This window comes from Streptomyces sp. NPDC048211, assembly GCF_043202315.1.
GTDB lineage: Bacteria > Actinomycetota > Actinomycetes > Streptomycetales > Streptomycetaceae > Streptomyces.
Map to the genome: position 1 here is coordinate 628,574 of NZ_JBIDAD010000004.1, position 115,343 is coordinate 743,916.

Consider the following 115,343-nt stretch of genomic DNA (forward strand, 5'->3'; position numbering starts at 1 on the left):
CGTGCGGCGCCCCGGGTTCGGGTGTGCGGCGCCCCGGGTTCGGGTGTGCGGCGCCCCGGGTTCGGGTGTGCGGCGCCCCGGGTTCGGGTGTGCGGCGCTTCGGGTTCGGGTGTGCGGCGCTTCGGGCTCAGGCGCGCGGCGCGCAGCCGAGCACGTGCGCCTTGACCAGCACCCCGATGTCCGGGTCCTTGCGCAGGAACGCCTCGATGAGTGCCTCGTGCTCCTCCGCGTACGACTTCTGCACCGTGCCCAGCCAGCGGATCGAGAGCGCGGTGAACACCTCGATGCCCAGGCCCTCCCAGGTGTGCAGCAGAACGGCGTTGCCGGCCGCCCTGACCATCTCCCGGTGGAACCCGACCGTGTGGCGGACCTGCGCCTCGCCGTCGGCCAGCCGGTCCGCCTCGTAGAGCGCCGTCACGTGCGGGGCGAGCAGCGAGCAGTCCTCGCCGAGGCCGGGGGCCGCCAGCTCGGCGGCGATCTGCTCCAGGCCGGCCCGTACCGGGTAGCTCTCCTCCAGATCCGCCGCGGTGAGGTTGCGGACCCGGACGCCCTTGTTGGGCGCCGACTCGATCAGCCGGAGCGTCTCCAGCTCCCGCAGCGCCTCGCGCACGGGCGTCTGGCTGACCTCCAGCTCGGTGGCGATGCGTCGTTCGACGATCCGCTCACCCGGCTTCCAGCGCCCGCTGACGATCCCGTCCACGATGTGCTCGCGGATCTGTTCGCGCAGCGAGTGGACGACGGGCGGGGTCATGAGGGGCTCCTTCGGGGCAAACCGGTGCTGCCTGCACCAACTCGGCGGCCGGAGCGACCGGTCGTGTCTAGACAATACGGCGGCGCCCCCGTCCGGGAGTGTTCCGGACGGGGGCGCCGCTGGTGAGGCTGGTTACAACTGCGGTGCTCAGAGGCCGAGCTCGACCTCGAACTCACCGGCCTCCAGGATCGCCTTGACCGCGGTCAGGTAACGGGCGGCGTCCGCGCCGTCCACCAGACGGTGGTCGTAGGAGAGCGAGAGGTACGTCATGTCGCGGACGCCGATGACGGTGCCCTCCTCGGTCTCGATGACCGCGGGACGCTTGACGGTGGCGCCGATGCCCAGGATGGCTGCCTGGTTCGGCGGCACGATGACGGTGTCGAACAGCGCACCGCGCGAGCCGGTGTTGCTGATGGTGAAGGTGGCACCGGACATGTCGTCCGGCGTCAGGCCGCCACCGCGGGCCTTGCCGGCCAGCTCGGCGGTCTTCTTCGAGATACCGGCGATGTTCAGGTCGCCCGCACCCTTGATGACCGGGGTCATCAGACCCTTCTCGGCGTCCACGGCGATGCCGATGTTCTCCGAGTCGAAGTACGTGATCGTGCCTTCGTCCTCGTTGATCCGGGCGTTGATGACCGGGTGGGCCTTCAGCGCCTGGGCGGCGGCCTTGACGTAGAACGGCATCGGGGAGAGCTTGACGCCCTCACGGGCCGCGAAGCCGTCCTTCGCCTTGTTGCGCAGCTTCATCAGCTTGGTGACGTCGACCTCGACGACCGAGGTCAGCTGGGCCTGCGAGTGCAGCGCCTTCATCATGTTCTCGCCGATGACCTTGCGCATGCGGGTCATCTTGACCGTCTGACCGCGCAGCGGGGACACCTCGAGCTTCGGCGCCTTGGAGGCGGCCGGAGCGGCGGCGGCGGGTGCCGGAGCGGCAGCGGCGGCCTTGGCGGCCTCCGCGGCGGCGACGACGTCCTGCTTGCGGATACGGCCACCGACGCCGGTGCCCTTGACCGCGCCCAGGTCGACACCGTTCTCGGCGGCGAGCTTGCGGACCAGCGGCGTGACGTACGCGCCGTCGTCACCGGAGGTCGCGGCCGGAGCGGCGGGGGTGACCGGAGCCGGGGCGGCGGCGACGGGTGCCGGAGCGGCCGGTGCCGGAGCGGCGGCGGGCGCGGCGGGAGCCACCGGTGCCGGTGCCGGAGCCGGGGCGGCCGGTGCGGGGGCGGCCGGGGCCGGAGCCGGGGCGGGGGCCGGGGCAGCGGCCGGAGCCGGGGCGGCAGCAGCCGGAGCAGCGGCCGGGGCGGCACCCGGAGCACCGATGACGGCGAGCTTGGCGCCGACCTCGGCGGTCTCGTCCTCGGCGACGACGATCTCCAGCAGCACGCCGGAAACCGGGGCCGGGATCTCGGTGTCGACCTTGTCCGTGGAGACCTCGAGCAGGGGCTCGTCCTCCGTGACCTCCTCGCCGACCTCCTTCAGCCAGCGGGTGACGGTGCCCTCGGTGACGCTCTCGCCGAGCGCCGGAAGGGTCACGTCGGTGCCGGAGGCGCCACCGGCGGGGGCGGCGGCCGGAGCCTCGGCCGCGGGGGCCGGAGCAGCGGCAGGAGCCTCGGCCGCGGGCGCCGGGGCCGGGGCGGCCTCGGGCTCGGCGGCCGGAGCCGCTGCGGGCGCCGGGGCACCCGTGCCGTCGTCGATGATGGCCAGCTCGGCGCCGACCTCGACGGTCTCGTCCTCGGCGACCTTGATGGAGGCCAGGATGCCGGAGGCGGGGGCCGGGATCTCGGTGTCGACCTTGTCGGTCGACACCTCGAGCAGCGGCTCGTCGGCCTCGACGCGCTCGCCCTCGGCCTTCAGCCAGCGGGTGACAGTGCCCTCGGTGACGCTCTCGCCGAGCGCCGGAAGGGTTACGGAAACCGACATGGTTTCAGTTGCTCCTTACGAAAATGCGGAAGTGGTCGGTCGTCGCGCCCGGTCGACTGAATCAGTCGTGGGAGTGCAGGGGCTTGCCGGCGAGGGCCAGGTGGGCCTCGCCCATCGCCTCGTTCTGCGTCGGGTGGGCGTGGATGAGCTGCGCGACCTCGGCCGGCAGCGCCTCCCAGTTGTAGATCAGCTGGGCTTCGCCGACCTGCTCGCCCATACGGTCACCCACCATGTGGACGCCGACCACGGCACCGTCCTTGACCTGGACGAGCTTGATCTCGCCCGCGGTCTTGAGGATCTTGCTCTTGCCGTTGCCCGCGAGGTTGTACTTCAGCGCGACGACCTTGTCCGCGCCGTAGAGCTCCTTGGCCTTGGCCTCGGTGATGCCCACGGAGGCGACCTCGGGGTGGCAGTACGTCACCTTCGGGACACCGTCGTAGTCGATCGGGACGGTCTTCATGCCGGCCAGCCGCTCCGCGACGAGGATGCCCTCGGCGAAGCCGACGTGCGCCAGCTGAAGGGTCGGGACCAGGTCGCCCACGGCCGAGATCGTCGGAACGTTCGTCTGCATGTACTCGTCGACGAGGACGTAGCCGCGGTCCATCGCGACGCCCGCCTCCTCGTAACCGAGGCCCTGCGAGACCGGGCCGCGCCCGATCGCGACGAGCAGCAGCTCCGCCTCGAAGGTCTTGCCGTCGGCGAGGGTCACCCGGACGCCGTCCTGGGTGTACTCGACACCCTGGAAGAACGTACCGAGGTTGAACTTGATGCCGCGCTTGCGGAAAGCGCGCTCAAGAAGCTTCGAGCTGTTCTCGTCCTCGACCGGGACCAGGTGCTTCAGGCCCTCGACGATGGTGACGTCGGTGCCGAAGGACTTCCACGCCGAGGCGAACTCGACGCCGATGACACCGCCGCCCAGCACGATCGCGGACTTCGGTACGCGGTCCAGCTTCAGCGCGTGGTCCGAGGAGATGACGCGGTTGCCGTCGATCTCCAGGCCCGGGAGCGACTTCGGCACGGAGCCGGTCGCCAGGAGCACGTGGCGGCCCTGGATGCGCTGGCCGTTCACATCCACCGAGGTGGCGGAGGACAGACGTCCCTCACCCTCGATGTAGTGCACCTTGCGGGAGGCGACGAGACCCTGCAGACCCTTGTACAGGCCCGAGATCACGTCGTCCTTGTACTTGTGGACGGCCGCCATGTCGATGCCCTCGAAGGTGGCCTTGACACCGAACTGGTCGGCCTCGCGCGCCTGGTCGGCGATCTCGCCGGCGTGCAGCAGGGCCTTCGTGGGAATGCAGCCGTTGTGCAGGCAGGTGCCGCCGACCTTGCCCTTTTCGATCAGGGCGACGTCCAGGCCCAGCTGCGCTCCGCGCAGGGCCGCGGCATAACCGCCGCTACCACCGCCGAGGATCACTAGGTCGAAAACGGTGCTGGCGTCGTTCGCCACGTCACGTCCTCCATGCATGTGCGCCGGATGCCGGGCCCCGTCATCGGGGTGTGACCGGCCGGTCGGCTGGTGTTCGGCCGCTTTTGTCATTCGGCCCTGTGGTGGGGGCCCTGTCCTGCCGAGAACCCATCTTCGCACTTGTTGACGGTGGGCGGGACGCGGGGCCCGTGTCTGAGACGGATGATCGTCCGTCCCAGCGGGTTACCGCTGCGTAGGGGCGTTCGGATTTCGTCGAGAGCGAAACCCGCCCGGGCCCCTGCCGCGGTGACGTGGATGCAACGCGTACGGCCCCGGACGTATGCCCGGGGCCGTACATCATGGGCAGGTCCAGAGGCAGCGGCTCAGCCGAGGTCTCCGGCCGCGGTGCGCTCCGCCAGCTTCACCAGGGTGCGGACCGCGGATCCGGTGCCGCCCTTCGGCGTGTAGCCGTACGGGGCGCCCTCGTGGAAGGCCGGGCCCGCGATGTCCAGGTGCGCCCAGGCGATGCCCTCGCCCACGAACTCCTGCAGGAACAGACCGGCCACCAGGCCGCCGCCCATCCGCTCGCCCATGTTGGCGATGTCGGCGGTCGGGGAGTCCATGCCCTTGCGCAGGTCGGCCGGGAGCGGCATCGGCCAGGAGGCCTCGCCGACCTCTTCGGCGATCTCGTGGACCGAGGTACGGAAGGCGTCGTCGTTCGCCATGATGCCGAAGGTGCGGTTGCCGAGGGCCAGCACCATCGCGCCGGTCAGGGTCGCCACGTCGACGATCGCGTCCGGGTTCTCCTCGGAGGCGCGGGTCAGCGCGTCGGCGAGGACGAGCCGGCCCTCGGCGTCCGTGTTGAGGACCTCGACGGTCTTGCCGCTGTACATGCGGAGCACGTCACCGGGGCGGGTGGCGTTGCCCGACGGCATGTTCTCGGCGAGCGCCAGCCAGCCGGTGACGTTGACCCGCAGGCCCAGACGGGCGGCCGCGACGACGGCGGCGAACACGGCGGCGGCGCCGGCCATGTCGCACTTCATCGTCTCGTTGTGGCCGGCCGGCTTCAGCGAGATGCCGCCCGAGTCGTAGGTGATGCCCTTGCCCACCAGGGCCAGGGTCTTCTCCGCCTTCGGGTGCGTGTAGGCGAGCTTCACCAGGCGCGGGCCGCGGGTCGCGCCCTGGCCGACACCCAGCAGGCCGCCGTAGCCGCCCTTGACGAGGGCCTTCTCGTCCAGCACCTGCACCTTGATGCCGTGCTCCTTGCCCGCGGCGGTGGCCACGGCGGCGAAGGACTCGGGGTACAGGTCGTTCGGCGGGGTGTTGATCAGGTCGCGGGCGCGGTTGATCTCCTCGGCGACCGCGACGGCGCGCTCGGCGGCCGCCTTGAAGGCCTTGTCGCGCGGCTTGGCGCCCAGCAGGGCGACCTCGGCGAGGGGCAGTTTCGGGCCGTTGGCCTTGGCGCCCTTGGGCGCGAGCTTGTTCTCGCCGCCCTGGTAGGCGGTGAAGGCGTACGCGCCCAGCAGCGCGCCCTCCGCGATGGCCTCGGCATCCTCCACGGAGGCGACGGGCAGCGCGAAGCCGGCCTTCTTCGAGCCGGCGAGCGAGCGGGCGGCGGAGCCGGCGGCCCGGCGCAGCGCCTCGGCGTCGTACGAGTCGTCCTTCTCCGGGACCGGGCCGAGTCCGGCCGCGATGACGACCGGGACCTTCAGGCCGTCGGGCGCGGGGAGCTTGGTCAGTTCGCCCTCGGCACCGGAGGCGCCCAGGGCGACCAGGACGGCGGCGAGCTTCCCGCCGAACGCCTTGTCGACGGCCTCGGCGCCCGGTGCGAGGACCAGGTCGCCGGACTTGGAGCCGGTGGCCTTGGCGACGCCGACGACGAGCGCGTCGGCGCGCAGCGTCGCCGCACCGGCAGTGCTGAGAGTGAGAGCAGTCACGGTGGTGAAATCTCGCTTCCGTTGAGTTCTTTTTCGGCCTGTGCCGGTCGAGGGGGTGGCCGACCGGGCCCGGCGCATCGTAGACGCCGCCGCGATGTGCCGGGAATGAGCCTACGCGCGCCTTTGCTGCCCGATTACGGCGGCGGGCCGTCAGCGCACCGGGGCGGCCGTACGGTTGTCACGCCGGGATGATCTTCCCGGCGGAACGGACCGCGACCGCAACGGCGTTGGCGGGCAGACCCTGGGGGAACGATGGACGACCGGATGGCCGCACGAATGACCGGCCGGCCGGCGGTGTTGCGCGTCACCGTACTGATTCTGTTGGCGATGCTGGCCGGCTGCACCTCGGCGCCCGGGTCCGGCCCGTCGCCCGCCCCCTCCGGGCGGTCCGCCGCGGCGCGCTGGCAGCCGGAGCCGGGCACCGACTGGCAGTGGCAGCTCTCCGGCCGGCTGGACCCGACGGTGGACGCCCCGGTGTACGACATCGACGGCTTCGACCACGAGGCGGCCCAGGTGAAGGAGCTGCACCGCAAGGGGCGCAAGGTCATCTGCTACCTGTCCACGGGGGCCTGGGAGGAGTTCCGGCCGGACGCGGCGAGGTTCCCCACGGCGGTCCTCGGCAAGGGCAACGGCTGGAAGGGGGAGCGCTGGCTCGACATCCGGCGCACCGACGTCCTGGAGCCGCTGATGGAGAGCCGGATCTCCATGTGCGCGAAGAAGGGCTTCGACGCGGTCGAGCCCGACAACATGGACGGCTACCGCAACCCGAGCGGCTTCCCGCTGACCGCCGCCGACCAGCTGCGCTACAACCGGCTCATCGCCCGCATCGCCCACCGCCACCACCTCGCCGTCGGCCTGAAGAACGACCTGCCGCAGATCCCCGAGCTGGTGGAGGACTTCGACTTCGCGGTCAACGAGCAGTGCGCGCAGTACGAGGAGTGCGAGGAGCTCACCCCGTTCGTGAAGGCGGGCAAGGCGGTCTTCCACGTGGAGTACGAGCTGCCCGTGACGCGGTTCTGCGCCCAGTCCCGGAAGCTGGGGCTCAGCTCGCTGCTCAAGAAGTACGAGCTCGGCGTCTGGCGTGAGCGGTGCCCGGCGGCCGGGGCCTGACGGAACGCCGGCTGCCCCGGCCGGGCCCGCCGGTCCGGGTGCGGCGGGCTCAGCCCAGCGCCAGCCCCACCAGCGTCACGGTCGCCGCGGTCTCCGCCAGTGCGCCGAACACATCGCCGGTCACGCCGCCGAAGCGCCGCACGCAGTGCCGCAGCAGCACCTGGGCCACCGCCAGCGCGGCCAGGGCGGCGAGGGCGTATCGCAGCGCCCCGTATCCGCCGAGCAGTGCCCCGGCGCCCGCGCAGACCGCCACCGTCAGGGCTGCGGCGCCCACCGCGCCGGCGGCCGGGACCGTGCCCGCGACCGCGGCGCCCAGCCCCTCCGGGCGGGCCGCCGGGACGCCCCGGCGGGAGGCCAGCGTGAGCGCGAGCCGGGCCACGACGGCGGACGCGGCCGCCGCCACCGCACCTTGCGCCCAGCCCTGCGCGTACAGCTGCTGAAGGACCGCCACCTGGGCGAGCAGCACGAACAGCAGGGTGATCACACCGAACGGCCCAATGTCCGACTGCTTCATGATCCGCAGCGCGTCCTCGGCCGGCCTGCCGCTGCCCAGGCCGTCGGCGGTGTCCGCGAGGCCGTCGAGGTGCAGCCCCCGGGTGAGGGCCGCCGGCACCGCGGCGGAGGCGACCGCGGCGAGCAGCGGCCCCGAGCCGAACAGCAGGAACAGGCCGCCGGGCACGGCCGCGAGCACGCCGACGACGAGGCCGGCCAGCGGGGCGCACAGCATTCCGGTCCGGGCGGTCTCGCGGTCCCAGCGGCTGACGCGGACGGGGAGCACGGTAAGGGTGCCGAAGGCGAAACGCAGGCCGTGGCTGTTCAGGAAGGTCACGGCGCGCAGGCTAATCGGTGGGCGGGGCCGCTAGATTGTCCAAAACGGCACAGAGTGGTGCGTCATCGACTTATCGGGAGTGGGTGGGATGGGTCACTGGTTCGACCGGAACATCGTCGAGCCGGGGAAGCTGCCCCTGCTCCTGGCGCTGGCCGCCTTCGTGCTGACCTTCGCCGTCACCCGGGTCATCACCCGCATGATCCGGGCCGGGAAGGGGCCGTTCCGCAACTTCACCCCGGGCGGGGTCCACGTCCACCACGTGGTGCCCGGCGTGGTGCTGAGCGTGGTCGGCGGGTTCGGCGCGGTGGCCAGCGGGAAGCACGGCTTCGCGGCCGGCGCCTGCGCGGTCGTCTTCGGTATCGGCGCCGGGCTGGTGCTGGACGAGTTCGCCCTGATCCTGCACCTGGACGACGTGTACTGGTCGGAGCAGGGCCGCCAGAGCGTGGAGGTCGTGGTCCTCACCGCCGCACTCGTCCTGCTGGTCCTCGGCGGCTTCTCCCCGCTCGGCGTGGACGACCTGAGCGACGATCAGCAGCAGGGCCGGCTCGGTGTCGTCCTCACGCTCGTCGTCAACTTCTGCTTCGTGCTCATCTCGCTGTTCAAGGGCAAGGCGCGGATGGCGGTGGTCGGCACCCTGATCCCGTTCGTCGCCCTGGTCGGAGCGGTCCGGCTGGCCCGGCCGGCCTCGGTGTGGGCCAAGCGGTTCTACCGCAACCGGCACCGGGCCCGCTCCCGGGCGGTGCTGCGCGCGTACCACCACGACGTCCGCTGGGCCGGGCCGCGACGCAGGTTCCAGGACCTGATCGGCGGCGCACCCGACCGGGTCCCGGCACCCTCGCCCAAACCCTGACGGCGCCGCCCGCGCAGGCCCGGGACCGCGCACAGCGCGAGCGTCACCGCGATCGCCGCCAGGTGTTCCCTGCCCGCGAGGTTGTCCTTCACCGCGACCTCCACGACCATCGCCACGATCACCAGCGCCCCGGTGAACCGGGCCCGGTGGGCGCAGCAGACGCAGACCGCCAGGGCGACCACCGCCGCCGACGGGCCGGTGTCCACGATGCGGGCGTCGGAGCCCGGCAGGCCCAGGAACCCGTCGGGGCCCACGGCGACACCGATCCGCGCGTACAGCGTCCCGGCCAGCGTCGCGACGTACGCGATCAGCAGCGTCCGCCCCCGCCCCAGGCAGATCTCGGCGATCCCGAACACCAGCAGTACCTGGGCCAGTGCACCCCAGACCGGCAGGTCGAGTGCGGGGACGAACAGCGACAGCGGGGTACGCAGCAGAGCCGCCCCCAGCGGATCCTCGGCCCGCACCGCCCCGAGCGCCTGCACCGGCCCGAAGCCCCAGGGCCGGTTCTGCACCACCTGGAGCAGCGCCGTCAGGCAGACCGCGGTCAGGGTCAGGGGGACGGCCCGCAGCCGCTCGGCTGCGAGCGCCGTGCGTACCGTCGTCCACAGCGGACCCCACTCCCGGCGGGCCGCCCGGCCGAGCGGGCGCAGCGGGTTCATCCACGCGGCCCGAGCTTCGAGCGGTGCAGCCACTTGGGCAGTCCGGGCGCCTCCAGGAACCCCTCGGCGCGCCCCGCGGCGATCCCGATGCGCGGCAGGTCCGCGCTCTTCTCGAAGAGCAGGTAGCGGGGTTCCCAGATCGGCCGGTACTTGGCGTTGGCGCGGTAGAGCGACTCGATCTGCCACCACCGCGAGAAGAAGCTGAGCAGCGAACGCCACAGCCGGAGCACCGGTCCGGCGCCGAGCCGCGACCCGCGCTCGAAGACGGAGCGGAACATCGCGAAGTTCAGCGACACCTGCGTGACGCCGATCTTCCCGGCCCGTTGCAGGAGTTCGATGACCATGAACTCCATCAGGCCGTTCTCGGCGTCCCGGTCACGGCGCATCAGGTCCAGCGAGAGACCGTTCGGGCCCCAGGGGACGAAGCTCAGTACGGCACGCAGCTCCCCGGGCCCGCCGTCCCCGGCGGGGGCCGTGTTGGTGTCTCGGCATTCGAGCATCACGCACTGTCCGTCGGCCGGGTCGCCGAGCCGTCCGAGCGCCATCGAGAAGCCGCGTTCGGTCGCGCCGTCGCGCCAGTCGTCGGCCCGGCGCACCAGTTCGGCCATCTCCGCCCCGGGGATGTCCGCGTGCCGGCGCACGGTCACCTCGTAACCGGCCCGCGCGACCCGGTTGTACGCCTGGCGGACGGTGCGCATCGCCCGTCCGTCCAGGGTGAATTCGGCGGTCTCCACGATCGCCTCGTCGCCCAGCTCCAGGGCGTCGAGGCCGTGCCGGGCGTAGATCGTGCCGCCCTCCTCGCTCACCCCCATCGCCGCCGGGATCCAGCCGTGCTCGCGGGCCTCGGCCAGCCAGGGCCCGATCGCCCCGGGCCAGGCCTCCGGGTCGCCGATCGGGTCGCCGGAGGCCAGGGAGACCCCGCCGACCACCCGGTAGGCGACGGCCGCCTTCCCGGTGGGCGACCAGGTGACGCTCTTCTCGCGGCGCAGCGCGAAGTAGCCGAGGGAGTCCCGCTCCCCGTGCTTGTCGAGCAGCGCGCGCAGCGCCGCCTCGTCCTCGGGGGTGATCGGGTCGACCGCGCGGCGGGCGCGGAAGGCCGCGTACACGACGGCGATGAGCAGCAGCGTGGACAGGATGTTGATGGCGACGTTCACCCAGCCCGGAGTGGAGATGCCGGGGAACCGGGAGTCGTCGGCGGCGACGGAGACCAGCCGCAGCGCGCCGTAGTGCCAGCGGTCCAGGAACGTCGAACGGTACTCGTCGTGAGCCGTGTTGGTGAGCGTGACCAGGCCGGCGGCGATCAGCGAGGTGACCAGCAGACCGCCGACGGCCGCCAGCGCGGCCAGCTTCGGGTTGGACCGGTCGCCCTTCGCGTAGAACTCGCGCCGGCCGAGCGCGAGCGCGAGGACGAAGGCGGCGGTCAGTGCCAGTGAGATCCAGTTCTGCGGGTACCGGCGGATCTCGGGGAAGCCGATCACCGCGGCGAAGAGCAGCAGCGTGAGCCCGCTCAGCACCATGTTGACGATCCACGCGGCCCTTTTGCGCCGCCGCATCGTGACGGCGAGGAACAGTGCGACGACCCCTGAGGAGAAGCCCGCGGTGAGCAGGTACGGCGTGAAGTAGTTCTCGGTGTTGTGGCGTCGCAGATCCTGACCGAAGGTGACCCAGACGGCGCTCAGGAAGTTGATGAACGACACGACCCGCAGATACCAGATGGCGAAGGCCGCGCCGTGTCGCGACCGGTCGGTGCTCCGCGGCCGCCGGCCGCTCTGCGGGCGTTCGGTGTTCTGCGGCCGGGCGGCAGCCCGCCCGGATTCCTTGCTGGCCAATTGGACCTCTCCCATGAAAGGCGATCATATGGGGCATCGCACTTCATAAGGGGCTGCTCTGCGGCCGGTGTCCGGGCGGCCGCAGTCCGGTGGCTCAGCTGCCGCCCGTCACTCCCCGGCCGGGTCGCCCGAGCCGGTTCCTCCGTCCGCGGAGGCCTCCTCGCCGTCGTCCTTCGTGTCGTCCTCTTCGGGTTCCGGTGCGCGTTCGGGCAGCTCCGCCGCCAGCGCGGCCGCGGCCTGGACGAACGGAAGCGCGAGCAGCGCCCCGCTTCCCTCACCGACGATGACGCCGTGGTCCAGCAGCGGGTTGAGCGCCATCCGGTCGAGCGCCTTCGCCTGCGCCGGCTCACCGCTCAGCTGGCCCGCCAGCCACCAGTCCGGGGCCCGGAACGCGGCCCGCTGGCCCACCAGCGCCGCGGCCGCGCAGACCACGCCGTCCAGGATCACCGGCAGGCGGCGCACCGCGCACTGCAGCAGGAAGCCGGTCATCGCCGCCAGGTCCGCACCGCCCACCGTGGCCAGCAGCTCCAGCTGGTCGCCCAGCACCGGCCGGGCGCGGCGCAGCGCGTCACGGACCGCCGCACACTTGCGCATCCAGGCCAGGTCGTCGATCCCCGCACCGCCGCGCCCGGTGACCACCGAGGCGTCGGTGCCGCAGAGTGCCGCGATCAGGGTGGCCGCAGCCGTCGTACCGCCGACGCTCAGATCGCCGAGCACCACCAGGTCGGTACCCGAGTCGGCCTCCTCGTCGGCGATCGCCATGCCGAGACGCACCGCCTGTTCGGCCTCCTCGGCCGTCATGGCGTTCTCGATGTCGATCCGGCCGCTGCCGCGCCGCACCCGGGTCCGGACGACCGCTTCCGGCAACAGCTCGGGCTCGCAGTCCAGACCGGCGTCGACGATCCGTACCGGTACGGAGAACGTGCGGGCCAGCACGGCGAGCGGCGTCGAGCCGTCCAGCGTGGCGCGCACCAGCCGGTGCGCGCTGCCGGCCGCACGGCCGGACACGTCCAGCTCCGCCACCCCGTGATCACCGGCGAACAGCACCACCCGGGCCTGCGCGACCGGCCTGACCGGCACGGCCTGCTGGGCTGCCGAGAGCCATTCACCCAGCTCGTCGAGGCGTCCGAGGGCACCCGGCGGCACGATGAGCCGCTCCCGGCGTTCCTCGGCATCGCGCCGTACACCCCCGTCGGGGCGTTCGATCAGGTCGGAGAAGTCGTCCAGATTCACGGGGGTCTGCCTCGCGGGTCGATACGTGGTGTGGGCCGGGGAGCCCGGCGGCGGGCCCCTTGCGGAACAGTACCTGCCGCGATTTCCGGCCCTCCTCAGTGCGGCGTCCGGTCCCCGAAACGCAGTTGCGTGATCGCGGGCGTGAGGGTCCGCAGCCCGGGAAGCAGATTCTGGATCCGGACCAGCTCGCCCATCGCCCCGCGCCCGCGCGGCAGATGCAGCGCCCGCACCTCCGTGATCCCCGGATGCGCGCTGCGCAGCTTCCCGCGCTCACCCGGGTCCATCGCCCAGCGCATCGGCGGGATCGTCATGTCGCCGACCTTCGAGGTGCCCGCCACCGTGCCCTTCGCGAGCCACCGGGCCATCGAGTCCAGGACGAGGATCCCGCCCGGCAGCCGTTCGGCGCAGGCCGCCAGGATCGCGCGTACCTCGGCGGGCCGCAGATACATGAGCAGCCCCTGCGTCGTGACGACCACGCCCCGGCCCTCCGGGTCCTCGATCTCGTCCAGCCAGGACAGATCGGTCGCCGATCCGGACAGGGTCCGCAGCCGGTCCGAGGGCGGCAGCAGGGTGCGGCGCAGCAGGGCGACCTCGGGCAGCTCCACACTCAGCCAGTTCAGCCGTCCGTTGTCGACCCGCCAGAAACCGGTCTCCAGCCCGTCGCCGAGCGCCACCACGGTGGCGTCCGGGCGGTCGCCGAGATACTCCTGCACGGCCAGGTCGAAGCAGCGCGAGCGCAGCCCCTGCGCCTGCGAGTGGAACGGACCGGGGATCCCGAACCGCTCCTCGAACGGATAGTCCAGATCCGCCAGCAGCTGGAGCGCCATCGGGTCGTCCAGCACCGGATAGGGCCGGCCCGCCTCGTACGCCCGGTTGTACAACGTCCACAACAGGGTCTCCGGCACCCCGTCCAGCATCGGCCGCACACGCGCCATGTCCGCTCCTCCTGTTCCGTTCCCGGCCGCCGGTCCGTCAGCCACGCAGCGTCAGCACCTGCCCGGCCACCACCAGCAGCACCTGCTCGCACTCGTCGGCCACCGCGGCGTTCAGCCGGCCCAGCTCGTCGCGGAACCGCCGCCCGGCGGCGGTCGCGGGCACCACGCCCGAGCCGGTCTCATTGGTCACCGCGACGACGGTGCGCCGCGTCCCGCGGACCGCGGCCACGAGCTCGGCGGTCCGTTCCCGCAGTGCGTTCTCCCCGCCTCCTGCCCACGCCGCGTCGTCCCAGGCGTCCACCCGGTCCATCGCGTCCGTGAGCCAGAGCGACAGGCAGTCGATCAGCAGCGGCGGCCCGTCCGAGGCCAGCAGTTCCGCCAGCTCGCAGGTCTCCTCGGTGCGCCAGGCCGCCGGTCTGCGGTCCCGGTGCAGCCCGATCCGGGCCGCCCACTCCCGGTCGCCCTCCCGGCGGCCCCCGGTCGCCACGTACACGACCTCGGGGTACGTCTCCAGACGGCGTTCGGCCTCGACCGACTTCCCGGACCGTGCGCCGCCGGTGACCAGGGTGCGCCGGGGGACGTCCGGTTCGGCGTGGTACGCCCCCACCGTCAGCGTCGTGCCGTCCGGCACGGCCCGGGCCCCGGCCGCAGCGAGCCGGCGGCCGAGCTCGGGGCCGGGAGGTGCGTCATGGTCCAGATGGACGGCGATCACCTCGGTGGCCGGCCCGATCGCCTCGACGGCCCGCAGCCGGGCCACCGCGTCGGGCCGTCCCACGACGTCACCGACGACCATGTCGTACGGCTCCGCCATCCGGTCGGCGAGGCCGGCCGGCGCGGCGCCGGGCGGCAGGTAGAGCAGCCGCTCGCCGTCCGGCGCCGTGACCTCGTACCCGGTGCCGGGCGCGTCCATCGGCACCGCCCGGACCCGGTGCCCGCTGATCAGCGTCAGCACCCGCCCGTCCGGCACCCGGCCCGCGGAGGGCAGGCCGGCGGGCAGTTCGACGGCGGGGCCGTCGTGCGGATGGGTGAGCAGCACCTGCCGGACGCCGGTGAGCGAATGCCCCGCGCGGGCGGCCGCGAACACCGCCCCCGGGGTGAGATCGAGCAGCAGCGCGTCGTCGATCAGCAGAGCGGTCGCGGCCCGTGCCCGGGCCCCGCGGGCGGTGGCGCAGGCGGCGCAGGGGCAGTCGGGCCGCGGCAGCCCGTCGGGGGCTCCGGTGCCGAGCAGAGTCAGTTCCACGCTCCGATCCTCCCGCGTCCCCGCACCGGGTGCGCGACGTGGGGGTGGACGGGCGCGCGCGGGCCTCTTCCGTCACTGGTCGTAAGCACTAGGCTGCGGACGGAACAAAGTGACCCAGGAGGCGGACATGGCGTGGACGTGGCGGTTCGAGAAGTCCGACGGTACGGAGACGGAGCCGGCCCTGCAGCCGGAGGAGTTCACGACACAGGGCGACGCGGAGTCCTGGATCGGTGAGTACTGGAAGGAACTCCTCGACGGCGGGGCGGACCAGGTGACGCTCTTCGACGACACGACGAAGATCTACGGCCCGATGAGCCTCCGCGCCGAGCAGAGCGAGCCGGCCGCCGAAGAGGCCTGAACCGCGACGACCGCCGGGCGGACCCGTGAGGGCCCGCCCGGCGGACTGTTGCCGCGGTGGACGGGACCACCTGCGGCACCGGCGGCTCAGATCTCGCCGAGCGTGACCTCCGCCGTCTTCTCCGCACCGCTGCGCAGATACGTCACGGTGACCTTGTCGCCCGGCTTGTCCGAGGCCAGCGCCTCCGACAGGGACGTGATCGTGGTGACGGACGCGTCGCCCACCTTGGTGATGACGTCGCCGACCCGCAGCCCCGCCTTCTCGGCCGCGCCGTCCTTCGTCACGCTGACGATCGCGACGCCCGCCGGCTTGTAGCTGTCGTTGACGACCGTGCGGCCGGTGATGTCCAGGGCCGCCCGGCCGGAGTCGGTGACCTTGCCGCTCTTGATGATCTGGTCGGCGACCGTCTTCACCATGGAGACGGGGATCGCGAAGCCGATGCCGGGCGCCGCGCTGTCACCCATCTGGGGGTCCGTCGCCGCCAGTGTCGGAATGCCGATGACCTCGCTGTCGAGGTTCACCAGCGCGCCCCCGCTGTTGCCCGGGTTGATCGCCGCCGAGGTCTGCACCATGTTGGCGATGGTCGCGCCCGTGCCGCCGCCCGCGCGGCTCTCGCTCACGGTGCGGCCGAGCGCCGAGACGATGCCCTGGGTGACGCTGCTGGAGAGGCCGAGCGGCGAGCCCATCGCCAGCACGATCTGGCCCACCGCGACCTTCTCCGAGTCCCCGAACTTCGCGGGCTTCAGCCCGTCCGGGACGTCGTCGAGCTTGATGACGGCCAGATCCTGATCGGGATAGGTGGCGACCAGCGAGGCGCTGATCACCTTCCCGCCGTTGGCCACGGTGACCTTGAACGTCTTCTCCTCGCCGACGACGTGGGCGTTGGTGACGATGTGGCCCTTGGCGTCGTAGACGATGCCCGAGCCCAGGCTGTCGGACGCGTCGATCTGCACCACCGACGGAAGCACGGTGCTGATGACGGACTGGTAGTCGGCCTGCAGATCGCCGGTGGCCTTGGAGGCCGAGCCCTGCTGGACCGATCCGGACTTCGTCGCGGCGGCGTTCGAGGTGGGGGAATCCGAGTCGGAGCAACCGCTCACCAGCGCGATCGCACAGACCCCTGCGGACAGAGGCATCAGCAGCCGGCGCACACGGCTGCGGGGGTGAAAGGCATCCATGTCCGGATTATTACCTTTAACCCCATTGGCGGCCCGTCGGGCGGGCCCGCCCGGGTCCAGCCGCCCTGTTCGGGCCCGATCCGGACGGAAGGTCCTGGATGGTCTAGCCCCGCACCCCGCACAGGTGCAGCAGCGCGGCCACCCCGCGGTACGGATCCGTCCGCCCCGCCCGGTCCTCCGCGGCCAGCACCCGCTCCAGCTCCGCCGCGGACGGCAGTTCCACGTCGTTGCCCACGTTGTCCGTGAAGATCCGCACCCCGTACCAGGCGTGCAGCGGCGCCGCGATGCCCGCGAGCGTGGCGGTGAGGGCGTCGAGCCGGTCCGCGCGCACGGAGAGCCCGAGGCGGTTGGTGTACCGGTCCGTGTCGAACGCGGCCAGTGCCGCGTCCCAGTCCCCGGCGAGCCCGGGCCGCATCGCCAGCGCGTCGGCGTTCCGCACGAGCAGCGACAGCAGGCCGCCCGGTGCCAGCATCCTGGCCAGACCGGCCACCATGGCGTCGGGTTCCTGGACATACATCAGCACGCCGTGGCAGAGCACCACGTCGAAGCTGCCGGGCAGGAAGTGGACGCCGGTGTCCTGGCCGTTGCCCTCGATGAAGCGCACGCGCTCCCGGATGCCCGCCGGTTCCCCGCCGAGCGCGTCACGGGCGACCCGCAGCATCTCGGCGTCCGATTCGAGACCGGTGACGGTGTGGCCGGCCCGGGCGAGACGCAGGGCCTGAGTCCCCTGGCCCATACCGACATCGAGGATGCGCAGCCGCTGCCCCACCGGGAAACGGCTCGCGATCTGTTCGTCCAGCTGGCGGGCGACGAGCTCCTGGCGCACGGTGTTGCGCAGTCCGCCGAGCCCCTTCAGCCACACCGACGAGGCCCCCGTGAAACCGGAGACCGCACCACCCGGCCGGCCCGCGGACGCGCCGCCGGCCGAACCGGGAAGATCCGTACTCAGGGCCGCTCTCCGCGCTTGACCTGCGGCTTCGGCAGCCTGAGCCGACGCATCTGGAGCGTACGCATCAGCCCGTAGGCCACTGCGCCCCGCTTGGGCGTATCGGGGAAGCGCTCGTTCAGCTGCTTGCGCAGGCGGAACGTGAGCCCGATCGAGTCGATGACGATCAGCACGATCACGCCGAGCCAGAGCAGCAGCGAGATGTTCTGGATGCCCTGCACCTGGATCACGCTGAGGATCAGGATGACCACGGCGAGCGGCAGGAAGTACTCCGCGATGCAGAAGCGCGAGTCCACGAAGTCGCGGACGAAGCGCCGCACGGGGCCCTTGTCGCGGGCCGGCAGATAGCGCTCGTCACCACTGGCGAGTGCCTCACGCTGCTTGGCCATGTCGACGCGGCGCGCCTCGCGCTGGCGCTTCATGGCCTCCTTGCGGTCGGCCGGCGCACCACTGGAGGCACGGCGGCGCTGCGACTGGGCGTCGCTGCGCTTGGGGGTGGGGCGACCCTTGGGAGCCTGCGGGTCGCGGGACGTCTTGGAGAGGTCCGCCGTCACCTTGTCGGTGGGGGCCTTCTCTTCCTTGGAGCGGCTACGGAACACAAGGCCCAAGGGTACGGGGTCGATCGCCGGGACACCGGGCCGGCCGGGAACGATCCGGCAACGGCCTGCGTCCTTGCTGGTGTCCGGGCGGGACGATACGGACGTCGGCACCGGTTTCCCCGACCTTCACCTACTCCCTGGGCGGGAGCGGTCACCGGGTGCAGTCGTCCTTGGGGAGGACCCCATCGTCGCTCGAACAGTGCGGTAATAGAGGCAGGGCCCGTACTGTGGGTTCTGTCGGAGTGCTGGTGACCGGTTGAGTCAGAAGGGGGCGCGCGAAGCCCATGAGCGGTGTCATGAAGCGTATGGGGATGATCTTCCGCGCGAAGGCAAACAAGGCCCTTGACCGGGCCGAGGATCCGCGCGAGACCCTCGATTACTCGTACCAGAAGCAGCTGGAGCTGCTTCAGAAGGTGCGCCGCGGTGTCGCCGATGTGGCGACCTCGCGCAAGCGCCTGGAACTGCAGCTGAACCAGCTGCAGGGCCAGACGTCCAAGCTGGAGGACCAGGGCCGCAAGGCGCTCGCGCTCGGCCGCGAGGACCTGGCCCGCGAGGCGTTGTCGCGCCGCGCGGCCCTCCAGCAGCAGGTCACCGACCTGGAGACGCAGCACACCACGCTGCAGGGCGAGGAGGAGAAGCTCACTCTGGCGGCCCAGCGGCTGCAGGCCAAGGTCGACGCCTTCCGTACGAAGAAGGAGACGATCAAGGCCACCTACACGGCGGCCCAGGCGCAGACCAGGATCGGCGAGGCGTTCTCCGGCATTTCCGAGGAGATGGGCGATGTCGGCCTGGCCATCCAGCGGGCCGAGGACAAGACCCAGCAGATGCAGGCGCGCGCCGGCGCGATCGACGAGCTGCTCGCCTCCGGTGCCCTCGACGACCCCACCGGCACGGCGAAGGACGACCTCACCGCCGAGCTGGACCGGATCTCCGGTGGTACGGATGTGGAGCTGGAGCTGCAGCGCATGAAGGCCGAACTGGCCGGCGGCTCCACCTCGAAGCAGGCCATCGAGGGCGGCCCGCAGGATGCCGCGCAGCAGCAGCAGTCCCAGTCCCCGCACAAGTTCGACAAGAATTAAGGCAGCGTCATGATCGTACGGATCATGGGGGAGGGCCAGGCAGTCCTGGCCGACAGCCATCTCGCCGAGCTCAACAAGCTCGACGACGAACTGCTCGCCGAAATGGAGAGGGGCGACGGTCCGGGTTTCCGCGCCACTCTCCACGCGCTCCTCGCGAGGGTGCGCGAACTCGGCACGCCCTTGCCGGACGACTCCCTGGAGCCGTCCGAGCTGATCCTGCCGTCGCCCGACGCGACCCTCGACGAGGTCCGCGCCATGCTCAGCGGCGACGGCCTGATCCCCGGCTGACAACCGGCAGCTCCAGCACCCGCACACCACCGTGCCCCGTGAACGGCCCCGGCCGGTCACGGGGCACCGCTGTGTGCGGTCTCCACCGGTTCTCCGGCCGCGCGGCCGGATCCGCTCGCGACACGCCGTAACGTAGCTTGACGTGACCACCCTCGGAACCGGGGTCCTGCGCGTCCGGAACTGGCCGCGCGACCATCCCCTCGCGCTGGACGGCGCGCTCGCCCTGGCCGTGTTCGTGGCCATGTTCATCGGATCTTTCGCCGATCCGAACGCGCACCACGGGCCCACCTTCGGCACGCGCACACCCGCCGCGGGCAGCGTGTTCCTGATGGCGCTGGGCGCCCTCGCCCTGGTCTGGCGCCGCCGCCGGCCGATGGCCGTGCTCGCCGCCACCGGTGCGCTGGCCGTGGTGGAACTGCTGGCGGCGGATCCGCCGGCCCCCGTGGTCATGAGCACCGTCATCGCCCTCTACACCGTCGCCGCCCGCACCGACCGGCCGACGACCTGGCGGGTCGGGCTGCTCACCATGGCCGTGCTCACCGCGGCCGCGATGCTCTTCGGCTCGGCCCCCTGGTACAGCCAGGAGAACCTCGGGATCTTCGCGTGGACCGGGATGGCGGGCGCGGCAGGGGACGCGGTCCGCTCCCGGCGCGCGTTCGTCGACGCGATCAGGGAGCGCGCCGAACGGGCCGAACGGACCCGCGAGGAGGAGGCCCGGCGCCGGGTGGCCGAGGAACGGCTGCGGATCGCCCGCGACCTGCACGATGTCGTCGCCCACCACATCGCCCTGGTCAACGTGCAGGCCGGAGTGGCCGCCCATGTCATGGACCGGCGCCCCGACCAGGCCAAGGAGGCCCTCGCCCACGTCCGGGAGGCGAGCCGCTCCGCGCTCAACGAGCTGCGGGCCACCGTCGGACTGCTGCGCCAGTCCGGCGATCCGACGGCGCCGACCGAACCCGCCCCGGGCCTCGCCGTCCTCGACGAGCTCGTGAAGACCGTGCGGCAGGCCGGGCTGCCCGTCGAGGTGGCCTGCGCGGCGAAGGAGGGCCCGCCGCTGCCCGCAGCCGTGGACCTGGCCGCGTACCGGGTGATCCAGGAGGCGCTGACCAATGTCCGCAAGCACGCGGGCCCCGGAGCGAAGGCCGAGGTCAGCGTCGTACGGGTCGGGGCCACGGCCGAGGTCATGGTGCTGGACAACGGGCGCGGAACGGCCGGCCGCACCGGCGGTGACGTCGTCGGCGGCGGTCACGGCCTCCTCGGCATGCGGGAACGGGTCACCGCGCTGGGCGGCACCCTCACCGCCGGACCCCGTTACGGCGGCGGCTTCAGGGTTCATGCGATCCTGCCCGTCAAAACCCGTGCGCAGGAGCCGGAACATCCGGGCGCGGCGGGCCGGACGGGGGAGAACGCATGACAGCGGCCATCAAGGTCCTGCTCGTCGACGACCAGGCGCTGCTGCGCAGCGCGTTCCGGGTCCTGGTCGACTCGGAGCCCGACATGCAGGTGGTCGGCGAGGCCGCGGACGGGGCGCAGGCCGTGGAGCTGGCCCGCTCGACCCGCGCGGACGTGGTGCTGATGGACATCCGGATGCCCGGCACGGACGGGCTCACCGCGACCCGGATGATCAGCGCCGACCCGGAGCTCGCGGACGTACGCGTGGTCATGCTCACCACGTTCGAGGTGGACGAGTACGTGGTGCAGTCGCTGCGGGCGGGGGCCTCGGGCTTCCTCGGAAAAGGGGCGGAACCGGAGGAACTCCTCAACGCCATCCGGATCGCCGCGGGCGGTGAGGCGCTCCTGTCGCCCGCCGCGACCAAGGGGCTGATCGCCACGTTCCTCGCACAGGGCGGCAGTTCGGACGACGGGGGACCGGGAGCCGCCGAGTACTCCGCGCGGCTGGAGGCCCTGACCACGCGGGAGCGGGAGGTGCTGGTCCTTGTCGCGGGCGGACTGTCCAACGACGAGATCGCCGAGCGCCTCGTGGTCAGCCCCCTCACCGTCAAGACCCATGTGAACCGGGCGATGGCGAAGCTGGGGGCGCGGGACCGGGCCCAACTGGTCGTAATTGCGTATGAATCGGGCCTGGTGCGTCCCCGGGTGGAGTGAGGGTGCAGGTGCGGCGTACTCCACCTGCGGTATGCGCGGCATAAGAAAGCGACCTGGGGCCGACGATTTCCGTCCCGGGGATGGGCGATCGTATAAGGGCCGACCGTCACCTGGGGGCGGCGTCGCGGGGCTGGGCACGCATATCTGCGGCGTTGTCGTCCATCACCATGGCTCCGCCATGGCTCAATCCTCCGCCTTGCAACCGTACGCACCCAGCCCCGCTCCTCCTTACCTCCTCCCGGTGTCGGCCGGCCCGGGCCGGGTCTGTCCCCGAGTCACCCGCCCACCTGCCGCGTAAGCCACAGAAGAGAGACCTCACCCATGTCCTGGCTGTCCAGATTCAGCCTCGCGCAAAGGGCCCTGATCGGGCTGATCTCGATCGTCGCGCTCGTATTCGGAGCCATCGCGATCCCGCAGCTCAAGCAGCAACTCCTGCCCACCATCGAACTCCCGATGGTGTCGGTGCTCGCTCCCTACCAGGGCGCGTCCCCCGATGTGGTCGAGAAGCAGGTCGTCGAACCGCTCGAGAATTCGATCAAGGCCGTCGACGGAGTCACCGGACTCACCTCGACCGCCAGCGAGGGCAACGCCGTCATCATGGCGACGTTCGACTTCGGCGACGAGGGCACCAAGCAGCTCGTCGCGGACATCCAGCAGGCGGTGAACCGCGCCCGCATCCAGCTGCCCGACGATGTGGACCCGCAGGTCATCGCCGGCTCGACCGACGACATCCCGACCGTCGTCCTCGCCGTCACCTCCGACAAGGACCAGCAGGCCCTCGCGGACCAGCTGGACCGCACCGTCGTCCCCGCGCTTGAGGACATCGACGGCGTCGGCCAGGTCACCGTCGACGGTGTGCAGGACCTCCAGGTCTCCATCACCCCCGACGACAAGAAGCTCGCGGCGGCCGGACTGAACGCGACCTCGCTCGCCCAGGCGCTCCAGGCCGGCGGCGCGACCGTCCCGGCCGGATCCTTCTCGGAGGCCGGCAAGAGCCGCACCGTCCAGGTCGGCGGGACGTTCACCACCCTGCAGCAGTTCAAGGACCTGCGGGTCACCGGGCAGAACCCGGCCACGGGCAAGCCCACGAAGCCGGTCCGCGTCGGCGACATCGCCACGGTGAAGCAGGAGCCCTCCACCGCGGTCTCCATCACGCGTACGAACGGCAAGCCGAGCCTCGCCGTCGCGGCGACGATGGACAAGGACGGCAGCGCCGTCGCCATCTCGGACGCCGTCAAGGACAAGCTCCCGGACCTGCGCAAGGACCTCGGCTCCGGCGCCGAGCTGACCGTGGTCTCCGACCAGGGCCCGGCGGTCTCCAAGGCGATCTCGGGTCTGACCACCGAGGGCGCGCTCGGCCTGCTCTTCGCGGTCATCGTGATCCTGGTCTTCCTGGCCTCGCTCCGTTCGACCCTGGTCACCGCGGTCTCCATCCCGCTCTCCGTGGTCCTCGCGCTGATCGTGCTCTGGACCCGTGACCTGTCGCTCAACATGCTCACCCTGGGCGCGCTGACCATCGCGATCGGCCGGGTCGTCGACGACTCGATCGTCGTCCTGGAGAACATCAAGCGCCACCTCGGTTACGGCGAGGAGCGCCACTCGGCGATCACCAGCGCGGTGAAGGAAGTCGCCGGCGCGGTCACCGCGTCGACCCTCACCACGGTCGCCGTCTTCCTGCCGATCGGCCTCGTCGGCGGCATGGTCGGCCAGCTCTTCGGTTCGTTCTCACTGACCGTCACCGCGGCCCTGCTGGCCTCCCTGCTGGTCTCGCTGACCGTCGTCCCGGTCCTGTCGTACTGGTTCCTGCGCGCGCCCAAGGGCAGCGCCGAGGACCCGGACAAGGCACGCCGCGAGGCCGAGGAGAAGGAAGCCCGCAGCCGCCTCCAGCGGATCTACGTCCCGGTGCTGCGCTTCGCCACCCGTCGCCGCATCACCAGCGTCGTCATCGCCGTGGCCGTGCTGTTCGGCACCTTCGGCATGGTCCCGCTGCTGAAGACCAACTTCTTCGACCAGGGCGAGCAGGAAGTCCTGTCCGTCAAGCAGGAGCTCACCCCGGGCACCAGCCTGGCGGCCGCCGACGAGGCGGCCAAGAAGGTCGAGAAGGTCCTCGCCGACGACGAGGGCGTCAAGGACTACCAGGTCACCGTCGGATCGTCCGGCTTCATGGCGGCCTTCGGCGGCGGCACGGGAGCCAACCAGGCCTCCTACCAGGTCACCCTGAAGGACTCCGCCGACTACGACGCCACCCAGGACCGTATCGACGAGGCCCTGGGCAAGCTCGACGGCATCGGGGACACCACCATCACCGCGGGTGACGGTTTCGGCAGCCAGGACCTGAGCGTCGTCGTCAAGTCCGCCGACGCCGACACCCTGAAGAAGGCCTCCGAAGAGGTACGGGCCGAGGTGGCCAAGCTCAAGGACGTCACCGATGTCCAGAGCGACCTGGCGCAGAGCGTTCCGCGCATCTCGGTCAAGGCCAACGCCAAGGCCGCCGACGCCGGCTACAGCCAGGCCACGCTCGGCGCGGCCGTCGCCAGTGCGGTGCAGGGCACTCCGTCCGGCAAGGCGATCATGGACGACACCGAGCGGGACGTCGTCATCAAGTCGGCCCACCCGGCCACCACCATGGAAGAGCTGAAGAACCTTCCGATGGGAGCGGTCAAGCTCGGCTCGATCGCCGAAGTGAAGCTGGTCCCCGGACCGGTCTCCATGACGCGGATCGACGGCCAGCGGGCCGCGACGATCACGGCCAAGCCCACCGGTGACAACACCGGCGCGGTCAGCGCCTCGCTCCAGACGAAGATCGACGCCCTGGACCTCCCGGACGGCGCCACCGCCACCATCGGCGGTGTCTCCCAGGACCAGGACGACGCGTTCATGAAGCTGGGCCTGGCCATGCTGGCGGCCATCGCGATCGTCTTCATGCTGCTGGTCGCCACCTTCCGGTCGCTCATCCAGCCGCTGATCCTGCTGGTCTCCATCCCGTTCGCGGCGACCGGCGCCATCGGCCTGCTCATCGTCACCGGCACCCCGATGGGCGTTCCGGCGATGATCGGCATGCTGATGCTGATCGGCATCGTGGTGACCAACGCGATCGTGCTGATCGACCTGATCAACCAGTACCGCGCCCAGGGCCTGGGCGTCGTCGAGGCCATCGTCGAGGGCGGCCGGCACCGGCTCCGCCCGATCCTGATGACGGCCCTGGCGACGATCTTCGCCCTCCTCCCGATGGCGCTCGGCGTCACCGGCGAGGGCGGCTTCATCTCGCAGCCCCTGGCCGTCGTGGTCATCGGCGGTCTGGTCAGCTCGACACTGCTGACGCTGCTTCTGGTGCCGACGCTGTACGCGATGGTGGAGCTCTTCAAGGAGCGCCGCGCGAAGAAGAAGTCCGCGAAGCGCGCGAAGAAGGCCGGCGTCCCGGCCCCGGCCGCCTCGGAGGAGACCACCTCCTCCGACGAGCCGGAGCCCGCGAAGGCCTGACCCGCCCGGTACGAGGAACGGCCTGTCCCGCGCTCACGCGTGGGGCAGGCCGTTCTGCTGTTTCCGCACCCTGCCGGAGGGAGTCACGAAGGCCGTCAGGCCGGCGACGCCAGTACCTGGATGATCCGCGCCCAGTGCGCCGCGTGCCGGGGCGCGTGCGTCCCGCTGAGCGCGGCGGTCTCGGAGATGAGCCGGTTCCGGACGTCGGCCGGCGCGTCGGCGACGAGAGCGGCGAGGCTCGCGGAATCGGCTCCCTCGATGTCGTCCGCCAGCACCAGGGCGGCCTGGTGATGCGTGCGGGCGGACAGCAGGTCCCCGTAGACCTCCTGTTCGATGGCCGCCGCATGGCGAAGAGCGTCGGCGTCGCCGGCGGTGAGAGCGCGTTCCACGTGGCCCTGCAGCGCGCTGCGCTCGTGGAGGAGGGCGTAGGCGGCTGCGATGCCCTGAGTGCGGGCGGCGTGCAGGAGTGCGGCGTGGACGGGCGGGACGGAGGCGGGTGGTTCGGCGTCGAGCAGACCGGGGTGCGCGCGCAGGTGCTGCTCCGACTCCTCCCAGGTGTCGCACTCCGTCCATGCGGCGAGCCGCTCGCCGAGGATCAGGGGGCGGAACGCGTCCGTCACGCCGTGGGTGAGGATCAGCCGCCGAAGCGCTTCGTACACCATGGCCGAGGGCGAGACGAATACGTGCTCAGCGAGGGCCACCGCCGCTGCGGGGCTGCCCAGGACCTCGGAGTGCTCCGACCAGTAGGCCCGCGACTGCGTCCAGGTGGGACTGCCCATCCATGTGCCGACCGTGTCCAGGAGGTCAGGGGAGAGCGTCAGCCAGGCGCCGGGCCGGGCGGAGGTCTCCTCCTGCCAGATGGCGGCCACCTCCTCGTAGCGTTCAGTGCTCTCCCGTGCCCGTGTGCGGAGGGCGTCCCGGGCCTGCAGTGTCACCTGGCCCGCGCGTTCCGCGGCCGGGTGGCTGACCAGTCCGACGAGGCCCCTGAGACCTGCCGCCGTCGAACACTCCGGCCTGTGGATCAGGAAGAGATCACGTTCGAGGACGAGAGCCGGGACGGCCGTCGGCTGCTTGGCGGCCAGAGCGTCGATGGCGCTCTCGTACGCCTGGATCGCGACGGCGACGTCCCCGGTCTCGGCGAGATGACCAGCGAGGTTGTTGAGGGCGGTGGCGAGGTCGGGGAGGAAGGCGGCGGGGTGTTGTTCGGCGAGGGTGCGGCGGATGCGCACGGCTTCGTGGGCGGGGCCGAGTGCGCCCTGTCTGTCCCCGGTCCCGGCGAGGTGCGTGGCGAGGTTCCCGACGGCGGTGGCGAGGTCGGGGAGGAAGGCGGCGGGGTGTTGTTCGGCGAGGGTGCGGCGGATGCGCACGGCTTCGCGGGCCGGGTCGAGCGCGCCCTGCCGGTCCCCGGTCTCGGCGAGCCGGACGGCGAGGTTGTTGAGGGCGGTGGCCAGGTCGGGGAGGAACGCGGCCGGGTGTGGTCCGGCCAGAGTCCGGTAGATGTGTACGGCTTCGTGGGCCGGGTCGAGTGCGCCCTGCTGGTCCCCGGTGCCGGCGAGGTGGTTGGCGAGGTTGACGAGGGAGGAGGCGAGGTCGGGGAGGAAGGCGGCGGGCTGCTGCCCGGCGAGGGTGCGGTGGATGTCTGCGGCTTCGTGGGCGGGGTCGAGCGCGCCCTGCCGGTCCCCGGTCTCGGCGAGCCGGACCGCGAGGTTGCTGAGGGAGGCGGCGAGGTCGGGGAGGAACGCGGCGGGGTGTTGTCCGGCCAGGGTGCGGCGGATGCGCACGGCTTCGTGGGCGGGGTCGAGTGCGCCCTGCCGGTCCCCGGTGCCGGCAAGGCGTACGGCGAGGTTGCTGAGGGAGGTGGCCAGGTCGGGGAGGAACGCGGCCGGGTGTGGTCCGGCCAGGTCGCGGTAGAGCGCGGTGGCTTCGCGGGAAGGGGCGAGTGCGCCGTGCCGGTCCCCGGTGCCGGCGAGGTGGTTGGCGAGGTTGCTGAGGGAGGCGGCGAGGTTGGGGAGGAACGCCGTGGGGTGTTGCCCGGCGAGGGTGCGGTAGAGGCCGACGGCTTCGTGGGCCGGGGCGAGTGCGCCCTGCCGGTCCCCCGTGCCCGCGAGCCGGAGGGCGAGGGTGTTGAGAGAGCCTGCGAGGCCGGGGAGGAAGGCCGTGGGGTGTTGTCCGGCGAGGGTGCGGCGGATGTGTACGGCTTCGTGGGCGGGGTCGAGTGCGCCCTGCCGGTCCCCGGTCTCGGCGAGGTGGTTGGCGAGGTTGCTGAGGGAGGCGGCGAGGTGGGGGAGGAAGGCCGTGGGGTGTCGTCCGGCGAGGGTGCGGTAGAGGCCGACGGCTTCGTGGGCGGGGTCGAGTGCGCCCTGCCGGTCTCCGGTCTCGGCGAGGTGGTTGGCGAGGTTGTTGAGGGAGTCGGCGAGGTCGGGGAGGAAGGTTTCGCGGTGCTGCTCGGCGAGGGCGCGATAGAGGTGGACGGCTTCGTGGGCGGGGGCGAATGCGCCCTGCCGGTCCCCGGCCCGGGCGAGGTGGTTGGCGAGGATGCTGAGGGAGTCGGCGAGAAAGGGAAGGAAGACGGTGGGGTGCTGTCCGGCGAGGGTGCGGTAGTGGCCGGTGGCTTCGTGGGCGGGGGCGAGTGCGCCCTGTCGGTCCCCGGTCCCGGCCAGCCGGAGGGCGAGGTTGTTGAGGGAGTCGGCGAGGTGGACGAGATGCTCTGCGGGGCGGAACCCCTGGAGCACCTCGTAGAGACCGACCGCCTCGCGGGCCCGGACCAGTGCGTCCTCGTGCATTCCCGACTTCGCCAGCACCACGGAGAGAGCCTGAACGGCCTCCGCCAGGTAGGGCAGTCCGCTCTCCTCGTCCCACACCACGAGTTCACGCAGCATCTCGATCCCGGCATCTCCGACGCCCACGGCGTGCGCGGCCAGTCCGCGTGCGAGATAGGGGTCGATCCCGGCCCAGTCGCCCACCCGGGCCTGCTGCCTGACCAGGTCGACCATCACGCGCGACACCACCCGGTCCGCGTCCGCGCCGCCCCGGCCGCTCCTGCCCCTGAGGTGGGACACGAACTCCCGGTGGTACAGGCGGTACACGGCCTGCGCGTCCTCGGCGTCCTCGACTATGTAGCGGCCGTAGGCGGACAGCACCCAGTCCACGTCGCTCCCGTCGTAGACCACGCCGCCGCCCAGGGCTCCGGCCACCGCCTCCCACACGCCACCGGCCGGCATGCCTCGGCCCACGGTCCAGGCGAGTGCGGCGAGCAGATCCCCGGCCGCGGAAGGAAGCCGGGTGCCGTCCTCCCGGACCCGCACGGGACCCGCCCGCAGTTCCTTTTCGAACGCGGCTCCGACGGAGTCGGGCAGACCTGTCAGCAGGCCGTCCTCCCCGGAGCGGTCCGGCGAGTGGAACCGCGTGAGGACCGTGCTGGTCACCAGCCGGGCGAAGAGGAAGCCGCCCCCGACGGCTGTCGCCCGCTCCGAGATCGCCGCGCTCATCTCGCGCGCGGGCGCGTCCGCGACCCCGCCCGCCGTGCATCTGCGGAAGACGTACGCCCGGATGTTCTCCTGCGTGCAGCGCTCCCGCTCGAGGTCGACGGTCGTCACGCCCGCCCCGATGAGCCGGGTCAGGGCCTGCACCAGCGTCTCGTTCCCTTCGAGCCGGCTGCGGAACGGACGTGCGCGGGAGCCGAGCAGTACGGGTGTCGTACGGCTCAGGGGGAAGACCAGTTCCTCGATCATGCTCTGGGTGTGTCCGGCGGCCACTTCGTCGAGGCCGTCGAGGATCAGTAAGGGCTGTGGCGACAACTGCCGCAGCTCGCCCCGGAAGTCGTCCGGATTGCGGGGCGCGGGCAGCTTCAGGTTCCGGGCCAGCTCCGTCGCCGCCTGCAGCGGGGTGAGGCCGCGCAGATGCACCGTCGCGACGGTCCGGCCGGCCAGGACGCCCGGATCGGGGTCGCCGTCGCGCAGGGCGCCGTGTTCGACGGCCTCCCGGCGCTGTACCGGGTCCGTGAGCGTGGCGACGCGCCCCAGCACCGCGGATTTCCCGCAGCCCGCCGGCCCTGTGACCAGGAAGAGTCCGGGCTCGTCCAAGGCCATCCACGCCACGATGGCGCCGAGCACTTCGGTGCGGCCGGTGAAGAACCACCCCTCCTCGCGGTGACCGACCCCGCGCGCCGCCAGCACCAGGTGTTCCACCAGCCGGGCCGGGGCTCCGGGCCTGTGGAGCGGATTGGGAAAGGCGGGCCGCCCCGTGCCGATGGTCGCCGGCACGAGGGTCTGCCCCTCGCCCTCCCACCGGGCGGCGAGCGCCTTCAGCAGGTCCGGGCCGCTGATGAGCGCGTTGTGGGGACTCCACGCGGTGCGGTACTCCGTGTCCGCAGGGCCCGTCCTCAGCACCTCCGCCAAGGCCGCGAGGAGGGGCCCGCTGCCGTCCGAGGTCTCGTGACTCTGACAACTCGCCACGATGCCCAGCCATTTGGTGTGCCCCGGCGGTGCGGACTCCTCCTCCCAGCGCCTGAGGGCGGTCCCCAGCCCCGGGACCACACCGCCGCCCGCGTAACAGGCGTCGATGATCACCAGCACCTGGTCGGCTCCGGAGGCGGTGGCGTCGCTGACCAGAAGGTCGGCCGTGACGCCGTGCCGCAGCAGGCGCGCCTTCCGCTGCCCCGGATCGCCGGCCGGTCTCAGGTCCGGGAGCACGAGCCGCAACTGGTCGTCGGCGCGCACCCCGTGCCCCGACCAGACGACCAGGGCCGGTCCGGACGCGCCCGTGGCGAGCCAGCCCTCCGACCACGCCTCGCTCTCCGCGGTGAACGTGTTCCAGGACGGGTTCCCGCCGCCCACCGTCCGGGTGGCGTACCCCAGACCCTCCAGCAGCCCCGTGATCTCGTCCATCTGGGCCACCGCCCCCGTCAGCCGGGGGAACCGCTCGTCGGCGTACTCCTCGCACACCACGCACAGTGCCGTGCCCGCCGGTACCGGCCGGTCGCCGTCGCCGCCCCCGCCGTCGTCCTCACGCGCCATCGTCGCCGCTCCGTTCCAGGACCAGCACCAGGGCCGTCATCACCGCATGGGCCGAACCCCGACTGCCGACCCGCACCCGGTGCGCGCCCGCGGGCAGTCCGGTGATCCGTGCCGTGTACTGCCCGCCGCCCCGATTGGTCATCGTGCGCACCAGGCCGTCCGCCACGCCCACGAAGAGGGCGACCCGGTCATGACCCGGAACGTCCGGCGGGACGGTGGCCCGGATCTCGTAGACGTCGCCCTCGGTGAGCAGCTCGGGGGCGTCCACCGCCAGCGGTACGTCCTCGCCGCGCGGGTCCCGGTGCACCGGCAGCTCGGCAGTGAGCCAGCCGTACAGGGCCTGGCGCACCGCCCGGTTGTTCTGGAGCGAACCGTGCTTCTCCCACGGGGTGAACGCGTGCCGCCCCGCACCGACGGGGGCGCTGGACAGCCGGGGCACCCGCCCGTCGCCGCCCTCGTCGGCCCCGCCGATGGTGAGCACCGCGCGCAGGACGTCGCCGCCGGTCTCGGCCGTCGTCGGCGTCGGCTGGAGGACTCCGCCGACCGGGACGTACTCCACCTTGTGCCGCGCACCCGCCTGCGAGGCCCGCAGTTCCGCGTGGAACTGCCCGGAGTCCCGCAGCAGCGCCTCGTCCACCCCGGGCAGCCCCGCGACCTCGCGCGCGTACCGCAACGGCGTACCGCCGGCCGTCGTCAGGCAGGCGTAGTCCGGCGTGAGCTGGTGCAGGGAGGGCAGGCTGCGGGCGAACGCGGTGAGGTCGAGGCCCACCGGGCCGATCCCGTACCGCAGTCCGTCGACCAGGTGGACCAGTGCGTCCAGGGACCCGCGATACGGCGTCCCGAGGGTGATCACGCGCCGGGTGACCTCCGCGCCGCCGCACTGTTCGACGTAGCTCCGGGCGACGAGGCCGCCCATGGAGTGGCAGAGGAAGATGACCTTGGCGTCGTGCCGGCCGGCCCGGGACGCCCGCCAGCGTTCCAGCTCCTCGGCCACCCGCTCGGCCAGCCGGGCGGCGTTGTAACGGCAGGAGAGCCGCCAGTCGTACGCGAAGCCGATGAGGTTGGCCGGGGCGGCGGCCCCCTCGGCGCCCGGCACCCGGCGCCGGAGCGTGAAGTTCCGCTCCAGCCAGTCCAGCAGCCCGCTGTAACCGTCCACCGGCATCCACACACCGGGCAGGGCGTGCAGGTCGCGCATCAGTCCCACGGGGCTCACGCCGTCGCCGGGGTGCGCGTCACCCAGGTCACGGCCGAGACGCAGTCCCCTGACGGAGCCGCCGAAGGTCCGCAGGCCCCGCAGCAGCGCCTTCCCGGAGAGACCCCAGACCTCGTGCCCGTCCGCGTCCGCCAGCCGGCTGCCGAGAATGCCCGGCACGACGACCACCAGATCGTCGACCCTGCCGCGTTGTGTCATCAGGCCCGTCCCCCGTACCTACGCCGCTGTCCTCGACAGCAGCGTAGGTACGGGAGGGGCGCCCCGGTGCCGGGCCGGACACATTCGGCCATGTCCGGTCGAGTCCGTGGGCGGGGTCCCTACGGCAGCGCCAGCATCCGCTCCAGCGCCAGCTTGGCGTACTTCTCCGTCTCCGGGTCGACCTCGATCCGGTTGACCAGGTTCCCCTCGGCCAGCGACTCCAGTGTCCACACCAGGTGCGGCAGGTCGATCCGGTTCATCGTCGAGCAGAAGCAGACCGTCTTGTCGAGGAAGACGATCTCCTTGTCCTCCGCGGCGAAACGGTTGGCCAGGCGGCGCACCAGGTTGAGCTCGGTGCCGATCGCCCACTTCGAGCCGGCCGGGGCCGCCTCCAGCGCCTTGATGATGTACTCCGTCGAGCCGACGTAGTCCGCGGCGGCGACGACCTCGTGCTTGCACTCCGGGTGCACGAGCACGTTGACGCCGGGTATGCGCGCCCGCACGTCGTTGACGGACTCGACCGAGAAGCGCCCGTGCACCGAGCAGTGCCCGCGCCACAGGATCATCTTCGCGTTGCGCAGCTCCTCGGCGGTCAGGCCGCCGTTGGGCTTGTGCGGGTTGTAGAGGACGCAGTCCTCCAGGGTCATCCCCATGTCCCGCACGGCAGTGTTGCGGCCCAGGTGCTGGTCGGGGAGGAACAGCACCTTCTCCCCCTGCTCGAAGGCCCACTCCAGGGCCCGCTTCGCGTTCGACGAGGTGCAGATCGTGCCGCCGTGGCGGCCGGTGAAGGCCTTGATGTCCGCGGAGGAGTTCATGTACGAGACGGGCACGACCTGCTCGGCGACGCCGGCCTCGGTCAGCACGTCCCAGCACTCGGCGACCTGCTCGGCGGTGGCCATGTCGGCCATCGAACAGCCCGCCGCGAGGTCCGGCAGTACGACCTTCTGGTCGTCGGTGGTCAGGATGTCCGCGGACTCCGCCATGAAGTGCACGCCGCAGAAGACGATGTACTCGGCCTCCGGACGCGCCGCCGCGTCCCGGGCGAGCTTGAACGAGTCGCCGGTCACATCCGCGAACTGGATGACCTCGTCGCGCTGGTAGTGGTGCCCGAGGACGAAGACCTTCTCGCCCAGCTTCTCCTTGGCCGCGCGGGCGCGCTCCACCAGGTCCGGGTCGGAAGGGGAGGGCAGGTCGCCGGGGCATTCGACGCCGCGCTCGCTCTTGGGGTCGGCGTCGCGGCCGAGCAGGAGCAGGGCGAGGGGCGACGGCTGGACGTCGAGATCCTGGACGGGGTGGGCCGTGGTCACGTCACGCACCCTTTCTTCTCTGCGGGAGAGCCTTTTCGTCTAATTGACGCTATCTATCATATCCGGTTCACGTCACTTTGACGACGTCGATAGCGTCGATGTGACGCATCCGCCTGCTGGGGCGGTGTGCGAGCATGAATGGAACAGGCAAACGCCCGGCCCGGAATGAATCCGCGGCCTCGACGGTTGCAACGTCGGCAAGCAGTCTCCGTACAACCCGGGAGAGAAGCAGATGTCCGTATCGGACGAGACCACCACCGTGAGCGACGGCATCCTCCTGTCCGACGCCGCCGCAGCCAAGGTCAAGGGCCTGCTGGAGCAGGAAGGCCGCGACGACCTGGCGCTGCGCGTCGCCGTCCAGCCCGGCGGCTGCTCCGGCCTGCGTTACCAGCTCTTCTTCGATGAGCGTTCGCTGGACGGCGATGTCGTGAAGGACTTCGACGGCGTCAAGGTCGTCACCGACCGGATGAGCGCCCCGTACCTGGGTGGCGCCTCCGTCGACTTCGTCGACACCATCGAGAAGCAGGGCTTCACCATCGACAACCCGAACGCCACGGGTTCCTGCGCCTGCGGTGACTCCTTCAGCTAAGCGCGAAGCCGCCGGCCGCGAGGCGACGGCGGCGACAGTACGGCGGCGGCCCCGGAATCGAAGATTCCGGGGCCGCCGCCGTACGCGTGCGCGGGTCGGTCAGCCGCGCGGCACCGAGGTGCCCGACGCCGCGTCGACGACGTGCCGCTCGCCCAGCGGCCGGTCCAGCGTGACCGTACGGGTCAGTTCCTTGGCGATCATGATGCAGACCTTCCCCTTCTCCGGCTTCGACTCCGTCAGGGACACCCGCACCGCGGAGCCGTCCTCGCTCGCACTCGCCGCGTACTTGCTGCAGACGCCGCCCCAGAACGTCACCGAGAGCGTCCGCCCGTCGGTGCTGTAGGAAAGGATCGTGCGTCCGGCCTCCGTCGTTCCGTCGCCGTCCGGCGTCTTCCCCGCCGGGGCGTCCTTCGTCAGGTACGCCGGATCCACGGCGACCTGGGCGACGGTGTCACCCGTACCGCCCGCGCCCTGGCGGAGTGTGAAGATCCAGGAGGGTACGAGCAGCTGCTTCCCGTCCACGTACCGGGCGGCGAGGCCGAAGGCCGCCTTGTCGACCGTCACCGTCGTCGTGGACGGCTCCGCCCCGGTCCGGGTGCCGCAGCTCATGGCGGACGGCTTCTCGCCGTTCTCCAGGGGAGCGGGGGTGGCGCAGTCGCCGGTCTTCCGTCCGCCCGTCGGCTGCGCGGCGTTCAGCTCCTTCAGCGCATCGTCCGCGCCGATCACCGGGTAGTCGGCACCCTTCTCCAGGCCCTTCAACTGCCCGCTGCCACCCGTCACCTCGCCGTCGGGCCCGACCTGGATCCCGGTCGCCCAGCCGTACGTCGGCAGTCCGTCCACCACCGGGTCGGCGTTCACGACCCGGACCGAGCCCATCAACTGGCGGGCGTCGAGGGCGGCGTCGTCCTGGCCGACGGCCTTCAGCACCGGCGCGGCGGCCGCCTTCGCGGCCTTCTCGCTCACGGGCGCCCCCGAGCCGCCCGGCGCCACGTCCTTGCTCGAACAGACCGTCGTGCTCTCGCAGTTGTCCGTGCCCCCGGAGCCGTACCGGGCGAACGTCCAGGTGCCGGGCGCCTGCTTGGTCACCCGCAGTACCGGTCCCGAGCCGTCCCCGTCGGAGCCCACCTTCCAGGACGTGCCCTCGGCCCGCGGGGTGCCCCGCACGCCCAGCGCCTCGGCGAGCCGGGCCACCTCGGACGACGCCACGGTCCCGGTGGGGCGTTGGACGGCCGCCTTGTCCGGACCCTCCGGCAGGGCGCCGGACGCGCGGTAGACGACCCGGCCGCCGTGCGGATCGGGCTCACCCGGCGCGATGCCCGGGGGCGGAGCCGAGGGGCGGGGGGAGGGCGTGGCCGGCCCGTCCGCGCGCTCGTCCAGGGAGAGGAGCGGGGGAGTCGGGCCGGAGCCGTCCGCGGCGCTGTACTCGCCGCCGCCACCGCCTTCCGCCGCGGTCGCGGCCCAGTAGGCGCCGCCGCCGGCCAGGAGTACGGCCGCCGCCACCGAGGCCACGGCGAGGGGAGACCGCCGCCGCGGGCGGGTCGCATCGTTGTCGGGTCGCTCGGTACTCACCGGTTCGCTCCTTCGCCTCGTGCGTCAGGGCCCGGTACGGGCCCGTCCCGCTGGTGCGGACACCGTTGGGACGGGGTGCGGGCGCACACGGTTCCCTCCCGGGGCGGCCGTTGTGACGAGGAGCCCGGCGGTCTCAGTCGCCGTACTCCGCCGTCGCGTCGATCAGCCGGGCCGAAGCGGGCGGCACGGTCACGCCGTGAATGAGGGAAGGCGCCACAGGGGTGGAGACGGTCCTTGTGGGTACCACCCAGTGCGGAGCCATCCGTGCGCAGTCTCCGCGCAGCTCGGCCAGAGTGGTCTCGGACTCTCGCGAGGCGATGTTGTTCGGCATATCGGCACCGTAGGCACCCCCGGGCCCCGGAAGAAAGCCCTACTATCGGGTAGTTTTTCCGCTTCGCCTGATTGCCGGAACCGGTAGCGTTAACTGTCACGCCGACCCGGGAACGTGGACACCGTTCCCTCGACCTCCGCAGGAGCAGTCTCCCCGTGCGTATCGCAGTCACCGGCTCCATCGCCACTGACCACCTCATGACCTTCCCCGGCCGATTCGCCGACCAGCTGGTCGCCGATCAGCTGCACACGGTCTCGCTCTCCTTCCTGGTCGACAACCTGGACGTCCGCCGGGGAGGTGTCGCCGCCAACATCTGCTTCGGCATGGGGCTGCTCGGCACCCGTCCGCTCCTGGTCGGCGCCGCGGGCTCCGACTTCGACGAGTACCGGGCCTGGCTCGACCGCCACGGCGTCGACACCGGGTCGGTGCGGATCTCCGAGGTCCTGCACACCGCCCGCTTCGTCTGCACGACGGACGCCGACCACAACCAGATCGGCTCCTTCTACACGGGAGCCATGAGCGAGGCCCGGCTGATCGAGCTGAAGGCCGTCGCCGACCGCGTGGGCGGCCTCGACCTCGTCTCCATCGGCGCCGACGACCCCGAGGGGATGCTCCGCCACACCGAGGAGTGCCGCTCCCGCGGGATCCCGTTCGCCGCCGACTTCTCGCAGCAGATCGCGCGGATGGACGGTGACGAGATCCGCATCCTGCTCGACGGCGCCACGTACCTCTTCTCCAACGAGTACGAGAAGGGGCTCATCGAGTCCAAGACCGGCTGGACCGACGCCGAGATCCTCGCCAGGGTCGGCCACCGGGTCACCACCCTCGGCGCACGGGGCGTGCGGATCGAGCGCGTCGGCGAGGAGCCGATCGAGGTCGGCTGCCCGGAGGAGAACGTCAAGGCCGACCCGACCGGCGTCGGCGACGCGTTCCGTGCCGGATTCCTCTCCGGTCTCGCCTGGGGCGTCGGCCTGGAGCGGGCCGCCCAGGTCGGCTGCATGCTCGCCACCCTGGTCATCGAGACGGTCGGCACCCAGGAGTACACCCTGCACCGCAACCACTTCATGGACCGCTTCACCAAGGCGTACGGACACGAGGCCGCGGCCGAGGTGCGCACGCACCTCGCGTAGGAGGCGTTCAGGAGAGCCGGCGGACCACATAGGCCGAGCCCCGGTCCGCCGGCTCCTCACCCACGTACTCCTGCTCACGCATCGCACACCAGGCCGGGATGTCGAGGCGCGCAGCCTCGTCGTCGGACAGGACCGTCACCGTCCCGCCCACCGGTACCTCTCCGATCACCTTTGCGAGCTCGATCACCGGAATCGGGCAGCGCCGCCCGAGTGCGTCGACGACCAGCGAGGGCGCCGCGGCGGGGGAGGGGGCGGCCGCGGCGGGGGCGCCCAGCTTCTCCCGCACGCGTGCCACCGCCGGAGGCAGCACCTCCAGGAAGCGGTCGACGTCCTCCTCGGACGTGCCCGACGGCAGCGACACGCGGACATTGCCCTCCGAGAGCACCCCCATCGCCTTGAGTACATGGCTGGGCGTCAGGGTGCTGCTCGTGCAGGACGAACCGGACGACACGGAGAAGCCGGCCCGGTCCAGCTCATGGAGCAGGGTCTCCCCATCGACATAGAGACAGGAGAAGGTGACGAGATGCGGCAGCCGCCGCACCGGATCGCCGACCACCTCCACATCGGGCACCAGCTCCGGCACCCGGGCCCGGATCCGGTCGACCAGGGCCCGCAGCCGCAGCGCCTCGGCGGCGGCCTCGGCCCGCACCGCCCGCAGCGACGCCGCCGCGGCCACGATCGCCGGGATGTCCTCGAATCCGGCGGCCCGTCCCGACTCCCGTTCGTCCGTGGGCCCTTGGGCCGCGAACCGCACGCCCTTGCGGACCGCGAGGAGTCCGACCCCGGCCGGGCCGCCCCACTTGTGGGCGCTCGCCGTCAGCAGCGACCAGCCGGCCGGCACCGGTCCCCACCCGAGGGACTGCGCGGCGTCCACCAGCAGCGGCACCCCCGCGGCCCGGCAGAACTCCGCCACCTCGGCCACCGGCTGCCCGGTGCCCACCTCGTGGTTGGCCGACTGCAGGCAGGCCAGCGCGGTGTCCTCGCGCAGCGCGTCCGCGTAGGCCTGCGCGCTCACCGCGCCCGTACCGTCCACCGCCACCTCGGTGAAGGTTCCGCCGCCGCTCTCGTGGGTGGCGGCCGAATGGAGCACCGACGAGTGTTCGACCGCCGACACCACCAGATGGCGGCCGACACGCCGACGCCCCGCGAGCGCTCCGGAAATTCCGGAATGGACCGCCCGCGTGCCCGACGAGGTGAAAGTCAGCTCGTCGGGACGGCAGCCGACGGCCTCCGCGGCCGCCTCCCGGGCCGCGTCCAGCAGCAGCCGGGCACGCCGTCCCTCCCGGTGGAGACGGGCCGGGTCGGCCCAGCCCTCGTCCAGCGCGGCAAGCAGCGCCTGGCGGGCGACGGGATGGAGGGGGGCTGCGGACGCGGCGTCGAAGTAGGGCACCCGGCCACGCTAGCCCGGCCCCGGCCGAGGCCCGTGACCCGGCCGCCCGGACGGCCGGGAGAGAGGGCGTCAGATGGCGGCCGGAGCCCCGGATTCCACCCCTTCGGGGAGTCGGGCGGCGCGTTGGGCACCCTCCCCGCGCGACCCCAAATAGCGTCCAGTAGGGTTTGGTCCGCATAAACATCCAAACCCCTGCCCGCGTCAGGGCCGGCGACCGACCAGCGAGACGGGCGCGCCGACCGTGCGGGCGAGACTCTCGGGAAGGCGCTACGTGAGTCCCAACGGCTCCGACCGCTTGTCGCGGCGCCCGATGCGGCGGAAGCTGCCGCAGGTGCTGACTGCGGGCCTGGTCCTGGCGACGGCCTCCGGTTGTTCCTACAACTGGCAGGATTTCCCCCGCCTCGGTATGCCCACCCCGGTAACGGAAGAGGCTCCTCGGATCCTTTCCCTCTGGCAGGGCTCGTGGGCGGCAGCGCTCGCCACGGGTGTCCTTGTCTGGGGACTGATCATCTGGAGCGTCATCTTCCACCGGCGTAGCCGCACCAAGGTGGAGGTACCTCCGCAGACCCGGTACAACATGCCCATCGAGGCCCTGTACACCGTGGTCCCTCTGATCATCGTCTCGGTGTTGTTCTACTTCACCGCGCGCGACGAGACGAAGCTCCTCACGCTCTCCCCGAAGCCCGCCCACACCGTCAACGTGGTCGGCTTCCAGTGGAGCTGGGGCTTCAACTACATCGAGAACGTGGACGGCTCCGCCGCCACGGGCAACGAGGTCCCCAAGGAGCTCGACGCCATCCCGGACAGGTTCCGCAAGGACTTCCCCAAGGGTGCGGACGGCGTCTACGACGTCGGCATCCCGGGGACCAGGAACCCGCAGACCGGCAACCCCGGCCCCACCCTGTGGCTGCCCAAGGGCGAGAAGGTCCGTTTCATCCTGACTTCGCGTGACGTCATCCACTCCTTCTGGGTGGTGCCGTTCCTCATGAAGCAGGACGTCATCCCGGGCCACACCAACGCCTTCGAGGTGACTCCCAACCAGGAGGGCACCTTCATGGGCAAGTGCGCCGAGCTCTGCGGCGCCGACCACTCCCGGATGCTCTTCAACGTCAAGGTCGTCTCCCCGGAGCGCTATCAGGCGCACCTCAAGGAGCTGGCGAAGAAGGGCCAGACGGGCTACGTGCCGGCCGGCATCGAGCAGACTGACCCGGCCAGGAATGCGGAGACGAACAAACTGTGAGCATCCTCAACGAACCTCAGGGTGCCGCGGCAGCAGACGACTCGTACGAGGATGAGCTGCCGGTCCGGCCCAAGCAGCCGGGAAACGTCGTCATCAAGTGGCTGACCACCACTGACCACAAGACGATCGGCACGATGTACCTGGTCACCTCGTTCGCGTTCTTCTGCATCGGCGGACTGATGGCGCTCTTCATGCGCGCCGAGCTGGCCCGTCCGGGCACGCAGATCATGTCGAACGAGCAGTTCAACCAGGCGTTCACGATGCACGGCACGATCATGCTGCTGATGTTCGCGACGCCGCTGTTCGCCGGATTCGCGAACTGGATCATGCCGCTGCAGATCGGCGCGCCCGACGTGGCGTTCCCGCGGCTGAACATGTTCGCGTACTGGCTGTACCTCTTCGGCTCGATCCTCGCGGTGGCCGGCTTCCTCACCCCGCAGGGTGCCGCCGACTTCGGCTGGTTCGCCTACTCCCCGCTGTCGGACGCGGTCCGTTCGCCGGGCGTCGGTGCCGACATGTGGATCATGGGTCTGGCCTTCTCCGGCTTCGGTACGATCCTCGGCTCGGTCAACTTCATCACCACGATCATCTGCATGCGCGCCCCCGGCATGACGATGTTCCGCATGCCGATCTTCGTCTGGAACGTCCTGCTGACCGGTGTGCTGGTCCTGCTGGCCTTCCCGGTGCTCGCCGCGGCGCTCTTCGCGCTGGAGGCGGACCGTAAATTCGGTGCGCATGTCTTCGACGCGTCCAACGGCGGCGCATTGCTCTGGCAACACCTCTTCTGGTTCTTCGGCCATCCAGAGGTGTACATCATCGCCTTGCCCTTCTTCGGGATCATTTCAGAAGTGATCCCGGTGTTCAGTCGCAAGCCGATGTTCGGATACATCGGCCTGGTGGCCGCGACGATTTCCATCGCCGGTCTCTCCGTGACCGTGTGGGCGCACCACATGTACGTCACCGGCGGTGTACTCCTGCCGTTCTTCTCCTTCATGACGTTCCTCATCGCGGTGCCCACCGGGGTGAAGTTCTTCAACTGGATCGGCACGATGTGGAAGGGCTCGCTGTCCTTCGAGACGCCGATGCTCTGGGCGATCGGCTTCCTGATCACCTTCACCTTCGGTGGTCTGACCGGTGTCATCCTGGCCTCGCCGCCGATGGACTTCCACGTCTCGGACTCGTACTTCGTGGTCGCGCACTTCCACTACGTCGTCTTCGGCACCGTGGTGTTCGCGATGTTCTCCGGATTCCACTTCTGGTGGCCGAAGTTCACCGGCAAGATGCTGGACGAGCGGCTCGGCAAGATCACCTTCTGGACGCTGTTCATCGGCTTCCACGGCACGTTCCTGGTGCAGCACTGGCTGGGCGCCGAGGGTATGCCGCGTCGTTACGCGGACTACCTGGCCGCGGACGGTTTCACCGCGCTGAACACGATCTCGACGATCTCCTCGTTCCTGCTCGGCCTGTCGATCCTGCCGTTCTTCTACAACGTCTGGAAGACCGCCAAGTACGGCAAGAAGATCGAGGTCGACGACCCGTGGGGCTACGGCCGTTCGCTGGAGTGGGCGACTTCCTGCCCGCCGCCGCGGCACAACTTCCTCACGCTGCCCCGGATCCGTTCCGAATCCCCGGCGTTCGACCTGCACCACCCCGAGATCACTGCCCTCGAGCAGCTGGATCACCTCTCCGAGGGTGACAAGGCCCTCGCCGGTGGCAAGGAGGCGGGCAAGTGAAGGTCCAGGGCAAGATGTTCCTCGGTCTGGCGCTGTTCATCCTCGTCATGGCCATCACGTACGGCGTGTGGTCCAAGGAGCCGGTCGGCACCACCGCGCTCGTCCTGGCCTTCGGCCTGAGCGTCATGATCGGCTTCTACCTGGCCTTCACGGCCCGGCGGGTCGACGCGCTGGCGCAGGACAACAAGGAAGCCGACGTGGCGGACGAGGCCGGCGAGGTGGGGTTCTTCTCCCCGCACAGCTGGCAGCCGCTCTCGCTGGCGGTCGGCGGCATCCTCGCCTTCATGGGAGTCGTCTTCGGCTGGTGGCTGCTCTTCTTCTCCCTCCCGATCATCCTGATCGGTCTGTTCGGCTGGGTCTTCGAGTACTACCGCGGTGAGAACCGCACCCAGTGACACCGCTCCACCCGTGACACCGCTCCACCTGACGGGGGGCCCGCACTTCCACGAGAAGTGCGGGCCCCCCGTTTGCAGTCATCCGGCGCGCTGAAACGGATGAATCTTCTTAGCGTGGGTTCATGAACCACACGCCGCGTACCCGTCCCGTCATGAGCTGCGCTCTGCTGGCCGCGACCCTGGTCGCAGGGGCGGCAGCCTGTGGGCAGTCCGACGACCATCCGCTCTCGGCGCAGCCGTTCGACGCGGCCGACGAGATCTCCTCCAACACCCCCGACGGGAGCGAGAAGGTCGATCCGGACAAGCCCCTCGAAGTCAGCGTCGACGAAGACGACGGCCGGATCACCGATGTGACGGCCGTGGACACCGAAGGACGCCATCTGGCGGGCGAACTCGAAGCCGACGGGCACCGCTGGCACTCCACGGCCCCGCTCGCCGCAGGAACCCGCTACACGGTCAAGGTCGGCATGGAGGACGACGACGGCGCTCCAGGCAGCCGTACGCTCTCCTTCGAGACCGCCGCGGCCAAGAAGTTCCTGAACGTCACCTTCGGCCCGCAGGCGGGCACCTACGGCGTCGGACAGCCCGTCACAGCGGTACTCAGCGCTCCGGTTGCCGACAGAGCCGCCCGCGCCACCGTGGAACGCGCCCTGAGGGTGCGCTCCACGCCCGCCGTGACCGGTTCCTGGTACTGGGTCGACGACAAGACGCTGCACTACCGGCCGCAGGACTACTGGCCGGCGAAGGCCACCATCGAGGTCAGCAGCAGCCTGACCGGCATCAAGGTGACCAACGCGCTGTACGGCGCCCCCACGAAGACGCTGAAGATCACCACCGGGGACCGCATCGAGGCCATCACCGACGCCTCGGAGCACTCCATGACGGTCAAGCGCAACGGGGAAGTGATCAACACCATTCCGGTGACCACGGGCAAGCCGGGCTTCTCCACGCGCAACGGCGTCAAGGTCGTGCTGGGGAAGGAACAATACGTACGTATGCGCGGGGAATCGATCGGCATCGCGGAGGGCTCGGAGGACTCGTACGACCTGCCGGTCTACTGGGCGACGCGGGTCACCTGGAGCGGCGAGTACGTGCACGCGGCCCCGTGGTCCACCGGATCGCAGGGGTCCGCGAACGTCAGCCACGGCTGCACCGGCATGAGCACCAGCGAGGCCGAGTGGTTCTTCAACACCGTCCGCGAGGGCGACATCGTCACGGTCGTCGGCAGTGAGGGCGAGACCATGACGCCGTTCGACAACGGCTACGGCGACTGGAACCTGTCCTGGGCCAAGTGGCAGAAGGGCAGCGCGCTGAACAACGACGCCACGCCGGACCGTGTCGACACGGTCCGGGCGGCGCGGTTGCGCCCCCAGGTCTGACGGCCCGGGGTGCGCCGCGCCTCGGAGAGCCGGGAAGGCGGGGCCTCAGGCCCCTACGGAGAGCCTGCTGCGCAGCAGGGCGGCCAGGGCGTCCGCGAACTCGACCGGTTCGACCGGAAGGGTCACCGCGGCGTCCGCGCGGCTCCAGGTGGCCAGCCAGGCGTCCTGGGGGCGGCCGATCAGCAGCAGCACCGGCGGGCAGCGGAAGATCTCGTCCTTGATCTGCCGGCAGACGCCCATGCCGCCCGCGGGGGCCGTCTCGCCGTCCAACACGCAGACGTCGACGCCTCCGTGGTCCAGCGCGTCCAGGACGGCGGGCAGGGTGGCGCACTCCAGGAACTCGACCTGCGGTACGTCCGCAGCAGGCCTGCGCCCGGCCGCCAGCCTCACCTGCTCACGGGTGTGTGCGTTGTCGCTGTAGACCAGGACCGTGGCGGTCGGCTGCATTGTTCCTCCGTGACATCCGTGTCTTCGGGGCCGTCGGGGCCCCCGGTGCGTGAGGGCGGTCCGATGCGCGGATCGTACTCCGCCCGACTGCCTGTCAGCATCGCTTCGGACAGGGGTTCCATGGGCCGTTCGGGGAGGACACACCCCTCTGACACACCGAACGGCACCCCCCGGAGTGAGGGCGGGATAAGCGACCGACATAATGTCGGTCGTGGCGACAGCAACGACAGTAGAAACCGGGCACGCGCACCCGTCGGTCAATCGGCCGAACCTCACCAGCGTCGGAACCATCATCTGGTTGAGTTCCGAGCTGATGTTCTTCGCGGCCCTCTTCGCGATGTACTTCACCCTGCGATCGGTGACCGGACCGGATCACTGGAAGGAAATGGCGTCAGCCCTGAACTTCCCGTTCTCGGCGACGAACACCACGATCCTGGTGCTCTCCTCACTCACCTGCCAGCTCGGCGTCTTCGCCGCGGAGCGGGGCGACGTGAAGAAGCTCCGTACCTGGTTCGTGATCACTTTCGTGATGGGTTCGATCTTCATCGGAGGCCAGGTCTTCGAGTACACGGAGCTGGTGAAGAAGGACGGCCTCTCGCTGTCCTCGGATCCGTACGGCTCGGTGTTCTACCTGACCACCGGCTTCCACGGTCTGCACGTGACAGGCGGCCTCATCGCCTTCCTGCTCGTTCTGGGCAGGACATACGCAGCCAAGAGGTTCACCCATGAGCAGGCGACCGCAGCCATCGTCGTGTCCTATTACTGGCACTTCGTCGATGTCGTGTGGATCGGCCTGTTCGCCACGATCTACATGATCAAGTAACCGGGCTCGTACCCGAACCATCATCGACGCAGAAGATCCTGACACCGGGGTAATCCGTGAAAAAGCTCTCCGCACGACGACGCCATCCGTTGGCGGCGGTCGTCGTACTACTCCTCGCGCTTGCGGCTACTGGGGGGCTGTACGCCGCGTTTGCGCCCGCGAGTAAGGCGCAGGCCGACGACACCGCCCAGTCCCTCGCCATCGACGAGGGCAAGAAGCTGTACTCCGTCGGTTGCGCCAGCTGCCACGGAACCGGCGGTCAGGGCACCACCGACGGGCCCCAGCTTGTCGGCGTGGGCTCCGCCGCCGTTGACTTCCAGGTCGGTACGGGCCGTATGCCGGCACAGCAGCCGGGCGCCCAGGTACCGAAGAAGAAGGTCATCTACACCCAGGCCGAGATCGACCAGCTCGCGGCGTACGTCGCGTCGCTCGGCGCCGGCCCGATCGTCCCGACCAAGAGCCAGGTCAGCCCCGAGGGGGCGGACGTCGCCAAGGGTGGCGACCTGTTCCGTACCAACTGCGCCCAGTGCCACAACTTCACCGGTGAGGGCGGCGCGCTGACAAACGGCAAGTACGCCCCGAACCTCGAAGGCGTGGACCCGAAGCACATCTACGAGGCCATGCAGACCGGCCCGCAGAGCATGCCGTCCTTCCCCGACTCGACGATGCCCGAGCAGCAGAAGCGGGACATCATCGCGTACGTCCAGACCGTGAACAGTTCGCAGGCCGAGAGCCCGGGTGGCCTCAAGCTGGGCGGCCTCGGTCCGGTCAGCGAGGGTCTCTTCGGCTGGATCTTCGGGCTCGGCGCACTGATCGCAGTTGCCGTCTGGGTCGCGGCCCACACCGCTAAGGCCAAGAAGTCATGAGTAGCCAAGAGATTCCAGAAGAGAACCTGCCCGAAGCGCAGGACGCCGCGCACGGCGCGGTAGAGGGTGCCGGCGATCCGTTCGCCGACCCGGGGCTGCCGGCCCACAGGCCGCGCATCCAGGACATCGACGAACGGGCCGCCAAGCGGTCCGAGCGCGCGGTCGCGTTCATGTTCACGCTGTCCATGCTGGCGACGGTCGGCTTCATCGCCTCCTACGTCATCTTCCCGGTCGACAAGATCGTCTACATCTTCCCGTTCGGCCATGTGAGCGCGCTCAACTTCTCCCTGGGGCTGACCCTGGGCGTGGCGCTCTTCGCGATCGGTGCCGGTGCCGTCCACTGGGCGCGCACCCTGATGTCGGACGTGGAGGTCGCGGACGAGCGTCACGCGATCGCTGCCGAGCCCGAGGTCAAGGCGAAGGTTCTCGCCGACTTCGCGGCGGGTGCCGAGGAGTCCGCGTTCGGCCGGCGCAAGCTGATCCGCAACACGATGTTCGGCGCGCTGGCCCTGGTGCCGCTCGCCGGCGTGGTGCTGCTGCGCGACCTCGGTCCGCTGCCGGAGAAGAAGCTCCGCTCGACCATGTGGGCCAAGGGCAAGCAGCTCGTCAACATGAACACGATGGAGCCGCTGCGTCCCGAGGACGTCGTCGTCGGTTCGCTGACCTTCGCCATGCCCGAGGGCCTGGAGGAGGACGCGCACGACTTCCAGAAGCAGATCGCCAAGGCCGCCCTGATGATCGTCCGCATCGAGCCGGACAACATCAAGGACAAGCGCGAGCGCGAGTGGGCCCACGAGGGAATCGTGGCCTTCTCCAAGATCTGCACCCACGTGGGCTGCCCGATCAGCCTGTACGAGCAGCAGACGCACCACGTGCTCTGCCCGTGCCACCAGTCCACCTTCGACCTCTCCGACGGCGCCCGCGTCATCTTCGGTCCGGCCGGTCACGCTCTTCCGCAGCTGCGGATCGGCGTGAACAGCGAGGGCAACCTCGAGGCGCTCGGTGACTTCGAAGAGCCCGTCGGTCCTGCATTCTGGGAGCGCGGATGAGTACTGCGACCGATACGAAGCGCAAGGCGCCCGCCGGTGAGAAGGTTGCCGACTGGGCGGACGGCCGGCTCGGGATCTACTCCCTGGCCAAGGCCAACATGCGCAAGATCTTCCCGGACCACTGGTCCTTCATGCTCGGTGAGATCTGCCTCTACAGCTTCATCATCATCATCCTCACGGGTGTGTACCTGACGCTGTTCTTCCACCCGAGCATGAACGAGGTCGTGTACCACGGCCCGTACGAGCCCATGCAGGGCATCCGGATGTCCGAGGCCTACGCCTCGACGGTGAACATCAGCTTCGACGTCCGCGGAGGTCTGCTGGTCCGGCAGATCCACCACTGGGCCGCGCTGATCTTCCTGGCCGGCATGTTCGTGCACATGATGCGCGTCTTCTTCACGGGTGCGTTCCGCAAGCCCCGTGAGATCAACTGGCTGTTCGGCTTCCTGCTGTTCGTCCTGGGCATGTTCACCGGTTTCACCGGTTACTCGCTCCCGGACGACCTGCTCTCCGGCACCGGTGTCCGCTTCATGGAGGGCGCGATCCTGTCCGTACCGATCGTCGGTACGTACCTGTCGATGTTCCTCTTCGGCGGAGAGTTCCCGGGCGGCGACTTCGTCGCCAGGTTCTACTCGGTGCACATCCTGCTGCTGCCGGGCATCATGATGGGCCTGCTGGTGGCCCACCTGATCCTGGTCTTCTACCACAAGCACACGCAGTTCGCGGGTCCCGGACGGACCAACAAGAACGTCGTCGGCATGCCGCTGCTGCCCATCTACATGGCGAAGGCCGGAGGCTTCTTCTTCCTGGTCTTCGGTGTCATCGCCGCCATCGCGGGCATCGCCACGATCAACCCGATCTGGGCCATCGGCCCGTACCGGCCGGACCAGGTGTCCACCGGTGCCCAGCCCGACTGGTACATGGGCTTCTCCGAGGGCCTGATCCGCGTCATGCCGGGCTGGGAGATCAACCTGTGGGGCCACACCCTGGTCCTGGGTGTGTTCATTCCGCTGGTGATCTTCCCGCTGGTCCTGGCCGCGATCGCGGTCTACCCGTTCATCGAGTCCTGGGTCACCGGGGACAAGCGCGAGCACCACATCCTGGACCGCCCGCGCAACGTTCCGACCCGTACCGCCTTCGGTGTCGCCTGGATCACCTGGTACATGGTGCTGCTCGTGGGTGGTGGCAACGACCTGTGGGCCACGCACTTCCACCTGTCGATCAACTCCATCACCTGGTTCGTGCGGATCGCGTTCTTCGTCGCTCCGGTCCTCGCGTTCATCGCGACGAAGCGGATCTGCCTCGGCCTTCAGCGCCGGGACAAGGAGAAGGTGCTGCACGGGCGCGAGTCCGGTCTCATCAAGCGCCTGCCGCACGGTGAGTTCGTCGAGGTGCACGAGCCGCTGGCACCCGCGCAGCTGCACACGCTCACCGCGCACGAGCAGTACAAGCCGGTCGAGATCGGCCCGACGGTCGACGAGAACGGTGTCGAGCGCAAGGTGTCCCCGGTGACGAAGCTGCGGGCCAAGCTCAGCAAGGGCTTCTACGGCGAGAACAGCCAGATCGAGAAGCCCACCGCCGAGGAGTACAAGGAGATCACCAGCGGCCACGGCCACCACTGATCACCTGAACTGATCGCCACAGCAGGAGCCCCGTCCATCGCATGGACGGGGCTCTTCGCTGTCCCCGGGGCTCGATAGGGTGGTCACGTTCGTTTTATCGGCTGTGGACCCAGGAGTGGACCATGAACGTTGTGACCCCGGTCGGCGGCGACAGCGTGGCGGCCCGTTCCTGGCCCGGCGTGCTGACCCCCCTGCTGCGCGGCCAGGACCTGACCGCCGACGACACCGCCTGGGCGATGGACCGCATCATGAGCGGCGAGGCGACCGATGTGCAGATCGCCGGCTTCGCGGTGGCGCTGCGCGCCAAGGGCGAGACCGTCACGGAGGTCTCCGGACTGGTCCGTGCGATGTACGAGCACGCCACGACCATCCACGTGCCCGGCCGTACGGTCGACATCGTGGGCACCGGCGGGGACATGGCCAAGACGGTCAACATCTCCACCATGTCGGCGATCGTCGTCGCCGGGACCGGCGCCAAGGTCGTCAAGCACGGCAACCGCGCCTCGTCGTCGGCCAGCGGTTCCTCCGACGTCCTGGGCAAGCTCGGCGTCAACCTGGAACTGCCCCCGCAGCGGGTGGTGGAGGTGGCCGAGGAAGCGGGCATCACCTTCTGCTTCGCCGTGAAGTTCCACCCCGCCCTGCGGTACGCGGCGAAGGCCCGGTCCGAGCTCGGCGCGCCGACCACGTTCAACATCCTCGGGCCGCTCACCAACCCGGCCAAGGTGCGCTCGCAGGCGATCGGCGTCGCCGACCTGCGGATGGCGCCCATCGTCGCGGGCGTCCTCGCCGAGCGCGGCAACTCCTCCCTGGTCTTCCGGGGCGACGACGGCCTGGACGAGCTGACCACCACCGCGACCTCCCGCGTCTGGGTCGCCAGGGACGGCGTGGTGCGCGAGGAGGCCTTCGACCCGCGCGACGTCGGCATCGACCTGGTGCCGGTCGAGGCGCTGCGGGGCGCCGACGCCTCGTACAACGCCGATGTGGCCCGCCGGCTGCTCGCCGGCGAGACGGGCCCCGTACGGGACGCGGTGCTGCTCAACTCGGCGGCGGCGCTCGTCGCCCTGGACCCGGGGGAGGGCACGCTCGTCGAGCAGCTCACCGCGGGGATGGCCAAGGCCGCCGAGTCCATCGACTCGGGCGCGGCAGGCCGGGCGCTGGAGAGATGGGTCGTGGCCAGCAACGCCTGAGGGGCCGGCGTACGGAATGTGAGGCAGGGCGCAGTCCAGATCATGGACTGCGCCTTGCGCGTTCCGCTCCGTATGGCAAGATGCTGCGCAGGTCATGAGTGACAGCGACTACGGCCCCGGCCCGCTGTCCGGCAACCCTCCGTCCGTGGCGGGGTGCCCCGGGTGAAGACCAGGCCGCAGGCAGCGAGGTCTGCGGCAAGCGCGGACCCCTCGACATCGTGAGATGTCCACCCGTGGGGTCCTGGTCCTCAGGGAGCCTCTTGTGAGCACGCGAATGCGATAGGGCTTTTCGGCCCTACTCCGCACACCCTCTTTCTTCCCTCCGTGCTGCCGCGTACCCGCAGGCACGCGGAATTCGCCTGCCTGTTACGGGAGTTCGTCATGTCTGTCTTCACCGCTGCCGCCGACCAGTCCCTTTGTGCCCCTCTGCCCGTTCTGGGCAAGGATGTGACGGTTCCGCTGGTCACCGGCGGTGAGGTCACCTACGCCGCGCTGGACTACGCCGCCAGCGCTCCGGCCCTGCAGCGGGTGTGGGACGACGTGGCCGCGTACGCGCCGTACTACGGCAGCGTCCACCGCGGCGCCGGCTACCTCTCGCAGCTCTCCACGGACCTCTTCGAGGCCAGCCGCGTGACCGTCGCGGAGTTCCTCGGCTGCCGCGCCGAGGACCAGGTGATCTTCACCCGGTCCACCACCGACTCGCTCAACCTGCTCGCCGCCGCGCTGCCCGCCGACTGCCAGGTGTTCGTCTTCGAGACCGAGCACCACGCCTCGCTGCTGCCCTGGCGCGACGCCCGCGTGACCTACCTGAACGCCCCCCGCACCCCGGACGAGGCCGTGGCGACGCTGGAGCGGGCCCTCGCCGGCCGCGACCCCTACGGCCCCGCGCTGGTCTGCGTCACCGGCGCCTCCAACGTCACCGGCGAACTGTGGCCGGTCAAGGAGCTCGCCGCCGCCGCGCACGCCCACGGCGCCCGGATCGTGCTGGACGCCGCCCAGCTCGCCCCGCACCACCCCGTCGACATCGCCGAGCTGGACGTCGACTGGGTCGCCTTCTCCGGCCACAAGCTGTACGCGCCGTTCGGCTCGGGCGTCCTCGCCGGCCGCTCCGACTGGCTGCGCGACGCCGAGCCCTACCTGGCCGGGGGCGGTGCCTCCCGTACAGTCGCCCGGCGCGCCGACGGCGGAGTGGATGTCGCGTGGCACACCACCGCGGCCCGCCACGAGGCCGGTTCCCCCAACGTCATCGGCGTATACTCCATCGCCTCCGCCTGCAAGGCGCTCACCGAGGCCGGATTCGACAGCCTGGTGGCCCGGGAGCAGCAGCTCGTCACCGCGGTCCGCGCGGGACTCGCCGAGGTCCCCCAGGTCAAGGTGCTCTCGCTGTTCGGCGACGACGCCCCGCGCGTCGGCGTGATCTCCTTCGTGGTGGAGGGCTGGAACAGCTCGCACTTCGCCGCGGCGCTCTCCGCCGAGTACGGCATCGGCGTGCGCGACGGACTCTTCTGCGCCCACCCCCTCGTGCGCACCCTGCTCGGCAGCGACCCGCAGGACGTCGGGGAGTGCGGCGCGCCGGAGGCGGAGCCGGGCCAGAAGTCCCTCAACGCGATCCGGGTCAGCTTCGGCGCCGGTACGCCGGACGAGCACATCGAGCGCTTCCTGCGGGCGGTCAGGGAACTCGTGAGCGAGGGCGCCCAGTGGAAGTACCGCACCGAGGACGGCCGTTGCGTCCCGGACCGGGGTACCGCCACCCAGGTCTGAGGTCCCTCAGCGGATGAGGCCGGGTACGGACAGCTGTCCGTACCCGGCCTCATCCGCTGACGTGGCTACGCGTCCAGGCCGATCGCGAAGGCCGCCTCCAGGTCGTGCTGCGAGTACGTACGGAACGCCACGTGGGTGTCGGTTCCCTCGACGCCGGGGATCTTGCTGATCCGGCCGGGGATGACATCGGCGAGGTCGTCGTGCCTGGACACCCGGACCATGGCGATCAGGTCGTAGGTACCGGTGACCGAGAAGACCTCGCTGACGCTGTCCAGCGCGGCGATGGCCTCGGCGATCTCGGGAATCCGGTCCACGCTGGTTTTGATGAGCACGATCGCGGTGATCACGGCTGGCTTTCTCCCTCGGTGGCCGTGGCTGGAGACTTCACTCTAGAGCCTCGCGTCGGGATCCTGCCGGGCCCGGGCCCGGGGCGCGGCTCCGGCGCCACGCCGGTACCGCCCCCAGGCATAGAGGAACCCGGTGGCGAAGCCGACCACATGGGCGAGGTAGGCCACCCCGGGCCCGCTGCCCGCGCCCTCGGCGGCCAGCCACTGCAGGACGAACCAGAAGACCAGCACGATCCACGCGGGGAAGCGCAGCGGCAGGAACAGCAGGAAGGGGAAGAGACTGGTGACCCGGGCCCTGGGGAAGAGGTAGAGGAAGGCGCCCAGGACCGCGGAGATCGCCCCCGACGCGCCGACGAGCGTCTGGTCGGACGTGGAGTGGGCGGCCGCGTAGGCGAGCAGGGCGAGGTAGCCGGAGCCGAGGTAGAAGAGTGCGAATTCGGTGTGGCCCATGCGCTCCTCGGCCATCGCTCCGAACACGTACAGGAACAGCATGTTGCCGAGCAGGTGCAGCCAGCTGCCGTGGACGAACAGTGCGGTGAGCGGAGTGAGGGCGGCGTGCGCCGAGCCGTCCCACAGTTCGCTCGGGATCACGCCCCAGCGCTCGAAGTACCCGGCCTGGGCGGCGAGCAGGGCGTCCGCGGTGCCGTAGACCGGGTTGAACCCCGAGAGCGGGCTGATCACGAAGACCACGCAGCACAGGGCGATGAGGGCGTACGTCACCGGCGGCCCGCCCGAGGTGGCCGCCCGCAGGAGTCTGCCGGCCGCAGCCCGCCGATCGATCATGAACAGAGCATGACGCAAGCGGAGGGAACGGGACAGAGCGCCTCGCCGTGCCGCGGGGAAGCGCCGAGGCCGTAGGGTTGCAAGAGGACATCCGCAGTTCGACGGCGCACCGCGAGATCCTTGTCCGGCAGCTCACGGCTCGACGAAAGAGGACGCAACGATGACGACGGTTCCCCAGCCGACCGACGGGACCCGCTGGCGCTGCACGCTCTGCGGAAACCTGACGAGGTTCGACGTGACACGTTCGTCCAAGGTCGTCGAATACGTGCACCTCGACCTGGCCGGTGAGTCCAGCGTCGAAGAACGCGAGGTCGTCAGTGAGACCATCGAGTCGGTGCGCTGTCGTTGGTGCAACGCGGTGGACCAGATCGAACTAGTCGACAGGCCGGGTGCCGACTCCTGACGGGGCCGCGCGGACACAAAAAATGAGGTGACGGATGGTGGAGCAGCCCGCTGGCGGCGCCACGTCGGCCGACGCGGCCGACGACGCCGTGGAGGCGCTCGACCGCCCGCTGCCCGAAGGTGTGCGGCGGCGGGTCGTCGCGCTGGTCGCGGACGCGTTCGGCGGTCTCACGGTCACCGAACTCCCGCCCCAGCTCCGACAGTACGCCCGCTTCACGCCGACCCGGCGTGCCAAGTTCGCGGGGAACGCGATGGCGGCCGCGCTGGAGGGCGACCCGGCCTTCCGCCGGCGCATCGGTGAACGGCTGAAGGAGACCCAGCCGGAACTGGCCGCCGCGCTGGTGGCCGGCTCGCCGCCCGCCGCCGCGGATCCCGTCGACGTGGCCGCCGCGGCCTATGTGCTGCGGCCGGCCGGCTGGGTCAAGCTGGTCGCCGCCGCCGGCGAGGAGGCCGAACGGGCCGACGCCGAGCGCGCCGACGAGGAGGTCCGGCTCGAACTGGACCGGCTGCGCGAGGAACTCGCCCGGGCCCGTGCCCAGACGAAGAGCGAGACCGAACGGCTCCGCGTCGAGCTGGACGCCGCCCGCAAGGAGGCCGACGCGCTCCAGCGCAAGCTCCGCAGCGCGGTCAACGAGGTGAAGCGCGGCGAGGCGGCGCTGCGCCGGGGAAAGGCCGAGAGCGACGCGCTGCGGGCCGAGACGGCCGCCCAGGTGTCCGCGGCCGAGAGCGAGACCCGTCGGCTGCGGACGCGGCTCGGCGAGGCGGAGGCGTCCGTCGAGGCGGGCCGCAGGGCCGCCAGGGAAGGGCGCTCGGTCGAGGACATGCGGCTGCGGCTGCTGCTCGACACGGTGCTCGAAGCGGCCGGCGGGCTGCGGCGGGAGCTGGCGCTGCCGCCCTCCTCCATGCGTCCCGCCGACAGCGTGGACGCGGTGGAGCCGGGACGGATGTCACCCAAGGACATTGCCGCCAGGGCCCTTTCGGAGACCGATCCGGCGCTGCTCGACCAACTGCTCGCGCTGCCGCAGGCCCATCTGATCGTGGACGGCTACAACGTCACCAAGACCGGCTATCCGCAGATGCCGCTGGAGAAGCAGCGGCTGCGGCTGCTGGGCGGCCTTTCGGTGCTCGCGGCCCAGACGGGCGCCGAGATGACCTGTGTCTTCGACGGGGCCGAACTCGCCGCTCCGGTGCTGCTCGCGCCGCCGCGCGGGGTGCGGGTGCTGTTCAGCAAGCCGGGTGTCACGGCGGACGAGGTCATCCGTCAACTGGCGCGTGCCGAACCGCCGGGGCGGCCCGTCGTGGTGGTCTCGACCGACCGCGAAGTGGCCGACGGGGTGGCGAAGGCGGGGGCCAGGCCCGTTGCGTCCCTCTTGCTCCTGAAGCGGCTTTCGCGCGTCTAGCGCGCCTTGCGGTGACTTGCCGGAAATCGCGGAACGGACCGTCAAGTCGCCGCTACACCCTGTGTGATGTGAGTAAAGAAGTACCTCCTGTGACGAGATTTTTTCTGTGAGGATTTGAACTGATCACAAGATGGTCACTAAGGTCGGGCCTCGAACCTTCGCACGGTTGATCACCCATCCGGGGTGGCAGTGAAGGAACCGCCGAGGCCGTGACGTGCACGGAGCTGGGGGGGCATCTCCCCCGTAGCCCGGTAGGCGGCTCAAGGAAGAAGGAGCTCGCCTTCGTGGGGTCCCACCGTCGTCCCAAGCAACCGAGCCGCACGCGCGTGACCGTGCTCGGCGTGACTGCCGCCGCGGCCGTGGCCCTGACCTCCCAGGCGGCGCACGCCGACCCGAAGCCGACCAAGAGCGAGGTCAAGGAGAAGGTCGACAAGCTCTACGAAGAGGCGGAGAAGGCCACCGAGCAGCACAGCCTGGCCAAGGAGAAGCAGGACAAGCTCCAGAAGCAGATCGACGCGATCCAGGACAAGGTGGCCCGCGGTCAGCAGGAGCTCAACAACCTCCGCGCCGGGCTCGGTTCCCTCGCCGCCGCGCAGTACCGCTCCGGCGGCATCGACCCCTCCGTCCAGCTCTTCCTCGCCTCGGACCCGGACACCTTCCTGGACCAGGCCTCCGCGCTCGACCAGTTGACGGCCAAGCAGGCCGAGTCGCTGTCGAAGATCCAGGAGAAGCAGCGGTCCCTCGCGCAGGAGCGCAAGGAGGCCCAGGACAAGCTGAGCGACCTCGCGGACGTCCGCAAGACGCTCGGTGAGAAGAAGAAGAAGCAGCAGGCCAAGCTCGCCGAGGCGCGTCAGCTGCTCAACACCCTCACCCAGGCCGAGCGCGACAAGATGCGTGCGGACGACCAGCGCGCCAGCCGTGCCGCCAGCGACCGGATCGACCTCGGCAACGAGGCCCCCGCGTCGGGCCTGGGTGCCGCCGCGCTCCAGGCGGCCGCCACCCAGCTCAACAAGCCGTATTCGCCCGGCCAGGCCGGCCCCAGCTCCTACGACTGCTCGGGCCTGACCATGTGGGCCTACGCCCAGGCCGGCGCCAACATCACCCGCACCACGTACACCCAGATCAACCAGGGCACGCGGATCGGGATGAGCCAGCTGAAGCCGGGCGACCTGGTCTTCTTCAACGGCAACCAGCACGTGGGCCTCTACGCGGGCAACGGAACCGTGCTGCACGCCCCGCGCTCGGGCACGTTCGTCCGTTACGAGTCGATGAGCACCATCGGCAGCTTCTACGGCGCGGTGCGCATCTGACCACGCCCGAACGGGCGAATTCCCGCGCCCCGTACTGACAGTCGCCCCGCCGGAGACCACAGGTCACCTGCGGGGCGTCACTGTGTGTGCCCCCTTCCGACCGGCGCGGCCTTTGGCCGCTCCGTGATCACGCGACTACTGTCTGCCTGCTGTGCGACTCCCGTGCGTCGGTCCGCCCGCCCCGGGTGGCAGGGGCCGCACACGTCTGCGTACAGCGGAAGGGAGTGCGGCGTCCTGTGGTGTCCCATCGCCGTTCCACACAGCCCGGCATGAGCCGGAGCGTCCGGGTGACCGTGATGTCGGCCGCGGCGGCGACCGCCGCGGCGACGCTCGGCGCGGCCACCGCGAACGCCGAGCCGCAGGACACACCGCGGAGCGCGGGCGCCCGGGTCGACCGCCTCTTCGCCGAGGCCGAACAGGCGACCGAGCACTACAACGCGGCCGGCGAGAACGTCGGCCGGCTGCGCGGCGAGGTGCGCCGGGCCCAGGACCGCGCTGCCCGGGGCCAGGAGCGCATCAACCGGATGCGTACGGAGATCGGTTCGGCCGCCCGGGAGCAGTACCGGGCCGGCGGCATCGACCCCTCGCTCGCGCTGCTGCTCTCCTCCGACCCCGACAGCTATCTCGACCGGGCCGCCACCCTGGACCGGGCGGACGAGCGGCGCGCCACGACCCTGGCCGGTCTGCGCAAGGCCGAGCAGACGCTCGCCCAGACCCGTAAGGAGGCCGCCCGCGCGCTCGCCGGCCTGGAGCGCAACCGCGCGGCCGTCAGCCGCCACAAACGCACGGTGGAGCGCAAGCTCCGTCAGGCCAGGGCGCTGCTCGATGAGTTGCCCGGAGCGGATCGGGCCGCCTTCGACCGGGCCTCGCGCACCGGCCGCGACGACGGGGCCGCCGGGCCCATGGCCGGTCTGCCCGCGGGTTCGGCCCGGGCGGCTGCCGCGGTCACGGCCGTCCGGCGGGCGCTGGGCCTCCCGTACGTCTGGGGTGCGAACGGACCGTCCGGGTTCGACTGTTCGGGGCTGATGCAGTGGGCGTACGCCCAGGCCGGGGTGAGCCTGCCGCGGACCTCGCAGGCCCAGCGGTACGCCGGGCGCATGGTGCCGCTCGCGGACGCCCGCCCCGGCGATCTCGTCACCTACCGCGCGGACGCCAGCCACATCGGGATGTACGTGGGCAACGGCCAGGTGATCCACGCCCCGTATCCCGGCGCCCCGGTCCGCTACGACCCCGTCGGCATGATGCCCGTCTCCTCGGTCACCCGGGTCTGACCTCCCCGACAGCCCTTACCCTCGGTCATGTGGCTGATCAGGGGCGTACCGCAGGGCGGGCATGCGGCACAGGACGGCGCGCGGCGGGTGCCGTGCTCGCCGCGCTGCTGTGCGCGGCCGGCTGCGCGGCCCCGGCCGACAAGGCCCCCGACACCGCCGCCCGCGACGTCCGCGCCACGCTGGACCGCCGTGCCGCCGCCGTGCTGCACCACGACGAGGACGCCTACGTCGCCGTCGTGGACCCGGACGCCACCGCGCTGAGGAGCTCTCAGCGCAAGGAGTTCGGCCACCTCGCGGACGTACCGCTCGCCTCCTGGACCTACCGGGTGACGGACCTCGCCGCGCACGGGACCGACCGGGCCACCGCCGATGTGCGGCTCGGGTACCGGATCGAGGGCTACGACAGCGCACCGGTCTCCGTCGACCGGGTGCTCGACCTGGAGCGGGACCCGGCCGACGGCCGCTGGTACCTCACCGCCGACCGGGCCGCCGAGGACGGCGGCGGACAGCTCTGGGAGCAGGGCGACGTCGAGGTGGTGCGCGGCGCGTACAGCCTGGTGCTGGGGGTCGGCCGGACCCGGGACGAGCTGAAGGGGATCGCCGCCACCGCCGACCGGGCGGTGCCCGACGTCTCCGCCGCCTGGCCGGAGCACTGGGCGGGGCGCGTGGTGGTGCTGGTGCCCGGCACCGTGACGGACATGGCGGAGCTGCTCGGCTCGCCCGCCTCGAACTACCGGGGCATAGCGGCCGTGACGACCGGCGAGACAGGTGGCGCGGGGAAGGCGCCCGCCGACCGGGTGATCGTCAACCCGGAGGCGTACGCCATGCTCGGCGCCTTCGGGCAGCGCGTGGTCCTCACCCACGAGACCACCCATGTGGCCACCCGCACCGCCACCTCCTCCGCCACCCCGGCCTGGCTCTCCGAGGGCTTCGCGGACTGGGCCGCCTACCGGACCCAGGACCGCACCGCCGCCGAGATCGCCCCCGAACTCGCCGACACCGTCCGCGGCGGCGACGTGCCCGCCGCGCTGCCCACGGACGAGGACTTCGGTTTCGCCGGTGACGCGGACCGGCTGGCGAGGGCGTACGAGGGCGGCTGGCTGGCCTGCGAGCTCATCGCCGGCCACTGGGGCGAGGAGAAGCTGTTCGCCTTCTACCGGGCCGTCGGGGGCCACTCAGGGCGGGACGGGGCGGTGGAGCAGGCCCTGCACGAGGTGCTCGGCACGACTCCGCAGGACTTCACGGTGCGCTGGCGGGAGTATCTGGAGAGCCGGCTCGGCTGAGCGGGGGCGCGCCGAGTGGCGGGTCCGCGGCCGGAACGGCGTCGGCGGGCACCGTGTCCGCCGGGGCGGCGTGCCCCGGGCCGCGCACGGTGTCCCGCCACAGCCGCGCGCACGCGAGCAGGGACGCGGCGACCAGCAGTCCGTTGCGGACGAACATCAGCGTCACGCCCGTCGCGTCGCTGGTCACCACGTGGATGAAGCCGAGCGGGAACTCCAGCTGGGTGACGCCGGTCGCCACCAGCACCAGTGCCGCCGGCCAGCCCATCCGGCTCTCCCGGAAGACCAGGCACACCGCCGCCAGACCGACCAGCCACAGCATGTACTGGGGACTGATCACCCGGCTCGTGGTGGTGAACAGCAGCACCGCGGTGAACGCCGCGTCCGCCGTCGTGCTCACCCCGAACGTGCGGGCGCGCAGCCGCCACACCAGCAGCCAGCCGAACGCGACGACGCTCAGCCCCAGGGAGAGGGTGCTCACCAGCGGCACGTGCGGCCCCAGGAACTCCAGTGAGCCGTAGTGCAGCTCCACCCGGCCCTGCCAGCCGAACTGCCGCGCCACATGGAAGACCAGTGCCCCCAGCGACTCGACCTCGGTGCCCCGGTCCCGCTGGAACCCTAGGAACGCCAGCGCCCCGGGCGCCGCCGCGGTGCACAGCACCAGCAGCCCGGCCGCCGCCCCGGCCGCCGTGGTCCACGCCAGACGGGTCCTGCGGCCACGTGCCGTACCGGCGAGCACCAGCGCCGGCCACACCTTCAGCAGCGCCCCGAAGGCCGCCAGTGCCCCCAGCACGCGCGGATGCCGGACCCCCGTGAGCAGGGCCGCCACCGCGACGGCCGTCACCATCACGTCGTACCGGGCGTACGCGGTCGTCCCGAGCAGCGGCACCCCCGCCACCCACACCCACACACCGGCCGTGCGCCGGGCGGCGCCCCGGCCCGCGTACAGCAGCAGGCCCAGCACCAGCGCGTCGCACAGGAAGGCCAGCACGAAGAAGGCCGAGGCGTAGTCCAGGAAGGGCAGCAGGGCGGGGGAGAGGATCGCGAGCGCCGCGACCGGCGGATACTGCCAGGTCACGTCGGACTGCGGATAGCTGCCCGACCTCAGCACGTCGTACCAGCCGTGGTAGATCACCGACACATCGCTCGTCACGTCCGGGCCCGGCAGAGTGATCACCTTGATGACGCAGAGCAGCAACAGGGATCTCGTGAGCGCCCACACCGCGAAAGCTGCCGGCCGTGTGCCGCTCGAACCCGTCATGACCCGCCCTCACCCGTTCCGTCCGTCGTACGAGGTGCCATGATGCCCGCCCCCGCTGTGCGGGAGCCACAGGACCGGGCCCGGGATCCCTCGTGGCGTAGCCGGGCATCCCGGACCGGCCCCGGGCGGGCCACCGGTACCGCCGACGGCGGGGGAACGCGGCCGCCCGGTACTGTCGGCGGCGATGGACAAGACCTTGATCGTGACCAATGACTTCCCGCCCCGCCCCGGTGGCATCCAGGCGTTCCTGCACAACATGGCGCTCCGCCTGGACCCGGAACAGGTCGTCGTCTACGCCTCCACCTGGAAGCGCGGCGCCGAGGGCGCGGCGGCCACCGCCGCCTTCGACGCAGAGCAGCCCTTCACCGTGGTCCGCGATCGAACGACCATGCTGCTGCCGACCCCGAGGGTGACCCGGCGCGCCGCGCAGCTGCTGCGGACCCACGGCTGTTCGTCCGTCTGGTTCGGCGCCGCCGCCCCGCTCGGGCTGATGGCGCCGGCGCTGCGCCGGGCCGGAGCGCGCAGGCTCGTCGCCACCACCCACGGGCACGAGGCCGGATGGGCCCAGCTGCCCGCCTCCCGGCAGCTGCTGCGGCGGATCGGCGAGGGCACGGACACGATCACCTACCTGGGCGAGTACACCCGCTCCCGTATCGCCGCGGCGCTCACCCCGGCGGCCGCGGGCCGCATGGTCCAGCTCCCGCCCGGCGTCGACGAGAAGACCTTCCACCCGGATTCCGGCGGCGCCCGCGTCAGGGCCCGGCTCGGGCTCACCGACCGGCCCGTCGTCGTCTGCGTGTCCCGGCTGGTGCCCCGCAAGGGCCAGGACACCCTGATCCTCGCGATGCCGGCGATCCTGGCCGAGGTGCCCGACGCGGTCCTGCTGATCGTCGGCGGCGGACCGTACGCCGGGGAACTGGAGAAGCTGGCCGCGCAGACCGGGGTGCGGGACTCGGTGCGGTTCACCGGCCCGGTGCCCTGGGAGGAGCTGCCCGCGCACTACGGGGCCGGCGACGTCTTCGCCATGCCCTGCCGCACCCGGCGCGGCGGCCTCGACGTCGAGGGCCTCGGCATCGTCTACCTGGAGGCGTCGGCGACCGGGCTGCCGGTGGTGGCGGGCGACTCGGGCGGAGCCCCCGACGCGGTACTCGACGGCGAGACCGGGTGGGTGGTGCGCGGCGGCTCGGCCGAGGAATCGGCGGAGCGGATCGTCGCACTGCTCGGCGACGCGGAACTGAGGCAGCGGATGGGGGAGCGGGGCCGGGCCTGGGTCGAGGAGAAGTGGCGCTGGGACCTGCTCGCGGAGCGGCTCAGGGAACTGCTCTGAGCGACCGGGCACGCGGAAGGGGCCCGCAGGACGGGCCCCTTCCGGTCGCGCGGCGTCAGGCGCGGTAGATCGACTCCACCTCGTCGGCGAAGTCCTTGGCCACCACGTTCCGCTTCAGCTTCAGCGACGGCGTGATGTGGCCCGCCTCCTCGGTGAACTGGGCGGCCAGGATGCGGAACCTGCGTACGGACTCGGCCTTGGACACCGCGGCGTTGCCGTCGTCGATCGCGCGCTGCACCTCGGCCAGCAGCTCCGGGTCCTCGCGCAGCGACAGGGCGGCCGAGCCGACGGGCTTGCCGTGCTCTTCGGCCCAGTGGCCCAGGAACTCCTCGTCCAGCGTCACCAGCGCGCCCACGAACGGACGGCCGTCGCCGACGACCATGCACTCCGCCACCAGGGCGTGCCCGCGGATGCGGTCCTCGATGACGGCGGGAGCGACGTTCTTGCCGCCCGCCGTGACGATGATCTCCTTCTTGCGACCGGTGATCGCGAGGTAGCCGTCCTCGTCGAGGGTGCCGATGTCACCGGTGTGGAACCAGCCGTCGGCCAGTGCCTCGGCCGTCGCCGTCTCGTTGTTCCAGTAGCCGGAGAACAGGTGCTCGCCGTGCAGCAGCACCTCGCCGTCGTCGGCGATCCGCACGACGGAGCCGGGCAGCGGCTGGCCGACCGTACCGATCTTCTGGCGGTCCCACGGGTTGAAGGCGGTGGCCGCGCAGGACTCCGTCAGGCCGTAGCCCTCCAGGACGGTGAAGCCGATGCCCCGGTAGAAGTGGCCGAGCCGCTCGCCCAGCGGTGCGCCGCCGGAGATCGCGTACTCGCCGCGTCCGCCGAGCACGGCCCGCAGCTTGCTGTAGACCAGCCGGTCGAAGACCCTGTGCTTGAACTTCAGGCCCACGGACGGACCCTGCGGCGTGCTCAGCGCGCGGCTGTAGGCGATCGCCGTGTTCGCGGCCTTGTCGAAGATCTTGCCCTTGCCGTCGGCCTGGGCCTTGGCGCGGGCCGAGTTGTAGACCTTCTCGAAGACCCGCGGCACCCCGAGGATCAGGGTCGGCCGGAACGCGGCCAGCTCATCGGTGAGGTTCTTGATGTCCGGTACGCAGCCGAGTTTGATCGGCGCCATCACGGAGGCGACCTCGACCAGCCGGCCGAAGACGTGCGCGGCGGGCAGGAAGAGCAGCACGGAGCACTCGCCGGTACGGAACAGCGGCCGCAGCCGCTCCACCACGTTGCCGCACTCCGCGAAGAAGCTGCGGTGGGTCAGCACACAGCCCTTGGGGCGGCCGGTGGTGCCCGAGGTGTAGACGATGGTGGCCGGGTCGTCGGCCTTGGCGCTCACGCTGCGCAGGTCCACGGTCTCCTCGGAGACCTCCGCGCCCGACGCCGTCAGCGTGTCGACCGCGCCCTTGTCGATCTGCCACACGTGGCGCAGCGCCGGCAGCCGGTCGCGCACCGAGGCCACGGCCTGCGCGTGGGCGTCGCTCTCCACCAGGACCGCGACCGCGCCCGAGTCGCCGAGGATCCACTGGACCTGCTCGGCGGAGCTCGTCTCGTACACCGGCACCGTGACGGCGCCCGCGCTCCAGATCGCGAAGTCCAGCTGCACCCACTCGTAGCGGGTGCGGGACATCAGGGCGACCCGGTCGCCGGGCTCGACACCGGCGGCGATCAGCCCTTTGGCCGCCGCTCTGACCTCGGCCAGGAACTGGGTGGCCGTCACGTCCGTCCAGACGCCGGCCACCTTGCGGCTCATCACCGCGACGTCGGCGTGCTGAGCGGCATTGCGGCGGATGAGATCCGTCAGGTTGCCGTCCGAGGGGACCTCGTACAGGGCCGGAAGGCTGAACTCGCGCAAGACTGCTGCTCCTCATCGGGCTCCGGTGCCACGGCTCTGTGTGACGCACCGGCTGCGGTCCAAGATCGGGGGTGCTCAGTGGGGTGAGCACGACTGGACTGCCCGGACGTTACCCACCGGTACTCGGTTCCGGATAGGGGGTTCGGACCAGATGTCTTATGCGTCACACATATCGGTGGTCCTCATCCGCACAGTAGTGCACCTCGTTCAACACCCGGAGGTAACCGCAGGTCCGGCCGCCTCTACCCACGTGGCCGCCGGAGTCCTAGGGTGATCGTCATGCGAGCAGGACCGAACACCCGGGACGCCTCCGAAGGACGGCGCACCCGCGTCCACGTGGTCAGTGACGTGCACGGCAACACCGAGGCGCTGGCCCGTGCCGGGGACGGCGCCGACGCCCTCATCTGCCTGGGTGACCTGGTGCTCTTCCTCGACTACGCGGATCACTCGCGCGGAATCTTCCCCGACCTCTTCGGCGTCGAGAACGCCGACCGGATCGTCGCCCTGCGCACCGAGCGCCGGTTCGAGGAGGCCCGGGACTTCGGCCGGGAGCTGTGGGCGGGCCTGGACCGCAACGCGGCGATCCTCTCCGCCGTCCGCAAGCAGTACGCCGAGATGTTCGCCGCGCTGCCCACCCCGACGTACGCCACCTACGGCAATGTCGACATCCCGGACCTGTGGCCCGAGTACGCGGGCCCCGGCACCACCGTCCTGGACGGCGACCGCGTCGAGATCGGCGGCCGCGTCTTCGGCTTCATCGGCGGCGGCCTGCAGACCCCGATGCGCACCCCGTACGAGATCAGCGACGAGGAGTACGCCGCCAAGATCGAGGCGATCGGTCAGGTCGACGTGCTCTGCACGCACATCCCGCCCGAGGTTCCGGAGCTGACGTACGACACCGTGGCGCGCCGGTTCGAGCGCGGCAGCCGGGCCCTGCTCGACGCCATCCGCCGCACCCGCCCCCGCTATGCCCTGTTCGGCCACGTCCACCAGCCGCTGGCCCGCCGGATGCGGATCGGCGACACCGAGTGCGTGAACGTCGGCCACTTCGCCTCGACCGGCCGGCCCTGGGCCCTGGAGTGGTGACCGCGCCCCCGCACCGCCGGGCCCTGGGCCGAGGCGCGGCGCTCACGCGATAGCCTTCTGGCGGCAGGCCTCTGCCGACCGACCGGTACACCGCACTGGAGGGCCACAGCGATGGCTGAACACACCAGCTCGAGCATCACGATCGAGGCGGCACCGGCCGACGTCATGGGTGTGATCGCCGACTTCGACCGCTATCCGGAATGGACCGGTGAGGTCAAGGAGGCCGAGGTGCTCGGCACCGACGACCGCGGCCGCGCCGAGAAGGTCCGCCTCGTCCTGGACGCCGGCGCGATCAAGGACGACCACACCCTCGCGTACACCTGGATCGGCGACTACGAGGTCAGCTGGACCCTGGTCAAGTCCCAGATGCTGCGCGCCATCGACGGCTCGTACGCGCTCGCGCCGCTCGGCGACGGCGACCGCACCGAGGTCACCTACCGGCTGACGGTCGACGTCAAGATCCCGATGCTCGGCATGATCAAGCGCAAGGCCGAGAAGGTCATCATCGACCGCGCCCTGGCCGGTCTCAAGAAGCGTGTCGAGTCCGTCCCGAAGGCCTGACCCGGTGCGTACGGTCCTGGTCACCGGCCTCGGCGGCGCCGGCCGTACCACCGTGGCCGCGGCCACCGCACTGGCCGGCGCCCGCGGCGGACAGCGCACCCTGCTGATCTCCGCCGACGTCATACCCGGCTTCCCGTCGGCCACGCGGCCCACCGCCGTCACGGACGGACTGTGGTCCGTCCGGATCGACTCCGGCGCGCACTTCCGCAGCGAACTCCTCACCCTTCAGGAGCAGTTGTCGAGCGTGCTCGACCTGCTCGGCGGCAACCGCATGGACGGTGAGGAACTCACCGAGCTCCCCGGCAGCGCCGAACTCGCCCTGCTGCACTCCCTGCGCCGCGCCGCACACGGTGACTGGTCCCGCGACGGCTACGACCTCGTCGTCGTCGACCTGCCGCCGCTGCGCGAAGCCCTCGCCGTGCTGGCCCTGCCCGAGCAACTGCGCCGCTACCTGCGCCGGCTGCTGCCCCAAGAACGCCAGGCCGCCCGCGCCCTGCGCCCGATGCTCGCGCAGCTCGCGGGTGTGCCCATGCCCGCCCAGTGGCTGTACGAGGCCGCCGCCCGGCGCGACGCCGAACTGGCCGAGGTCCAGGCGCTGATCGAGGACCGGGCGACCACGCTCCGGCTGGTCGCCGAACCGGGCCCGGCCGCCGAGGACGCCCTGCGCACCGCCCGCACCGGGCTCGCCCTGCACGGGCTGCGGGTCGACGCCCTGGTGGCCAGCAAGGTGCTGCCCCGGCACTCGCCCGACCCCTGGTTCGCCGCGCTCGCCGCACAACAGGAGAAGTGCCTCGACCACTGGCGCGAGGAGCGGCCCGCCGAGGCCCCGCCGCTCCAGGTGCCCCACCTCGGCCGCGACCCGCAGGGCCCCGGTGACCTCACCGGCCTCGCGGACGACGTGCCGGCCCTGGCCCCGGACGCCCGGGAGGGCGGCCGCGCCGAGGACCCCTGGTGGACCGAGGAGGCCGGAGCCCCGGAAGGGCAGGACGGCGCCGACGGGATACTCGTCTGGTGCCTGCGCCTTCCCGGCGCCGTCAAGAAGGACCTCCATCTGGTCCGGCGCGGCAGCGAACTGCTTCTCACCGTCGGCCCCTTCCACCGCATCGTGCCCCTGGAGTCCGCGCTGCGCCGCTGCACCGTCTCCGGCGCGGCCCTCACCGACGGGGTGCTGCGGGTCCGCTTCACGCCGGACCCCGCACTGTGGCCGAGGACGAGCTGAACGGCCCACCACCGTTCGGGTACCGTCGTTGGTAGGGGTCCCGGCCGCCGGGACGCCGTTCCGCCACGTCGCAGGAGTCCGCCATGAGCGAAGCCACCGATCGTCCCACCGACGACGACGCGTGGGCGCAGGCCTGCGCCGAGGACCTCGCCGCCGAGAAGGCCCGCCGCCGCGCGGAGTACGGCCCGCCCCCCGGCTCCGCCGCCGAGGAGCTGCGCAAGCTGGTCGACGCCGTGACCGACAAGCTCGGAACCCTCTCGACGCCGCTGCTCGGCGCGGGGGCCCAGAGCGCCGTCCAGCAGGTCATCAAGCAGGCGAAGTCCGCCGTCGAGCCCGTCATCGAGCGCAATCCGGACGTTTTCGATCACATCGCCGCAGCCGGCAGCGAACTGCTCGCCGCATACCGCTCTGCGGTCGAGGGCCAGGAACGCCGCTGGACCCAGGGCGCGGGGGACCCCGCAGGCACGGAAAAGAAGGCGGAAGACCCCACCGACCCCCGTAACGAGGGGCCAGGCGCCGGCGAACACATCGACCTGGACTGACCGGCACCGACAGGGCGGGGTCCGGCCTCGGGTACGGTTGCCTCAGCGGGGCTCGACCGAAACTGAGGGATTCATGGGACTCACCATCGGCGTCGATATCGGCGGCACGAAGATCGCAGCTGGAGTGGTCGACGAAGAGGGCCACATCCTCTCGACCTTCAAGGTGCCGACCCCGCCGACGGCCGAAGGCATCGTGGACGCCATCGCGGCGGCGGTGTCCGGCGCGAGCGAGGGACACCCGGTCGAGGCCGTCGGCATCGGCGCGGCCGGATACGTCGACGACAAGCGGGCCACGGTGCTGTTCGCGCCGAACATCAACTGGCGGCACGAGCCGCTGAAGGACAAGGTCGAGCAGCGCGTCGGCCTTCCGGTGGTCGTGGAGAACGACGCCAACGCGGCCGCCTGGGGCGAATACCGCTTCGGCGCCGGCCAGGGCCACGAGGACGTCATCTGCATCACGCTCGGCACCGGGCTGGGCGGCGGCATCATCATCGGCAACAAGCTGCGCCGCGGACGCTTCGGCGTGGCCGCCGAGTTCGGCCACATCCGGGTCGTCCCGGACGGGCTGCTCTGCGGTTGCGGCAGCCAGGGCTGCTGGGAGCAGTACGCCTCGGGGCGCGCGCTCGTGCGGTACGCGAAGCAGCGCGCCAACGCCACGCCCGAGAACGCCACGATCCTGCTGGCGCTCGGTGACGGCACGGTCGAGGGCATCGAGGGCAAGCACATCAGCGAGGCCGCCCGGCAGGGCTGCCCGGTGGCCGTCGACTCGTTCCGCGAGCTGGCCCGCTGGGCCGGCGCCGGACTGGCCGACCTCGCCTCGCTCTTCGACCCGTCCGCCTTCATCGTCGGCGGCGGCGTCTCGGACGAGGGTGAGCTGGTCCTCGACCCGATCCGCAAGTCGTTCCGGCGCTGGCTGATCGGCGGCGAGTGGCGTCCGCACGCCCAGGTGCTCGCGGCCCAACTGGGCGGCAAGGCCGGTCTGGTGGGCGCGGCGGACCTGGCCCGCCAGGGCTGACCCGAGCTGGACACGGACACACCGGACGCCCGTCGCGCCCCCTCGGGAGCGGCGGGCGTCCGCCGTATCGTGAACCGCATGGCCATGATGTCGCTGCCAGAATCCCGTACCGAGCAGGACGGCTCGGCCGTCATCAGGGTGCTCAGCTACAACGTCCGGTCGATGCGCGACGACTGCGCGGCGCTGGCCCGCGTCATCCAGGCCTGCGCACCCGACCTGGTGCTCGTCCAGGAGGCGCCCCGCTTCTTCCGCTGGCGCAAAGCAGCCGCCCGGCTCGCCGCCCGCAGCGACCTGGTGATCCTCGGAGGCGGTGCCACCGCGGCGGGACCCCTGCTGCTCTGCTCGCTCCGCGCCACGGTGGAGCGCACCGAGGACGTCCTGCTGCCGCTCACCCCTGGACTGCACCGCAGAGGTTTCGCCACCGCCGTGGTCCGGATCGCCGGCACCCGGATCGGCGTGCTGAGCTGCCATCTGAGCCTGGAACGCCGTGAACGCCTCGCCCAGGCGAAACGGCTGCTGGAGACGGTGGACGCGATGGGCGTGGACCATGTGGTCGTGGCCGGCGACCTCAACGACGTACCGAGCGGGCGGGCGTTCCGGCTGCTCGCCGGGCGGCTCCAGGACTGCTGGGCGGTACGGCCCCGGGGCGGCGAACACACCTTCCCGCCGCACGACCCGCACAAGCGGCTCGACGCCGTCTTCGCGACCGACGGCATCGAGGTGCTCGGCTGCGGGGTCCCGACGGGACTGCCCGGGGTCTCCGAGGCCGACGTTCTGGCAGCGACCGACCACCTGCCGGTGCTGGCCGCGCTGCGGGTGCCGGTGTCCGGGGTGCGGGGTGCGGGTGCTGCGCGGGGCGGCGGGGTTCCGTCCTCAAGCGCCGGACAGGCTTGAGGCGTACGGGTCGCTCCGCGGGGCGGAGGGTTCCGTCCTCAATCGCCGGACGGGCTTGAGGGGTGCGGGTCGCTCCGCGGGGTGCGGGGTGCGCCTTTGCCCGGTGGGTGGGGGTGGGGGCCCTCCGGGGCGTCTCCTCAGAAATGGCGTGTTCACCCGGCAACGCGCAGGACCCGGGTCGTACGCCATTTCCTGCGGGGACTCCCCTGCACGCCCCCACCCGGTATCGCCTGCGTCTGTACACCGGCCCGGCGTCTGTCGCAGACGCAGGGCGGTCGGGGCCGGGGCCGTGCAGGGGAGTCCCCGCAGGACGACGAACATCGACCCGGGTTCCTCGCGTACCCGCGGAACGTTCGTCGTTTGAGGAGACGCCCCGGAGGGGCCCCGGACCCCACCCACCGGGGAACGGCGCACCGCACCACCGCGGAAGCACCCGCACCCCACGGGAACACCCGCACCACCAAGCCCGTCCGGCGATTGAGGACGGAACCCCCAGCCCGGGGACCGGGCAGGGCCACCCCCCCTCAGACCACCGCGCCGCGGCCGGGGTCGTCCCCGTCCTCGTCGTCGTGTTCCATCCGCGCCACCAGCGTCACGAAGCCGCCCAGGAAGCCGCCCACGCCGACCGTGGTGAGCCACCAGGTCATCTCCCACTGGAGCAGCACCGCCAGCAGCAGGAGGACGGGACCGCCGACCACCGCGAGCCAGGCGAACTTCGCCGTGACGTCGGCCTCCGGCAGCGGCGGCGGCTCCGGCGGTACGAAGTGCCCCTCGGCGCTGTCGTCGTCGATGTCGCCCTCGACGGGTTCCGCAGGTTCGAAGTCACGCGGACCGCCGACGCCCGGGGCGAAGACGACCGAACTGCCGAGCGGCTTCTCCGGCGGCTTGGGCCGGCTCTTCCCGAGGCCCTTGTCCGGGTCCGGCGCGACGGAGTCCTCCTCCGGAAGGGCGAGGTCCTCGATGGACCGGAAGGGCCTGGCACCCGGCGGGTCCGGCGGCTCCTCCCCGTATCCCTCGACGATCGCCTTCCAGACGGCGTCCTCGTCCACCGGGCGCTCGCCGTCCGCGCCCGTGGGCGGCGCGGGCGGGACCTCCGGCGCCGGGGCGCCGCCGTCCTCGTCGGGCACGGCCGTCCCCCCGGCGGGGAGCGGCTCGCGCTCCTCCTCGCTGCCTGTGCGCTCCGCGTCCTGCTCAGCCACCGGACCTGCTCCCCTTCTTCCCGACGCTCGGAGCGAGGCGGCCGATGAACGAGTAGCTCTCGTCGAAGATCCGCTCCGCATCGTGGTCCAACGTCGCGACGTGGTAGCTCTGTTCCAACAGGATCTCCTCGACATCCGTCGAGGAGATCCGGCTCAGGATCCGCGCGGTGTCGGCGGGCGGCACCACATGGTCCTGCGGGCTGTGCAGCAGCAGGACCGGCTGGGTCACCTGGGGAAGCTCGGCGTCGACCAGCCGGAAGAACTTCCGCACCGAGTGCGCCGCGTGCAGCGGCACCCGGTCGTAGCCCACCTCGTGGGAACCCTCCAGCGCGATGTCGCTCGCCAGTCCCTTCGTCGTCCGGACCAGATGACGGGCGACCGGCAGGGCGTACGCCGACAGGCCGTGCACCTTGTTGGCCGGATTGACCAGCACGAGGCCCCGGACGGCGTCGCCGTGCTTGGCCGCGAGCCGCAGGGACAGCGCGCCACCCATCGAGAGGCCGAACACGAAGACCTGCTCGCACCGCTCCAGCAGCTCCCGCAGCGCCCGGTCCACCTCCGCGTACCAGTCCTGCCAGCCGGTCACCTGCATGTCTTCCCAGCGGGTGCCGTGCCCGGGCAGCAGCGGCAGCGAGACCGTGAGCCCGCGCTCCGCCAGATAGTCGGCCCAGGGGCGCAGCGACTGCGGGGAGCCGGTGAATCCGTGACAGAGGAGGACGCCGACCTCTCCGCCCTCGTGGCGGAACGGCTCGGCTCCAGGAAGGACCGGCACCGGGGTCTCCTGTTCGTGAGGCTCGAAGGGGAGCGAAAGGGGGGAGTGCAGAAGGATTACTTCACCGTACGCGACCGGGCCGACACCGACCAGGGCCGTCACCGGCCGGGGCTGCGGACACCCCGCCCGTGCCGGGCAGGAGCGCCGGACGCGGCACGGGTTAAGGTCTGTCGGACAGCACACAGGAGGCACCCGAGTTGATCTACGGCGCTATGAAGTTCTCCATCGGCGGCTCTCTGAAGCTCGCCTTCAGGCCGTGGGTGGAGGGCCTGGAGAACATCCCCGCGCACGGCCCCGCGATCCTCGCCAGCAACCATCTGTCGTTCTCCGACTCCTTCTTCCTCCCCGCCGTCCTGGACCGCAAGGTCACCTTCATCGCCAAGGCCGAGTACTTCACCGCGCCCGGGGTCAAGGGAAAGCTCACCGCCGCCTTCTTCAAGGGTGTGGGACAGCTCCCGGTCGACCGCTCGGGCGCCCGCGGGGCCGGCGAGGCGGCGATCAAGGCCGGCATCGAGGTCATCGAGAGCGGCGGCCTGTTCGGCATCTACCCGGAGGGCACCCGGTCGCCCGACGGCCGTCTCTACCGGGGCAAGCCCGGCGGCCTCGCCCGGGTGGCGCTCGCCACCGGTGCGCCAGTCATTCCCGTCGCGATGATCGACACGGAGAAGATCCAGCCGCCCGGCCAGGTGATGCCCAAGCTGATGCGCCCGGGGATCAGGATCGGCAAGCCGCTCGACTTCAGCCGCTACCACGGCATGGACGGCGACCGCTTCATCCTGCGCTCGGTCACCGACGAGGTCATGTACGAGATCATGAAGCTCTCCGGCCAGGAGTACGTCGACATCTACGCGACCGCCGCCAAGCGGCAGCTCGCCGACGAGGCGAAGCAGCGGGCGGAAGCCGCCGGGAAGACCGCGTCCGGCGGCCGGGACGAGCAGGAAACGGACCGCGGGAGCGCCTGAGCCCGCGTGCGCGAAGGGGGTCCGTCCGGGCGTGGGTCCGTCCGGGCCCGGGGGAGAGGAAGCGGGCGTGGGGGAGAAGATGATGGCCAGACGTGTGCGGGTCGTGAGGATGTCGGTCGAGCAGCCGCTGTGGCGTGCCCTGACCGCGTACCGCCTCCTGACGATGCTCTACGCGATCCTGCTCGCCGTCTTCGGACGCGAGAAGTACGACCGGCCGTGGGTGGCCGTCGCCTTCCTGGCGGTCATGACCGTGTGGACGCTCGCCACCCTGCCGAAGGTCGCCGGCGCCGCGGCCTGCACCAAGCGCTTCCTGGGCGCGGACCTCACGCTCGCGCTCATCGGCATCCTCGTCACCCCGCTCGCCGACTTCCAGGCCCAGCACGTCGACGGTCCGACCCTGCCGTCCATCTGGACGGCCGGTTCCGTCCTGGCCTTCGCGATCAAGGGCGGCTGGCGGTGGGCGGCCTTCGCCTCCACCTTCGTCGCCGTCGCCAACCTGATCGAGCGCGCCGAACCCAGCCGCGACACCCTGCACAACGTCCTGCTGGTCTGGGTCGCCTCCATCGCCATCGGGTACGTCGTCGAGGTCGCCCGCGCCAGTGAGCGCACCCTCGCCCGCGCCCTGGAGATCGAGGCCGCCACCCGGGAGCGGGAACGCCTGGCCCGGGACATCCACGACAGCGTGCTCCAGGTCCTCGCCATGGTGCAGCGCCGGGGCACGGCGCTCGGGGGCGAGGCCGCCGAACTGGGCCGGATGGCCGGGGAGCAGGAGGTCGCCCTGCGCTCGCTGGTCTCCAGCGGTCTGGTGCCTCCCACCCGGGTGTCCGAGGACGCGGCCGAGGGGGCCGTGGTGCGCACCGTCGAGGTGGACGACGACGAGCCGGACGCGCCGGGCGACACCGATCTGCGGGGCCTGCTCGCCCCGCACGCCGGATCGCGGGTGACCTTCGCGGAGCCCGGCGCACCGGTGCTGCTCCCGCCCGCGGCGGCCGGGGAGCTGGCGGCGGCCGTCGGCGCGGCCCTGGACAATGTCCGGGTGCACGCGGGGGAGAGCGCGCGGGCGTGGATCCTGGTCGAGGACTGGCCGGACGAGGTGATCGTCACCGTCCGGGACGACGGACCCGGCATCCCGGAGGGCCGGCTCGCCCAGGCCGAGGGGGAGGGGCGCCTCGGCGTCGCCCTGTCGATCCGCGGGCGGCTGCGCGACCTGGGCGGTACGGCAGAGTTGATCTCGGTCCCCGGACAGGGCACCGAGGTCGAATTGAAGGTTCCGAAGATGACACGGGGGAAGGCGGGTTCAGTCCGATGAGCGCAGCAACCGAAGAGGGCGACGGGCGGCAGCGGCCCATCAGGGTGATGGTGGTCGACGACCATCCGATGTGGCGCGACGCCGTCGCCCGCGATCTCGCCGAGGCCGGCTTCGATGTGGTGGCGACCGCGGGCGACGGCCCGCAGGCGGTCCGCCGGGCCGGGGCGGTCACCCCGGACGTCCTGGTCCTCGACCTCAACCTGCCCGGGATGCCGGGCGTCCAGGTCTGCAAGGAGCTCGTCGGCTCGCAGCCCGGGCTGCGGGTCCTGGTGCTCTCCGCGAGCGGTGAGCACGCCGACGTACTGGAGGCGGTCAAGTCCGGAGCCACCGGCTATCTGCTGAAGTCGGCGAGCACCCAGGAGCTGACCGAGGCGGTCCGCAGCACCGCCGTCGGCGACCCGGTCTTCACCCCCGGCCTCGCCGGACTCGTGCTCGGCGAGTACCGGAGGCTGGCCTCCGAACCCGCACCCGTCGCGTCGAACGAGCCGAAGGCCCCGGAGCTCACCGACCGGGAGACCGAGGTGCTGCGGCTGGTGGCCAAGGGGCTCTCGTACAAACAGATCGCCGAACGGCTGGTCATCTCGCACCGCACCGTCCAGAACCACGTCCAGAACACCCTGGGCAAGCTCCAGCTGCACAACAGGGTGGAGCTCGTGCGGTACGCGATCGAGCGCGGCCTCGACGACGCCTGAGATCAATTCCCGTGCATTGCACGGGAATTGACCGTACGACCCATCCCGGAGTGACCTGGGTCACCCTTAGCGTGGAGCCGAGTGGGCTCACTTCGGCGAAGGGATGCTTCCATGCGGGTCGGAGTACTGACCGGGGGCGGCGACTGCCCCGGGCTCAACGCGGTCATCCGCGCCATCGTCCGCAAGGGCGTGCAGGAGTACGACTACGGCTTCATCGGTTTCCGGGACGGCTGGCGCGGAGCGCTGGAGGGCGTGACGGTTCCGCTCTCCATCCCGGCGGTGCGCGGCATCCTACCGCGCGGCGGCACCATCCTCGGGTCCTCGCGCACCAATCCGCTCAACGCCGAGCACGGCGTCCGCCGGATCAGGGACAACCTCGCCACGTACGAGGTCGACGCCCTCGTCGCGATCGGCGGCGAGGACACCCTCGGCGTGGCGGCCACCCTGTCCGACACGTACGGCGTCCCCTGCGTCGGTGTCCCGAAGACCATCGACAACGATCTGTCCGCCACCGACTACACCTTCGGCTTCGACACCGCCGTCAACATCGCGACCGAGGCCATCGACCGGCTGCACACCACGGCCGAATCCCATATGCGGGTCCTCGTCGTCGAGGTGATGGGCCGCCACGCCGGCTGGATCGCGCTCCACTCGGGGCTGGCGGGCGGCGCCAACGTCATCCTCATCCCGGAACAGCGCTTCGACACCGACCAGGTCTGCGCCTGGGTGACCTCACGGTTCCGGGCGAGCTACGCGCCGATCGTGGTGGTCGCCGAAGGGGCCGTGCCCGCGCAGGGCGAGATGGTCCTCAAGGACGGGTCGCACGACTCCTTCGGTCATGTCCGCCTCTCCGGCGTCGGCGAATGGCTCGCCAAGGAGATCGAGAGCCGCACCGGCAAGGAGGCCAGGACCACGGTGCTCGGCCACATCCAGCGCGGCGGCACCCCCAGCGCCTTCGACCGCTGGCTGGCCACCCGCTTCGGGCTGCACGCCATCGAGGCCGTACGCGAAGGCGACTTCGGGAAGATGGTCGCGCTGCGGGGCACGGACATCGTGCGGGTACCCATGGCGGAGGCGACCGCCCGGCTCAAGACGGTCGATCCGGCGCTCTACGCGGAGGCGGGGGTCTTCTTCGGCTGAGCGGCGGGCCGGGGGAGCGGGTCGTATATTCGCGATGACCGGCCCCGCGGGGCCCGCTCCCCGAGCGGCCCCGCACCTCGCCCGCATCAGTCACAGGAGACGTCGTGGAAATCCTGGCATTCGGTGTGCAGTCCGACGAGAAGCCCCTGATCGAGAAGGCCTTCGCCGGGAAGCACGAGGTCCGGTGTCTGGACGTCTTCCTCACCCCGGACACCGCACCCATCGCGGCGGGCTACGAGATCGTCTCCACCAGTGTCAACGCCGACCTGGGCAGCCGCGTCCTGCAGACCCTCGCGGCCGGCGGCACGCAGATGATCGCCCAGCGTTCCACCGGCTTCAACAACATCGATCTGGACGTGGCCGAGCGCCTGGCCCTGCGGGTCGCCCGGGTCTCCTGGTACTCGCCCTACTCCGTCGCCGAATTCGCCTGGGCCCTCGCCATGGCGGCCAACCGCCGCATCGTGCGCGCCACGACCCGCACCCGGGACTTCGACTTCCGCCTCGACGGCCTCCTCGGCCGGGACATGCACGGCCGCACGGCCGGCATCATCGGCACGGGCAAGATCGGCGAGGCCTTCACCCGTATCGCCCATGGCTTCGGCATGAATCTGCTCGGCTGGGACGTCGCCGAGAACCCGGCCTGCGTGGAGCTCGGCATGCGCTACGTCGACAAGGAACAGCTCCTCGCCGAGTCCGACCTGATCAGCCTCCATGTCCCGCTGCTGCCCTCGACCCACCACATCATCGGCAAGGACGCCCTGGCCCACATGAAGGACGACGCGATCCTGATCAACTCCAGCCGCGGCGGACTGATCGACACCTCGGCGCTGGTCGGGGAGTTGCGGGCGGGCCGCTTCCTGGGGGTCGGACTCGACGTGTACGAGGCGGAGGCCGGGCTCTTCTTCCTCGACAAGTCCCTGGAAGGCGTCGACGACGACACCCTGGCCCGGCTCGTCACCTTCCCGAACGTCCTCGTCACCTCGCACCAGGCGTACTACACCGAGGACGCCCTGGGCCAGATCATCGCCGCCACGGTCCAGAACGTCGACGACTACCTGGCCGGACGCCGCAGCGAGAACGTACTGGTCCCGGCGCCGCCCGGACCCTGAGAACCTCCCCGGGGCCCGGGCGTCCGCGATGTCAGCCGCGCACCGGAAGTCCTGCCAGCAGTTCGCCCACGATCGTCGCGCCGCGCAGCGTCAGCACCGACTCCGGATGGAACTGCACCGAGGCGAAGCCGTCCCCGCGCAGCGCGTGCAGTTCCCCGGTCGCCGGGTCCAGACTCGCCTCGATGCCGTGTGCCGCCAGCTCGGTGGCCGCCGCGTCGTCGCAGCGCGCCGTGAAGCTGTTGTAGAAGCCGACGATCTCCGGGCGGCCGAACAGCTCGATCCGGGTCTGCGCGCCCTGGTACGGGACGGTCTTGCGGACGATGTCCAGCCCCAGCTCCGCCGCGATCAGTTCATGGCCCAGGCAGACTCCGAGCAGCCCGTGCCGGTGATCCCGTACGAGCTCCGCGGTCAGCGCCCGCAGCAGCCGCATCTTCGGATCGGCCGCGTCCCCCGGGTCCCCCGGCCCGGGGCCCAGCACGACGGGCCCCTCGTGCGCCCGTACCGCCTCGCGCAGCCCCGGCTCGTCGTAGCGGCGCACCGACACATCGAGGCCCGATGCGCGCAGCAGGTGCCCCAGCATCGAGGTGAACGTGTCCTCGCCGTCGACCACCAGCGCATGGCCGGACAGCGCGTCGGTGCGCTCCTGCATCCGCAGCCAGAAGGGCGCCAGCCCGTCCCGCCGGGCATCAAGCGCCGCCCGCACCCGCGGGTCGTCGGCCAGCCGCGGCCGCTCCTCCTCGGCGTGCGGCCGGCCCGGCCGCACGCCGAGGGCGGCCAGCACTCCGGCGGCCTTCGCATGGGTCTCGGCGACCTCGCTCTCCGGGTCGGAGTGGCGCACCAGCGTCGCCCCGACCGGTACCCGCAGCTCGCCCCCCGCCGAGATGTCGGCGGTCCGGATGAGGATCGGCGAGTCCAGCGTCTGCGCCCCGTCGGGCCCCTGCCGCAACAGGGCCAGCGCGCCCGCGTAGTAGCCGCGGCCGCCGGACTCGTACCGCTCGATGACGCGGCAGGCGTTCTGCACGGGGGAGCCGGTGACCGTCGCCGCGAACATGGTCTCCTTCAGCACCTCGCGCACATCCAGCGAGGAGCGGCCGCGCAACTCGTACTCCGTGTGCGCGAGATGGGCCATCTCCTTGAGCCGCGGCCCGATCACCACCCCGCCCATGTCGCCGACCGTGCACATCATCTTGAGTTCCTCGTCGACCACCATGGAGAGCTCCTCGGTCTCCTTGCGGTCGCCGAGGAAGGCCAGCAGGCTCTCGGCGGTCGGGCCCTCGGCGGGGTAGCGGTAGGTGCCGCTGATGGGATTCATCACGACGGTCCCGCCGGACATCCGCACATGCACCTCGGGGCTGGCACCGACCAGCGTCCTGTCCCCGGTATGGACGACGAACGTCCAGTACGCGCCCCGCTCGCCGGCCAGCAGCCGCCGGAACAGGGCCAGCGCGTCCGCCCGGCCGAAGGCCGGGATCTCGCCGCGGAAGGTCCGCCGGATGACGAAGTTCGCACCCTCGCCCCGGCCGATCTCGTCCTCGATGACCCGCCGTACCGTCCCCGCGTACTCCGTGTCGGACACGTCGAACGCTCCGTCCTCGACCCGCACCGCGTGGGCGGGCAGCGCGTCCAGCGTCGCGTCGAGCGGCAGTGCGTACGTCTCGTCCGCGACCAGCACGGCCAGGGGTGTGCCGTCGTCGCGGACGTCGAAGCCGCGCTCGGCGATCTGCCGGAACGGCACGAGGGCGAGGACGGGCTGTTCGCCGACGGGGATGTCCGCGAGCCTGTCGGCCTCCCGCACGCGGCCGATCAGCACCTCGACGGTGTCGTGGTCGTGGCCGGGCGTGCGCCTGCGCAGCAGGGCGAAGGGCGGGCAGTCGTCGCCGAGGAGTCTCTGGACGATCGGGTGCGGGGCGGTGTGCGGTGCCATCTGCGGTGTTCCTTCCACTGGTGTCAGCTGGGAGGAACGGCCCCGGACATGAGAAAGGCCGCCCCTCGGGCGGCCTCTGCGTCGGTGTGTACGCGCGATCAGTGGGCCGCTGGATGAGCGGTCCACCACCAGTTACGGGTCGAGTGCGCGAACATGCCCGTACCCTAACCCATGACCGGGGCACAGGAGGGCCCGTTGCGGGCGACCGGACGCCGTGCGGGGCGTCTCATCCGTTGAGCACCCGGAAAAGCACTGGACGCGACCCCGTAATGTGGGAGCCGTGACCGTGAACGCCAATACCTCCGTCGCCGGTGGCAACACCTGGCGAGACCTTCCCGCGGCGCAGCAGCCCGAGTACCCCGACTCCGAGGCCCTGCGCGATGTACTCGCGGACCTCGCGTCGTATCCGCCGCTCGTCTTCGCCGGCGAGTGCGACCAGCTGCGCGCCCGCATGGGAGCCGTCGCCAAGGGCGAGGCGTTCCTGCTGCAGGGTGGCGACTGCGCCGAGGCCTTCGACGCCGTGTCCGCCGAGCACATCCGCGCCAAGCTGAAGACGCTGCTCCAGATGAGCGCCGTCCTCACCTACGCGGCCTCCGTGCCCGTCGTCAAGGTGGGCCGGATCGCCGGTCAGTACTCCAAGCCGCGCTCCAAGCCGACCGAGACCCGCGACGGCGTGACGCTGCCGACCTACCGCGGCGACTCCGTCAACGGCTTCGCCTTCACCGAGGCCGAACGCATCCCGGACCCGGAGCGGCTGAAGCGGATGTACCACGCATCCGCCTCCACGCTGAACCTCGTCCGCGCCTTCACCACCGGCGGCTACGCCGACCTGCGCCAGGTGCACGCCTGGAACCAGGACTTCGTGAAGTCGTCCCCGTCCGGCCAGCGCTACGAGGCCCTGGCCCGCGAGATCGACAACGCGCTGAACTTCATGAAGGCGTGCGGGACGGACCCGGCCGAGTTCAAGGCCGTCGAGTTCTACGCCTCGCACGAGGCCCTGCTGCTGGACTACGAGTCGTCGCTGACCCGCGTCGACTCGCGGACCGGCCGGCTGTACGACACCTCGGCCCACATGGTGTGGATCGGTGAGCGCACCCGCCAGATGGACGGCGCGCACATCGAGTTCGCCTCGAAGATCCGTAACCCCATCGGCATCAAGCTCGGCCCGACGTCCACCGTCGACGAGGCCCTCGGCTACATCGAGCGCCTCGACCCCGAGCGCGAGCCCGGCCGGCTCACCTTCGTCGTCCGGATGGGCGCCGACAAGGTCCGCGACAAGCTCCCCGAGCTGGTCGAGAAGGTCACCGCCTCCGGCGCGACCGTGGCCTGGGTGACCGACCCGATGCACGGCAACACCTTCGAGGCCGCGTCCGGCCACAAGACCCGCCGCTTCGACGACGTCCTGGACGAGGTCAAGGGCTTCTTCGAGGTGCACAAGGGCCTCGGCACGCACCCGGGCGGCATCCACGTCGAGCTCACCGGTGATGACGTCACCGAGTGCGTCGGCGGCGGCCACGAGATCTTCGTGGACGACCTCCACCAGCGTTACGAGACGGCCTGCGACCCGCGGCTCAACCGCAGCCAGTCGCTGGACCTCGCGTTCCTGGTCGCCGAGATGTACCGGGACCAGTAGGCGTCACCGCGTGCAGCGCACGCATGACTGTGGGGCACGGATCGATGTGATCCGTGCCCCACAGGGCGTTCCGGGGCTTTTACGGGGCTTGAGCGGCGGGTAAGGTTAGGTTAGCCTCACCGATTATCGGGGCGGCAGCCACGACCCATCCCGTCGGGAGGTGAACCGCATGTACGTCTGCTCGTGCTTCGGCGTTACGGAGCAGCAGGTCAAGAAGCATGCGGAAGCGGGCGCCTGCACACCCCGCCAGATAGCCTCGGCCTGCAAGGCGGGGACCGACTGCGGCGGCTGTGTCCGTACCATCCAGGCGATGCTCGGCCGCGGCGCCTGTCCGCGGCGCGAGCTGCTGGACCAGAAGCGGACGCCGGGCACCGCTGACCGTCTCACGGCCGGCGCCGCTCCCGATGCCGATCAGGGCATCGCCCCCGGCACCGGCCCCGTTCCCGAACCGCTGCCGCTGCCCGACGCCGCCTGACCCCTGGCGGCCCGGTGCCGGTCAGCTCTCCGGCTGCTCGATCAGCTGCGCGATGTAGAGCGGCTCGCCGAGCTTCTCGACCAGTTCCAGCTGGGTGTCGAGATAGTCGATGTGGTGTTCTTCGTCGGCCAGGATCGACTCAAAGATGTTTGCGGACGTGATGTCGCCCTTGGCGCGCATCAGCTCGATGCCGCGCTTGAGGCGGTCGATCGCCTCCACCTCGACCTGGCGGTCGGCCTGGAACATCTCGGTGACCGTCTGGCCCACCCGTACATGGAAAAGCCGCTGGTAGTTCGGCAGCCCATCGAGGAAGAGGATGCGGTCGGTCAGGATCTCGGCGTGCTTCATCTCGTCGAAGGACTCGGAGCGCGTGTACTTCGCGAGCTTGGTCCAGCCGAAGTTGTCCTGCATCTTTGCATGCAGGAAGTACTGGTTGATAGCAGTCAATTCGGCGGTCAGCTGTTCGTTCAGGAACTCGAGGACCTCGGGGTCGCCCTGCATCGCAGAGGCTCCTTCCAACCGGTGAACTGGGTAAGTTGGCCGCATCCTCGCATCGCACCCGGTGGTCGTCCAGTAAGTGCACGCTTAGTACGAGTTGCCCGAAACGCCTCTGCCCTGGTCATGACCACCCCTGCCTGTCTGTCACCATGGAGACATGGGTCAGCCGGAAAGCCGGGAACACCGCGCAGCAGAGCAGTCCGAGCTTCCGCCGGGACAGCGTCTGCAGCGTGGCTGGCCGGTTACCCACTACGGGCCGGTGCCCAAGTTCAAGCCCGACCGCTGGGAGTTCCGGGTCTTCGGGGCCACGGCCGACGGCGAGAAGCACTGCTGGAACCATCAGGAGTTCTCCGCGCTGCCGTTCTCCTCGGTCGTCGCCGATCTGCACTGCGTGACCAAGTTCAGCATGCTCGGCGCCGAGTGGGGCGGAGTGCTCGCCCGTGACGTCGTGGCGCTCGCACCACCCGCGCCGCAGGTCACCCATGTGATGGTCTGGGCCGAGTACGGCTTCAGTTCGAACCTCCGGCTCGACGACTTCACCTCGGAGCGGGCCCTGTTCGCCACCCACAAGGGCGGCGAACTGCTCACCGCCGAACACGGTTTCCCGCTCCGGCTCGTCGTGCCGCACCTGTACGCCTGGAAGGGCCCCAAGTGGGTCCGGGGCATCGAGTACATGAGCGCCGACCGCCGTGGCTTCTGGGAGGAGCGCGGTTACCACAACATCGGCGATCCCTGGAAGGAACAGCGCTACTCCTACCAGGAAGAGCCCGGGGACGGCCCCGAGCTCTGATCCCGGCCGCGCCTTCCGCGCCGGCTCAGTGGTGGTACCGGTGCACGACCGCGTGCCCCTTGCCGCGCCCGATCATCCACTTGTTCACCGGTGTGGTGACGACGAAGGCGACGGCGAGCGAGATCGCCAGCGCTCCCCAGAACAGGACGTCGGAGAGCATCGCGTCCATCGCGCCCGGCCACAGGACGATCACCCCGTTGTCGATCAGCTCCATCACCGCGATCGAGAGCGTGTCGGCCGCGAGGGCGACCCGGAACGCCGTTCGGAAGTCGACGCCCGCCCTGAGGACGGACCGCAGCGTCAGCGTGTAGCCGAAGAAGAACGCCAGGACGATCGCGAGGATCATCGTGGGCACGTTGCCCCAGTCGAACGCGGTGCCGATCACCATGCCGAGGATCTCGCCGATGGCGCATCCGGTGAGGCAGTGGAGGGTCGCCCGGGCCGCCATCGCCCAGCTGACGCCGCCGGAACCGTGGTCGCTGTGACCGGTGGCCCGGTCGGGGTGGCCCGCATGGTGTATGTGCTGCGCGTGGTCCTGCATCGTGTTCCCCCAATGCCGAGGAGCGGTTCCTGCCGACAACACGAACCGTATACCCCCCAGGGGTATTCCTCAACGGGTGTCCGCCCGGTCAGCTCCCGCCGCGCAGCTCCTTCAACCGGGCCACGTCCGCGGCATGGCCCTCCTTGCCGCCCGGTGTCTCGATGATCAGGGGCACGCCCGCGGTGGCCGGATGGGAGAACAGCTCCCGGAACGGTTCCCGGCCGATGTGACCCGACCCGATGTTCTCGTGCCGGTCCTTGTGCGCCCCGGCCACGTCCTTGGAGTCATTGGCGTGGATCAGCTTCAGCCGGCCCTCGCCGACCGTCTCCACCAGCAGGTCCAGCGTCTGCTTCATGCCCGCCGGACCGGCCAGGTCGTGTCCCGCCGCGAAGATGTGGCAGGTGTCGAGGCAGACACCGAGCTTCGGATGGGCGTCGAGCGCGTCGAAGTACGGGCCGAAGTCCCAGGTCCGAGAACAGAGCGAATACCCCTGTCCGGCGGTCGACTCCAACAGCAGGAACGGGTCGTCGTCGTGGGTCAGCTCGTCCAGCAGCGGCCGCATGTGGGTACGCACCTGCGCCAGCGCCTCCTCGCGCGGCCGGCCGTTGGTCGCCGAGCCGGTGTGCACCACGACGCCCAGGGCCCCGATCCGGCGGGCCCGGCGCAGAGAGTGGCGCAGGGACTCCACGGACCTCTCGACGGTCGCCGGAGTGTGCGAGCCGAAGTTGATCAGATACGGGGCATGGACGTACGCCGGTATGGACTCGGCGGCGCACTCGGTGCGGAACAGCTCGTCCTGCGCCGGATTCCCGGGAGGGGTCGCCCAGCCGCGCGGATTGGCGACGAAGACCTGGACGGCCTCCGCGCCCATCTCGCGGGCGTAGGCCAGACCGACCTTGGCGAGGCCGCCGGCCACCGGAACGTGGCCGCCGACTGGGTTGCGCATACGGATCTACAGTCCCTTGGTCTTGATGGTGATGGTGCTGCCCTCGGGGGCCCGGTCGCCGCCGTCGACGGACTGGCTCGCGACGGTGTCGCTGAAGGAGAGGAACGGCCGGTCGACCTTGACCTCGAAGCCCGCGTCCTCCAGTTCGCTGCGGGCGTCGTCGACGTCCTTGCCGGTGACGTCCGGGACGTCGATCATCTGCGGGCCCTTGGAGACGGTCAGCGTGATGGTGTCGCCCTCGGCGGCCTCCTCGCCCTCGCCCGGTGACTGCTCGGCGATGTCGCCGGCGTCCTCGGGGGAGTTCACCCGGTCCGGCAGCACCTTGGCCTTCAGCCCCTCGTCGTCCAGCGCGGCGGTGGCGTCCTCGACGGAGAGACCGGTGACATCGGGGACGTCGACCGGGCTGCCCTGGGAGACCACGATCGCGACCGCGGAGTCCGGGTGGCGCTCGGCGCCCGCCTCGGGGTCCGTACGCACCACCTCACCGGCGGCCACGTCGTCACTGAACTCCTTGGTGGTCATGCCGGGCACGAGGCCCTTCTTCTCCAGCTGTCGCCTGGCCTCGGACAGCTTGAGGCCCTGGACATCGGGCACGGTCACGATCTCGGGACCGCGCGAGACGACCAGCGCCACGGAGTCGTTGCCCCGGATCCGCGCGCCCGACTTCGGGTCGCTGCTGATCACCGTGCCGCGGTCGACGGTGTCGCTGTAGGCCCGCCGCACGCCCTTGAGTTCGAGACCGGCCTTCGAGAGCCGCTCCTTGGCCGCCTTCTCGCTCTGGCCCAGCAGCGAGGGGACGTGGGTGAACTGCCCGGAGTTGATGTACCAGACGCCACCGCCGACCCCCAGGACCAGCAGCACGGCGAGGACCACCGCGATGAGACCGCGCCGCGGCGTCCCGCGGACCCCCGCGCGACGGCCCGGCGGCTGAGGGGGCGGCGGCGGGGGCATCTCCAGCCGACTGGTGTGGTGGGCGGTGCCCTGGTCCGGCGGCAGTACCCGGGGGATCACGCTCGTGCGGTCCTCGGCTTCGTCGCGCACCTCGGCAAGGGCCTGCGGCGGCACGGCGTCCAGCTGCGCGTCGGTCAGACCGGACCGGGCCTGCCGGGACTCGGCGAGCAGCGCCACCGCGTCGAACGGACGGACCTCCGGATTGCGGGCCGTGGCGCTCGCCACCAGTGCGTCGAGCTCGGTCGCGAGACCCGGGACCACGGCGGAGGGGGCGGGGACGTCCTCGTTGAGGTGCTGGTAGATGACCTGGGCGGGGGACTCGCCGGTGTGCGGCTTGGTGCCGGTCAGCATCTCGTACAGCACGACACCGCACGCGTACACGTCGGCGCGGGTGTCCGCGGTGCCGTGCTCGATCTGCTCGGGGGCGAGGTAGGAGACGGTGCCCAGGATGGACGTGGTGTTCGTGACCGAGCCCACGGCCCGGACCAGGCCGAAGTCGGCGACCTTGACCCGGCCGTCGTCGCCTATCAGCACGTTCTCCGGCTTCATGTCCCGGTGGACGAAGCCCGCCCGGTGCGCGGCGCCCAGGGCGGCGAGCACCGGCTCCAGGATGTCCAGCGCGGCCCGCGGCTGCAGGGCGCCCCGCTCGCGCAGCACATCGCGCAGCGTGCACCCCGCGACGTACTCCATCGCGAGGTAGACGTACTGCCCCTGGGCGCCCTGGTCGAAGACCGCGACCACATTGGGGTGCGCGAGCCGGGCCACCGACTTGGCCTCGCGGATGAAGCGCTCGACGAACGAGGCGTCGGTCGCGAGCGCCGGATGCATCACCTTGAGGGCGAGCACCCGGTCGAGCCGGGTGTCCATGGCCCGGTAGACCGTGGCCATGCCGCCCACGGCGATGCGGGCATCGACGCGGTAGCGGCCGTCGAGCAGCTGCCCGACGAGAGGGTCCTGGAGGGTCGTATCCACGGAGCCGAGTCTACGAGCCGCCGCGGACACGGCCGACTGGCGGAGCGGTCCCGGCTCCGTACTGCAGCCGAGCCGTGACAGGGACATGCGATTTCCTGGCACGGATCGGTCGGGGCACAGGGATCGGGGCGTGCCGCGTCAGGGACATGAGATCCACCACACGGACCGTCCGGGCCCGGGACTCAGAACGCCGGGCGCTCCGGATCCAGCACCGCCCGCCCCGCCGTCGGTGACGACGCCTCGGCGAAGTGGCGGCGGGGGATCCGCCCCGCGCGGTACGCGAGCCGTCCGCCCGCCACCGCGTGCCGCATCGCGCCGGCCATGAGCTCGGGTTCCTGGGCCCTGGTCACCGCCGACGCCAGCATCACGGCCGCGCACCCCAGCTCCATGGCGAGGGCCGCGTCCGACGCCGTGCCGGCGCCCGCGTCCAGGATCACGGGTACCCGCGCCTGCTCGACGATCAGCTGGAAGTTGTGCGGATTGCGGATGCCCAGACCCGAGCCGATGGGGGAGCCGAGCGGCATGATCGCCGCACACCCCACGTCCTCCAGCTTGCGGGCCAGCACCGGGTCGTCGTTCGTGTACGGGAGCACGGTGAATCCGTCGTCCACCAGCGTCTCCGCGGCGTCCAGCAGCTCGATGGGGTCCGGCAGCAGGGTGCGCTCGTCCGCCACCACCTCCAGCTTGACCCAGTCGGTGCCGAGCGCCTCGCGGGCGAGCCGGGCGGTGAGGACGGCCTCGCCCGCCGTGAAGCAGCCGGCCGTGTTCGGGAGCACGCGGATGGAGAGCCGCTCCAGGACGGAGAGCACGGAGCCCTGCACGGTCGGGTCGAGGCGGCGCATCGCCACGGTCGTCAGCTCGGTGCCGGAGGCGGTCAGGGACCGTTCCAGTACGTCCAGGCTGGGAGCCCCGCCCGTCCCCATGATCAGCCGGGAGCCGAAGACGGTGCCGCCGAGCGAGAAGAGGTCGTCGGACATGGGTCAGCCCCCCTGGACCGCGGTGAGGACCTCGACCCGGTCGCCGTCGCTGAGTGCGGCGGCGGGCCACTGGCCGCGCGGTACGACGGTCTCGTTCAGGGCGGCCGCGACGCCCGAGGGAGCACTGGTCAGCGAGGCGACCAGGACGTCCAGGGTGGTGCCCGGCGCGACGGCGAGGGCCTCGCCGTTCACGGAGACGGAAAGGGGGACGGGGAGCGGGACGGACACGGGGGTGGGCTCGGTCATGCGGGCTGCTCCTGAGGTACGGGGGCGGCGGCGGGTGAGAAGCGGCCGGGGGAGAAGGGGCGGGCCACCTCGGGCAGCTCGCCGCCCGCCAGCAGCTGCGCCATGGCGTCCCCGGTGACGGGGGTGAGCAGCACCCCGTTGCGGTGGTGGCCGGTGGCGAGGTGGAGGCCGCGCAGCGCGGTGGGCCCGAGGAGCGGGGCGTTGTCGGGGGAGGCGGGGCGCAGACCGGCGCGCGTCTCGGTGAGCGGCAGCTCGGTGATGCCTGGCACCAGTTCGTGCGCGTCGCGCAGCAGCTCGTACACACCGCCCGCCGTGACGGTGGTGTCCCAGCCCATCTCCTCGCTGGTGGCGCCGATGACCAGTTCGCCGTTCTCGCGCGGTACGAGATAGACATGGCTGCCCCGGACCACCGCCCGCACGGTGCGGGAGAGGAAGGGGGCGTACGTGGTGGGCACGGTCAGCCGCAGCACCTGGCCCTTCACCGGGCGGACCGGGGGCAGGACGTGCGCCGGCATCCCCGGGAGCCGGCCGCTCAGGCTGCCCGCGGCGAGTACGACCTGATCGGCACCGGCCCGCGTCCCGTCGGCCAGAACCGCTCCGACGGCCCGGTCACCCGTGACCGAGAGCCGCTCGGCCCGTTGGCGGTGGAGGACGACCCCGGCCCGTTCGCACGCAGTCAGCAGCGCGGCGGCCAGCCGTCGCGGGTCGACCTGGTGGTCGCCGTCGACCCGCAGTCCGCCGCGTATGCACGGCGCGAGCATCGGCTCCAGGCGACGGCACTCCCGGCCGGTGAGCCACTCCGACTCCAGGCCGGAGCGGCGTTGCAGGGCGTGGAGTTCCCGCAGATGGGCGCGGTCGTCGGCATCGAGCGCGACGGCCAGGGTCCCGCACGCGCGAAAGCCGATGTCCCGTCCGCTCGCCTCCTCCAGCTCGGCCGCGAACGCCGGATAGCGCGCGGCGGAGGCGACGTTGAGACCGAGCAGCATCTCCTCGCCGTAGTGGAGTTCGGTGACGGCGGCCAGCATTCCGGCAGCGACCTGGGCCGCGCCGCCGCCCGGTTCGGGATCGACGACCGCGGTGGCCAGGCCGCGCTGTGCGGCCCGCCAGGCGATCACCAGGCCGATGATGCCGCCCCCGATGACGAGGACGTCGGACCCGTTCGTACGGTGCGTGCCCATGGGCGTCCAGCCCCTCCCTTCGCCGGCATGACCCGGATCAGGTTCGTACGGTCGGAGGCCGCCCAGCCTCCCTCTCAGCCCGGTACGCCCGGGCTCCCGCGAGTGATGTGCACGGCCACCCTAAACCTCCGGCCCCCGCCGCCTGCAAGGGAGTGGATGCCTGAGCGGGGAAGGCGATCAGGTGGGCGCATCATGGGAACCAGCTTCCTGACGGGTCGTCAGGTGTTTAAGGTGGACGGGTGGACGAGCAGACCGGACCAGAGCAGACAGAGCCGCGGCAGCGCCGCCGCGTCGTGATCGCCGGAGCGGGCATGGCGGGCGTGCAGACCGCGGTGGCGCTGCGCGAACAGGGCTTCACCGGCCCCGTCACGCTGATCGGCGCCGAACCGCACCAGCCCTACGACCGGCCCCCGCTGTCCAAGGCGGTCCTCCTCGGCAAGGCCGAGGGCTCGGCCTTCGACATCGACTTCGAGGCGCTGGACATCACCCTGCGGCTCGGCCTCGACGTGACCGCGGTGCGCGCCGCCGACCACGAGCTGGACACCCCGGACGGGCCCGTGCCCTACGACGTCCTGGTCGTCGCCACCGGCGCCGAGCCCCTGGTGCTGCCCGGCACCGAGGGCATCCCGGGCGTCCACCTCCTGCGCACGCTGGACGACGCCGCCCGGCTGCGGCCGGTGCTCGAACGGCAGCACGACGTCGTGGTCGTCGGCGCGGGCTGGATCGGCGCCGAGTTCGCCACCGCGGCGCGTGCGGCCGGCTGCGCCGTCACCGTCGTCGAAGCGGCCGAACGCCCGCTCGCCGGCGCTCTGCCCGCCGAGGTCGCCGCGCCCATGGCCGGCTGGTACGCCGAGATCGGCGCCGGACTCCTGACCGGTGCCCGGGTCGACCGGGTCGAATCGGGCCGCGTGGTGCTGGCGGACGGCCGCGCGATCCCGGCGGACGCGGTCGTGGTCGGCATCGGTGCCCGGCCCGCGACCGGCTGGCTGGCCGGATCGGGGATCGAGCTCGGCCCGGACGGATCGGTGACCGCCGACGCGTCGCTGCGCACCTCGCTGCCCGATGTGTACGCGGTCGGGGACTGCGCCTCGTTCCCCTCGGCCCGGTACGGCGAGCGGCTGCTCGTGCACCACTGGGACAACGCCCTCCAGGGGCCCCGGACCGTCGCGGCCGCCGTCATCGCTCCCGGGGGCGACGGACCGCCTCCGGCCTACGACCCCGTGCCCTACTTCTGGTCCGAGCAGTTCGGCCGCTTCGTGCAGTACGCGGGCCATCACACGGGCGCCGACACCCTGGTGTGGCGCGGCGACCCGGCCGAACCGGCGTGGACGGTGTGCTGGCTGCGTGCCGGAGCGCTCGTCGCCGTACTGGCGGTCGGCCGTCCGCGCGATCTGGCGCAGGGGCGCCGACTCGTCGAATCGGGCGTGCAGCTCGCCCCCGAGCGGGTCGCCGACCCCTCCGTGCCCCTGAAATCGGCCACGCTCTGATGGCGTATCCGGCCCCCGTACGGTCGGCCCGGGTACCGACTGTCGGTCCGGGATGGCACGCTTGTCCCCGTGACCGAGATTGACGCAAAGATCGATGCTCTCGTCCCCGACTGGCTCCACCTTCCCGACATCGCCGAAATGCTCGATGTCGAGGTGACGCGTGTGCGCCAGCTGGTCAAGGAGGGCCAGCTCATCGCCGTACGACGTGGTGAGAACAGGGCGCTCCAGGTGCCTGCCGCCTTCATCGACGGCGACAAGGTGGTCAAGGGCCTTTCGGGGACCCTGACGCTCCTGAGGGACGACGGCTACTCCGACACGGAGATGCTGGAATGGCTCTTCACGCCCGACCCGAGCCTGCCGGGCACGCCCGCGCAGGCGCTGAGTGAGAATCGCGGCACGGAGGTGAAGCGCCGGGCCCAGGCGCTCGCCGTCTGACCGACAGCCGCACCGCGGATGCGGGCCGCACATCGCGGCCCGCACTCCGCGCGGCACCACCGACCCACCGCCATCGCCTTCCCCGGGGGGAACCGCACCATGTCCACGCCTCGCGCGCTGCTGTCCGACGCCCGGCTCTACCTGTGCACGGACGCCCGCCGGCGCCAGGGTGACCTTCCCGCATTCCTCGACGCGGTCCTCTCCAGCGGTGTGGACATCATCCAGCTGCGCGACAAGGGCATGGAGGCGGCCGAGGAGCTCGAACACCTGGCGCTCTTCGCCGACGCCTGCAAGCGCCACGGCAAGCTCCTCGCGGTCAACGACCGGGCCGATGTCGCCCACGCCATCGGTTCCGACGTGCTGCACCTGGGCCAGGGCGACCTGCCCGTCCGGGCCGCCCGCGCGATCATCGGCCGTGACGTGGTCATCGGCCGCTCCACCCATGCCGAGTCCGAGGTCGACGCGGCCGTCACCGAGCCGGGCGTGGACTACTTCTGCACCGGGCCCTGCTGGCCCACCCCCACCAAGCCGGGCCGGCACGCGCCCGGCCTGGACCTCGTGCGTTACGCCGCCTCGCTCGCCCCCGCCCGTCCGTGGTTCGCCATCGGCGGGATCGACGCGGGCAACCTCGACCAGGTCCTGGACGCCGGAGCACGCCGGGTCGTCGTCGTGCGGGCCGTCACCGAGGCGTCCGATCCGGCCGCCGCCGCCGCCGGGCTGGCGGGAAGGATCAGGGACCGCGCCGGGGCGTGAACCGGAGGCGCGAGCGGGGTCCCGTTCGGGACAGGAGTGTCCGAAGCGTGGACAATCATCGGGCAATCAAGCCAAATCGCCCCAGTTCGGTTGGGTGCCCGCCGCGCCCTGGTTAACCTGCCGGTATGGCCCTTGGCACACCCTCCACCAGGACAGATCACGCGCGCACCGTGCGTGAGATGCTCGACACCGGCAAGACCTCGTACTCCTTCGAGTTCTGGGCGCCCAAGACCGAGAAGGGCGAGCGGAACCTCTGGAACGCGCTGCGCCGGGTCGAGGCGGTGGGACCGAGCTTCGTCTCCGTGACGTACGGGGCCGGCGGATCCACCCGGGCCGGGACGGTGAAGGCGACCCAGGACATCGCCGCCGAGTCCACGCTCACCCCGGTCGCGCACCTCACGGCGGTCAACCACTCCATCGCCGAGCTGCGCAACATGGTCGGCCAGTACGCGGACGCCGGAATCCGGAACATCCTCGCCGTGCGCGGAGACCCGCCGGGCGACCCGATGGGCCCGTGGGTCGAGCACCCGCAGGGTGTGCGGTACGCGGCGGACCTGGTCCGGCTGATCAAGGAATCCGGCGATTTCTGTGTCGGTGTCGCGGCATTCCCGGAGATGCATCCGCGGTCCGCCGACTGGGACACCGACATTCGGCATTTCGTGGACAAGTGCCGCGCCGGTGCGGACTATGCGATCACGCAGATGTTCTTCGATCCCGAGGATTATCTGCGTATGCGTGACCGGGTGGTCGCTGCGGGTTGCCACACCCCGATCATTCCTGAGGTGATGCCCGTGACGAGCGTCCGGCAATTGGAGAGATTCGCCCAGCTCAGCAACGCGACGCTGCCCGCGGACCTGAAAGAACGCATCCTCGCCGCCACGGACGATCCCGCCGCTGTACGCTCCATTGGCATCGACTTCGCAACGCGGTTCTGCGCGAAGCTGCTCTCCGAAGGTGTGCCCGGACTGCACTTCATCACGTTGAACAACTCGACGGCGACGCTCGAAATCTACGAAAATCTCGGACTGCACAAGCAGTCGTGACCGGCCGTACCCGCCACGCTCCGGGGCGGCGGCCGTAGAAGGGGGCGGGCATGGGCTGGACGGTCCTCTACATCGCGTTCGGCATCGTTGCGCTCTGGCTGCTCGGCGAGGTGCTGCTGCAGTACAAGGCACGTCTGCGCTGGCGTCTGCTCGCCTTCACCGGCTTCGTCGGTGTCGTCATCGGTGTCCTGATGCCCTCCGTGTTCGTCATCGCCATCGGGGCGATCGCCTTCGCGACGGGCCAGACATACGTCACGCTCTCCTTCCGACGCGGCTTCTCGACCGGCTGGGCCATAGGGGGCAGCCCCGGGGAGAGCCGACGCCGCCGCGGCGGCGGCGGTGACCGCGAGCCCACACTCCAGGTCTCGGAGCTGGAGATGGAGTACGACCCCGAGACGTCGGCCCTGCCGGAGGCCGCACCGCAGCCCGCGGCGGCCGAGGTCTACGCGCCGGAGCCGCTGCCCGACGACACCGGGCAGTACGGCGTCTACACCGATCACCGGCCGCAGCAGGAGCACCAGCAACACCAGCAACACCAGCAGGAACAGCATCAGCAGCCGCAGTACGACGCGTACCCCGACTACTCCGCGTACCCGGCCCAGGGCGAGGAATCCCCCTACGCGGGAGCGGGCCAGGACACCTATGCGGGAGCCGGCCAGTACGACTACGGCACGGACCAGCAGCAGTACGCCGCGTACTCCGACCCGTACATCGGCACCACCGCGAGCACTCCGCAGTACGGCGCGTACGGGAACTACGGGAACGAGGCGGGCTACGACAGCTACGGCGGCAACCAGCAGTTCGCCGATCCGTACGCCCAGCCCCAGCCCCAGTCGTACGCCCCCGAGACCCCGCCGGGGGGCGTCTGGGTGCCGCAGCAGCGCGAGGGCGAGCAGTACCCGCCGGAGCAGCCCGCCCAGCCGGCGCCGTATCCGAACGGCTACGACACGGGCTACAACGAGCAGTACCGCTACTGAGCCTGATCGGCCGGCCGTTCGGGCCTGCCGATCGCGTCCTCGCCCGCGGCACTCACTGCGAGCCGCGGAACCCGTCCCCCTCGACGACGATCCCCGCGACCAGCGCCCCCGACATGCCCGCGTGTGCGGGACCGCCGCCCGGATGCGACCAGCCGCCCGCCAGGAGCAGTCCCGGCAGCCGGGTGCGGTTGGCCGCGTGGAGGTAACCGCCCCCGGCACCCGCCAGCGCGGGGGCCGGAACCGCGCCGCCCTCCGCGCCGGTCCCGGTCTCGGTCTCCGCGGGCGTCCGCACCTCCATGCGGAGCACCCGGTCCCGCAGGCCCGGCACGGCCGCGCTCGCGGTGTCGATCAGGGTGTCCGCGTACCGCGCCCGCACCGCCCCGTCCGTCCAGTCCACCGGGCCGTGCGGGGCGACCGTCGCCATCAGCGTCACGGCCTCGTGGGCCTCGTCTGGGCGGGTGGCGGGATCATCGGGGCGCAGCACCGTCACCGTGGGGTGCGCGGCGAGCCGCCCGCCGAACACCGCCTCGCGCTCGGCCGCCCCGTCGGCCGGATGCACCAGCGTCCGGTGCGCGGTGTCCGCGGGCCGGGCGCCGCGCAAGGACAGCAGGACCAGGAACCGGCCCGTCGGGCCGGATCCCTCCGGGCGGGGCTGCACCGTCACATCGCCGTCCTGCCAGAGCTCCTGAACGGGCATCAGGCCGGGGTGCGGCCGGGCTCCCAGCACCACGTGAGCCGCCTCCGCGACCGTGCCGTCCGCCAGCTCCACGCCCGCCGCCCGGCCGTCCTTCTCCAGGACCCGGGCCACCTCGGCGCCGAAGACGAACTCCACCTTCCGGGCCAGGCACCGCTCGTACACCGCCTGCGCCAGCGCCCGCATGCCTCCGGAGACGTACCAACTGCCGAACGTCTCCTCCATGTACGGCAGCAGGGCCGTGCTCGCCGGGGCGTGCAGCGGATCGAGGCCGTACGACAGCGCGTACCCGTCCAGCAGGGCGGCCAGCCGGGGATCCGCCAGCTCCCATGAGCCGACCTCCGCCACCGTGCCGGCCCGGCGAGCCGAGCGCAGCAGCCGCCGCCGGACCGCCGCCGGATACGGATCGCGGGCCAGCGCCTGCCAGTCGGGGCGCAGGGGCTCCTCCAGCAGGGGCCGCCGGGACCGGTCCCACGCGTCCCGGGCCCGGTCGAGGAACGCGCTCCAGCTCCCGCCCGCGCCGCCGCCGAGTGCGGCGTCCAGGGCCGCGACGGTGCCGGCCCGCGAGGCGTTCGGCAGGGACACGTCGGTGCCGTCCGCGAAGACATGGCGGCTCGCCGGATCGACCTGGGTCAGGGTGACGCACCGCTCCAGCGGCTCCTTGCCGGTCTTCACGAACAGGTCGCGGTAGACGGCGGGCAGATGGAGCAGGCCGGGGCCCGTGTCGAACGTGAAGCCGTCCAGGACATGGCGGCCCACCGAGCCGCCGAACGTCTCCGAACGCTCGTACACCGTCACACGGTGGCCGGCCACGGCCAGCCGGGCCGCCGCCGACATCGCGCCCAACCCGGCGCCGATCACCGCAATACGTGCCATGGCTGCGACTTTAGAGCATCCGGAAATCGGGGGCGGAGCCGCTGGAGCGGCCACGCGCACCTGCGGTGTCGTCGTCCCTCACCGGGGTTCTGCCAGGGCTCCGGCAGGGTTCGGTTCTCCGCCCCGAGGCTGCACGCACCCGGTGCCGCTCCTCACCCGCGCCCGGTCCCGGACGCCCTCGACGCCTGCTGCCGACAGCTCAGCCGTCGGGCCGGTGGAAGGCGGATCAGCCGTCGGGCCAGTGGGACGCGGAGCCGGCCAGCCGCTTCTCCTCGCGTCGTTGCGCTCTGCGGCGCAGGAACCGACGGATCCGGGAGGCCAGGAAGACCAGTATCACCAGGCCGAGCACCAGCAGCACCGCAGCGATGGAGGCCGCGATCCACGGATGGAATATGGCGAAGGTGACGACTCCGGCGACGCCCAGGTCCTCGGCCGTGCTCACGGCGATATTGCTGAACGGCTCGGGGGAGGTGTTGACCGCCATCCTGGTGCCCGCCTTCACCAGATGGCTCATCAGCGCGGTGGAACCACCGATGGCTCCCGCGGCGAGCTCCGGCAGCGAACCGCTGTCGCCCGCGAGCAGCGCCGCGACGACCGCCCCGGCGACCGGCCTGATGACGGTGTGCGCCGTGTCCCAGACCGAGTCCACGTACGGGATCTTGTCCGCCACCACCTCGCACAGGAAGAGCACACCGGCCACGATCAGGACGTCGGTGCGCTGCAGCGAGGCCGGCACCTCGTCGGTCACTCCGGTCGCGCCGAAGATGCCGAGCAGGAGGACCACCGCGTAGGCGTTGATCCCGCTCGCCCAGCCACTTGTGAACACCAGAGGGAGTACGGACACGGGGGCGATCGTAGCCAGGGGGCGTACGGGAGCGGGAGGGCGCGGGTGCGCACGTCTGAGTACCCGTACCTAGGAGGTGAGATGAGTAGGGACGCGGATGGGCCGCGACCTGCGGGAACGGCAGAGTGGGGACCACGGAAGGGGCGCTGCGCCGGTACCGCCGGCACGGGGCGGCGGAGCGGGCGCGGCACTCCTTCCGAACGGGGGTGCGCGGCGGAGGACTCGGGACCACGGGGGAACACGGGGGTCACGGGGGAAGGTCCTCCGGCAGCACGCAAGCGCCGGTCGGGCGAGGCTCGGGGGGATCGAGCCCCGTCGGACCGGCGTCTTCGGCTGTCCCGGGCCGCCGGGTACCGGGCGGATCCGTGCTCAGCGCCCGCTGACCCGCCCGTGCAGCAGCAGCGACAGCGCGGAGTGCACGTCGTCGATCGACCGCTCCGGCTGGAACGCCTGCCAGTCCAGCGCCGCCACCAGCACCATGCCGACCAGCGCGGCGGCCGTCAGCGGGATGTCGATCTCCTCGCTCAGCTCGCCGCCCGCGACGCCCTCCCTGAGCACGCCCTCGACCACGGCGACGGCCTCCTGACGGACCACCAGCAAGGTGGCCTGCCAGGCGCGGTTGGTGCGCCACAGCTCGGCCACGTACAGCTGGGTGAAGGCCGGGTAGCGGTCGATGAAGACCAGACCGGCCCGGATCATGGCGTCCAGCGCCTCGACCCGGCTGCCACCGCGCGCGTCGGTCTCCTCCGCCGCCGTACGCAGCGAGGAGGTGAGCAGCCCCACGCCGTGGCGCAACAGCTCCTCGAAGAGCTCGGTCTTGCTCTTGAAGTTGTAGTACACCGTGCCCTTGGCGACCCCGGCACGCTCGGCGATCTCGTCCACCGTGGTCGCCGAGAAACCCTTCTCGGCGATGAGGGTCACGGCCGCTTCGTAGAGCTTCTGCCGGGTGGCCTGGCGGCGTGTGGCGCTACTGCTTTCCATGCTCCTGATTCTCACAGGTCCCGGAGCGCTCACAGACTCAGCTCCGGATGCAGCCGGTCCAGGGTCCACATCTGCTTGCGGCGCGCGGAGACGGCGGTCAGCGCGAGGGCCCCCGCGGTGAAGGCCACCAGGACCGCGCAGCCCTGCCAGACCGGGCCGAGTCCACCGCCGGTGATCAGCCTGCGCAGGCCCTCGACGATGTAGCTCATCGGCAGGTAGGGATGGATCGCGTTGAAGAAGCCGGGACTCGTCTGCACGGGGTACGTACCGCCGGCCGAGGTCAGCTGAAGCATCAGCACGGCGAGGACGAGGATGCGGCCCGCCGCCCCGAACCGGGCGTTCAGCCACTGCACGATCGCGCCGAAGCAGCAGGTGACCAGGGCCAGGAAGCCGATCGTTCCGGCGGCGTGGGCCATCTGCAGACCGAGCCCCCAGTGCAGTACGGACATCAGCGCGGCCACCTGGAGCAGACCGATCGCCGCCACCGGCAGCCAGCCCGCGAAGGCGATCCGCCAGGCCGGTGCCCCGGCGGCCAGGGCACGCCGGTTGAGCGGCTGGATCAGCATGTACGCCACCATCGCGCCGACCCAGAGGGAGAGCGGGATGAAGTAGGGGGCGAAACCGGTGCCGTAGTTCGGGGCCGCGTGCAGCGACTGGGAGGCCAGCTGTACGGGGTCGGCCATGACTCCCGTACGCGCGTCGCGGTCCTTCTTGTCGTAGTCGGGGATCTTGTCCACGCCGTCGGTGAGCCCCTGGGCGAGCGTCGCCGAACCGTCACCGAGCCGGATCATGCCGCTGTCCAGGCTCGTCGCCCCCTTCTTGAGGTCGCCGACCCCGGTGTTCAGCTCGGCGGAGCCCGTTCTGGCGGTGGCCAGCCCGGTGTGCAGCCGGTCAGCGCCCTTGGCGACCTTGTGGGCGCCGGTGTTGAGCGCGTTGACCTTCTTGACGGCGCTCTCCAGGTCCTCGTCCAGGTGCGGCGAGCGCTCGGCGAGGGCGTCGGCCTGTTTCTGCAGGGTCGTCAGCTGGGAGCGCAGCTCCTTCAGGTCCCCGTTCTGGTTCTTGACCAGCACGTTCACGTCGTCGGCCACGGCGGCGACATCGGCCGCCGCCGTCACGGCCCGCTTCAGCGGAGCGCAGACCGCGGGATCGGGGAGCGGCTGCTCCACGCACCGGGTGCGGTGGACTTCGGTGAGGTCGTCGGAGGCCGTGTGCGCGGCGGTGGCGGCGGTGGGCGCCGCCTTCACGAGCAGGTCGAGGTTGTCCCGTACGGTCTGCGAGGAGTCGGCGACGAGCCGGGCCGTGTCACCGATCGTCTTGCCGTTGTCCTTCAGGAAGGGGCGGACGTCCGCGGCCACCCCGTTGACCTTGTCGGCGAGCAGCTGGGTGCCGTCGGCGACCTGGCGCGAGCCGGTCTCCAGGTCGCCCGCGCCCTTGTTCAGCTGGACGATGCCGGTGGCCAGCCGGCTGCTGCCGGCCTTCGCGTCCTTCAGCCCGTCCGCGAGGTCCTTCGAGCCCTTCTTGGCCTTGCCGATCCCGCCCTTGAGGTCAAAGGCGCCCTTGGCCGCCTTCGCCGTCGCGTCGTGGAGATCGGAGAAGTTGATGAAGATCCGGTCGAGGAAGCTCCGGGAGGCGTTGGTCGACGCGGCGGTGCGGACCTCGGAGAAGACCGTCCGGGAGATCTGGCCGACGATGTAGTTGTTCGCGTCGTTGGTGCGCACCTGGAGCGCACCCGTCTCGGGGGAGTCGCCGGCGCTGGAGGCGATGCGCTTGCTGAAGTCCGAAGGCATCGTCAGCGAGAGGTAGTACGTACCGTCCTCGACACCCTTGTGCGCCTCGGCGGCGCTCACCTCGTGCCAGTCGAAGACCTCGGAGTCGAGCAGCTTGCCGGTGATCTCGTCCCCGGCGGCGAGACGCCTGCCTTCGGCCGTGGCGCCCTTGTCGTCATTGACGAGCGCGACGGGGATGCGGTCGAGGCGGCCGTACGGGTCCCAGAAGGACCACAGGTACAGCGCGCCGTAGAGCAGCGGCAGCAGCAGGAGCGCGGCCAGTGCGGCGCGCGGCAGCTTCCCCCTGCCGAAGCGCCTGAGCTCAAGCGTGGCCAGTCCCGGCGAACGCATCGGCCGTCCCTTCCTCGTGTACCGGGGCGGCCGGCGGCGCGGGCTCCCCGTCGATGTCTGTCGGGTCCGCCGCTCCGGTGGAGCCGGTACGCACGGTGACCGCGTCCTCGGGAGCCTGGCTGCACACGGCCAGCACGGTCGTGCCGTCGGCGGCGAGCGAGCGCAGCAGCTCCCAGGCCGTCGCACGTTCCGCGTCGGAGAGTTTGAGGTCGGTGTCGTCCACCGCGAGGAGGCGCGGCCGGCCGGTCAGCGCGAGGGCGACGGAGAGCCGCAGCGCCTCCAGGCGCTCCAGATCCCGTACGGAGGTCCGCTCCGCCTTGGGCAGGGCGGAGAGGTCGAGCCCGGCTGCCTCCAGGGCGCCGTCGATGAGGGTCCGGGCTGTGGCGGCCCGCTCGCGGCGCGGCCGCAGCAGGGTGCGCAGCGAGCCGTCGAAGCGGCGCTGCAGCAGCGCGCGTTCACGCAGGTGCTCGGCGACGGTCAAGGCCGGGTCGAGCTCGCTGACCCCGGGCACCGGCCCCAGGCCCGCGATACGGCGTACGGCGGCGGCCCGGCGCGGCAGGCGCAGGCCGCCGGCCGAGGCCTCGCCCTCGGTGGGGCGCATCCGGCCGGTGAGGGCGAGCAGCAGGCAGGTGCGGCCGGAACCGGAAGGCCCCTCGATCGCGGTCAGGGACCCGGGGGCGGCGCTGAACGTCACGTCCCTGAAGGCCCATCCGCGCGGCCCCTCCAGGCCGAGACCGTCGGCGGTGACAGCTGCCCCGCGCGGGCTGTCCGGACTGTCCGGGCTGTCCACTGGCCCTCCCCATCGTCTTCGTGCCGGGTCTTGGTGCCGGGTTTGGTGCGGGGCTTGGTGCGGGGTCTTCGCCCCGAGCCTTGTGCCCATAGCTTTTGCACTGACCGGTCAGTTCAAAAAGGTAGCCCGAACTTGCGGTCGTGGCAAAAGACCAGGTCGGAGCGGGATTCGGGTCGATTGTCAGTGGGGGCCGTCACGATGGATACAGACGGCCACGAAGCCGTTACGAGACAGGAGGTTCTGTCATGGCCCACTCGTCCGCAGCAGCCGCTCCGCGACGCCGCGCAGACGGCCCTGCCCCCTCACCGACCGGTCCGGCACACGACGTCCACCCCGTACTCCGGCGCACCACGGCGCCGCCCGCCGCTCTCGATCTCCTCGCCCAGGCCCACGCCGGCCTCGAAGAGGCAGCTGTTCTCGACGTACCGAACGAGCGCTACGCCACCGCCCACCTCGCGGCGCTGCGCACGGCCGCCGCGGTGCTCGCCGTCCGGGGGCGCCCCGAGACCTCCCGCCGGCGCCGGGAGAGGATCCGCAGCGCCTGGGAGGTCCTGCCGGAAATCGCCCCCGAGCTCACCGAGTGGAGCGCCCTGTTCGCCTCCGGCGCCCGTCGCCGGGCGCGGGCGGAAGCGGGCATACCCGGTGCGGCCGGCCGGCGGGACGCGGACGATCTGCTGCGCGACGCGGCGATGTTCCTTCGCCTGGTGGAGCGGCTGCTGGTGCTCCAGCCGGTCCTTCCGCAACCCCGGGGAGAGCGCTCCGACGCGGGATGACGGTGGCGGCGGTGCGAGGCAATAGGGTGGACGCGACCTATCGCCCGCCGTTCACGCTCCGCCGTCAGCGACGGCACCGTGCCGAGGAGACAACTGCCGTGTCGGACCAGCTGCGCCCCCGTGCCTCCCTTCGTACCGCCGTGGTCTGGGAGGTCCTCAAGGACGCTCTCGACCGCCAGGTCAAGGCGACCGGCAGGGACGTCCTGGACGTGCTGGACACGGGTGGCGGTACGGGCAACTTCGCCGTGCCCGTCGCGCGGCTGGGCCACCGGGTCACCGTCGTCGATCCCAGCCCCAACGCGTTGTTCGCGCTGGAGCGCCGCGCGGCTGAGGCCGGGGTCGCCGACCGGGTCAGCGGGGTCCAGGGCGACATCCTCGGCCTGTTCGACGTGGTCGGGCGCGGTGGCTACGACGCGGTGCTCTGCCACGGGGTCCTGGAGTACGTGGACGACCCCGCCGAGGGCGTGCGGCACGCGGTGGAGGCGCTCCGTCCGTCCGGCGCGCTCAGCCTGCTCGCGGCCGGGCTCGGCGGCGCGGTCCTGGCCCGGGCGCTCGCCGGTCACTTCACCGAGGCCCGGCACGCGCTGAGCGACCCGGCCGGCCGCTGGGGCGAGGGCGACCCGGTGCCGCGTCGGTACACGGCGGATCAGCTCACCGAGCTCGTCGAGGGCGCGGACGTCGAGGTCGGCGCCGTCCACGGGGTACGCGTCTTCGCCGACCTGGTGCCGGGCGTCCTGGTGGACACCGAGCCCGGCGCGATGGAAGCCCTGCTCAAGCTGGAGACGGCGGCTGCCGAGCTGCCGGCGTTCCACTCGGTGGCGACCCAGCTGCACGTCCTGGGCACCAGGCGGGCCTGAGAGGCCGCCCGATCGCGACCGCAGCGCGGCTGATCAGCAACGCAGCTGCAGACGGAGTACGCCCCAGCAGCCCCGATCAGGGCCTCGGCCCCGTATGATCGGGGGACACCATCCGGCATGACGGATCGGAGGTTGGGGAATCAACGCCTCAGCAGCTGAGCCGTCGTGGCGGCCCGGACTGGCTGATTGGCAATGAGGGCGGGTTTCACGGGGACGATTCCCTGCCTATCCTGGAAGGGCCGCATACCGGCCGCCCCCCGGCGGCCGACGACGAGGAGGACTCCGTGCCGCTCTCGGAGCACGAGCAGCGAATGCTCGAGCAAATGGAGCGAGCGCTGTACGCCGAAGATCCCAAGTTCGCGACAGCGCTCGAGGGAAGTGGGCTGCGTACATATACCCGGCGACGGGTCTACCAGGCAGTTGCTGGCTTCCTGGTGGGAATCGCGCTCCTCATGGCCGGAATGGTCGCCCAGCAGATCTGGATCAGCGTGGTGGGGTTCCTCGTCATGCTGGGCTGCGCGGTGCTCGCGGTCACCGGTTGGCGCAAGGCGCCGAAGCCGGGTGAGCAACAGGCAGTCCGCGCGGGTGGTGCGGGTGAACGTCGGCCCAAACAGCGCCGGTCCGTGATGAACCGGATCGAACAGCGGTGGCAGCGTCGCCGCGACGAGCAGGGCCAGTAGGCGCTCAGAAACACTTATGGGTGAGGGGCGGTCGCATTTCTGCGACCGCCCCTCACGCGTGCGCCCGGAGGAAGGAGCGTCTGCCCGGCCGGTCGTACGGGGTGGGGCGTGCGGGATGGGGGCGCCGGTAGGGCTCGCCGTGCGACGGCCGGGCCGTGGGCCGGGGCCGGCCTGAGGGGCGGGCCTGTGTGGTGCGGGGCCGGGGGTGGACCCGAGGGGCGGGCCTGTGTGAGGTGCCGGGGGGCCTGTGCGGTGTGCGGGGCCGACCCGAGGGCCGGGCCCTGTTAGGTGTGCGGTGAACCGAACGGACCTGAGGGCGGACCTACCCGACGCGTGCCCCGGACTGACCTACCGACGCGGCCCGCTCCTCGGGCGGGCCCGAGGAGCGGGCCCGCCCGAGGCGTCGGTGTCAGCCCTGCTGGCGGGACGGGCGCCGCAGCCACGCGGGCCGCTGTGGTGCCCGCCACCGGCCGGTCAGTGCCGCCCGGCGCTCCGACACCGCCCACATCACCCGTACGGCCGATCGCGGTGCCACGACCGCACGGAACCGGGCGAACCGGTCCGCCGAGCCCCGGAGGCCCGCCCGTACCTTCTGGGCGTCGTCCGCGAGCCCCGACACCGGCTGCGGCTCCGGTGCGTAGAGCACCTGCTCCACCGCGCTCGCCACCCGGTGCACCGCCTCGGCCGCCTCCGTGTCCAGCCGGCCCATCCGTACCACCCGGTCCGCGGCCTTGCGCGGCGTCCGGGACTCGTCCGGTTCGATGCCGTGGTCCCACGCGGTGTCGGTGATCTCCTGCCAGACCGCCAGCGTTCTCGCGGTCGCGTCCGCCGGGGTGCGCCCGGTGGAGGAACCCAGCCGCCGGGCCCGTACCCGAGTCCGCCAGAACATGGGAAGCAAGGGGATCAGCAGGACGAGCACGGCCGCCAGGACCACCGCGAGCACCGTGCCCGCGGGTGTCCCCGTGTCCGTGGGCGTCACTGCCCCCGGGAGCGCCGAGCTGCCGCACTCGCCCTGCCGGCGCATCTGGGCCGGGCAGCTGTCCGAGGCGGACGGCGTGGCCGGCGCCGCTGCCGAGGCGTCCGTCTCGGGCTGGGCCGGATCGGCGGCGCTGTCGGAGGGTGCGTCCGGCACGGTGTACGACGGAGTGGAGCCGCGCGTCGGCGTGGGCTCGAAACGGGTCCATCCGACGCCCTCGAAGTACAGCTCCGGCCAGGCGTGCGCATCGCGCAGGCCGACCGACATCGAGCCGTCCGACTGTGCGGTGCCGGGCGTGAAGCCCACGGCGACCCGGGCCGGGATTCCCAGCGTCCGCGCCATCGCGGCCATGGTGAACGAGAAGTGGACGCAGAAGCCCCGCTTGTCCCTCAGAAAGCGGCCGATCGCTGCGCTGCCGGTACCCGAGTTCACCGAGGTGTCGTACGTGAAGCCGCCCTCGGAGGCGAAGTAGTTCTGGAGCTTCACGGCCTGCTCGTAGGCGTTGGTGGTCCCCTTCGTCACCTCGTCGGCCGTCTTCCTGACCACCTCGGGCAGGGAGTCGGGCACCCGGGTGTATTCGCGGAGCAGGGCTGCGGGGGCCGTACCCGCGCCCGCGAGCTGGCCGGCGGTCGGCTGCACGACCAGGCTGGAGACCTCGTACTGCGCCCCGCCGGTGGTCTCCCCGTCGTCACCGACGAGCGTGCGCCCCTCGGGCTCGTACCGCCAGCGCCCGCCCACCCGCACCTCGGTCGCCGGGTAGGGGAGCGGCAGGTAGGTCTGCTGGTAGGAACCGGATGCGGAGATGTTCGTGCTGATCTCCGTCACCGCGACGTCCGGCGAGAGGCCCGCCGGGTTGGGGAGCCGCTTCGGTACGTCCCTCAGACGCCGGGTGGAGGCCCGCCACTCGTTTCCGTTGAACTGGTCCAGGGCCAGGATGCGGAGGTAGAAGTCCTGCACACCGGACGCGTTGGTGCGGTACGACATCACCTCCCGGTTCTCCGGCTGGTTGAGGTTGTTCTGCAGCGAGACCAGCGGGTTGACCGCGGAGATGGTGCCGCCGCCACCGCCCTTGCCGTTTCCGCCCCCCGTGCCGGCCAGCAGTCCGCTGTCGAGCGCGGGCAGGGCTGCGGGCACGACCAGTGCGATTCCCAGCGCGAGCGCGCCGATGCGCCGCCCGGTGCGCACCGGGGCGAGGGCCCCGCCGCCCGAGGCGCCGATGCCGGAGGCGGAGCCGCCCCCGGACCTGGCCGCTCCGGCGAAGACCCGTCCCCACTGGGAGAGCCGGTCACGACCTTCGGCCAGCAGGAGGAGCAGATAGCCGCAGGCGGCCAGCAGGAACCACAGCCAGTCCGCGCTTCCGTCGGAGAGACCCGCCGCGACGGAGTAGAGGGCCAGCAGGGGCAGCCCCGCCGGAGCGGCGCTGCGGAACGTCACCGCCAGCGCGTCCACCGCGAGCCCGATCAGCAGCACACCGCCCACCAGCATCAGCCGGATGCCGGGCGTGTCCGGTGCCGGGATCGCGTACCGCCCGACGTCGTCGGCGCCCACCGTCAGCAGGTTCACGAGCCGCTGCACGGACTGCGGGCCGGGCAGGAATCCCGCCAGCGCCTCCTCCCGGGCGAACACCACGGTCAGCAGCATCACCAGGACGATCGCCTGCACGCCGACGGTCAGCAGCCGCGGAAGCGGCACCCGTCGGCCGAGGGCCCCCACACCGCACTGGATGGCCAGCAGGAACGCGGCCTGCAGGAACCAGGTGACCGGGTCGACGAGCGGCAGCATCGAACCAGCCGCCATCAGCGTCGCCGCAAAGGCGCACAGCGCCAGCCGACCACGACCGCTCATGACCGTCCCCTCATGACCAACCACCGGAGAAACCTGTCGTACCGCCCGTCGCTCCGCCCACCGCGGCGGACTGGCTCGGCGAACCGTGGCGGCTCGCCTGCAGCCACAGCGGGGCGAGATCCGTGCCGGGCCGTACCGGAACCGCCGTCCACCCCGACTCGCGCAGCAGCCGGAGCCGCTGTTCACAGGCCGCATCGGAGGCCGGCGACTCGCCGTGCACCCAGGCGGCGCTGTCCAGGACGAACGCGACGCCCCCGCCGCTGCGCCGGCGCATCCGGGCCGCGACGGCGGCCTGCTCCTCGTCCAGCTCGCCGAAGAAGGCGATCAGCAGGCCCTCGTCGCCACCGCGCAGTACGTCGTACGCACGCGAGAGACCTCCCCCGTCGGAGTGGTCGACCACCGCGAGGGCGTCCATCATCAGCCCGGCCGATTCCGCCGAGTCCTGGGCGAAGCCGCTCTCACCCTCGCCCGGCACCGCCGTACCGTCGTCCGTCAGCAGCCGGACCGCGAAGCCCCGCTCCAGCATGTGCACCAGCGTGGAGGCGGCTCCGGAGACGGCCCACTCGAACGCCGAGTCGGGCCCCGTCCCCTGGTAGGCGGTCCGGCGGGTGTCCAGCAGCACCGTGCACCTGGCCCGCTGCGGCTGCTCCTCGCGACGCACCATCAGCTCGCCGTAGCGTGCGGTGGAGCGCCAGTGGACGCGGCGCAGGTCGTCGCCGTGCCGGTATCCGCGCGGAATGACGTCGTCCTCGCCCGCCAGCGCGAGCGACCGCTGCCGTCCCTCGCCGTAACCGGCGGCCTCGCCCGCCAGCCGCACGGGGGGCAGCGGCTCGGTCCGGGGGATGACGACGAGCGTGTCGTACGCGTGGAACGAGCGGGTCAGCTCGCACATCCCGAACGGATCACTCAGCCGCAGTTGCAGGGGACCGAGCGGGTAGCACCCCCGCAGGTCCGACCGTACGCGGTAGGACACCTCGCGCCGCCCGCCCGCCTCCACCCGGTCCAGGACGAACCGGGGCCGGGGGCCGAGCACATAGGGCACCCGGTCCTGGAGCATGAGCAGACCGGTGGGCAGCCGTGAGATGTTGTCCATCCGCAGATGGACCCGTGCCTCGGAGCCCGCGGGCACCCTGGACGGCGAGAGCCGACGGGTGCCGGCGACCCGGTAGCGGGTCCGGAAGAGCACCGTCACACAGACCAGCGGCAGCACGGCGAGCAGCAGGCCGACCCGCAGCAGATCTCCCTGGCCCAGCACATAGGCGCAGACCGCGGCGGCGATCCCGGCCGCCAGGAAGGACCGTCCGCGCGTGGTCAGGCCGCCCAGGGCGGCCCGCAGACCGCCCTTGTCGTCGCTGTCGTCCATCGCGGTCGGCCCCCCGGCGGCCATCAGAGCCGCCGTGTGCCGGGCTGCTGCCGGCCGCCGTACACCGCGCCCGGCTGGTGCGGAGGCACCGGGGCGGCCGCGCCGCCCGACGCCGTCGGCACGGGCGTCTGCTGAAGGATCTCCAGCACCACCTGTTCGGCTGTGCGGCGGTTCAGCTGGGCCTGCGCCGTGGGCAGCAGCCGGTGGGCCAGCACGGCGGCGGCGAGGGACTGCACATCGTCCGGCAGGCAGTAGTCGCGGCCGTTCAGCGCGGCGGAGGCCTTGGCGGCACGCAGCAGGTGCAGGGTGGCACGCGGTGAGGCGCCGAGCCGGAGATCGGGGTGGCTGCGCGTGGCACCGACGAGCTGCACCGCGTACCGCCGGACGGCCTCGGCGACGTGGACCGTGCGCACCGCCTCGATCAGCTTCACGATGTCGTGGGCGTGCGCCACCGGCTGGAGGTCGTCCAGCGGTGAGACGCCGCCGTGCACGTCGAGCATCTGCAGCTCGGCCTCGGCGCTGGGATAGCCGATCGACACCCTGGCCATGAACCGGTCGCGCTGGGCCTCGGGCAGGGGATACGTGCCCTCCATCTCGACCGGGTTCTGCGTGGCCACGACCATGAACGGGTCGGGCAGCTCGTAGGTGTGGCCGTCGATGGTGACCTGACGCTCCTCCATCGACTCCAGGAGCGCGGACTGGGTCTTGGGCGAAGCGCGGTTGATCTCGTCGCCGATCACGATCTGGGCGAAGATCGCGCCCGGTTTGAACTCGAAGTCGCGGCGCTGCTGATCGAAGATGGACACACCGGTGATGTCCGAGGGCAGCAGATCCGGTGTGAACTGGATGCGCCGCACCGAGCAGTCGATCGACCGGGCCAGCGCCTTGGCCAGCATGGTCTTGCCCACCCCGGGCACGTCCTCGATCAGCAGATGGCCCTCCGCGAGCAGCACGGTCAGCGAGAGGCGTACGACCTCGGGCTTGCCCTCGATCACACTCTCCACCGACCTGCGCACCCGCTCCACTGTGGTGGTCAGATCTGTGAGGCTCGCTCGATCGTCATAGGTCGTCACCCGGCCCTCCTCGGCCCTGCCCCACGCTCGCCAGGAGCAGCGGGATTCCCCAGTCACGGACCGGTGCCCTTGTGCGGCCCGGCCCACCCCGAAACACGGATACCGCGCCGGACGCGGGGTCCGACGGGGTGTCACACCCGCATTCTTGTTGCCGTTACCGCTTCGTGTCACTCGCCTGTGGATAACTGGAGCCGATATGTCGGGTTAGGAGGGATTTTCGCTGCCGGAATGTGCCCGTCCGGCATCCCCGTGCGAGGAAACCGGAAGGATCTCCACCCCTGATGTCAGGAAGCCGGAAGGGTCTCCGCCCCTGCCGTCAGGAAACCGGAAGGATCTCGCGCAGCCGACCGGTGGTCACGTCGAAGACGAAACCGCGCACGTCGTCGGTGTGCAGCAGGAACGGCGAGGTGCGGACCCGCTGCATCGACTGGCGCACGTCCTGGTCCGCGTCGCTGTAGGCCTCCACCGCCCAGGCCGGCCGCTGGCCGACCTCCATCTCCAGTTCCTGACGGAACTCCTCGGTGATCGACTCCATGCCGCAGTTCGTGTGGTGGATCAGTATCACGCTGCGCGTGCCGAGGGCCCGCTGGCTGATCGAGAGCGAGCGGATCACGTCGTCGGTGACCACGCCGCCCGCGTTGCGGATGGTGTGGCAGTCGCCGAGGGCGAGGCCGAGCGCCTTGTGGAGGTCGAGCCGGGCGTCCATGCAGGCGACGACGGCGACGCGCAGCACCGGCTTCGCGTCCATGCCGGGATCGCTGAACGCGGACGCGTACTGGGCGTTCGCCTCGACCAGGTCGTCGGTGACGGTGCCACCGGTGCGGGCCCGGTCGGCGGCGGGGGCGGAGGGCTCGGCGGAGGAGTGCGTGGAAGTCGACATGAACAAGACGTTAGCTCCCACCGGCCGCGGCGGCGTGGTGTGGATGCGGACAAAGAACGTCAACGTCGCTTGTTGTGAGGTACCCCACAAGCCTCACACTCGGTCACCCGGTCGGGTGAACAACGCGAGGGCCGACGCGCTGTCGGGTTGATTGATCGGGAATCGATCGAATGGCAGGGTGGACTAAAGTGACGGGAAGTTACCGACACCCTGCACATTCCGATGTATTCCCCGTGTGCGCGGCGTACGTACGGCCCGGCCCTCTCCCGCTCGCCGGTCGGCTGACGCCCCTTCCCCGGCGCCGGCGGACCTCCCCTTCGCGAGCGGGCGGGGACCAGGCCGTACGTCCGCGCCCCGGGACCTGAGCCTGAGAGGGCGCATGAGCCAGACCCGACACGTCCCGGTGATGCTCCAGCGGTGCCTGGACCTGTTGGCCCCGGCTCTGGAGGCACCGGGCCCCCAGCCGCCCGTGGTCGTCGACTGCACTCTGGGCCTCGGCGGACACAGCGAGGCGCTGCTCTCCGCCTTCCCCACCGCCCGGCTGATCGCGCTCGACCGGGACAAGGAGGCGCTGCGCCTCTCGGGTGAGCGGCTCGCCCCGTACGGCGACCGGGCCACGCTCGTGCACGCCGTCTACGACGAACTGCCCGAGGTGCTCGACCGGCTCGGCGTCCCCAAGGCCCAGGGCGTTCTGTTCGACCTCGGCGTCTCCTCCATGCAACTGGACGAGGCCGACCGCGGATTCGCGTACGCCCAGGACGCCCCGCTCGACATGCGCATGGACCAGACGACCGGCATCGGCGCGGCCGAGGTGCTCAACACCTACCCGCCGGGCGAGCTGGTCCGGATCCTGCGTGCGTACGGCGAGGAGAAGCAGGCCAAACGGATCGTCTCCGCCGTCGTGCGCGAACGCGAGAAGGAACCCTTCAGCAACAGCGCCCGGCTCGTCGAGCTGATCCGTGACTCGCTGCCGCAGGCCGCCAAGCGCACCGGGGGCAACCCGGCCAAGCGCACCTTCCAGGCGCTGCGCATCGAGGTCAACGGCGAGCTCACCGTGCTGGAGCGGGCGATCCCGGCCGCGGTGGCGAGTCTCGCCGTCGGCGGGCGCATCGCCGTCCTGTCGTACCACTCGCTGGAGGACCGCCTGGTCAAGCAGGTGTTGGCGGCGGGTGCCGCCAACACCGCACCGCCCGGTCTGCCGGTCGTCCCCGAGCGCTACCAGCCCCGGCTCAAGCTGCTGACCCGTGGTGCCGAGCTGCCCACCGAGGAGGAGGTCGCCGAGAACCGGCGCGCCGCCCCCGCCCGGCTGCGCGGGGCCCAGCGGATCCGCGAGGAGGAGCGATGAGCAGGGGACGCCCGGAGACCTCGCGGACCCGGCCCGGAGAAGGAGTGGCGCGGTGAGCGGACCGGCCGGCCAGCTCAAAGGGCGCGCCGCGCGGCTCAGCCGGCTGATGCCGTCCGGGCCGAGCAACGCGGCCCGGACCCCCTTCGTCCTGCTGGTCGTGCTGCTCCTGGGCGGCGGCCTGATCACCCTGCTGCTGCTCAACTCCGCGCTCAACGAAGGATCGTTCCGGCTGAGCGAGCTGAAGAAGCGCACCACCGGTCTCACCGACGATCAGCAGGCGCTCCAGCGCGACGTCGACAACGCCTCCGAACCCGACGCCCTGGCGCGGCGGGCACGGGAACTGGGCATGGTCCCCGGCGGCAGCCCCGCCTTCCTCGACGCGAACGGCAAGGTCCGCGGCGTGCCCTCCGCCGCCGGCCCCGCGCCGTCCACCGCGGCGCCGAAGCCCGACACCCCCGAGCCGCCCCCCGTCGCCCCGCAGGCCGCGGCCTCTTCCCGCTCCACCCCTTCGCCCGCCGCGTCGGGCACCACGGCGGCCGGGCCGAGCACGCCCGCGGCCGAGCCCGGCGCGTCCGCGACCGGTGCCGCCCCGGCGGGGCCGAGCGCCTCCGCGAACGCGCGAACCCCGGCAGCACAGCCCTCCACGAGCCCCGGCAGGTGATGTAGTGCCCTCCCAGGAACCACCGCGCCGCCGGGTACCCGGCCCCGCCCGCCCGCGAAGCGGCGCGGCCCGGTCCTCCGGCCGCCCCCGGCCATCGGCCCGCCCCGAGCCGCGGCGGCGGCCCTCGTCCGCTGCGCCGCGCGGACGGACCCCGCGCGGCCGCTCCGGCCGTCCGCTGCGCCTCGGCAGCCCACGGCCGCGCCTGCGGCTGGTCAGCCTGGCCCTGTCCCTCGTCATGATCGCGTTCGTCGTGCGGCTCCTCCAGGTCCAGGCCGTCGACGCCAACGCGTACGCGGCCAAGGCCGAGAAGAACCGCTACCTCAGCTACACCGTCGCCGCCGAACGCGGCGAGATCACCGACCGCGGCGGCATCGCGCTGGCCACCAGCGTCGACGCGTACGACATCACCGCCGACCCCAAGATGTTCACCCCGGCCGACAGCAAGGCGCCCGACGCTCCGCAGCAGGCCGCCGCGCTCCTCGCGCCCATCCTCGGCGTCGAGGCGTCCGAACTGACGAAGAAGCTGTCGAAGCCCAAGAGCCGCTACACGGTCCTGGCCCGCAGGCAGACCCCGCAGGTCTGGACGCAGATCAAGGACCTCAAGTCCGTCTTCGCCGAGAAGGCCGCGAAGGACAAGGCGGCAGGCGGCAGCGGGGCCAACGTGCTGGCCGGCGTCTTCCAGGAGTCGACCACCAAGCGCGTCTACCCCAACGGCGGTCTCGCCGCCGGGATACTGGGTTACGTCAACGCAGAGGGCAAGGGCGCGGGCGGCCTCGAATCGCAGCTGGACAAGGAGCTCGCGGGCGAGGACGGCACGATCAAGTACGCCCAGTCCGGCGGCCGCCGGGTGCCCACGGCGGGCACCAAGGAGGTCCCCGCCGTCGCCGGTTCCGACATCGAACTGACCATCGACCGCGACATCCAGTGGGCGGCCCAGAAGGCCATCTCCGACCAGGTGGAGAAGTCGAAGGCCGACCGCGGCTACGTCGTCGTGCAGAACACCCGGACCGGCGAGGTCCTCGCCATGGCGAACGCCCCGGGCTTCGACCCCAACGACCTCTCGCAGGCCGACGCCGCCTCCCTGGGCAACGCCGCACTCCAGGACGTGTACGAGCCCGGTTCCACCAGCAAGGTCATGTCGATGGCCGCCGTGCTGGAGGAGGGCGTCGCCACGCCCGGCACCCATGTCACGGTCCCCAACCGGCTGCACCGGGGCGACCGGCTCTTCAAGGACGACATCGACCACGAGACCTGGTACCTCACGCTCAACGGCGTACTCGCCAAGTCCAGCAACATCGGCACCATCCTGGCCACCGGGCAACTGGGCAAGACGCAGGCCGAGTCGAACAAGGTGCTCTACTCCTACCTGCGCAAGTTCGGCATCGGCTCGCCGACCGGACTCGGCTACCCGGGTGAGACCGCCGGAATCCTCGCCAAGCCGCAGGACTGGTCGACCTCGCAGCAGTACACGATTCCGTTCGGCCAGGGCCTCTCGCTCAACGCCATGCAGGCCGCATCGATCTACTCCACGATCGCCAACGGCGGTGTCCGGATCGAACCGACCCTCGTCCGCGGTACCAAGGGAGCCGACGGCCGCTTCACCGCCGCCGAGGCCCCCGAGCAGAGGCGGGTGGTCAGCACCAAGACCGCCAAGACGCTCGCGAGCATGCTGGAGTCGGTCGTCGGCGACGAGGAGGGCACCGGAACGAAGGCCAAGATCCCCGGCTACCGGGTCGCGGGCAAGACCGGTACGGCCAACCGAGTCGATCCGGTCCGCGGCGGCTACCACGGCTACACCGCCTCCTTCGCCGGTTTCGCACCCGCCGACAACCCTCAGATCACCGTCTACTGCGCCATCCAGAACCCCACCAAAGGCAGCTACTTCGGCGGCCAGATCTGCGGCCCCATCTACAAGCAGGTCATGGAATTCGCACTGAAGACGCTGCAGACCGCCCCCTCCGGCGACGAGCCGGCCCGGCTGCCGGTGTCCTTCAAACCCGGCGAGTGAACTCGGGGAGACCCTCAGTGACAACCATCACCCCCGATCCAGGGAACCGGAACGGGAACCACCGCACCCCCGCCCCCTCACTTCGCGAGAGGCCGGGTGTGCCCGGTACGCTCACCGCCGTGCCCCACGCTGAACAGTCCCGAACCACCCAGAAGGACGCCCCTGTGAACTACCCGGGAGCGCCCCGCCCGGATCGGCTGCGGCCGACTTCCCTGGTGACGCTGGCAGCCCGGCTGGGAGTCGAACCGCCGGGCCATGGCGAAGTCACCGGCATCACCCACGACTCCCGGGCCGTACGCCCCGGGGACGTGTACGCGGCGATGCCGGGTGCCCGTCTGCACGGTGCCGACTTCACCGCCCAGGCCGCCGGTCTCGGCGCCGCCGCGATCCTCACCGACCCGGCGGGCGCCGAACGCGCCGCGGCCACCGGACTCCCGGTGCTGGTCACCGAGGACCCGCGCGGCCGGATGGGCGAACTCGCCGCCGAGATCTACGGACACCCCGGCGCCGACCTGCTCCAGATCGGCATCACCGGAACCTCCGGCAAGACCACGACCGCCTACCTCATCGAGGGCGGCTTCCGCGGCGCCGGGCGCGACACCGGTCTCATCGGCACCGTGGAGATGCGGATCGGCGACGAACGCATCAAGTCCGAGCGCACCACCCCCGAAGCGACCGATCTGCAGGCCCTGTTCGCCGTGATGCGCGAACGCGGCGTGGACGCGGTGACGATGGAGGTCTCCAGCCACGCCCTGGTGCTCGGCCGGGTCGACGGCTGCGTCTTCGATGTCGCGGTCTTCAACAACCTCAGCCCGGAGCACATGGAGTTCCACTCCGGCATGGAGGACTACTTCCAGGCGAAGGCCCGGCTGTTCACCCCGCAGCGCAGCAGGCAGGGCGTCGTCAACTACGACGACGAGTACGGCCGCAGGCTGATCACCGAGGCGTCCGTCCCCATCACCACGTTCTCCGCCGAGGGCCACCCGGACGCCGACTGGCGCGCCGAGGACGTCGAGGTGGGCCAGCTCGGCTCCACCTTCACCGTCGTCGGGCCCAAGGGCGAGCGGGCCGCGGCCGAGGCCCCGCTGCCCGGTCCGTTCAACGTGGCCAACACCCTTGCCGCGATCGTCACCCTCGCCGTCGCCGGCATCGACCCGCAGACCGCGGCCGACGGCGTCGCCGCGGTGCCCGGAGTGCCCGGCCGGCTGGAGCGGGTCGACGCCGGACAGCCGTACCTCGCACTCGTCGACTACGCGCACAAGACCGACGCCGTCGAGTCTGTACTGCGCTCCCTGCAGAAGGTCACCGAGGGCAAGGTGCACATCGTCCTCGGCTGCGGCGGCGACCGCGACACCACCAAACGCGGCCCGATGGGCGCGGCGGCGGCCCGGCTCGCCGACACCGCCGTACTGACCTCCGACAACCCCCGCTCCGAGGACCCCCTCGGCATCCTCGCCGCCATGCTCGCGGGCGCCGCCGAGGTGCCCGTCCACGAACGCGGTGACGTCCTGGTCGACGCCGACCGGGCCGCTGCCATCGCGGCCGCCGTCGGCCGCGCCGCACCCGGTGACACCGTGCTGATCGCAGGCAAGGGCCACGAGCAGGGCCAGGACGTCCACGGAGTGGTGCGCCCCTTCGACGACCGGGTGGTCCTGCGCACGGCCATCGAGCGGTCCCTGGGACACGAGAACACCACCCACCGTGCCCCCACCCACGAGAACAACAGTCAGGGATGACCAAGTGATCGCCCTTTCCCTCGCCGAGATCGCCGAAATCGTCGGCGGGCAGTCGTACGACATACCGGATCCGGCAGTAACCGTCAGCGGGCCCGTCGTCATCGACTCCCGGGAGGTGAAGCAAGGCAGCCTCTTCGCCGCTTTCGCCGGCGAACGTGTCGACGGCCACGACTACGCGCAGCGCGCCGTCGAGGCCGGCGCGGCAGTCGTCCTGGCCGCCCGCCCCGTCGGCGTTCCCGCGATCGTCGTCGACGACGTGGTGGCGGCGCTCGGCGCGCTCGCCCGCACGGTCGTCGGACGTCTCGGCACCACCGTCGTCGCCCTCACCGGGTCCGCCGGCAAGACCTCCACCAAGGACCTGATCGCCCAGCTCCTGGAGCGCAAGGGACCCACGGTCTACCCGGCGGGCAACCTCAACAACGAGATCGGGCTGCCGCTCACGGCGCTGCGCGCCACCGAGGAGACCCAGCACCTGGTCCTCGAAATGGGTGCGCGCTACATCGGCGACATCTGTTACCTCACCGGACTCGTCCCGCCGCGCATCGGCCTCGTCCTCAACGTCGGCAGCGCCCACATCGGCGAGTTCGGCGGCAAGGAACAGATCGCCCAGGCCAAGGGCGAGATGGTCGAGTCGCTCCCCGAGGACGGTCTCGCCGTACTCAACGCCGACGACCCGCTCGTCCGTGCCATGACCTCCCGGACCAAGGCACGGGTTCTGCTCTTCGGCGAAGCCGCGGATGCGGACGTACGGGGCGAGAACGTCCGGCTCACCGCTGACGGCCGCCCCGCGTTCAGGCTCCACACACCCACCGGGTGCAGCGATGTGACCATGCGCCTGTACGGTGAGCACCACGTGTCGAACGCGCTCGCCGCGGCCGCCGTCGCCCATGAGCTGGGCCTGTCCGCAGACGAGATCGCCGTGGCGCTCTCCGAGGCGGGCACCCTCTCCCGCTGGCGCATGGAGGTCACCGAGCGTCCGGACGGCGTGACGTTCGTCAATGACGCCTACAACGCCAACCCCGAATCCATGAAGGCCGCGCTGCGCGCGCTGGCCGCCATGGGGAAGGGGCGTCGTACGTGGGCGGTGCTCGGCCAGATGGCCGAGCTCGGCGACGCCTCGCTCACCGAGCACGACGCGGTCGGACGGCTCGCCGTCCGGCTCAACGTCAGCAAGCTCGTCGCGGTCGGGGGCAGAGAAGCCTCCTGGCTGCAACTGGGCGCATACAACGAGGGTTCGTGGGGTGAGGAGTCGGTGCATGTGTCCGACGCACAGGCTGCCGTCGACCTGTTGCGCAGTGAACTGCGCCCGGGAGACGTCGTGCTGGTGAAGGCGTCCCGGTCGGTCGGCCTGGAGCAGGTCGTTACGGCACTGCTGGAGAACGCGACCGAGGGCGAGGTCGCCGGCCGATGAGGCAGATCCTCTTCGCGGGGGCCATAGGGCTCTTCCTGACCCTGGTCGGTACCCCGCTGCTGATCAAGCTGCTGGCCCGCAAGGGATACGGGCAGTTCATCCGGGACGACGGCCCGCGCAGCCACGGATCGAAGAAGGGCACGCCCACCATGGGCGGCATCGCCTTCATCCTGGCGACGATCATCGCGTACGTCCTGGCCAAGGTGATCACCGGCGAGGAGATGCGCTTCTCCGGTGTGCTGGTCCTCTTCCTGATGGCCGGCATGGGGCTCGTCGGCTTCCTCGACGACTACATCAAGATCGTCAAGCAGCGTTCACTGGGCCTGCGGGCCAAGGCCAAGATGGCCGGCCAGCTGATCGTCGGCATCGCCTTCGCGGTGCTCTCGCTCCAGTTCGCCGACGCCCGCGGGAACACCCCCGCCTCCGACAAGCTCTCGTTCGTCGAGGACTTCGGCTGGTCGATCGGCCCGGTGCTCTTCGTGCTCTGGGCGCTCTTCATGATTCTCGCCATGTCCAACGGCGTGAACCTGACGGACGGTCTGGACGGCCTGGCCACCGGCGCGTCGGTGATGGTCTTCGGCGCGTACACCTTCATCGGGCTCTGGCAGTTCCAGGAGTCCTGCGCCAACGCGGCCACCCTCACCAACCCGAGCGCCTGCTTCGAGGTACGGGATCCGCTCGACCTCGCGGTCGTGGCGTCCGCACTCATGGGTTCCTGCTTCGGCTTCCTGTGGTGGAACACCTCGCCCGCCAAGATCTTCATGGGTGACACCGGTTCGCTGGCCCTCGGCGGCGCGCTCGCCGGTCTGGCGATCTGCTCCCGCACCGAGTTCCTGATGGCGGTGCTCGGCGGCCTGTTCGTGATGATCACGATGTCCGTCGTCATCCAGGTCGGCTCGTTCAAGATGACCGGCAAGCGCGTCTTCCGGATGGCACCGCTGCAGCACCACTTCGAACTCAAGGGGTGGTCCGAAGTCCTTGTCGTGGTCCGCTTCTGGATCATCCAGGGCATGTGCGTGATCGTCGGCCTCGGCCTCTTCTACGCAGGATGGGCAGCCAAGAAGTGAGCAACGTGGACTGGCAGGGCAAGCACGTCACGGTTGCCGGGCTCGGGGTCTCCGGGATTCCGGCGGCCCGGGTGCTGCACGGCCTCGGCGCCGTCGTCACCGTGGTCAACGACGGTGACGACGAGCGCTCCCGCGGCCAGGCCGCGGAACTGGAGGCGCAGGGCATCACCGTGCGCCTCGGCGACGGGGCCACCCTGCCGAAGTCCACCGAGCTCATCGTCACCACCCCCGGCTGGAAGCCCGACAAGCCGCTCTTCACCGCGGCCGCCGAGGCGGGCGTCCCCATCTGGGGGGACGTCGAACTCGCCTGGCGGCTGCGCGGCCGGGACGGCCGGAAGCCGGCCCCCTGGCTCGCCGTCACCGGAACCAACGGCAAGACCACGACCGTACGGATGCTCGCCTCGATCCTGGAGGCGGCGGGGCTGCGTACCGCCGCCGTCGGCAACATCGGGGTCTCGCTCCTGGACGCGGTCCTCGGCGAGGAGACGTATGACGTCCTGGCCGTCGAGCTCTCCAGCTACCAGCTCCACTGGTCGCCCTCGCTGCGCGCCCACTCCGCCGCCGTGCTCAACCTGGCCCCCGACCACCTCGACTGGCACGGCTCCATGGAGGCGTACGTCGCCGACAAGGGCCGGATCTACGAGGGCAACACCGTCGCCTGTGTCTACAACGTGGCGGACCCCGCCACCGAGGAACTGGTGCGCGGGGCGGACGTCGAGGAGGGGTGCCGGGCGATCGGCTTCACCCTCGGCACTCCCGGGCCCTCCCAGCTGGGGGTCGTCGACGGCATCCTCGTCGACCGCGCCTTCGTGACGAACCGGCAGAAGCAGGCGCAGGAGCTCGCCGAGGTCGCGGACGTCAACCCGCCCGCCCCGCACAACATCGCCAACGCGCTGGCCGCCGCGGCACTGGCCCGGGCCTACGGCGTGGAGCCCGCCGCCGTGCGCGACGGGCTGCGGTCCTTCCGCCCCGACCCGCACCGCATCGAGCACGTCGCGGACGTCGCCGGGGTCACGTACATCGACGACTCCAAGGCCACCAACACCCACGCCGCCGAAGCCTCCCTGGCGTCTTACGACCCGATCGTCTGGATCGCCGGAGGGCTCGCCAAGGGCGCCACGTTCGACGAGCTGGTGACGGGGTGCGCGAAGCGTCTGCGGGGCGTCGTGCTGATGGGCGCGGACCGGGCCCTGATCCGCGAAGCCCTGGCGCGACACGCGCCCGAGGTCCCGGTGACCGACCTCGACCGGACCGACACTGGGGCGATGTCCGAGGCGGTCCGCGAGGCGGCACGGCTCGCCCGGCCGGGAGACACCGTACTGATGGCCCCGGCCTGCGCCTCGATGGACATGTTCGTCAATTACAACAAGCGGGGCGAGGCCTTCGCGGACGCCGTCCGCGCACTCGCCGCCGAGAACGCCTGACGGGCCAGGCCGCCGCGCCGTACGGTCCCGGAGCACCCGGGTACGTACAAGCCGTGCCGGGGCCCGGGCCGCGGCGCCGAAGCCCCGGGCACGAGCAGTGGAGGGGACAGGGACCATGCCGGCCGAAGAGAGCTCTGCCGCACGCGGCAGGGACCGCTCACGGGCGACCTCGGCGATCAGCCGGGCGCTCGGTCCGCCCCTCCTTCCGGCCGGGGGCGCACCGCTCCCCGCCGGACTCGCCCTGCGCGTCCGCCCCGCCGCCGGCCCCCGGCGGCCCCCGGCGGCGCGCTCCAGGACCTCCGGCAGCCCCCGTTCCCCCCGGGGCGGGGGAGCGCGGCGGCTGTACGAACAGGCGCGCCGGGCCTGGGACCGCCCTCTGACCGCTTACTACCTGATCCTGGGGGCCGGGCTGCTCATCACCGTGCTCGGCCTGGTGATGGTCTACTCCGCCTCGATGATCAAGGCGCTGGAGCTCGGCAAGCCGGGCACGTACTTCTTCCGCAAGCAGTTCCTCGCCGCCGTCATCGGGGCCGGGCTGATGGCGGCCGCGGCCCGGATGCCCGTCAAACTGCACCGCGCCCTGGCCTACCCCCTGCTGATGGGCGCCGTCTTCCTGATGGTGCTGGTCCAGGTGCCGGGGATAGGGATGTCCGTCAACGGCAACCGGAACTGGCTCTACCTGGGCGGCCCCTTCCAGCTCCAGCCCAGTGAGTTCGGCAAGCTGGCCCTCGTCCTGTGGGGCGCCGACCTGCTCGCCCGCAAGCAGGACAAACGGCTGCTGAACCAGTGGAAGCACATGCTCGTGCCACTGGTCCCGGTCGCCTTCATGCTGCTCGGGCTGATCATGCTCGGCGGTGACATGGGCACTGCGATCATTCTCACTGCCATCCTGTTCGGACTGCTCTGGCTGGCCGGGGCGCCCACCCGGCTGTTCGCCGGAGTGCTCGGCTCCGCCGGCCTGATCGCCTTTCTGCTGATCAAGACCAGTCCCAACCGGATGTCCCGGCTCGACTGCATGGGGGCCAGCGAACCCGGCCCCGGCGGCTCGTGCTGGCAGGCGGTGCACGGCATCTACGCTCTGGCGTCCGGCGGATGGTTCGGATCGGGGCTCGGTGCAAGTGTGGAAAAATGGGGCCAACTGCCCGAACCGCACACCGACTTCATCTTCGCCATCACCGGGGAGGAACTGGGGTTGGCGGGGACACTGTCGGTACTCGCCCTCTTCGCGGCTCTAGGCTATGCGGGTATCCGCGTGGCCGGACGCACGGAGGACCCCTTCGTGAGGTACGCAGCGGGAGGTGTGACCACCTGGATCACGGCGCAGGCCGTGATCAACATCGGTGCGGTGCTCGGCCTGCTGCCGATCGCCGGTGTCCCGCTCCCGCTGTTCTCCTACGGGGGGTC

Annotated in this window: 98 protein-coding genes, 2 pseudogenes and 2 riboswitches (1 of these 102 cut by a window edge); of the genes and pseudogenes, 56 read left to right on the plus strand and 44 right to left on the minus strand. The window is 71.4% G+C overall.

The features are described from left to right. Positions 1–127: 127 nt before the first annotated feature. The 4 genes from ACGFZA_RS19080 to ACGFZA_RS19095 form a co-directional block, all read right to left on the minus strand. Complete coding sequence (locus ACGFZA_RS19080) at positions 128–751, minus strand: GntR family transcriptional regulator (protein WP_148017657.1); 624 nt, start codon at positions 749–751, stop codon at positions 128–130. Positions 752–898: 147 nt separating this feature from the next. Continuing rightward, the gene (sucB, locus tag ACGFZA_RS19085; protein WP_393680382.1) at positions 899–2,671 is read right to left on the minus strand and encodes a 2-oxoglutarate dehydrogenase, E2 component, dihydrolipoamide succinyltransferase; all 1,773 of its coding nucleotides are present in this window, start codon (positions 2,669–2,671) and stop codon (positions 899–901) included. A 61-nt stretch (positions 2,672–2,732) separates the two neighbouring features. Continuing rightward, positions 2,733–4,121 (minus strand): dihydrolipoyl dehydrogenase, encoded by a 1,389-nt coding sequence (gene lpdA / locus ACGFZA_RS19090; RefSeq protein ID WP_385287993.1) that lies wholly within the window; start codon positions 4,119–4,121, stop codon positions 2,733–2,735. A gap of 341 nt (positions 4,122–4,462) precedes the next feature. Continuing rightward, a complete protein-coding gene (locus ACGFZA_RS19095) occupies positions 4,463–6,016 on the minus strand; it encodes a leucyl aminopeptidase (protein WP_385287996.1) in 1,554 nt (517 codons plus the stop codon). Positions 6,017–6,268: 252 nt separating this feature from the next. Between ACGFZA_RS19095 and ACGFZA_RS19100 the strand changes: the two genes are divergently transcribed. Beyond that, the gene (locus ACGFZA_RS19100; RefSeq protein ID WP_393680385.1) at positions 6,269–7,126 is read left to right on the plus strand and encodes an endo alpha-1,4 polygalactosaminidase; all 858 of its coding nucleotides are present in this window, start codon (positions 6,269–6,271) and stop codon (positions 7,124–7,126) included. Between the two features lie 49 nt (positions 7,127–7,175). On the opposite strand, the gene cobS is transcribed toward ACGFZA_RS19100, so the two are convergent. Then, complete coding sequence (cobS, locus tag ACGFZA_RS19105) at positions 7,176–7,955, minus strand: adenosylcobinamide-GDP ribazoletransferase (RefSeq protein WP_393680387.1); 780 nt, start codon at positions 7,953–7,955, stop codon at positions 7,176–7,178. Positions 7,956–8,043: 88 nt separating this feature from the next. On the opposite strand from cobS, the gene ACGFZA_RS19110 reads away from it, so the two are divergent. Continuing rightward, complete coding sequence (locus ACGFZA_RS19110) at positions 8,044–8,805, plus strand: hypothetical protein (protein WP_385288004.1); 762 nt, start codon at positions 8,044–8,046, stop codon at positions 8,803–8,805. On the opposite strand, the pseudogene ACGFZA_RS19115 reads toward ACGFZA_RS19110, so the two are convergent. The 5 genes and pseudogenes from ACGFZA_RS19115 to ACGFZA_RS19135 all read right to left on the minus strand — a co-directional run. Beyond that, positions 8,751–9,464 (minus strand): annotated as a pseudogene (locus ACGFZA_RS19115) (hypothetical protein); the annotation flags it as partial. The gene ACGFZA_RS19110 and the pseudogene ACGFZA_RS19115 overlap by 55 nt on opposite strands. Then, the gene (locus ACGFZA_RS19120) at positions 9,461–11,308 is read right to left on the minus strand and encodes a phosphatidylglycerol lysyltransferase domain-containing protein (protein WP_393680390.1); all 1,848 of its coding nucleotides are present in this window, start codon (positions 11,306–11,308) and stop codon (positions 9,461–9,463) included. The gene ACGFZA_RS19120 and the pseudogene ACGFZA_RS19115, both read right to left, overlap by 4 nt. 93 nt (positions 11,309–11,401) lie before the next feature. Beyond that, positions 11,402–12,526: a nicotinate-nucleotide--dimethylbenzimidazole phosphoribosyltransferase gene (gene cobT, locus ACGFZA_RS19125; RefSeq protein ID WP_385288009.1), complete on the minus strand. Its 1,125-nt coding sequence runs from the start codon at positions 12,524–12,526 to the stop codon at positions 11,402–11,404. 95 nt (positions 12,527–12,621) lie between these two features. Beyond that, entirely contained in the window at positions 12,622–13,461 is an 840-nt protein-coding gene (locus ACGFZA_RS19130) for a class I SAM-dependent methyltransferase (RefSeq protein ID WP_393680392.1), read from the minus strand. 37 nt (positions 13,462–13,498) lie between these two features. Then, positions 13,499–14,701: a bifunctional adenosylcobinamide kinase/adenosylcobinamide-phosphate guanylyltransferase gene (locus ACGFZA_RS19135; protein WP_385288015.1), complete on the minus strand. Its 1,203-nt coding sequence runs from the start codon at positions 14,699–14,701 to the stop codon at positions 13,499–13,501. A gap of 127 nt (positions 14,702–14,828) precedes the next feature. Here ACGFZA_RS19135 and ACGFZA_RS19140 point away from each other — a divergent pair, with 127 nt between their 5' ends. After that, positions 14,829–15,059: a hypothetical protein gene (locus tag ACGFZA_RS19140; protein ID WP_385288018.1), complete on the plus strand. Its 231-nt coding sequence runs from the start codon at positions 14,829–14,831 to the stop codon at positions 15,057–15,059. 86 nt (positions 15,060–15,145) lie between these two features. On the opposite strand, the gene ACGFZA_RS19145 is transcribed toward ACGFZA_RS19140, so the two are convergent. From ACGFZA_RS19145 to ACGFZA_RS19155, 3 genes are all read right to left on the minus strand, one after another. Further along, positions 15,146–16,237, minus strand: coding sequence for a S1C family serine protease (locus tag ACGFZA_RS19145; protein WP_393680395.1), 1,092 nt, complete (start codon positions 16,235–16,237; stop codon positions 15,146–15,148). Positions 16,238–16,340: 103 nt separating this feature from the next. Then, positions 16,341–17,099 carry a class I SAM-dependent methyltransferase gene (locus tag ACGFZA_RS19150; protein WP_385279325.1) on the minus strand — a complete coding sequence of 253 codons (759 nt, stop codon included), beginning with the start codon at positions 17,097–17,099 and terminating at the stop codon, positions 16,341–16,343. A gap of 83 nt (positions 17,100–17,182) precedes the next feature. Beyond that, positions 17,183–17,782: a DUF3043 domain-containing protein gene (locus tag ACGFZA_RS19155; protein WP_136328398.1), complete on the minus strand. Its 600-nt coding sequence runs from the start codon at positions 17,780–17,782 to the stop codon at positions 17,183–17,185. 296 nt (positions 17,783–18,078) lie between these two features. Here ACGFZA_RS19155 and ACGFZA_RS19160 point away from each other — a divergent pair, with 296 nt between their 5' ends. From ACGFZA_RS19160 to ACGFZA_RS19180, 5 genes are all read left to right on the plus strand, one after another. Next, positions 18,079–18,861, plus strand: coding sequence for a PspA/IM30 family protein (locus ACGFZA_RS19160; protein WP_385279327.1), 783 nt, complete (start codon positions 18,079–18,081; stop codon positions 18,859–18,861). Between the two features lie 9 nt (positions 18,862–18,870). Continuing rightward, positions 18,871–19,149: a hypothetical protein gene (locus tag ACGFZA_RS19165; RefSeq protein WP_393680399.1), complete on the plus strand. Its 279-nt coding sequence runs from the start codon at positions 18,871–18,873 to the stop codon at positions 19,147–19,149. Positions 19,150–19,291: 142 nt separating this feature from the next. After that, positions 19,292–20,563: a sensor histidine kinase gene (locus tag ACGFZA_RS19170; RefSeq protein ID WP_385279331.1), complete on the plus strand. Its 1,272-nt coding sequence runs from the start codon at positions 19,292–19,294 to the stop codon at positions 20,561–20,563. Next, on the plus strand, positions 20,560–21,255 hold the full coding sequence (locus tag ACGFZA_RS19175) for a response regulator (RefSeq protein ID WP_393680402.1): 696 nt from the start codon (positions 20,560–20,562) through the stop codon (positions 21,253–21,255). The genes ACGFZA_RS19170 and ACGFZA_RS19175 overlap by 4 nt, the downstream gene beginning before the upstream one ends. Positions 21,256–21,576: 321 nt before the next feature. Further along, the gene (locus ACGFZA_RS19180) at positions 21,577–24,735 is read left to right on the plus strand and encodes an efflux RND transporter permease subunit (protein WP_393680404.1); all 3,159 of its coding nucleotides are present in this window, start codon (positions 21,577–21,579) and stop codon (positions 24,733–24,735) included. A 95-nt stretch (positions 24,736–24,830) separates the two neighbouring features. Here the strand turns inward: ACGFZA_RS19180 and ACGFZA_RS19185 are convergent, their stop codons facing one another. The 3 genes from ACGFZA_RS19185 to nadA all read right to left on the minus strand — a co-directional run bounded on the left by ACGFZA_RS19185 (position 24,831) and on the right by nadA (position 32,477). Then, positions 24,831–29,750 carry a tetratricopeptide repeat protein gene (locus ACGFZA_RS19185; protein ID WP_393680406.1) on the minus strand — a complete coding sequence of 1,640 codons (4,920 nt, stop codon included), beginning with the start codon at positions 29,748–29,750 and terminating at the stop codon, positions 24,831–24,833. Continuing rightward, positions 29,740–31,161 carry a hypothetical protein gene (locus ACGFZA_RS19190; protein WP_393680408.1) on the minus strand — a complete coding sequence of 474 codons (1,422 nt, stop codon included), beginning with the start codon at positions 31,159–31,161 and terminating at the stop codon, positions 29,740–29,742. The genes ACGFZA_RS19185 and ACGFZA_RS19190 overlap by 11 nt, the downstream gene beginning before the upstream one ends. Before the next feature lie 119 nt (positions 31,162–31,280). Next, positions 31,281–32,477, minus strand: coding sequence for a quinolinate synthase NadA (nadA, locus tag ACGFZA_RS19195; RefSeq protein WP_393680410.1), 1,197 nt, complete (start codon positions 32,475–32,477; stop codon positions 31,281–31,283). Between the two features lie 223 nt (positions 32,478–32,700). Here nadA and ACGFZA_RS19200 point away from each other — a divergent pair, with 223 nt between their 5' ends. Continuing rightward, positions 32,701–33,057, plus strand: a complete 357-nt coding sequence (locus ACGFZA_RS19200) for an iron-sulfur cluster assembly accessory protein (RefSeq protein ID WP_030970782.1) — start codon at positions 32,701–32,703, stop codon at positions 33,055–33,057. A gap of 99 nt (positions 33,058–33,156) precedes the next feature. Here the strand turns inward: ACGFZA_RS19200 and ACGFZA_RS19205 are convergent, their stop codons facing one another. Together ACGFZA_RS19205 and ACGFZA_RS19210 are read right to left on the minus strand one after the other, a co-directional pair. Beyond that, positions 33,157–34,626, minus strand: coding sequence for a hypothetical protein (locus ACGFZA_RS19205; protein ID WP_393680413.1), 1,470 nt, complete (start codon positions 34,624–34,626; stop codon positions 33,157–33,159). Positions 34,627–34,759: 133 nt separating this feature from the next. After that, positions 34,760–34,957, minus strand: coding sequence for a hypothetical protein (locus ACGFZA_RS19210; RefSeq protein WP_385287857.1), 198 nt, complete (start codon positions 34,955–34,957; stop codon positions 34,760–34,762). A 155-nt stretch (positions 34,958–35,112) separates the two neighbouring features. Between ACGFZA_RS19210 and ACGFZA_RS19215 the strand changes: the two genes are divergently transcribed. Next, positions 35,113–36,087: a carbohydrate kinase family protein gene (locus ACGFZA_RS19215; protein WP_385287855.1), complete on the plus strand. Its 975-nt coding sequence runs from the start codon at positions 35,113–35,115 to the stop codon at positions 36,085–36,087. Positions 36,088–36,094: 7 nt separating this feature from the next. Here the strand turns inward: ACGFZA_RS19215 and ACGFZA_RS19220 are convergent, their stop codons facing one another. Beyond that, positions 36,095–37,477 carry a cysteine desulfurase/sulfurtransferase TusA family protein gene (locus ACGFZA_RS19220; protein WP_393680416.1) on the minus strand — a complete coding sequence of 461 codons (1,383 nt, stop codon included), beginning with the start codon at positions 37,475–37,477 and terminating at the stop codon, positions 36,095–36,097. Positions 37,478–37,748: 271 nt separating this feature from the next. On the opposite strand from ACGFZA_RS19220, the gene coxB reads away from it, so the two are divergent. From coxB to ACGFZA_RS19240, 4 genes are all read left to right on the plus strand, one after another. Next, positions 37,749–38,717 carry a cytochrome c oxidase subunit II gene (coxB, locus tag ACGFZA_RS19225; protein WP_385287849.1) on the plus strand — a complete coding sequence of 323 codons (969 nt, stop codon included), beginning with the start codon at positions 37,749–37,751 and terminating at the stop codon, positions 38,715–38,717. Next, positions 38,714–40,450, plus strand: a complete 1,737-nt coding sequence (ctaD, locus tag ACGFZA_RS19230) for a cytochrome c oxidase subunit I (RefSeq protein ID WP_385287846.1) — start codon at positions 38,714–38,716, stop codon at positions 40,448–40,450. Before coxB ends, ctaD begins: the two co-directional genes overlap by 4 nt. Then, positions 40,447–40,845 carry a cytochrome c oxidase subunit 4 gene (locus tag ACGFZA_RS19235; protein WP_385287843.1) on the plus strand — a complete coding sequence of 133 codons (399 nt, stop codon included), beginning with the start codon at positions 40,447–40,449 and terminating at the stop codon, positions 40,843–40,845. The genes ctaD and ACGFZA_RS19235 overlap by 4 nt, the downstream gene beginning before the upstream one ends. A gap of 122 nt (positions 40,846–40,967) precedes the next feature. After that, positions 40,968–42,224 (plus strand): Ig-like domain-containing protein, encoded by a 1,257-nt coding sequence (locus ACGFZA_RS19240; RefSeq protein ID WP_393680420.1) that lies wholly within the window; start codon positions 40,968–40,970, stop codon positions 42,222–42,224. A 45-nt stretch (positions 42,225–42,269) separates the two neighbouring features. On the opposite strand, the gene ACGFZA_RS19245 is transcribed toward ACGFZA_RS19240, so the two are convergent. After that, a complete protein-coding gene (locus tag ACGFZA_RS19245; protein ID WP_326735763.1) occupies positions 42,270–42,671 on the minus strand; it encodes a hypothetical protein in 402 nt (133 codons plus the stop codon). A gap of 202 nt (positions 42,672–42,873) precedes the next feature. Between ACGFZA_RS19245 and ACGFZA_RS19250 the strand changes: the two genes are divergently transcribed. From ACGFZA_RS19250 to ACGFZA_RS19275, 6 genes are all read left to right on the plus strand, one after another. Beyond that, positions 42,874–43,494, plus strand: coding sequence for a heme-copper oxidase subunit III (locus tag ACGFZA_RS19250; protein WP_385287837.1), 621 nt, complete (start codon positions 42,874–42,876; stop codon positions 43,492–43,494). A 56-nt stretch (positions 43,495–43,550) separates the two neighbouring features. Continuing rightward, positions 43,551–44,360 (plus strand): c-type cytochrome, encoded by an 810-nt coding sequence (locus tag ACGFZA_RS19255; RefSeq protein WP_385287834.1) that lies wholly within the window; start codon positions 43,551–43,553, stop codon positions 44,358–44,360. Further along, positions 44,357–45,409, plus strand: a complete 1,053-nt coding sequence (locus ACGFZA_RS19260) for a Rieske 2Fe-2S domain-containing protein (RefSeq protein WP_385287831.1) — start codon at positions 44,357–44,359, stop codon at positions 45,407–45,409. Before ACGFZA_RS19255 ends, ACGFZA_RS19260 begins: the two co-directional genes overlap by 4 nt. Beyond that, positions 45,406–47,031: a cytochrome bc complex cytochrome b subunit gene (locus tag ACGFZA_RS19265; protein WP_385287828.1), complete on the plus strand. Its 1,626-nt coding sequence runs from the start codon at positions 45,406–45,408 to the stop codon at positions 47,029–47,031. The genes ACGFZA_RS19260 and ACGFZA_RS19265 overlap by 4 nt, the downstream gene beginning before the upstream one ends. A 122-nt stretch (positions 47,032–47,153) precedes the next feature. Beyond that, positions 47,154–48,218 carry an anthranilate phosphoribosyltransferase gene (gene trpD / locus ACGFZA_RS19270; RefSeq protein WP_385287826.1) on the plus strand — a complete coding sequence of 355 codons (1,065 nt, stop codon included), beginning with the start codon at positions 47,154–47,156 and terminating at the stop codon, positions 48,216–48,218. A 90-nt stretch (positions 48,219–48,308) separates the two neighbouring features. Further along, positions 48,309–48,426: riboswitch (SAM riboswitch) on the plus strand. A gap of 173 nt (positions 48,427–48,599) precedes the next feature. After that, positions 48,600–49,979 carry an aminotransferase class V-fold PLP-dependent enzyme gene (locus tag ACGFZA_RS19275; RefSeq protein ID WP_385287823.1) on the plus strand — a complete coding sequence of 460 codons (1,380 nt, stop codon included), beginning with the start codon at positions 48,600–48,602 and terminating at the stop codon, positions 49,977–49,979. A gap of 65 nt (positions 49,980–50,044) precedes the next feature. Here ACGFZA_RS19275 and ACGFZA_RS19280 read toward each other — a convergent pair whose 3' ends face one another. Further along, positions 50,045–50,326, minus strand: a complete 282-nt coding sequence (locus ACGFZA_RS19280; protein ID WP_356323786.1) for an Lrp/AsnC ligand binding domain-containing protein — start codon at positions 50,324–50,326, stop codon at positions 50,045–50,047. Continuing rightward, positions 50,323–51,046 (minus strand): annotated as a pseudogene (locus ACGFZA_RS19285) (rhomboid family intramembrane serine protease). The gene ACGFZA_RS19280 and the pseudogene ACGFZA_RS19285 overlap by 4 nt, the downstream one beginning before the upstream one ends. A gap of 223 nt (positions 51,047–51,269) precedes the next feature. Between ACGFZA_RS19285 and ACGFZA_RS19290 the strand changes: the two are divergent. The 5 genes from ACGFZA_RS19290 (at position 51,270) to ACGFZA_RS19310 (ending at position 56,775) form a co-directional block, all read left to right on the plus strand. Next, positions 51,270–51,512 carry a hypothetical protein gene (locus ACGFZA_RS19290; protein ID WP_014156692.1) on the plus strand — a complete coding sequence of 81 codons (243 nt, stop codon included), beginning with the start codon at positions 51,270–51,272 and terminating at the stop codon, positions 51,510–51,512. A gap of 37 nt (positions 51,513–51,549) precedes the next feature. Next, positions 51,550–52,911, plus strand: coding sequence for an NYN domain-containing protein (locus ACGFZA_RS19295; RefSeq protein ID WP_385287862.1), 1,362 nt, complete (start codon positions 51,550–51,552; stop codon positions 52,909–52,911). A gap of 284 nt (positions 52,912–53,195) precedes the next feature. Further along, a complete protein-coding gene (locus tag ACGFZA_RS19300; RefSeq protein ID WP_393680425.1) occupies positions 53,196–54,221 on the plus strand; it encodes an NlpC/P60 family protein in 1,026 nt (341 codons plus the stop codon). Positions 54,222–54,457: 236 nt separating this feature from the next. Continuing rightward, positions 54,458–55,492: an NlpC/P60 family protein gene (locus ACGFZA_RS19305; protein ID WP_393680427.1), complete on the plus strand. Its 1,035-nt coding sequence runs from the start codon at positions 54,458–54,460 to the stop codon at positions 55,490–55,492. Between the two features lie 29 nt (positions 55,493–55,521). Beyond that, positions 55,522–56,775 carry a hypothetical protein gene (locus ACGFZA_RS19310; RefSeq protein WP_393680429.1) on the plus strand — a complete coding sequence of 418 codons (1,254 nt, stop codon included), beginning with the start codon at positions 55,522–55,524 and terminating at the stop codon, positions 56,773–56,775. On the opposite strand, the gene ACGFZA_RS19315 is transcribed toward ACGFZA_RS19310, so the two are convergent. Further along, the gene (locus ACGFZA_RS19315) at positions 56,732–58,033 is read right to left on the minus strand and encodes a glycosyltransferase 87 family protein (RefSeq protein ID WP_393680431.1); all 1,302 of its coding nucleotides are present in this window, start codon (positions 58,031–58,033) and stop codon (positions 56,732–56,734) included. The two genes, ACGFZA_RS19310 and ACGFZA_RS19315, sit on opposite strands and share 44 nt — an antisense overlap. A gap of 184 nt (positions 58,034–58,217) precedes the next feature. Here ACGFZA_RS19315 and ACGFZA_RS19320 point away from each other — a divergent pair, with 184 nt between their 5' ends. Next, positions 58,218–59,360 (plus strand): glycosyltransferase family 4 protein, encoded by a 1,143-nt coding sequence (locus ACGFZA_RS19320; RefSeq protein WP_385287809.1) that lies wholly within the window; start codon positions 58,218–58,220, stop codon positions 59,358–59,360. Between the two features lie 55 nt (positions 59,361–59,415). Here ACGFZA_RS19320 and ACGFZA_RS19325 read toward each other — a convergent pair whose 3' ends face one another. After that, complete coding sequence (locus ACGFZA_RS19325) at positions 59,416–61,212, minus strand: AMP-dependent synthetase/ligase (RefSeq protein ID WP_393680434.1); 1,797 nt, start codon at positions 61,210–61,212, stop codon at positions 59,416–59,418. A 279-nt stretch (positions 61,213–61,491) separates the two neighbouring features. Between ACGFZA_RS19325 and ACGFZA_RS19330 the strand changes: the two genes are divergently transcribed. From ACGFZA_RS19330 to ACGFZA_RS19355, 6 genes are all read left to right on the plus strand, one after another. After that, entirely contained in the window at positions 61,492–62,298 is an 807-nt protein-coding gene (locus ACGFZA_RS19330; protein WP_393680436.1) for a metallophosphoesterase, read from the plus strand. A 111-nt stretch (positions 62,299–62,409) separates the two neighbouring features. Beyond that, on the plus strand, positions 62,410–62,859 hold the full coding sequence (locus ACGFZA_RS19335; protein ID WP_148017697.1) for an SRPBCC family protein: 450 nt from the start codon (positions 62,410–62,412) through the stop codon (positions 62,857–62,859). Positions 62,860–62,863: 4 nt separating this feature from the next. Beyond that, on the plus strand, positions 62,864–64,078 hold the full coding sequence (locus ACGFZA_RS19340) for an ArsA family ATPase (RefSeq protein WP_393680439.1): 1,215 nt from the start codon (positions 62,864–62,866) through the stop codon (positions 64,076–64,078). Positions 64,079–64,161: 83 nt separating this feature from the next. After that, a complete protein-coding gene (locus ACGFZA_RS19345; protein ID WP_385287799.1) occupies positions 64,162–64,620 on the plus strand; it encodes a DUF5304 domain-containing protein in 459 nt (152 codons plus the stop codon). Positions 64,621–64,693: 73 nt separating this feature from the next. Next, positions 64,694–65,635 (plus strand): ROK family glucokinase, encoded by a 942-nt coding sequence (locus tag ACGFZA_RS19350; RefSeq protein ID WP_356323761.1) that lies wholly within the window; start codon positions 64,694–64,696, stop codon positions 65,633–65,635. 78 nt (positions 65,636–65,713) lie between these two features. Further along, positions 65,714–66,529 (plus strand): endonuclease/exonuclease/phosphatase family protein, encoded by an 816-nt coding sequence (locus ACGFZA_RS19355; protein ID WP_393680442.1) that lies wholly within the window; start codon positions 65,714–65,716, stop codon positions 66,527–66,529. A 524-nt stretch (positions 66,530–67,053) separates the two neighbouring features. Here the strand turns inward: ACGFZA_RS19355 and ACGFZA_RS19360 are convergent. After that, on the minus strand, positions 67,054–67,728 hold the full coding sequence (locus ACGFZA_RS19360; RefSeq protein ID WP_385279354.1) for a hypothetical protein: 675 nt from the start codon (positions 67,726–67,728) through the stop codon (positions 67,054–67,056). Continuing rightward, the gene (locus tag ACGFZA_RS19365) at positions 67,721–68,500 is read right to left on the minus strand and encodes an alpha/beta hydrolase (RefSeq protein WP_385279355.1); all 780 of its coding nucleotides are present in this window, start codon (positions 68,498–68,500) and stop codon (positions 67,721–67,723) included. Before ACGFZA_RS19365 ends, ACGFZA_RS19360 begins: the two co-directional genes overlap by 8 nt. Before the next feature lie 197 nt (positions 68,501–68,697). On the opposite strand from ACGFZA_RS19365, the gene ACGFZA_RS19370 reads away from it, so the two are divergent. From ACGFZA_RS19370 to ACGFZA_RS19390, 5 genes are all read left to right on the plus strand, one after another. Continuing rightward, a complete protein-coding gene (locus ACGFZA_RS19370; RefSeq protein WP_385279357.1) occupies positions 68,698–69,462 on the plus strand; it encodes a lysophospholipid acyltransferase family protein in 765 nt (254 codons plus the stop codon). Positions 69,463–69,544: 82 nt separating this feature from the next. Beyond that, complete coding sequence (gene macS, locus ACGFZA_RS19375) at positions 69,545–70,771, plus strand: MacS family sensor histidine kinase (RefSeq protein WP_385279677.1); 1,227 nt, start codon at positions 69,545–69,547, stop codon at positions 70,769–70,771. Further along, on the plus strand, positions 70,768–71,463 hold the full coding sequence (locus tag ACGFZA_RS19380) for a response regulator (protein WP_385279360.1): 696 nt from the start codon (positions 70,768–70,770) through the stop codon (positions 71,461–71,463). The genes macS and ACGFZA_RS19380 overlap by 4 nt, the downstream gene beginning before the upstream one ends. 111 nt (positions 71,464–71,574) lie before the next feature. Then, positions 71,575–72,603 (plus strand): 6-phosphofructokinase, encoded by a 1,029-nt coding sequence (locus tag ACGFZA_RS19385; protein ID WP_385279363.1) that lies wholly within the window; start codon positions 71,575–71,577, stop codon positions 72,601–72,603. A gap of 104 nt (positions 72,604–72,707) precedes the next feature. Then, a complete protein-coding gene (locus ACGFZA_RS19390) occupies positions 72,708–73,712 on the plus strand; it encodes a 2-hydroxyacid dehydrogenase (protein ID WP_385279366.1) in 1,005 nt (334 codons plus the stop codon). A 31-nt stretch (positions 73,713–73,743) separates the two neighbouring features. Here ACGFZA_RS19390 and ACGFZA_RS19395 read toward each other — a convergent pair whose 3' ends face one another. Together ACGFZA_RS19395 and ACGFZA_RS19400 are read right to left on the minus strand one after the other, a co-directional pair. After that, complete coding sequence (locus ACGFZA_RS19395; RefSeq protein ID WP_393680446.1) at positions 73,744–75,636, minus strand: anthranilate synthase family protein; 1,893 nt, start codon at positions 75,634–75,636, stop codon at positions 73,744–73,746. A gap of 98 nt (positions 75,637–75,734) precedes the next feature. Beyond that, on the minus strand, positions 75,735–75,791 hold the full coding sequence (locus tag ACGFZA_RS19400; protein ID WP_073735655.1) for a trp operon leader peptide: 57 nt from the start codon (positions 75,789–75,791) through the stop codon (positions 75,735–75,737). A gap of 131 nt (positions 75,792–75,922) precedes the next feature. On the opposite strand from ACGFZA_RS19400, the gene ACGFZA_RS19405 reads away from it, so the two are divergent. Beyond that, complete coding sequence (locus ACGFZA_RS19405; RefSeq protein WP_393680448.1) at positions 75,923–77,269, plus strand: class II 3-deoxy-7-phosphoheptulonate synthase; 1,347 nt, start codon at positions 75,923–75,925, stop codon at positions 77,267–77,269. 169 nt (positions 77,270–77,438) lie between these two features. Beyond that, positions 77,439–77,744 carry a bacterioferritin-associated ferredoxin gene (locus tag ACGFZA_RS19410; RefSeq protein WP_393680450.1) on the plus strand — a complete coding sequence of 102 codons (306 nt, stop codon included), beginning with the start codon at positions 77,439–77,441 and terminating at the stop codon, positions 77,742–77,744. A gap of 21 nt (positions 77,745–77,765) precedes the next feature. Here ACGFZA_RS19410 and bfr read toward each other — a convergent pair whose 3' ends face one another. Beyond that, positions 77,766–78,245, minus strand: a complete 480-nt coding sequence (bfr, locus tag ACGFZA_RS19415; RefSeq protein ID WP_073735557.1) for a bacterioferritin — start codon at positions 78,243–78,245, stop codon at positions 77,766–77,768. Positions 78,246–78,399: 154 nt separating this feature from the next. Here bfr and ACGFZA_RS19420 point away from each other — a divergent pair, with 154 nt between their 5' ends. Beyond that, positions 78,400–79,032, plus strand: a complete 633-nt coding sequence (locus ACGFZA_RS19420; RefSeq protein ID WP_385279375.1) for a sulfite oxidase-like oxidoreductase — start codon at positions 78,400–78,402, stop codon at positions 79,030–79,032. 25 nt (positions 79,033–79,057) lie between these two features. On the opposite strand, the gene ACGFZA_RS19425 is transcribed toward ACGFZA_RS19420, so the two are convergent. The 6 genes from ACGFZA_RS19425 to thiO form a co-directional block, all read right to left on the minus strand. Next, on the minus strand, positions 79,058–79,573 hold the full coding sequence (locus ACGFZA_RS19425; RefSeq protein ID WP_393680452.1) for a DUF4396 domain-containing protein: 516 nt from the start codon (positions 79,571–79,573) through the stop codon (positions 79,058–79,060). An 88-nt stretch (positions 79,574–79,661) separates the two neighbouring features. Beyond that, complete coding sequence (locus ACGFZA_RS19430; protein ID WP_385279380.1) at positions 79,662–80,519, minus strand: deoxyribonuclease IV; 858 nt, start codon at positions 80,517–80,519, stop codon at positions 79,662–79,664. Between the two features lie 6 nt (positions 80,520–80,525). After that, positions 80,526–82,442: a Stk1 family PASTA domain-containing Ser/Thr kinase gene (gene pknB / locus ACGFZA_RS19435; RefSeq protein ID WP_385279383.1), complete on the minus strand. Its 1,917-nt coding sequence runs from the start codon at positions 82,440–82,442 to the stop codon at positions 80,526–80,528. 182 nt (positions 82,443–82,624) lie between these two features. Further along, positions 82,625–83,419: a thiazole synthase gene (locus tag ACGFZA_RS19440; RefSeq protein WP_393680455.1), complete on the minus strand. Its 795-nt coding sequence runs from the start codon at positions 83,417–83,419 to the stop codon at positions 82,625–82,627. A 3-nt stretch (positions 83,420–83,422) separates the two neighbouring features. Next, positions 83,423–83,665, minus strand: a complete 243-nt coding sequence (gene thiS, locus ACGFZA_RS19445) for a sulfur carrier protein ThiS (RefSeq protein ID WP_385279388.1) — start codon at positions 83,663–83,665, stop codon at positions 83,423–83,425. Then, a complete protein-coding gene (thiO, locus tag ACGFZA_RS19450) occupies positions 83,662–84,843 on the minus strand; it encodes a glycine oxidase ThiO (protein ID WP_385279391.1) in 1,182 nt (393 codons plus the stop codon). Before thiO ends, thiS begins: the two co-directional genes overlap by 4 nt. Beyond that, positions 84,841–84,953: riboswitch (TPP riboswitch) on the minus strand. Its footprint overlaps the gene before it by 3 nt. Positions 84,954–85,082: 129 nt before the next feature. Here thiO and ACGFZA_RS19455 point away from each other — a divergent pair. The 5 genes from ACGFZA_RS19455 (at position 85,083) to ACGFZA_RS19475 (ending at position 89,538) form a co-directional block, all read left to right on the plus strand. Then, entirely contained in the window at positions 85,083–86,330 is a 1,248-nt protein-coding gene (locus tag ACGFZA_RS19455; RefSeq protein WP_385279393.1) for an NAD(P)/FAD-dependent oxidoreductase, read from the plus strand. A 69-nt stretch (positions 86,331–86,399) separates the two neighbouring features. Next, positions 86,400–86,765, plus strand: a complete 366-nt coding sequence (locus ACGFZA_RS19460; protein WP_385279396.1) for an Rv2175c family DNA-binding protein — start codon at positions 86,400–86,402, stop codon at positions 86,763–86,765. A 99-nt stretch (positions 86,766–86,864) separates the two neighbouring features. Further along, the gene (gene thiE, locus ACGFZA_RS19465) at positions 86,865–87,518 is read left to right on the plus strand and encodes a thiamine phosphate synthase (protein WP_385279399.1); all 654 of its coding nucleotides are present in this window, start codon (positions 86,865–86,867) and stop codon (positions 87,516–87,518) included. 125 nt (positions 87,519–87,643) lie between these two features. Beyond that, positions 87,644–88,561 carry a methylenetetrahydrofolate reductase [NAD(P)H] gene (gene metF, locus ACGFZA_RS19470; protein ID WP_385279402.1) on the plus strand — a complete coding sequence of 306 codons (918 nt, stop codon included), beginning with the start codon at positions 87,644–87,646 and terminating at the stop codon, positions 88,559–88,561. Between the two features lie 50 nt (positions 88,562–88,611). Then, the gene (locus ACGFZA_RS19475; RefSeq protein WP_385279405.1) at positions 88,612–89,538 is read left to right on the plus strand and encodes a hypothetical protein; all 927 of its coding nucleotides are present in this window, start codon (positions 88,612–88,614) and stop codon (positions 89,536–89,538) included. A gap of 52 nt (positions 89,539–89,590) precedes the next feature. Here the strand turns inward: ACGFZA_RS19475 and ACGFZA_RS19480 are convergent, their stop codons facing one another. The 5 genes from ACGFZA_RS19480 to ACGFZA_RS19500 all read right to left on the minus strand — a co-directional run bounded on the left by ACGFZA_RS19480 (position 89,591) and on the right by ACGFZA_RS19500 (position 95,840). Continuing rightward, positions 89,591–91,108, minus strand: coding sequence for a phytoene desaturase family protein (locus ACGFZA_RS19480; RefSeq protein ID WP_393680460.1), 1,518 nt, complete (start codon positions 91,106–91,108; stop codon positions 89,591–89,593). A 226-nt stretch (positions 91,109–91,334) separates the two neighbouring features. Beyond that, a complete protein-coding gene (locus tag ACGFZA_RS19485; protein WP_385279411.1) occupies positions 91,335–91,952 on the minus strand; it encodes a DUF4126 domain-containing protein in 618 nt (205 codons plus the stop codon). 369 nt (positions 91,953–92,321) lie between these two features. Next, a complete protein-coding gene (locus ACGFZA_RS19490) occupies positions 92,322–92,933 on the minus strand; it encodes a TetR/AcrR family transcriptional regulator (protein WP_385279413.1) in 612 nt (203 codons plus the stop codon). Positions 92,934–92,962: 29 nt separating this feature from the next. Then, a complete protein-coding gene (locus ACGFZA_RS19495) occupies positions 92,963–95,050 on the minus strand; it encodes a YhgE/Pip family protein (RefSeq protein ID WP_385279417.1) in 2,088 nt (695 codons plus the stop codon). Further along, entirely contained in the window at positions 95,022–95,840 is an 819-nt protein-coding gene (locus tag ACGFZA_RS19500; RefSeq protein WP_393680464.1) for an ATP-binding cassette domain-containing protein, read from the minus strand. Before ACGFZA_RS19500 ends, ACGFZA_RS19495 begins: the two co-directional genes overlap by 29 nt. 245 nt (positions 95,841–96,085) lie before the next feature. On the opposite strand from ACGFZA_RS19500, the gene ACGFZA_RS19505 reads away from it, so the two are divergent. The 3 genes from ACGFZA_RS19505 to ACGFZA_RS19515 all read left to right on the plus strand — a co-directional run bounded on the left by ACGFZA_RS19505 (position 96,086) and on the right by ACGFZA_RS19515 (position 98,150). Beyond that, the gene (locus ACGFZA_RS19505) at positions 96,086–96,613 is read left to right on the plus strand and encodes an SAV_6107 family HEPN domain-containing protein (RefSeq protein ID WP_385279424.1); all 528 of its coding nucleotides are present in this window, start codon (positions 96,086–96,088) and stop codon (positions 96,611–96,613) included. 98 nt (positions 96,614–96,711) lie between these two features. After that, the gene (locus ACGFZA_RS19510) at positions 96,712–97,470 is read left to right on the plus strand and encodes a class I SAM-dependent methyltransferase (protein ID WP_385279427.1); all 759 of its coding nucleotides are present in this window, start codon (positions 96,712–96,714) and stop codon (positions 97,468–97,470) included. Between the two features lie 284 nt (positions 97,471–97,754). Continuing rightward, positions 97,755–98,150 carry a DUF3040 domain-containing protein gene (locus ACGFZA_RS19515; protein WP_385279429.1) on the plus strand — a complete coding sequence of 132 codons (396 nt, stop codon included), beginning with the start codon at positions 97,755–97,757 and terminating at the stop codon, positions 98,148–98,150. Between the two features lie 409 nt (positions 98,151–98,559). Here the strand turns inward: ACGFZA_RS19515 and ACGFZA_RS19520 are convergent, their stop codons facing one another. From ACGFZA_RS19520 to ACGFZA_RS19535, 4 genes are all read right to left on the minus strand, one after another. Next, positions 98,560–100,971, minus strand: a complete 2,412-nt coding sequence (locus ACGFZA_RS19520; RefSeq protein ID WP_393680467.1) for a DUF3488 and DUF4129 domain-containing transglutaminase family protein — start codon at positions 100,969–100,971, stop codon at positions 98,560–98,562. Between the two features lie 10 nt (positions 100,972–100,981). Beyond that, positions 100,982–102,358: a DUF58 domain-containing protein gene (locus ACGFZA_RS19525; RefSeq protein WP_385279434.1), complete on the minus strand. Its 1,377-nt coding sequence runs from the start codon at positions 102,356–102,358 to the stop codon at positions 100,982–100,984. Further along, positions 102,358–103,407 carry an AAA family ATPase gene (locus ACGFZA_RS19530; RefSeq protein ID WP_385279437.1) on the minus strand — a complete coding sequence of 350 codons (1,050 nt, stop codon included), beginning with the start codon at positions 103,405–103,407 and terminating at the stop codon, positions 102,358–102,360. The genes ACGFZA_RS19525 and ACGFZA_RS19530 overlap by 1 nt, the downstream gene beginning before the upstream one ends. A gap of 316 nt (positions 103,408–103,723) precedes the next feature. Beyond that, entirely contained in the window at positions 103,724–104,287 is a 564-nt protein-coding gene (locus tag ACGFZA_RS19535; protein ID WP_393680470.1) for a beta-class carbonic anhydrase, read from the minus strand. 379 nt (positions 104,288–104,666) lie between these two features. Here ACGFZA_RS19535 and rsmH point away from each other — a divergent pair, with 379 nt between their 5' ends. From rsmH to ftsW, 8 genes are all read left to right on the plus strand, one after another. After that, entirely contained in the window at positions 104,667–105,632 is a 966-nt protein-coding gene (rsmH, locus tag ACGFZA_RS19540) for a 16S rRNA (cytosine(1402)-N(4))-methyltransferase RsmH (RefSeq protein WP_393680472.1), read from the plus strand. 106 nt (positions 105,633–105,738) lie between these two features. Further along, complete coding sequence (locus tag ACGFZA_RS19545; RefSeq protein WP_393680532.1) at positions 105,739–106,293, plus strand: cell division protein FtsL; 555 nt, start codon at positions 105,739–105,741, stop codon at positions 106,291–106,293. 4 nt (positions 106,294–106,297) lie between these two features. Continuing rightward, the gene (locus ACGFZA_RS19550) at positions 106,298–108,301 is read left to right on the plus strand and encodes a penicillin-binding transpeptidase domain-containing protein (RefSeq protein ID WP_393680474.1); all 2,004 of its coding nucleotides are present in this window, start codon (positions 106,298–106,300) and stop codon (positions 108,299–108,301) included. Positions 108,302–108,318: 17 nt separating this feature from the next. Further along, a complete protein-coding gene (locus ACGFZA_RS19555; protein WP_393680476.1) occupies positions 108,319–110,037 on the plus strand; it encodes a UDP-N-acetylmuramoyl-L-alanyl-D-glutamate--2,6-diaminopimelate ligase in 1,719 nt (572 codons plus the stop codon). 4 nt (positions 110,038–110,041) lie between these two features. Then, positions 110,042–111,448, plus strand: a complete 1,407-nt coding sequence (murF, locus tag ACGFZA_RS19560) for a UDP-N-acetylmuramoyl-tripeptide--D-alanyl-D-alanine ligase (protein ID WP_385279451.1) — start codon at positions 110,042–110,044, stop codon at positions 111,446–111,448. Then, on the plus strand, positions 111,445–112,515 hold the full coding sequence (gene mraY / locus ACGFZA_RS19565; RefSeq protein WP_385279454.1) for a phospho-N-acetylmuramoyl-pentapeptide-transferase: 1,071 nt from the start codon (positions 111,445–111,447) through the stop codon (positions 112,513–112,515). The genes murF and mraY overlap by 4 nt, the downstream gene beginning before the upstream one ends. Then, positions 112,512–113,939: a UDP-N-acetylmuramoyl-L-alanine--D-glutamate ligase gene (murD, locus tag ACGFZA_RS19570; protein ID WP_393680534.1), complete on the plus strand. Its 1,428-nt coding sequence runs from the start codon at positions 112,512–112,514 to the stop codon at positions 113,937–113,939. Before mraY ends, murD begins: the two co-directional genes overlap by 4 nt. 115 nt (positions 113,940–114,054) lie before the next feature. Continuing rightward, positions 114,055–115,343, plus strand: the 5' portion of a protein-coding gene (gene ftsW, locus ACGFZA_RS19575) for a putative lipid II flippase FtsW (RefSeq protein WP_393680479.1). Its footprint extends 154 nt past the window's final position; the window shows 1,289 of its 1,443 coding nt (coding positions 1–1,289); its start codon is at positions 114,055–114,057; its stop codon lies off the right edge, out of view.

Excerpts from the sequence above, each read along its gene's own strand:
- ACGFZA_RS19080 (WP_148017657.1), bottom strand. The coding sequence starts at position 751 with ATGACCCCGCCCGTCGTCCACTCGCTGCGCGAACAGATCCGCGAGCAC.
- sucB (WP_393680382.1), bottom strand. The coding sequence starts at position 2,671 with ATGTCGGTTTCCGTAACCCTTCCGGCGCTCGGCGAGAGCGTCACCGAG.
- ACGFZA_RS19100 (WP_393680385.1), top strand. The coding sequence starts at position 6,269 with ATGGACGACCGGATGGCCGCACGAATGACCGGCCGGCCGGCGGTGTTG.
- ACGFZA_RS19110 (WP_385288004.1), top strand. The coding sequence starts at position 8,044 with ATGGGTCACTGGTTCGACCGGAACATCGTCGAGCCGGGGAAGCTGCCC.
- ACGFZA_RS19120 (WP_393680390.1), bottom strand. The coding sequence starts at position 11,308 with ATGGGAGAGGTCCAATTGGCCAGCAAGGAATCCGGGCGGGCTGCCGCC.
- ACGFZA_RS19130 (WP_393680392.1), bottom strand. The coding sequence starts at position 13,461 with ATGGCGCGTGTGCGGCCGATGCTGGACGGGGTGCCGGAGACCCTGTTG.
- ACGFZA_RS19140 (WP_385288018.1), top strand. The coding sequence starts at position 14,829 with ATGGCGTGGACGTGGCGGTTCGAGAAGTCCGACGGTACGGAGACGGAG.
- ACGFZA_RS19145 (WP_393680395.1), bottom strand. The coding sequence starts at position 16,237 with ATGGATGCCTTTCACCCCCGCAGCCGTGTGCGCCGGCTGCTGATGCCT.
- ACGFZA_RS19160 (WP_385279327.1), top strand. The coding sequence starts at position 18,079 with ATGAAGCGTATGGGGATGATCTTCCGCGCGAAGGCAAACAAGGCCCTT.
- ACGFZA_RS19165 (WP_393680399.1), top strand. The coding sequence starts at position 18,871 with ATGATCGTACGGATCATGGGGGAGGGCCAGGCAGTCCTGGCCGACAGC.
- ACGFZA_RS19175 (WP_393680402.1), top strand. The coding sequence starts at position 20,560 with ATGACAGCGGCCATCAAGGTCCTGCTCGTCGACGACCAGGCGCTGCTG.
- ACGFZA_RS19180 (WP_393680404.1), top strand. The coding sequence starts at position 21,577 with ATGTCCTGGCTGTCCAGATTCAGCCTCGCGCAAAGGGCCCTGATCGGG.
- ACGFZA_RS19185 (WP_393680406.1), bottom strand. The coding sequence starts at position 29,750 with ATGGCGCGTGAGGACGACGGCGGGGGCGGCGACGGCGACCGGCCGGTA.
- ACGFZA_RS19190 (WP_393680408.1), bottom strand. The coding sequence starts at position 31,161 with ATGACACAACGCGGCAGGGTCGACGATCTGGTGGTCGTCGTGCCGGGC.
- ACGFZA_RS19200 (WP_030970782.1), top strand. The coding sequence starts at position 32,701 with ATGTCCGTATCGGACGAGACCACCACCGTGAGCGACGGCATCCTCCTG.
- ACGFZA_RS19210 (WP_385287857.1), bottom strand. The coding sequence starts at position 34,957 with ATGCCGAACAACATCGCCTCGCGAGAGTCCGAGACCACTCTGGCCGAG.
- ACGFZA_RS19240 (WP_393680420.1), top strand. The coding sequence starts at position 40,968 with ATGAACCACACGCCGCGTACCCGTCCCGTCATGAGCTGCGCTCTGCTG.
- ACGFZA_RS19245 (WP_326735763.1), bottom strand. The coding sequence starts at position 42,671 with ATGCAGCCGACCGCCACGGTCCTGGTCTACAGCGACAACGCACACACC.
- ACGFZA_RS19250 (WP_385287837.1), top strand. The coding sequence starts at position 42,874 with ATGTCGGTCGTGGCGACAGCAACGACAGTAGAAACCGGGCACGCGCAC.
- ACGFZA_RS19260 (WP_385287831.1), top strand. The coding sequence starts at position 44,357 with ATGAGTAGCCAAGAGATTCCAGAAGAGAACCTGCCCGAAGCGCAGGAC.
- ACGFZA_RS19265 (WP_385287828.1), top strand. The coding sequence starts at position 45,406 with ATGAGTACTGCGACCGATACGAAGCGCAAGGCGCCCGCCGGTGAGAAG.
- trpD (WP_385287826.1), top strand. The coding sequence starts at position 47,154 with ATGAACGTTGTGACCCCGGTCGGCGGCGACAGCGTGGCGGCCCGTTCC.
- ACGFZA_RS19275 (WP_385287823.1), top strand. The coding sequence starts at position 48,600 with ATGTCTGTCTTCACCGCTGCCGCCGACCAGTCCCTTTGTGCCCCTCTG.
- ACGFZA_RS19290 (WP_014156692.1), top strand. The coding sequence starts at position 51,270 with ATGACGACGGTTCCCCAGCCGACCGACGGGACCCGCTGGCGCTGCACG.
- ACGFZA_RS19315 (WP_393680431.1), bottom strand. The coding sequence starts at position 58,033 with ATGACGGGTTCGAGCGGCACACGGCCGGCAGCTTTCGCGGTGTGGGCG.
- ACGFZA_RS19320 (WP_385287809.1), top strand. The coding sequence starts at position 58,218 with ATGGACAAGACCTTGATCGTGACCAATGACTTCCCGCCCCGCCCCGGT.
- ACGFZA_RS19330 (WP_393680436.1), top strand. The coding sequence starts at position 61,492 with ATGCGAGCAGGACCGAACACCCGGGACGCCTCCGAAGGACGGCGCACC.
- ACGFZA_RS19335 (WP_148017697.1), top strand. The coding sequence starts at position 62,410 with ATGGCTGAACACACCAGCTCGAGCATCACGATCGAGGCGGCACCGGCC.
- ACGFZA_RS19345 (WP_385287799.1), top strand. The coding sequence starts at position 64,162 with ATGAGCGAAGCCACCGATCGTCCCACCGACGACGACGCGTGGGCGCAG.
- ACGFZA_RS19350 (WP_356323761.1), top strand. The coding sequence starts at position 64,694 with ATGGGACTCACCATCGGCGTCGATATCGGCGGCACGAAGATCGCAGCT.
- ACGFZA_RS19355 (WP_393680442.1), top strand. The coding sequence starts at position 65,714 with ATGGCCATGATGTCGCTGCCAGAATCCCGTACCGAGCAGGACGGCTCG.
- macS (WP_385279677.1), top strand. The coding sequence starts at position 69,545 with ATGGCCAGACGTGTGCGGGTCGTGAGGATGTCGGTCGAGCAGCCGCTG.
- ACGFZA_RS19380 (WP_385279360.1), top strand. The coding sequence starts at position 70,768 with ATGAGCGCAGCAACCGAAGAGGGCGACGGGCGGCAGCGGCCCATCAGG.
- ACGFZA_RS19385 (WP_385279363.1), top strand. The coding sequence starts at position 71,575 with ATGCGGGTCGGAGTACTGACCGGGGGCGGCGACTGCCCCGGGCTCAAC.
- ACGFZA_RS19395 (WP_393680446.1), bottom strand. The coding sequence starts at position 75,636 with ATGGCACCGCACACCGCCCCGCACCCGATCGTCCAGAGACTCCTCGGC.
- ACGFZA_RS19410 (WP_393680450.1), top strand. The coding sequence starts at position 77,439 with ATGTACGTCTGCTCGTGCTTCGGCGTTACGGAGCAGCAGGTCAAGAAG.
- bfr (WP_073735557.1), bottom strand. The coding sequence starts at position 78,245 with ATGCAGGGCGACCCCGAGGTCCTCGAGTTCCTGAACGAACAGCTGACC.
- ACGFZA_RS19420 (WP_385279375.1), top strand. The coding sequence starts at position 78,400 with ATGGGTCAGCCGGAAAGCCGGGAACACCGCGCAGCAGAGCAGTCCGAG.
- ACGFZA_RS19425 (WP_393680452.1), bottom strand. The coding sequence starts at position 79,573 with ATGCAGGACCACGCGCAGCACATACACCATGCGGGCCACCCCGACCGG.
- ACGFZA_RS19430 (WP_385279380.1), bottom strand. The coding sequence starts at position 80,519 with ATGCGCAACCCAGTCGGCGGCCACGTTCCGGTGGCCGGCGGCCTCGCC.
- ACGFZA_RS19440 (WP_393680455.1), bottom strand. The coding sequence starts at position 83,419 with ATGTCCGACGACCTCTTCTCGCTCGGCGGCACCGTCTTCGGCTCCCGG.
- thiS (WP_385279388.1), bottom strand. The coding sequence starts at position 83,665 with ATGACCGAGCCCACCCCCGTGTCCGTCCCGCTCCCCGTCCCCCTTTCC.
- thiO (WP_385279391.1), bottom strand. The coding sequence starts at position 84,843 with ATGGGCACGCACCGTACGAACGGGTCCGACGTCCTCGTCATCGGGGGC.
- thiE (WP_385279399.1), top strand. The coding sequence starts at position 86,865 with ATGTCCACGCCTCGCGCGCTGCTGTCCGACGCCCGGCTCTACCTGTGC.
- metF (WP_385279402.1), top strand. The coding sequence starts at position 87,644 with ATGGCCCTTGGCACACCCTCCACCAGGACAGATCACGCGCGCACCGTG.
- ACGFZA_RS19475 (WP_385279405.1), top strand. The coding sequence starts at position 88,612 with ATGGGCTGGACGGTCCTCTACATCGCGTTCGGCATCGTTGCGCTCTGG.
- ACGFZA_RS19480 (WP_393680460.1), bottom strand. The coding sequence starts at position 91,108 with ATGGCACGTATTGCGGTGATCGGCGCCGGGTTGGGCGCGATGTCGGCG.
- ACGFZA_RS19490 (WP_385279413.1), bottom strand. The coding sequence starts at position 92,933 with ATGGAAAGCAGTAGCGCCACACGCCGCCAGGCCACCCGGCAGAAGCTC.
- ACGFZA_RS19495 (WP_385279417.1), bottom strand. The coding sequence starts at position 95,050 with ATGCGTTCGCCGGGACTGGCCACGCTTGAGCTCAGGCGCTTCGGCAGG.
- ACGFZA_RS19505 (WP_385279424.1), top strand. The coding sequence starts at position 96,086 with ATGGCCCACTCGTCCGCAGCAGCCGCTCCGCGACGCCGCGCAGACGGC.
- ACGFZA_RS19520 (WP_393680467.1), bottom strand. The coding sequence starts at position 100,971 with ATGAGCGGTCGTGGTCGGCTGGCGCTGTGCGCCTTTGCGGCGACGCTG.
- ACGFZA_RS19525 (WP_385279434.1), bottom strand. The coding sequence starts at position 102,358 with ATGGCCGCCGGGGGGCCGACCGCGATGGACGACAGCGACGACAAGGGC.
- ACGFZA_RS19535 (WP_393680470.1), bottom strand. The coding sequence starts at position 104,287 with ATGTCGACTTCCACGCACTCCTCCGCCGAGCCCTCCGCCCCCGCCGCC.
- rsmH (WP_393680472.1), top strand. The coding sequence starts at position 104,667 with ATGAGCCAGACCCGACACGTCCCGGTGATGCTCCAGCGGTGCCTGGAC.
- ACGFZA_RS19545 (WP_393680532.1), top strand. The coding sequence starts at position 105,739 with ATGCCGTCCGGGCCGAGCAACGCGGCCCGGACCCCCTTCGTCCTGCTG.
- mraY (WP_385279454.1), top strand. The coding sequence starts at position 111,445 with ATGAGGCAGATCCTCTTCGCGGGGGCCATAGGGCTCTTCCTGACCCTG.